Origin of the sequence: Komagataeibacter nataicola (assembly GCF_003207795.1) — a bacterium.
GTDB classification, from domain to species: Bacteria; Pseudomonadota; Alphaproteobacteria; order Acetobacterales; family Acetobacteraceae; genus Komagataeibacter; species Komagataeibacter nataicola.
Genome location: NZ_NIRT01000003.1, coordinates 57,672 through 173,014, shown reverse-complemented (window position 1 = coordinate 173,014; position 115,343 = coordinate 57,672). Strand labels below are relative to the sequence as shown.

Genomic DNA, 115,343 nt, shown 5'->3' with positions numbered 1-115,343 from the left:
AATGTGCGCCTGATCGACCCCGCCAGCAACACGGACCGCCCCGGCCGCCTGCTGGTACAGGACGGCGTGATTGCAGGCACCGATGCGCCGCAGGCCGAAGGCAGGCCCGAGGGCGCGGACGTGATTGATGGCGGCGGCCAGCTCGTGCTGTGCCCCGGCCTTGTGGACATGCGCGTGACCATTGGCGAGCCCGGCTACGAATACCGCGAGACGGTGCTCTCGGCCGCGCGCGCCGCCGTGGCCGGTGGCATCACCACCATTGCCGTGCTGCCCAATACCAGCCCGACCATCGACAACCCCGCCCTTGCCCGCCTGCTGCGCGCGCGTGGCGAGGAAACGGGCATGATCGACATCCTGCCCTATGGCGCATTGACCCGTGAATGCGCGGGCAGGGAAATGGCCGAGATCGGCCTGCTGGCCGAAGCAGGCGCCATTGCCTTCACCGATGGCCCGCAAGCCATTGCCGACAGCCGCATGATGCGCCAGATGCTGACCTACGCCCGGGGCTTCAACGCGCTGATCGTGCAGCACCCCGAAGATCCGTCACTGGCGCGCGGCGGCTGCGCTACCGATGGCGAACTGGCCACCCGCCTCGGCCTGCCGGGCATTCCGGCAGCAGCCGAGGCCATCCTCATCGCACGCGACCTCCGCCTTGCGCGCATGACCGGCGGGCGACTGCATTTCGGCCATGTCTCGACAGCCGAGGGGCTGGACCTGATCCGCAATGCCAAGGCCGATGGCCTGCGTGTGAGCTGTGATACCGCGCCGCCCTATTTCGACCTCAACGAGACGGTGATCGGTGATTTCCGCACCTACGCCAAGCTCTCGCCACCGCTGCGCACCGAAGCCGACCGCCGTGCCGTCAGTGCGGCCCTTGCCGATGGCACGATCGACGCCATCGCATCCGACCACATGCCGTGCGACGCCGATGACAAGCGCCAGCCCTTTGCCGTGGCGGCGGCAGGGGGCACGGGGCTGTGCACGCTGCTTGCGGTAACACTTGCGCAGGTGCATGCGGGCCATCTTGGCATGATGGAGGCCATTGGCCTGCTCACGCACCGCCCCGCTGCCGTGCTGGGCAGCAAATCGGGCACCCTGGCCGTGGGGGCTGCGGCCGACCTGTGCCTGTTCAACCCCGATACCGCCTGGGTGGTGCGGGCGGGCGACCTGCCGGGCAAGGCGCAGAACACCCCGTTTGATGGCCGCGCGCTGGAAGGCCGCGTGCTGGGCACGTGGAAGAAGGGCGTGCGCGTGTTCGGGGCTCAGGCCGCATGATCTATGGCATCCCCACCTACGACCTGCCGCTGATGGGCGGCGTCGCCTTCCTGTCCTATCTGATTGGCAGCATTCCCTTCGGCCTGGTGCTGACCGCGCTCTCGGGCGGTGGCGATATCCGCAAGATCGGCTCGGGCAATATCGGGGCGACCAACGTGCTCCGCACGGGCCGCAAGGGGCTGGCGGCCGGCACGCTGGCGCTTGATGGCACCAAAGGCGCGTTCGCGGTGTTCTGCGCCTTCGTGCTGTGCCCGTTCCACACGCTGGCCGCCGAATCGCTGGCCGCCATCTTTGCCGTGGCCGGGCACTGCTTTCCCGTCTGGCTCAAATTCAAAGGTGGCAAGGGCGTCGCCACCGGGCTGGGCTGCATTCTGGCCCTCATGCCCGGCGTGGGCTTATGCTGCTGCGCGCTGTGGCTGATCTTTGCCAAGGTCACGCGCATTTCATCAGCAGGTGCCATCATCGCCTTCGCGGCGCTGCCGCTGCTCATGATCCGACCGGGGCGGATTGATTTCAACTCCCCCGCCTATCTGGCCGGAGTGCTGATTGCGGTGATGATTCTGCTCCGCCATCACGCCAACATTACCCGGCTGCTCAGGGGCACCGAGCCCAGAATCGGCCAGAAAAGCACATGACCCGCCCCGATGCCGAAACGGCGCTGGCCTGCCTGCGGCTGGCGCGAACGGACGGCATCGGCCCGGTCAGCTACCGCAAGCTCATCCGCACCCATGGCAGCGTTGAAGCGGCCCTTGCCATGCTCGAGCGCGGGGCCACCCGCCTCAGCCGCACCATCGGCCCGCTCTGCCCGCGTGACGAGGCGCTGCGCGAGCTTGAGCGGCTACATGGCCTGGGCGGCACGCTGCTTGCCCACGGCCAGCCCGGCTACCCCACCCTGCTGGCCACCTTGCCCGACGCCCCGCCCGTGCTGTCGGTTCTGGGTGACGTAGCCCTGCTGTCTACCCGCATGGTGGGCATCGTGGGCGGGCGCAATGCCTCCTCGGGCGGGCTGCGCATGGCCGAAAGCCTGGCTGCCCTGCTGGCGGCACACGGCGTGCAGACCGTATCGGGGCTGGCGCGCGGCATTGACGGCGCGGCCCATCGCGGCGCCATGACGGCGGGCCGCACGGTTGCCGCCATCGCAGGCGGGCTGGACTGCCCCTATCCGCCCGAACATGCCCCCCTGCAGGCCGAGATTGCCCGCACCGGCGCGGTCGTGACCGAGGCCGCGCTGGGCACGGTGCCGCAGGCCCGGCACTTTCCGCGTCGCAACCGGCTGATTGCGGGCCTCGGTCTGGGCTGCGTGGTGATCGAGGCTGCACTGCGCTCGGGCAGCCTGATTACCGCGCGCATGGCGCTCGATTACGGGCGCACCATCTTTGCCGTGCCCGGCTCACCGCTTGATCCACGCTGCCGGGGCAGCAACGACCTGCTGCGCCAGGGCGCGGTCGTGACTGAAACCGAACGCGACATATTGCGTGAACTGCCTGAAACAATAGAGGAAAATGACCTGTTTTCCGCCCCCATCCGCCCGGCGCGCCACAATGCTGCCCCATCGGGCGGGCAAGCCGTAGCCCCGCAGCACACAGACCCGGCGCCACCGCCCCCAGTCCAGGGCGACCTGCATGAAATGGTGGAAGGTTTTCTATCTTTCACGCCATCGCCTGTTGACGATCTTGTACGGCGCTGCCAGTTCTCGACAGCAGCAGTCCTGACCGTCCTGTCGGAAATGGAGATTGCGGGCACGATCGAATTCCTTGCGGGGGATCTGGTCGTGCGGCGTCCACCCCCGGCCTGAGCGCGGGATAGAGCAAGGTTTTGAGAATCGTGATCCGGAGACAGAATGACTGACGTCGTGGTGGTCGAATCGCCAGCCAAGGCGAAAACGATCAATAAGTATCTGGGTGAAAACTATACGGTTCTGGCCTCGTTCGGGCATGTGCGCGACCTTCCTCCCAAGGATGGCAGCGTCAAGCCCGATGAGGGCTTTGCCATGGTGTGGGAAACCGACGAGCGCGGCAGCCGCCAGATCGCGGCCATCGCCAAGGCGCTGCGCGGGGCCAGCCACCTGTATCTCGCAACTGACCCCGACCGTGAGGGGGAAGCCATTTCGTGGCACGTACGCTCGATCCTTGAGGAGAAAAAACTCCTCAAGGGCATCGAGGTGCAGCGCGTCACGTTTAACGAGATCACCAAAAGCGCCATCAAGGCCGCGATGGCGCATCCGCGCGAGCTCGACTTCCCGCTGATCGAGGCCTATCTCGCCCGCCGCGCGCTTGACTATCTGGTGGGCTTCACGCTCTCGCCGGTGCTGTGGCGCAAGCTGCCCGGCTCGCGCAGCGCAGGGCGCGTGCAGTCGGTCGCGCTCAGGCTGATCTGTGAGCGCGAAGCCGAGATCGAGATATTCAAGCCGCGTGAATACTGGTCCGTGCTGGCCCGCATGACCACGCCGGCGGGGGCCGCGTTTACCGCGCGCCTCACGCATCTTGATGGCCACAAGCTCGAGCAGTTCGACCTCAACAACGAAGCCAGCGCCATGGCGGCCAAGGCCGCGGTCGAGGCCGGTGACTTCGGGGTGGAGAAGGTCGAGCGCCGCAAGGTGCGCCGTAACCCGCCGCCGCCGTTCACCACATCGACCATGCAGCAGGAGGCCTCGCGCAAGCTGGGCATGGGCGCGCAGGTGGCCATGCGCACGGCCCAGCAGCTTTATGAGGGCATCGACATCGGTGGCGAGACCGTGGGCCTCATCACCTATATGCGAACCGACGGCGTGCAGATGGCAGGCGAGGCGATCAGCGCCATCCGTGGCCATATCGGCCACAGCTTTGGCGAGCAGTACGTGCCCGACAAGCCGCGCATCTATTCCACCAAGGCCAAGAACGCGCAGGAAGCCCATGAGGCCATCCGCCCGACCGACGTGCGCCGCACGCCGGCCGACATGGCGCGCTACCTCTCGCCCGAGCAGAAGAAGCTGTATGACCTGGTGTGGAAGCGCTCGGTCGCCAGCCAGATGCAGTCCGCCGAACTCGACCAGGTGGCGGTTGACATCGTGGACCGCCAGAAGCGCGTGACCCTGCGCGCCACGGGTTCCATGATCGCGTTTGACGGCTTCCTCAAGCTGTATAGCGAAGGCCGCGACGACTCGCCCGCAAAAGCGGAGGACGAGCAGGACCGCATGCTGCCCGCCATGAAGGAGCGCGACGCCATCGGGCGCGGCGAAGTCACGGCGGACCAGCACTTCACCCAGCCGCCGCCGCGCTATTCGGAAGCCTCGCTGGTGAAGAAGATGGAAGAGATCGGCATTGGCCGCCCTTCCACCTATGCCTCCATCCTGACCGTGCTGCGCGACCGCAATTACGTGCAGCTTGAAAACCGCCGCTTCATCCCCGAGGATCGCGGGCGGCTGGTCACGGCCTTCCTCACCTCGTTCTTCGAGCGGTACGTGGACACGCAGTTCACCGCAGGGCTTGAGGAACAGCTTGATGACATTTCAGGCGGGCGCGCCAACTGGCGCGATGTCATGTCCGCCTTCTGGTCCGACTTCTCGCACGCGGTGGACCAGACCAAGGACCTCAAGATATCCGACGTCATCACGGCGCTGGACGCGGACCTCTCGCCCTACTTCTTCCCTGCGCGTGAGGACGGGCAGGACCCGCGCCTGTGCACGGCATGCAACACCGGCAGGCTGGGGCTCAAGCTGGGGCGGTATGGCGCGTTCATCGGCTGCTCGAACTACCCCACGTGCCAGTACACCCGCAAACTCGTGGCCGACCCGAAGGAAGGCGATGACGCCGCCGCCCTGAAGGATGGCATGCGCGTGCTCGGCGCCGCACCCACCGGCGAGGACGTGACCGTGCGCCGTGGCCCGTGGGGGCTGTACGTGCAGCAGGGCGAGCCCGACCCCGAGGACAAGAAGGCCAAGCCCAAACGCGCCACCATTCCGCGCGGGCTTGATGGCGACAAGATCACGCTCGAACAGGCAGTGGGTCTTCTGTCCCTGCCGCGCATCGTGGGCATTCACCCCGAACTGGGCGAGCCGATCGAGGCGGGTCTGGGCCGGTTTGGGCCGTATGTGAAGATGGGCGCGGTCTATGGCTCGCTGGACAAGGATGACGATGTCCTGACCGTGGGGCTGAACCGCGCGGTCGATGCGCTGGCCAAGAAGCTGGCCTCGATCCGCACCATCGGCCCGCACCCCAAGGATGGCGAGCCGGTCATGGTGCGCAAGGGCCGCTTTGGCCCGTATGTTCAGCACGGCTCCATCGTTGCTACCGTGCCGCGCGGGCAGGACATGAACGACGTGACCATGGAGGAAGCCCTGACGCTGCTGGCCGAAAAGGGCAAGCCGCTCAAGGCCAAGGGTAAAAAAGCCACCACCACCCGCAAGCCCGCCGCGCGCAAGACCAAGGCCAAGACGGCGGAAGGCGAGGACAGCAAGGAAGCCGCGCCCAAAAAGGCTGCACCGAAGAAAAAGGCAGCCCCAAAGAAGACGGCGGCCAAACCGGCAGCCAAAAAGACAACTACCCGCAAGAAGGCCACTCCGGCCAAGACTGAAAGCGAGACGGACTGATCATGAAGCGGCAGCGTCCAGCAACTCCCGAGATGCCGGACCGCCTGCCCACGGGCACGCCGCCAGCCCGTACGGGTGGCCTGCCCGATCGTGAGCAGCTCCGCGCGTTTATCGAAGGGGCAACGGGCCGCATCGGCAAGCGCGAGATCAGCCACGAATTCGGTCTTGGCCCGGAGCACAAGGCCGCCCTGCGCCAGATGCTGCGTGACATGGCGCTTGATGGCACGCTCGCGCCCGCAGGGGCGCGGCGCTTTCGCGTATCGGACCGGCTGCCCGAATCCATGGTGGTGCAGGTCACCGGCACCGATGCCGATGGCGACCCCATAGCCAGACCCGTGCAGTGGGATGGCGAAGGCCCCTCCCCCATCGTGTTCATGCACCCCGAACTGCGTGGCCGCGCCGCGCTCGCCCCCGGTGAGCGCGTGGTGGCCCGCCTGCGCCGGGTCGGCCCCGGCCGGTATGAAGGCCGCACGCTGCGCCGCCTGAGTGATGCGCCCACCCGGATCGTGGGCCTGTTCCGCACCCTGCCGGCTGATGACCCCGCTGCTGCTACCCCGGCCCGCTTCCGCCCCGCGGGCCGCCTAACGCCCGCCGACCGCCGCGCCAAGGCCGAATGGGTCATCCCCGCGGGCGAGGATGACGGCACGCCGGATAACGAGATTGTCATCGCCACCCCCCTGCCCCAGTCCGGGCCGGGGCTGCACCCCGCACGCATCATCGAGCGCCTTGGCCCGCAGGGCGATGCGCGGACCATCAGCATGGTGGCGGTGGCCATGCTGGGCATTCCCCACGTCTTCCCCCCCGAAGCGCTGGCACAGGCCAAAGCAGCCCGGGCCGTGGCCCCCGCAGGCCGCACCGACCTGCGTGACATGCCGCTGGTCACGATTGATGGCGCGGATGCACGTGATTTTGATGACGCCATCTATGCCGAACCCGATGGCGATGGCTTCCGCATCACCGTGGCCATTGCCGATGTGGCCTGGTACGTGCGCCCCGACAGCGCGCTTGACCGCGAGGCCCGGCTGCGCGGCAATTCGGTCTATTTCCCCGACCGGGTGATCCCGATGCTGCCCGAGGATCTCTCGAACGGCTGGTGCTCGCTGCGCCCGGACGAGGACCGGGGCTGCCTTTTCGTGACCATGAGTGTCGCGGCCGATGGCGCGGTCAGCAACGCCCGCTTTGGGCGCGGCATCATGCGTAGTGCTGCCCGCCTGACCTACGAGCAGGTGCAGGCCGCGCGCGACGGCACGCCCGACACCACCATGCAGGCCCTGCCGCCGGGCCTGCTCGACAGCCTGTTTGGCGCGTGGACCTGCCTCACCCATGCCCGGCGCGCGCGCGGCACGCTGGACCTCGACCTGCCCGAGCGGCTGGTCCGGCTGGATGACGGAGGCCAGATCACGGCCATCGCACCGCGAATCCGCCTCGACAGCCACAGGCTGGTCGAGGAATTCATGATCGCGGCCAATGTCGCCGCCGCCCGCTGCCTTGAGGCGCGGCATATTCCGTGCCTGTACCGCATCCATGCGCCCCCCACGCCCGAGCGGCTGGAAAGCCTGCGCCGCACGCTCGACCTGATGGGCCTGAAGCTGCCGCCCGTAGGCAGCCTGCGCGCCGCCGACCTTGATCGCGTGCTGGCCGGGGTGCGTGACACCGATCAGGCCGGGCTGGTCAATGAACTGATCCTGCGCGCGCAGAACCAGGCGGAATACAGCCCCGAGCCGATCGGTCATTTTGGCCTCTCGCTTGCGGCTTACGCGCATTTCACCAGCCCCATACGCCGCTATGCCGACCTGCTGACCCACCGCGCGCTGCTCGTCGCCACCGGACTCGAGCCCGGCCCGGCCCCCGGCCATGAGGCGCTGGAAGAAGTGGGCGAGGCCATAACCCGCACCGAGCGCCGCGCGGCCCAGGCAGAGCGCGATACGCTGGAGCGTTACGCCGCGACCTGGCTCGAGGCGCGGATCGGCACCGAGATGGACGGGCATATCTCCAGCCTGTCCCGATTCGGTGTTTTTGTCGTGCTGGATGCAACAGGAACCTCCGCCCTGCTGCCCATGTCTGCCCTGCCGGAAGATCAATGGCATCACGATGAAAAAACGCAGACATTGCATGCACGCGACATGACCATGGCATTCCGCCCCGGTCAGGCATTGCGCGTACGGATAGAAGAAGCATGCGCCATCCGGGGCACCGTCCTTCTGGCCCTGCCCGACGTGGCACCCCGCCTGCGGAGACGCAGGCCGTGAAACGCGCCCTGTTTCCCGTCATCATCGCCCGGCCCATGCGGCTGGGCGGCGAAGGGGCGGGCGCGTGGCGGCGGCGCATGTCCACGCTGGGCCATCTCCCGCGTGATACGTTCATCCTGCTGCTCATCATCGCCCGGCTGACTACCGCCGCCTGCGCCGATGACCTGCCCGCCACCCCCCGCACGCCCACGCCCCAGCCGCCGCTGCATGAAGACAGCGTGGACAACCCGGACATGACCAGCATGGACCTGGCCGTGCTGTCCTCAGTCATGCAGGCGAGTCTGTCCTTTCTCCAGCCCCGCACGCTGGAAAGCCACACGATTCACGATTTTGCCCTGTGGGGGCTGAACGGGCTGAGCGCGCTCGATCCCTCGCTCAGCATCGAGGATGCAGAATGGCTTCCTGCAACTCGCCGCCACTCAAAAAACCGTGCTCGCCCTGCCCGTGCCAGCACCTGATGACGTGCCGGAATGGAGTGCGGCCATAACCCGCATCCTCGACGTGGCGTGGCATCACTCACCCGCCATGCGCAACACCGGGCAGGACGGGGTGCTGCAGGGGTTCTTCGATGAGCTGTTCAATCATCTCGATCCCTATTCGCGCTACATCCCGCCCGGCGCCGCCGTATCGGACCGCAGCATCCGCACCGGGGGCGAGGCCACGGCAGGGCTGACACTGGGGATGGATCACCACGCCATCAGGATCACGGCGGTCAACGCCAACGGCCCGGCCTGGCCCACCAGCCTGGCGGCGGGGCAGATCGTGCGCGCGGTCAATGGCCGCTCCACCGAGTCCCACACGGTCGATACCGTGACCTCGTGGCTCAATGGCCCCGGTGGCAGCCTCGTGCGCATCACGGTGGAAGCGAAGGGACGGCAGACCACGGTCACCCTGCATCGTGCCTCCACCCCGCCCGAGACGGTGTTCGCCTATACCAGCGGCAAGCATGTGGTGCTGCACATCACCGCCTTCTCCGCCAACACGGCGGAGGAAATGAGCCAGTACCTCGACGAGGCCATGAACGTGCCCGGCATTTCGGGGCTGATCCTCGACCTGCGCGGCAACCGGGGCGGCGTGCTGCAGCAGGCCGTAACCACGTCGGCGCTCATGCTCGACCACGGGGTGGCCGCCATTACGCAGGGGCGCGACCCGCAGGCCAACCATGTCTGGGCCGTGCAGGGTGGCGACATGACCAGTGGCCTGCCCATTATCGTGCTGGTCGATGGCCGGACCGCGAGTGCGGCCGAAATTCTCGCCGCCGCCCTGTCCGACCAGAAGCGCGGCGTGGTGATCGGCAGCGCCACACTGGGCAAGGGGCTGGTGCAGACCATTGGCCAGATGCCCAACGGGGCCGAACTGTTCGTGACATGGAGTCGCGTGCTCGCCCCCCTTGGCTGGCCGCTGCAGGGGCTTGGCGTCATGCCACAGGTATGCACCAGCCGGGGCGAGAGCGAACTCGAACGCCAGTTGCAGAACCTGGCCGAAGGCACGGCCGACAGCGCGCAGTGGGTCGTGCCGGCGCGGCAGGTGCGCTCGCCTGCCGACCTGTCGCGCATTCTGGCCATCCGCAAGGCCTGCCCGGCCGCCATTGGCACCGATAGCGACCTCGACGCCGCCCATTCCCTGCTTGATAACCCCGAGGAATACCGCGCCGCCCTGTCGGCCATACCAGAAGAAGACGCAAGCCCCCCGAACGGGGGAGGGTGAGTCGTCCGCGCGGGTGGAAACTGTGCTATTCCTGCATGCCACCCTCTGTTTTTATGCATTACCGGAGGAATCAGACCCCATGGAAGAACCCCGCCTGAAAACCGGCCTGTGGGTCCGGGCAATGCTGCGCCAGGCTGGACAGAAGGGAAATCCGGGGATGGTGCTGCACCATGGCGATGATGACGCGGGGGGCGTGCTGGCCGTGCTTTTGGGGCGCGCAGGGCGGATGTGCGTGCTGGCCCAGACCCGTACCCCCGATGGACGCCGGGCATGGTTCCGCGCTACAGGGGAGACGGATGTTGATCAGGCCGGTGTTGACGCCTATGTCACACGGCAGATGGAACGCGACCCCGACTTGTGGGTTGTTGAGTTCGACGCCCCTGATCTGGCGCCGCCGTTTGAAGCAAGATTGATATGAAAGACGTGATTCCACGGGTTTGAAAGCAGGGAAACCGATCCGGCCAGCAAGGTGTGGCATCTGGCACACAGTCAGCCATGCCAGTGGGCCACACTACCCCGAGCGGCGGGTTAAGGTGGTGGCAATGGATTGTCAGGGGCGGTTTCTTTCAGCAAAAGAATGCGGATGCTGATCAGTCCAGGGAATATGGCACGTGCACCCGACCGGGCCTATATGCCGGAAGAGGCCCGTCGAAGGGAGAAAAAGAGTATGAATCTGCGGTACGGATTGCTTGCAGGGTCTTTATTGGCTGCCTCGGTTACCCTGGGCTCCGTGCTGGTCTCCGCTCCGGTATTCGCCCAGCCTGTTCAGGGCCTGTATATGAGCGGTGAAGGTGGCGCGACCTTCAACCAGGGCCAGGTCATACGGAATTCTTCGGCACGTGATCAGTTTCGCACCGGCGCCATCGGCCTCGGCGCGATTGGCTGGGGGCTTGGCAATGGCTTCCGCGTCGAGCTTGAGGGCCATTATCGCAATAACGACCTGAAAACCGTGGGCGGCAATGCCGCCTATCATGCCCATGCCGATGGCCGGCAGCAGGAATCGGGGCTGATGGCCAATGCGCTGTTCGACCTTGATATCGGCAAAAGCTGGCTGTTCCCGTATTTTGGCGCGGGTATCGGCTATGGCTGGCAGAACATGAACACCACCATCACGGGCAACGTGAATGGGGCGAACTACAACCAGCATGTGAGCGGCAGCTACGGCAACTTCGCCTATCAGGGCATTTTCGGCCTCTCCTTCCCCATGCCGTGGGTCGTGGGCCTCTCGGCCACGGCGGAATACCGGTTCTGGACCATGCTTGGCCCGCAGTCGCACCATTCCGTGGTGACAGGCAGCGCGACCACGCTCGCGGCCATGAACGGCGATTACGGCTTCCGTAACGGCAACCGTGACAGCCGCACCGACTTCAACCATTCGCTGATGCTCGGCCTGCGCTACGAGTTCAACCCGGCCCCCCCGCCACCGCCGCCGCCTTCAACCAATGCCGTGCCCGCCCCGGCCGAGAACCGCACCTATCTCGTGTTCTTTGACTGGGACCGCAGCGACCTGACCGACCGCGCCCGCTCCATCGTGGCGGTTGCGGCCCAGGCCTCGACCAACACGCAGACCACGCGCATCGAGGTCAATGGCTATACCGACAACTCGGCGGCCCATCCCGGCCCGCAGGGGGAAAAGTATAACCAGGCCCTTTCGCTCAAGCGCGCGCAGGTCATCAAGGCCGAACTGGTGCGTGACGGCGTGCCCGGCCCCGCCATCGACATTCATGGCTATGGTGATTCCAACCCGCTGGTGCAGACCGCCGCCAACACGCGTGAGGCCCAGAACCGCCGGGTCGAGATCATCCTGCACTGATCGCGCATTCCACGTCTGGGCATGGAAAAGAAAAAAGCGGCACCGCAAGGGAGCCGCTTTTTCCATAAATGCCTGTTTAAAAAATAGCCGTTCCGGAGCGCCGCCTTTTCTTTGGGAAAGGCGGCGCTCTGGTGGCTTAAACCAGCCCGGTGAACAGGGACGTGGACAGGTAGCGCTCGGCAAAGGAGGGCGCGATGGTCACGATGGTCTTGCCCGCGTTCTCGGGCCGTCCTGCCAGCTGTATGGCCGCATGCAGCGCCGCCCCGGATGAAATGCCCACCGGCACCCCGTCCAGCCGCGCGCAGCGGCGTGCGGCGGCAATGGCCTCGCGCTCCGATACCGGCAGCACACCCGCCAGCGCCGCAAGGTCGAGCGTGCGGGGGCAGAAGCCCGGCCCGATTCCCTGAATGCCATGCGGCCCCGGCTCATCACCGTTGAGAATGGCGCTTTCCATCGGCTCCACGCCATAGACCTCGATGCCCGGCTTGCGGGGCTTGAGGCCATGGGCAATGCCGCTTGCCGTGCCGCCCGTGCCCAGCCCCGCCACCACGATATCGACGGCACCCGCCGTATCGACCCAGATTTCCTCCGCTGTCGTGGCGGCATGGATTTCGGGGTTGGCTGGGTTATCGAACTGGCGCGGCATCCAGGCATTGGGGGTTTTTTGCAGGATTTCCTCGGCCCGGGCGATCGCACCCGCCATGCCCAGGCGCGAAGGGGTGAGTTCAAGCTGGGCATCAAGCAGGCGCAGCATCTTGCGCCGCTCGATCGAGGCGCCCTCCGGCATGGTCACGATCAGCCTGTAGCCCCGTGCCGCCGCGACAAAAGCCAGCGAGATGCCGGTATTGCCCGAAGTCGGTTCCACCAGCGTGGTTCTGCCGGGATGGATCTCGCCCCGCGCCTCGGCATCCTCGATCATGGCGGCGCCTATGCGGTCCTTGACGGATGCGAGCGGATTGAAGAACTCCAGCTTCATCAGCACCCGGGCGGCCAGGCCGTCCTCGCGGGTCAGATGCGGCAGCGCCACGAGTGGCGTGCCCCCCACGGTCTCGACAATGGAGTCGTATATCCGCCCGCGCGGGGCGGCAAAACCGTATGTGCGATCGGGCGGGGTGGTTTTCGTCATCCGGTATCACTCCTTGGTGCGGTAATGGCCTATTCACGCGTGCAGTCTGACATAATCCACCATCCTCCTGAACAGAAGCGTGGAACAATCGTCCGATTGCTGGTAAATGGGGGGAACCGGTTTTTTCATCCATGCAAGGCGAGGCTGAACGATATGCTGCTGCGGCGTGACAGGACCATGATCGCCATACTGATCATGCTTGACGTGGCCTTTCACGCGGGGCGGAACGGCACCATCAGCGCTGCCGACATCGCCGAGCGCGCGGGCCTTGCCCGGCGCGGGATCGAGCCGCTGCTCCAGACCCTGTCACGCTCGGGCCTGCTGGAAAGCGTGCGTGGCCCCCGTGGCGGCTACCGCCTCGGCCGCCCGCGGCGCGATATCCTGCTTGCGGACATCCTTGCGGTCATCACGGCGGAAGACAACACGGATGATGGCCCCGTTGGCGGGCTGTTCCAGAAGGTTGTCGAGCCATGCTGGCAGGAATTCGATACGATGGTCGATGAACAGTGCCGCAAGATCAGCCTTGATGACCTTGTGCGCCGGGCCGAGCATGCCGGCATGCGCCGCCCCCTGCCCGAGCCGATCACCTTCTCCATCTGACCTGCCAGCCAGCCCTGCAGCAGGCAGGGCTGGCTGGCCGCCGGATTACTTCGCGGCGGTAACGGCAGGCGCCGTGACGGTGGTGGCCACGTCCATGTATTCACGCGGCTTGCCCCCACCGGGAATCAGCACGACACGGAACTTGTCCGGGCCGGAATAGGCGGTGTTGGCCGTGTATGTCACGTAAGTGTGATCATTATAATTATAGATGAACACCTTGCCGTGATCGGGCGCGGGAGAAACGCCAAACGAGGCATAGGGGTGACCTGCCGAGGCCCGCGTCTCGATGGCGCAGTAGCCATCATCGCTGCGCACCTGCATGGTGGTGGACTTCGTGTCCTTGCCCGCACTGGCAAGGCTGCCAACCTGGCACTGCCCCGAGGCCTTCATGTAATTGTAAGGATTGGGGGTTCCGGTGATGCCGCCAAGGTTCACCGCCGGTTTGTTGTCACATCCGGCGAGCAGAATGCCCGTCGTCATCATGATTGCAGACAGTCGCAGTCGCACTCGTCAGCTCCGCTGTGTTTGATACATCACCCGTTACTCAGGACCATTGCGCCTGCGCTGCCCCGTAACGGTCAGGATTGGCTCAGGGGCCAACCACCGTGGCATACGCTGTAGAGCAACGCATCCAGGGGGAAAAGCCCCACCCCTTGCTTTTGCGCAGGCATGCACGCCCTGCCCGTGTGGCATACCCGGCCCACGGGTCGCTGTCATCCCATCGTGCATTCATAACGCATCTTTTTGAACGCGGGTCAGCCGCGCGCCCTTTTGGCGGCGGCATGTTTGCGCTATAGACCTGATCCGGATTTCATCGTGCCGGAATATGCGGGGTCCGTGCATTACCCCCGCTGGCAACCGCCCCACTACCCTGGAGAACCCGTCCTGATGTCCATGTCGATCTGGCGCGCTGGCGCTGCAGCTCTTGCCCTTGTGGGGCTGGTTAATGGCGGGCAGGCACTGGCTGCCGGTCCGTGCTCCCCCTCCCCCGCGCATGAGGCGTTTGACGTACAGGGCCTGAAAAGCCAGCTCATGGTCACTGCCCTGTCCTGTGGCGCGCAGGACAAGTACAACAGTTTTGTAGGCAAGTTCCGCAGCAAGCTCGCCAGCGAGGAGCATGTGCTCAACGGGTATTTCTCCTCCACCTATGGCCGCAACGCCCAGCGCCAGCATGATGACTACATCACGCAGCTGGCCAATGTGCAGTCCGAGCGTGGCCTGCAGGCGGGCACGGCGTTCTGCCAGCAGCACATTTCCATGTTCGATGAGGTACAGGAGCTCGAAAGCACGGCCGACCTGTCCAACTACGCCCAGGCCAAGGACATCATCCAGCCTGCCTCTTACCTGACCTGCACGGCACCCAACCGCCCGGCCGCAACCCCCGCCCGCCCGCGCACGCCCGCGCGCCGCACGGTGCGCAGCTGATCCGCGCCAGCCTGCGCGCAAAGAGTAAAGAAAAATCGGGGCCGGGCTTTGTCCGGCCTTTTTCATGCCTGCAAGTGCGGGCATAGTCGGCGCAAGGAGACAGGCCGCGCAGCTTGACAGGACGTGACCTGACAGAACAAAGAACGCTTCATGAACGACGATCTTTTTTCCACGCCTGCGCCGCCTGCCCGGCCCACCCCGCACAAGGTTCCCCCCGCCGCCATGCCAGACCCCGCAAAAAACGGTCCCGATTCCTATGACGCCAGCGCCATCGAGGTGCTGGAAGGACTCGAACCCGTGCGGCGGCGGCCGGGCATGTATATCGGCGGCACGGACGAGACGGCGTATCATCACCTCGCCTCGGAGATCCTCGATAACGCGATGGACGAGGCGGTGGCCGGCCACGCCACCACCATCGATGTCACGCTCGAGGCCGGTGATTACCTGACCATCCGCGATAACGGGCGTGGCATTCCCGTCGATGCGCATCCCCGCTTTCCCGACCGCTCCGCGCTTGAAGTGATCCTGACCACGCTGCATGCGGGCGGCAAGTTCTCGGGCAAGGCCTATGCCACCTCGGGCGGGCTGCACGGGGTTGGCTCATCGGTGGTCAACGCGCTGGCGTCGCGCATGGAAGTCGAGATCGCGCGTGACCGCGCCCTGTGGCGGCAGGTCTATGAGCGCGGCCGCCCGCTGGCGGGCGTGGAGAAGGTTGGTCCGGTCAACAACCGGCGTGGCACCCAGATCCGTTTCACGCCTGACCCCGAGATTTTCGGGCGGCTGCATTTCTCGCCCGCACGGCTGTACCGGCTGTGCCGCTCCAAGGCGTTCCTGTTCCGTGGCGTCACCATCCGCTGGTCGTGCGACCCCGCGCTGATCAGGGACCATGACATCCCCGCCGAGGCGGTACTGCACTTCCCCGGCGGGCTGGCTGACAGCCTGCGCGATGAACTTGGCGAGAAAGCCGCCCTGCTGACCGATCTGTGGGCCGGTGACGCCGACCTGCCCACCGGGCCTGATGGCGCGGATACGGGGCGCATGGAATGGGCCATCGCCTTTCTCGAGCAGGGGCCTGCGGCGCTGGCCTCTTACTGCAACACCATTCCTACCCCCAATGGCGGCACGCACGAGACCGGGTTTCGCAACGCGCTGGTCAAGGGCCTGCGCAGCTGGGGCGAGCAGCGCGCCAACAAGCGCGCGGCCAACATCACCGCCGATGACATCATGGGCTGCATCGCCGCCAAGCTGTCAGTATTCATCCGCGACCCGCAGTTTCAGGGCCAGACCAAGGAGAAACTGACCAGCAGCGAGGCCAGCAAGCTTGTCGAGACCGCGCTGCGCGACCGCTTTGACCACTGGCTGGCGGGCAACCCGCCACAGGCCGATAACCTGCTGGCCTTTGTGGTGGAACGCGCCGAGGAACGCCTGCGCCGCAAGGAACAGAAGGACACCCCGCGCAAAAGTGCCACCCGCCGCCTGCGCCTGCCCGGCAAGCTGACCGACTGCACGCGCGAGAACGCGGCCGAGACCGAAATCTTTCTGGTCGAAGGCGATTCGGCAGGCGGCTCCGCCAAACAGGCCCGCAACCGCGAGACGCAGGCCGTGCTGCCTCTACGCGGCAAGATCCTGAACGTGGCCAGCGCCTCGAATGAAAAGCTGCGCGGCAACCAGGAACTGCGCGATCTTGTCGAGGCACTGGGCTGCGGCACCGGCGAGCGCTTTGACGCCAGCAAACTGCGCTATGGCCGCATCATCATCATGACCGATGCCGATGTGGATGGTGCGCATATCGCATCACTGCTCATGACATTTTTCTACCGCGAACTGCCCGGCCTGATCCGGGGCGGGCACCTGTACCTGGCCCAACCGCCGCTTTACCGCCTCACGCAGGGCAGCAAGAGCGTTTACGCCATGGATGACACCGATCGCGAGCGCAAGCTGAAGAAGGTGTTCAAGCCCAACAGCAAGGTCGAGGTCTCGCGCTTCAAGGGCCTGGGTGAAATGCCGCCCGCCGACCTCAAGCAGACCACCATGGACCCCAAACACCGCACGCTGCTCAAGGTCATCACCCCGCCCGAGGACAGAGCCTTCACACTCGAGCGCGTGGAACACCTGATGGGCCGCAAGGCGGAACTGCGCTTCCGCTTCATTCAGGAACACGCCAATCAGGTCGATAACCTCGACGTATAAAAAAACCCGGCCTCGTGGTGAGGCCGGGCTTTAAAAGCAGATGGTTCTGGTTAAGCTTTTTTCAAAAAGCTTCAGAAGAACGCCGCCTTTTGAAAAAGGCGGCACCCAAAACTTTTATCCTGCTACATGCGTGATCTGCGTGGGCTCGACCGCAGCCACTGTGGCCAGCGGGTGCAGCAGGTAGGTCACGGCCGGGTCAAACACGCGCAGGAACGAGTTGGGGTGCACCCCCATCCACACCGTGACGATGGCCAGTGGCACCAGCACGGCAAGCTCCTGCCCGGTCAGGTCGCGCAGCAATGCTACGATGCCGCCCCGATCCACGCCAAACAGCACGCGGCGGTAGAGCACCAGCATATAGACTGCACCGAGAATCATGCTCGTGCCACCAAGGAAGGCCAGCCAGAACGAGACATGCAGCGCGCCGACCATGACCAGGAATTCACCCACGAAGGCGCCTGTGCCCGGCAGGCCGATATTGGCCATGACAAACAGCATGGCCAGCGTGGCCAGTACCGGCATCTTGTGAGCCACGCCGGAAAACGCGCTGATCTCGCGTGTTTCCGCCCGCCACGACACGGCCGAGACACAGAAGAACAGCGCCGCAATCACGATGCCATGCGACAGCATCTGGAAGATCGCGCCATCAATTCCTTCGGGCGTGAGCGTAAACAGCCCGATGGCGATCACCCCCATATGCGAGAACGAGGAATAGGCGATCACGCGCTTCATGTCGGTCTGCGCCAGCGCGATGATGGCGGCATAGATCACCGCGATCACGCCCAGCGTCAGCACCACGGGGGCGAACAGCCGCGCCGCATCGGGGAACATCATCACCCCGAAGCGCAGCAGGCCATACGCGCCCGCCTTTGACAGCACGCCAGACAGCATGACCGAGGCCGGCGTGGGCGCCTCCGTATAGGCATCGGGCAGCCATGCATGCAGCGGAAACAGCGGCAGCTTGACGCCAAAGGCAATGATGAAGCCTGCCAGCAGCCAGCACTGCATGCCGTGGCCAAAGCCATGATGCTGCAGGGCCACGATATCGGTGGTGCCGGTGGCGTTCCACATGGCCAGCAGCGCCAGCAGCATGAACAGCGAGCCGCCAAAGGTGAACAGGAAGAACTGCAATGAGGCCCAGACCCGGCGCGGGCCGCCCCATACGCCAATCATCAGGCTGGCGGGCAGCAGCGTCGCTTCATAGAACACATAGAACAGCACCAGATCGAGGGCGGAGAACAGGCCGATCAGCGTGGTTTCCAGCACCAGCATGGCCACCATGTAGTCGCGCACCCGCCCCGTGACCTGCCGCCACCCGCCAATGATGGCCAGCGGCGTGAGGAAGGCGGAAAGCAGCACGAACATGAGGCTGATGCCATCAACCCCCACATGGTAGGAAATGCCGGCACCACTGGCCCACCCGACCTGCTGCTCGAACTGGATGCCGTGCCGCGCGGGGTCGAACTGCGCCCACATGACCACGGCCAGCACGAACACGATGCCGCTGGTCCACAACGCCACCCAGCGCGCGGCGGTCTCGGTGCCCTGGGCCGTGCCGCGCGTGAGCATGATGGCCGCAGCCCCGACAAGGGGCAGATACGTAACTAGGGAGAGCAGGATCGGATGCACATTCGGTCTCACATCATCCATGAATGATGCGCTGACCCTAGTGGCGTTGGGCCAGGAGAATCCAGCCACGTCCCGCTCACATTATGCAGAGGAACTCCGGCACGCCGCCGCCACTGCACCCCTGCCCCACGCCCCTGCCGGCCCCGGCGTGGGGCCTAGCGGCGGCCGAACATCCGCTCAAGATCGGCCTTTTCCAGCTTCAGCCAGGTAGGGCGGCCATGCGAGCAGGTGCCCGCGCGCGGCGTGCGTTCCATGTCGCGCAGCAGGGCGTTCATTTCCTCGTGTGTGAGCCTGCGGCCCGCACGCACGCTGCCGTGGCAGGCCATGCGGGCAATGATCGCATCCATGCGGCTGTCCAGCGCATCGGCCTGGGCGGGGGTGGAAAGCTCGTCCGCCTCCAGTTCCTCGGCCAGGTCGCGCAGCATGGCTGCCGGGTTTTCCTTGCCCAGGAGCGCTGGCAGCGCGCGCACCAGCACCGCCGTGCCACCGAAGGGTTCGATCTCGATGCCCAGCCGGGCCAGCGCGGGCGCGAAAGGCAGCAGCACGTCCACCTGCCGGGCGGGCAGATCCACCACCTCGGGCAGCAGGAGTCGCTGGGCGCGGATCTCGCCGTCGAGATACTGCGCACGCAGGATTTCATGCGTCAGGCGCTCATGGGCGGCATGCTGGTCCACGAGCACCAGCGCGCCATCCGCCGTCTGTGACAGGATATAGGTGCCCAGTACCTGCGCCACGGCGGCGCCAAGCGGGTGAGCCATGGCGGCGGTGGTATCGGCATGCGCGAGCACGGCTTCAGGCACCGCCTTTCGGGCAGCGGGAAGGGCCGCGAGCGGCAGCGACGACTCGGCAAAGCCGGGCGGCAGGCCCTGCTGCACCTGCGGTTCTGGCGCCAGGGGGGCCGCCATGCGGGCAGACAGGTCTGGCGCATCATGCCCGCGCTCGGGCGGGTACCATATTCGCGCGGCAGAGGGTCCGCGCGACTGGAGCAGGTCGGGCCGCACGCCCGCAACACCCGCCCCGGTGCCAAGGGCGCGGCCCAGCGCGCCAATGACCAGCGCACGCACCGCAGCCGAATCGGCATAGCGCAGTTCAGTCTTGGCGGGGTGCACGTTCACATCCACCTGCTCGGGTGGAATTTCAAGCGACAGGGCCACGACCGCATGCCGCCCGTGCTCCATCACGTTGCGATAGGCCACCCTGACAGCCGTGCGCAGCACGGGATCGACCACCGGCCGCCCGTTGACCAGCAGCATCTGCCCGTTCGCCGTGGCCCGGTGCACCGAGGGCGCGCAGATATAGCCGCTCAGCTTCAGGTCGCCGCGCTGGCCTTCAACCGCCAGCAGGCCATCGGCCTGACCGGCCTCGAGAATGGCGGCAACACGGGCGGCCCGGTCCTGCGCGGGCAGGTCAAGGACCACGCGCTGGTCAAATTCCAGCCTGAACGCCACATCCGGGGCGGCCAGCGCCAGCCTGCGCACCACGTTCTCGGCATGGCTGGATTCAACACGCGGACTTTTAAGGAATTTGCGCCGCGCAGGTGTGGCAAAGAACAGGTCTTCCACCAGCACGCGGGTGCCCGCGGGCCCGGCACAGGGTTCGGGCTGGCTTACGGCGCCCCCTTCCACGCGGATGGACCACGCCGAATCTGCCCCATGCCGCCGCGACATGACCGTAAGCCGCGCCGCAGCCCCGATGGAGGGCAGCGCCTCCCCCCGGAAGCCAAGGGTGGAAATGCGCACCAGCGTCTCATCACGCAGCTTGGAAGTGCAGTGCCGCTCGACCGCCAGGCACAGATCATCGGGCGACATGCCGCAGCCGTCATCGGTTACCTCGATGCGGTCGATCCCGCCGCGGTCAAGGCGGATGCTGATGCGCCGCGCCCCCGAATCGAGGGCGTTTTCCACCAGCTCCTTGAGGGCCGCAGCCGGGCGCTCGATCACCTCGCCCGCGGCAATGCGATTGACCACCTGCTCCGACAGGCGACGGATGACCGGCAATTCAGGCGTGGAAGACGTATTCATGCGGATAAACCGGCGGTTGGGGCGGCCACATGTCGCCCATGCAAGACGCCAGCCCTTATTTGGCAGGGCCGCTTACGGTGGGGGTTGCGCCCTGGGTCAGGTTGCGGCCAAGAGCCGAATCCTCGCGCAGGCGGGCGTTTTCCGCCTTGCCATTGACCAGGTTCCCCGCTCCGCCGCCATGCCAGAACATCAGCTTGTCCACAAAGCTGGTATCGGCGCCGCCCATCTCGCCCTTGTCGGGCTCGTTCGCGGCTTCCTGCGCGGCGCCTACAAGCGCGGTCTGCCCTACGCTGCCGGTGCCGTCGGCACCCTGTAGCGCCACGTTGGGCGAGAGGGTTTCAAGCGCCTGCATGCGCGGATTGGTGTCCTGCGCGCGCTGCACCGCGTTGCTGTTGGGCGCACCGAGTTCATCCGATGGCGGCATGGACAGCGGCGCGCGGGTGGTGACGGTGTATTCGTCCGGCAGGCTCCGCTCCAGCCCGAAGGCGCGCGAAACATCGGCACCCGTGCACCCCGAGAGCATGAAGCCACTGGAAACAAGCAATGCACACGAAAGGGGTCTGAGAGCTGAAATCGCCATATCTCGCCTATTACCGTTAGTGGAACGGTTCGGCAAGCATCTGCACGCCGCTCCCCCCCTAGTTTGCATCGCGATCACGCAGGTTGTCGATAATCAGGATCGCGACGCCACAATCTATCAGCGCATCGGCAATGTTGAACACCGGCCATGACCAGCCATAGGCATGGGCATGGATGAAATCGACCACCGCGCCAAAACGCAGCCGGTCGATCACGTTGCCAATCGCGCCGCCCATGACCATGCCCAGCGCCACTGCCACCCATTGCCGCCGGGTGCGCGCCATCCATACGCCCAGGCCCGCCACGATCAGCAGCGCAGCCACCGAGAAGATGATACGCCCGGCAGCCCCCGCGCCCCCCAGCATGCCGAAGGTGATGGCATGGTTCCACACCATGGTCAGGTTCAGGCCCGGCAGCACCGGCACGCTTTCACGCGCCGGCAGGTCATAGATGTTCAGAACCCAGTATTTGCTGGCCTGGTCTGCCACCAGCGCGCCGAGCAGGCAGACGGCACCCAGAACGCGGTTGTTCATCGCGGTTATGCCTTGCCCTGCACCACATCGACACAGCGCAGGCACAGTTCGGGGTGATGGGCATCCTGCCCCACTTCATCCAGCACCTTCCAGCAGCGCGCGCATTTATGGCCCGTGGCCACGCTGATGGTGGGAATGCCGTGCGGAGTGCCCTGCTGCGCCTCGTCCTCGCCCAGATAGATCGAGCCGCTGCCCGCCACCACGGTCACATCGGCCTGCGAGACAATGCTCAGCTCCGCCCAGTCCACATCGGCAAATTGTGCCGCTTCCGCCTCAGACAGGGGGAGTTCAAGCCCAGCCTGCAGCGAGGACTTGACCAGCCCGTCACGCCGCGCGGTCTCGATCTCGGTGGTGATGACGCGGCGCACGGCGCGCAGCATGGCCCAGCGCTCGCCCAGTTCGGGGTCGTTCCACTCGGGGGGCAGTTCCGCGAATGACTGCAGGTGCACGCTCTCGGTATTGCCGGGGCGGGCCAGCCAGGCTTCCTCCGCCGTAAACACCAGCACGGGGGCCAGCCAGGCGCACAGGTTGCGGTGCAGGTGGTCGAGCACGGTGCGCGCGGCCCGGCGTTTCAGGCTCGAGGGGCCATCGCAGTAGATGGTGTCCTTGCGCACGTCAAAATAGAAGGCCGACAGGTCAGCCGCGCAGAAGCCGTGCAGCGCGGGATAGACACCCACCCATTCATGCGTTTCCACCGCGCGGGCCACGAGGCCGCCGAGTTCGGTCATGCGGTGCAGCACCCAGCGCTCAAGCTCGGGCAGCTCGGCGTAGGGCACGCGCTCGGCTTCGGTAAAGCCGTCAAGCGCGCCGAGCAGCCAGCGCAGCGTGTTGCGCAGGCGGCGGTACAGCTCGCCCTGCTGCTTGAGAATCTCCTTGCCGATGCGCAGGTCCTCGTTGGTGTCCGAGTTCATGACCCACAGGCGCAGGATGTCGGCGCCAAGGCTGTCATTGACATCCTGCGGCGCAATGACATTGCCCAGCGACTTCGACATCTTGCGGCCCTGCTCATCAAGCACGAAGCCATTGGTCACCAGCGCCTTGTAGGGGGCTACGCCGCGCGTGCCGACACTCTCGAGCAGCGAGGACTGGAACCAGCCGCGATGCTGGTCCGAGCCTTCAAGATACAGGTCGGCGGGGAAAGGCATGTCGCCGTGGCCGAGCACGAAGGCATGGGTCGAGCCACTCTCGAACCATACATCCACGATATCGAACACCTGCTCGTACTCATCAGGGTTGCGGCCTTCACCCAGGAAACGCGAGGCAGGCGAGCTGTACCACGCATCCGCCCCCTCGGCGCGGAAGGCGGAGACAATGCGCTCCATCACCTCCCGATCGCGCAGGACTTCACCCGTACGCTTTTCCACGAATACGGCAATGGGCACGCCCCAGGCGCGCTGGCGGCTGATGCACCAGTCGGGACGGCCCGCGACCATGGAGGTCAGGCGGTTGCGTGCCTGCGCGGGCACGAAGGTCACCTTGTCAAGGGCCGCCAGCGCGCGGTCACGCAGGTGGCCCTCGCCATCCATGCGGATGAACCATTGCGGGGTAGCGCGATAGATGATGGGTGCGCGCGAGCGCCAGGAATGCGGATAGGAATGCACAAGCGTCGTCCGCGCCACCAGCCCGCAGGGGGCAGCGCCCGCGCTTACGGCACGCTGCATGGCCTCAAGCAGGGCCTGACACACCGGCTCGGCGGCCTTGAACACATGGCCACCGGCAAAAAGGGGCACATAGTCGGCGTAACGGCCGTCATCCATCACCAGTTCGGTGATCTCGAGGCCATAGGCGCGGCCGAGGTTGAAGTCGTCCTCGCCATGAGCGGGGGCGGTGTGGACCAGCCCGGTGCCCGCCTCGGTGGTGACATGCTCGCCGGGCAGCAGCGGCACGTCGAAATCATAGCCCTGCCCGCGCAGCGGATGGGCACAGATCGCGCCTTCAAGCGCGCTGCCGGGCATGGTGTAGAGCACATGGTGGGCCGTAACCCCCGCGGCCTCGCAGAACGGCGCAATCAGGTCTTCGGCCACCAGCACCTTTGCTTCGGGCTCCAGCGTTGCGTTCTCGCTCACGCCATCAACCCGCACCACGGCGTAGGTGATGTCCGGGCCATAAGCGATGGCGCGGTTGGCGGGGATGGTCCACGGCGTGGTGGTCCAGATCACGGCGGCCACGTCATCGAGCGCCTTTGCGGGCGTGGGGTCGGTCACGAAGGGGAAGGCGACGTGGATGGCGGTGGATTCATGATCACGGTATTCGATCTCGGCCTCGGCCAGCGCGGTCTTTTCCACCGGGCTCCACATGACCGGGCGCAGGCCACGGTACAGCAGGCCGTTGAGCAGGAACTTGCCGATCTCGCCCGCGATGGCCGCTTCCGAGGAGAAATCCATGGTGGCGTAGCGGTTCGCCCACTCCGCCTGCACGCCCAGCCTGCGGAACTCGCTGGCCTGCGTGTCGAGCCATTTCTGGGCATAGGCGCGGCACTCGGCGCGGAACTGCAGCACGGGCACGCTGTCCTTATCCTGCCCGCGCTTGCGGTATTCCTCCTCGATCTTCCATTCGATCGGCAGGCCGTGGCAGTCCCAGCCCGGCACGTAATGGATGCCGTAGCCCGCCATGCGGTGGGCACGGTTGATCACGTCCTTAAGGATCTTGTTCAGCGCGTGGCCAATATGCAGGTGGCCATTGGCGTAGGGCGGGCCATCATGGAGCATGAACACGTCACGCCCCTTCGCCTGCTCAAACAGGCGCGCATCAAGCTTCTCGCTGTCCCACCCCGCCAGAATCTCGGGTTCCCGCCGGGGCAGGCTGCCGCGCATGGGGAAGGAGGTCGTCGGCAGGAAGACCGTCTCCCGGTAGAGATCCTGTGGTTTTGACTCGGACATGGCCTGTTCTGTTCTTCTGGCAGGGGAAAGTTCAGCTGGCCCCCGGGGATGCAACATCAGGGGGCGCAACGTTATGGGTGCCGCAGCCCGGCGCGGTCAAGCCTTGGCCGACGGGCTGCCTGTCTGGTGCGTGGCAAGCCAGGCGCTGGCCTGCGCGGAATCACGCGCGATCTGCGCCTTGAGCGCATCAAGCCCGTCAAACCGGCGCTCGGCGCGCAGCAGCGTGTGCAGCGCCACCGACAGGGTCTGGCCATACAGGTCGCCATCAAAGCCGAGCAGATGCACTTCAAGCCGGCTTTCCTGCCCGTCATTGATGGTGGGCCTGCGGCCGATATTGGCAACGCCGGGGCAGACCCGGCCATCGGCCAGGCGCACGCTCACGGCATAGACGCCGCGCGCGGGCTCGAGGTGGCGGCCAAGGGCGATGTTGGCGGTGGGGAAGCCGAGCAGGCGGCCACGCTTGTCGCCATGCTGCACCACGCCACGAATCGACCATGGGCGACCAAGTTCTTCCGCCGCGCGCTCGGGGTAGCCATCCTGCAGCAGCCGGCGGATGCGGCTTGAGGAATACGGCCCCAGCGAATCGGATAGCGGCGGCACCACCGTCAGCCCGATGCCCAGCGCCTCGGTCTGCTCGGCCAGGAAATCGACATTACCCTGCCTGCGGTGACCGAAGGCGAAGTCCATGCCACAGGCGACATGGCGCAGGCCAAGCCCTTCATGCAGCACGCGGGTCACGAAGTGTTCCGCACCCATGGCGCTGAATTCGGGGTCAAACCCGATCTGGAACACATGCCTCACCCCAAGGGCGGCCAGGGCTGCAAAACGCTCCTCGGGCAGGGTCAGGCGAAAGGGCGGGTCCTGCGGGCGGAAGAGTTCACGCGGATGCGGCTCGAACGTCACCACCGCCAGTTCACGCTCGGGGCGGGCGGCATGCAGGGCATGGACCAGATGGGCATGGCCCAGATGCACGCCATCAAAATTGCCCAGGGCGGCCACGCACCCGCGCGCGCTATCGGGGATGTGGCGCCAGTCGGTATGCAGCCGCGCCTTCATGCCACCTCCGGGTGGGGCAGGCCGAAACGCATTGCCACTTCGGCCAGCGAGCCTGCAACCGGGTGCGTGGTGCCGGGCTGCGTGCCATCCTCGGGGTGCACGATCTGGCAGGTGCGCAGGCCTGCCGCCGCCGCCGCATCAAGCTCGGCCACCACATCGGACAGGAACAGCACATCGCCCGCCTGCCAGCGCGCGGCGTCAAGGATGCGGCGATAGCTTTCGGCATCGCGCTTGCCGCCCATCTCCAGATCGTAAAACCCCACGAACACGCTGCTCAGGTCGCCTTCGGTCGTATGGCCATAGATCAGCTTCTGCGCCGCCACCGAGCCGGAGGAATAGACCGCAAGCGAAAGCCCCGCCGCCGCCCAGCAGCGCAGGGCGGGCACCACATCAGGGTAGAGTGCGGCCTTGAGCACGCCCTCGGCATAACCCTGCGCCCAGACCATGCCCTGCAGGGCCTTGAGCGGGGCGACCTTGGCATCCGCGTCCATCCACGCCTCAAGCTGGCGCAGGGGGGGCACACCGGGGGCAAGATGCGCGATTTCCGCGATCTGGGCCTTTACCGCGGGGTCATCCGCATGAGTGCGCAGCAGGGCGGGCAGCGCCTTGCGGGCATAGGGGAACAGGGTCGCATGGACGAAGGAAACCGGTATGGTCGTCCCCTCGATATCCAGCAGCACCGCACGTACTGGCGGCCGCGTGGCCTGGGTCACGGTCTTGTTCTCCTTCGGGGCGGCTCAGGCTTCGGCGGGGAAGCTGGCTGCGATGTCACTGCCGGTATAGCGCGCGATCCAGCCATCGGGGTTGGTGAAGATGCGCAGCGTCACGAAATCGGGCGTCTCGCCGCCGTCAAACCAGTGCGGCGTGCCTGCGGGCACCGAAATCAGGTCGCCCGCCGTGCAGCGCACGTCATATACGCGGCCATTCACATGCAGGATGAAATCACCCTGCCCGTGCACGAAAAAACGCACCTCGTCCTCGCCATGCGTGTGCTCGGACAGGTATTTGCGCCGCGCCTCCGCCCAGCCCTGCGTGTCGGGGCCAACACGCAGCACATCGGCCGAACCGGCTCCCGTCTCGCCCATCAACTGGTCAAGATAGGGGCGGTAGGCGGCCAGCACCTCGGCTTCGGGGGCGGCGCGGTCGGGGGTGACCGGGCTGTCCCACCGCTCGAAGCGTACGCCGATGGGCGCGAGTTCGGACGCGATGCGGGCGGGGTCGGTCAGGTGGATGATGGGCGTACCGGGATTGTTGTCGGCATAAACATTCAGGCAGCTCATGGGAGCTTCCTTTTTTCCAGTTCGCAGGCGAGCAGGAACTCGAGTCCCTCCAGCCGCGCAAGGGCCATGTCCATGTCAGCGCCCCACACATACACCCCGTGGCCGCGAATGATGTAGCCCGCGCACATGCCAGCCAGATGCGGGGCCACCACGCGCGCGAGGCGGGCGATGTCCTGATCATTGTCGAATATGGGCACATGCACGCGGGCGGCATGCGTGTCCTGCCCGGCAAAGACCTTCTGCACCTCGTAGCCTTCAAGCACCAGGGCGTCGCCGCCTGCCATCGACAGCACGGTGGATGCGACGGAATGGCCATGCAGCACGGCGCCCGCCGCCGGGTCATGGGCATAGACCTGGCAGTGCAGCAGCGTCTCGGCGCTGGGCCGGTCGCCTGGGGCCAGCGGGCGGCCCTGCGGATCGACGCAGATCACCCCGTCTGGCCCGAGCTGCCCCTTGTGCCCGCCCGAGCGCGTGATGGCGAGGTTGCCATCAGGCAGGCGGATGCTGATGTTGCCCGCCGTGGCGGGCACCCAGCCGAAGCGGTCCATGCGCTGGCCCGCGGCGATGATGCGCTCCACCGCGCGGCAATAGGCCCCTGCGGGAAAAACTGCCTGCGCCATGATTTAACGCGGCCCGCCCGCGCGATCGGAAAGTCGTGTCATTTCACGTTATTGGTGGAAGGCTGCGGCGCTTCGGTGAAGGTTGCGTCCTTTTCCTTGCCCGGACCCTGAATGTGACCGGAGGCGACGGGCTCGTGCGGCTCGTCATCGGCCATGTTCTTCTTGAACGACTTGATTCCGCGCGCCATGTCACCCATGAGCGAACTGATCTTGCCGCCGCCGCCAAACAGTACCAGCACGACTGCCAGTACGATCAGCCAATGTCCCCAGCTCAAGCTACCCATCGCATCCCTCGATCCGCGTCCATGACGCAAAATGCCGTGTTGGCCGCCCTCCCGTATGGAAGCGGCCTGCCCTCCCCGCCTATGTGAGGGGAGAACGCACGATATGCAAGCACCCCTGCCGCACGCCACTCAGCCCCGTGGCAGGATGAACCCGTAGGCAGGATAGACGGTTTTGCCCATGCCGTGAATGGGGGACCACCAGACCTTGACCTGCGACCAGTCATTGCGCCCCGATACATCGACCACCGGCTCGCCGTGGCCCACCCTTCCTGGCACCCAGTTGGCCTGGTCCACCAGCACCTCACGCGGGCCGCGCACCTGCCGCACGACCGAGACATGCCCGTCCGGCAGGCGGCCCGTCGACCTGAACACCAGCACCGCACCCGCGCGGGGCACGTGCGTGCGGGGGTAATGCCCCTGCGCCTGCCCCCACCATGAGGCCGCATCGCCGCGCAACTGCACATGCGTAACCTGCCGCGCATAGGGCGCGCACTGCACCGCTCCATGCCAGCCCTGCCCGCTGCCCCCGGCACAGGCCGCAAGCGACACGAGCGCAAGCCCCGCCGCACTCCGCGCCAGCACGCGCTTCATGCCATCCTCATACGCATGATCCTGTCCTCCGCCTCGTCACGGTCCATGTCCAGCGCCGTGCGCGCCGTATCGCGCGCAAAGCCCGCGCGCGCCATGGCATCCATCGCGCGGCGGTGGCGCAGGGCGGCCTCCGCCTCATCGGCATCGGCCCGCAGGAAAGGCCCCGCCCGGCGCTTGCGGATGAAGACGAGGGCTGCGGCCAGCTCGGTCTCGCGCCCCTCGCCATCGCGCGCGCCCAGCGCTTCCTCCACCGCAACGCCCACCGTCGCCTCATCCACGCCGCGCGCGCTCAGATGGGCGGCAACCATGCGGCGCGAACGCCCGGCGCGTGCCAGCGAGCGCGCGCGGAATTCGGAAAAGCGGGCGTCATCCACCGCGCCCAGCCCTTCCATATCGGCCACGATGCGTTCGATCAGCGCGCGGGCGGGCTGCACGCTGCGCGCAGCTTCCTCCGCATCCATGCCGCCATCAACCGCGCGGCGCGCCCAGCGGTCGACATGGCGGGCCAGCACCCGCGTCACCCCCGCCCGCGTGGCCGAGAAGCGGGCCAGATAGGCCAGTGCGACCGCGCGCAGGGCCGCACCATCGGGCGCGGGCGGCAGCGGGCGGGATGCGGAACGGGAAGGACGGGCCACCATGATGCGCGCAGTGTGCCACAATCAGCCCGCGCGCGCCTATGGCAGTATGGCAGGCATGGCCAGAACGCGGGGTGGAAATGGCGCTGAAGGTTGCATTTCGGCCCGGCGCGCCATATTCTTACGCTTTTCCGGCCCCGGACACGGTGGGCGAAGGCCCGCATGAGAGCCGGAAAAAGCAGGAAGGAAAGGATGCCCACCCCGAGCGGTGGGTTATTTTCGTTTCTGGACCATCATTCTTTTTTCTTTGAACCGAAATCGCAAGGCCATTTCCATGATTTCCGCCCTGATGCCGAATTACAATCGCGCCGACCTCGCTTTCGAGCGTGGCGAAGGCGCCTGGCTGTACACGGTGGACGGGCGACGATTCCTCGATTTCGGCTCCGGCATCGCCACCTCCTCGGTCGGGCACAACAACCCGCATCTGGTGCAGGCCATCGCGCAGCAGGCGCAGCGCGTCATGCATGTCTCCAACCTGTATCGCGTGCCGCAGGCCGAGCAGCTGGCCGAGCGGCTGGTCGCCAACAGCTTTGCCGACAGCGCCTTCTTCTGCAATTCGGGTGCGGAAGCCAATGAAGGCATGATCAAGATGATCCGCCGCGCGCAGGCCAAGTCCGGCCATCCCGAGCGCACGCGCATCATCTGCTTTCACGGCGCCTTTCACGGGCGCACGCTGGCAACCCTGTCGGCTACCGGCAACGCCAAATACCTTGATGGCTTCGGCCCGCGGGTGGAAGGCTTCGACCATGTGCCGCTCAACAACATGAACGCCGTGCGCGACGCCATTGGCGCCGAGACGGCAGGCATCATGATCGAGCCGGTGCAGGGCGAAAGCGGCATCCATGTCGCCGACCCGCGCTTCATGCGCGAACTGCGCGCGGCGTGCGATGAATACGGCCTGTTCCTGGGCGTGGACGAGGTGCAGTGCGGCATGGGCCGCACCGGCCGCCTGTTCGCCTATGAATGGTCGGACATCACGCCTGACATCCTGTCCACCGCCAAGGGCATTGCGGGCGGCTTCCCCATGGGGGCGGTGCTGACCACAGAGACCATCGCAAAGCACATGACCCCGGGCAGCCACGGCACCACCTTTGGCGGCAGCCCGCTGGCCTGCGCCGCCGCCAATGCTGTGCTCGACATCATCCTCGCCCCCGGCTTCCTTGAAGGCGTGCAGGCCCGCGCGGCACAGCTTGACGCGGGCTTCGACCGGCTGATCGCCACCCACCCGGACGTTTTCACCGCCCATCGCGGCCTCGGGCTGCTCATCGGCCTGAAATGCAAACCCGACGTGGCGCTGGTGCAGAACGCGGCGACTGGCGAGGGCATGCTGTGCGTGACGGCGGGCGACAACGTGCTGCGCCTGCTCCCCCCCCTGACCGTGACCGAGGCCGACTGCGCCGAGGCCCTGTCCATGCTGGACCGGGCGGCTGCGCGCGTGCAGGCCCACCTCGCGGCCACCAATGCGGAGACCGTGGCATGAACGCGCTACGTACCCCCACCCACGTCACCCCCCGCCACTTCCTCGACCTCAAGGACCTCGATGCCGCAACGCTGCGCGCCATCCTTGACGTGGCCAGCGCCATCAAGCGCATGCAGGACCACAGGGCACATCCGCTGCACCCGGCCCTGCCGCTGCGCGGCCGCGCCCTAGGGCTGATGCTCTCCAAGCCCTCCACGCGCACGCGCGTCTCGTTTGAAGTGGGCATGCAGCAGCTTGGCGGCAACGTGGTGCTGCTTGCGCCGTCCGACATGCAGCTCGGGCGCGGCGAGAGCATTGCCGACACCGCGCGCGTGCTCTCGCGCTTTGTCGATGCCATCGTGCTGCGCACCGGCAAAACCGAGAACCTGCGCGAACTGGCCCGGTGGAGCAGCGTGCCGGTCATCAACGGCCTGACGCCTGATTCGCACCCCGTGCAGATCATGGCCGACATCATGACGTTCGAGGAACATCGCGGCCCGATCAGGGGCCGCACGCTGGCGTGGGTGGGTGATGGCAACAATGTCGCCACCTCCTTCATCGAGGCCGCCGCCCTGTTCGGCTTCAGCCTGCGGCTGGCAACGCCGCCCACCCATGCGCCATCGGTCGCGGCGGTGGCCTGGGCGCGCGAACATGGGGCCGACATCACGGTTACGACCGACCCGGCTGCGGCGGTAAAGGATGCCGACGCGATCATTACCGATACATGGGTCAGCATGTCCGACAAGGCATCGGACCAGCGGGTGAGCGCGTTCGAGCCCTACCGGGTTGATGCGGCGCTGATGGCGCATGCCGCCCCCGATGCCCTTTTCCTGCACTGCCTGCCTGCCCATATCGGGGAGGAAGTGACCGAAGACGTGTTTGAAGGTCCGCGCTCCGTCGTGTTCGATGAGGCCGAAAACCGCCTGCACGCGCAAAAGGGTATTCTGGTCTGGGCGCTGTGTGGCGCGGACTGGCAGCAATATGGAAAGGAACCGAACCCATGACCGGCCCCGCCGAACAGCCTGCCCTGCCCACCAGCACCGAAGAGACCCCCGAGGTGCCCGGCTGGGCGGAAAAAAGCGCGCGCGACATTTTCGCGGCCCTGCCGGTGCATGACGCACGGCTTGACGCCATCCGCGATGCGTATCTGGACTGCCTCGCCGGCGCCGGCCGCACGCAGGACCTGGACATGGAGCATGACCGCTGCCGCCAGCAGGCCATAAGCGCGGTGGAAAACGCGGGCCTGCTGCCTGCCGCCACGCTTGAAGACCTCGACCAGCGCCTTGCCGCGCTGGAGGCGGATATTACCGCCAACCTCTGATTTCCCAGCGCCCCGCTGCACTGCGGGGCGTGATGAAGCAGGCTTGTGCCATGACCTCCAATATTTCCTCCCCCGCCTTTCTCGACACCAGCCGCCCCGACACGCCTGATCTGGTCGTGCCGCAGGGTGTCGTGCCGTTCTATCTCGATAACCGGCCCGTGCGCGGTCGCCTCGTGCGCCCCGGTGTGCTCACCGACACGCTGCTGACCCGCCACGACAACCCCGACTGCGTGCTCAGGCTTGCGGGCGAGGCGCTGGCGCTGGTCGCGGCCCTGGCCTCGGCGCTCAAGTTTCAGGGGTCGTTCTCGTTACAGGCCAAGGGCGATGGCCCGCTGAGCCTGCTGCTGGCCGACTGCACCGACGCGGGCGCGCTGCGCTTTCATGCCCGCTCGGATGATGAGGCGGTGGCCGAACTGCTCAGGACCAACGCCAACCCCACCGCGAGCGATCTGCTGGGCAAGGGCTACATTGCCTTCAGCGTGGACCAGGGACCCGATACCGACATCCATCAGGGCATTGTCGAGATCAGTGGGGAGAGCCTGTCGGAGATGGCGGCGCATTACTTCGCCACCTCCGAGCAGCATGCCTGCTGGGTCAAGCTGTTCTGCGACAGGACGGAAGCAGGCTGGCGCGCGGGCGCGCTGGTGATGGAAAAGATCGCCATGGGCGGCGGCATCGAATCCGATGTCACCCCTGAGGAAGGCGATGATGCGTGGGAGACCGCCATCACGCTCGCCACCACGCTCACCGCGCGCGAAGTGCTGGATGACCGGCTTGGCTCGGCCGACCTGCTGTACCGCCTGTTCCATGCCGAGGGGCTGATTACGGGCCAGCCCCGCGCGCTGGCCTTTGGCTGCCGCTGTTCGCGCGCGCGGCTGTCGAGCCTGCTGGAAACCTTTCCGCTCGACGATCTTGACCACATGGCCAAGGATGGCACGATCACCATGAACTGCCAGTTCTGCAACCATGACTTCCACTTCCAGCGTAGCGAGATCAGCGGCAAGACCGCCTGACAGCCCCTATCCGCCCGGCGCGGGACATGGCACGATCACACCCCTGATCGACCGACCGCGCCGCGTGCGCCAGCCGTTATCGGGATATATCCATGCGACCGAACCGTTCGCCGCTTAGCCCCCTGTCATTACGCCGCAGCCTGCGCGTGGTGCTGGCCGCAGGCCTGCCCCTGATCGCGCTGACGGCTGTCAGCGCGCCCGCCTACAGCCGCCACCACCATGACGAGCCGACCACCTTTGCCGGGCCGCAATATGGCGATGAGCCGCCGCTGAACCTGAATGTGGCCACCATATCGGTGGTGGACCGGGGCGGGCCGGGGCTGGTGCCGGGCGATCTGTCGGGCCGCGCGCCCAACCCGCCCGATGACCTGCTCAAACAACTGGCGCATGCCCGGCTGCTGGCCGCAGGCAGCGGGGGCAGCGGCACGTTTACCATCGACCGCGTTTCCATCCTGCATGAGCCGGGCGGCATCCTTGACGGGCAACTGAACGTGCATCTGGACGTGACCTCCGCCGACGGCCGCCGTACCGGCTATGCCGTGGCCCAGGTTACCCGCTCGTTTGACCCCAAGAAGAAGCATGGCAACAGCGACACGCCGCAGAACCTGAACACCCTGACCAACCTCATGCTGCAGGACATGAACCAGGAGCTGGAAAGCCAGATCCGCACCAACCTGGGCAACTGGCTGGTCACGCCGCAGGCACCGGGCAGCGTGGCCGCCCAGCCGCTTGATGGCGATACGCCTGCCGTCACCACCACCCCCGCTACCGGGGCGGATACCATGACCATTGGCGGTGGCCCGACCGATGACCACCCCGAGGCGGCGAGCGCCCCGGCAGTAGCGGCAGCGCCCGCACCGGCGCGTCCGAAGGCCATCCATGAGGAACCGGATGCGATTTTCCCTGAAGGGTATTCCTCTGAAGGCAGCGATACTGCTGCACCCACCCCGCAGATGCGCTCACCACAGCCGGGCAACCTGACCCTGCCGGGCAGCACGGGGCAGTAAGGCTAGACAAAAGTTTTGGGGAGCGGCGTTCTTTCAAAGCTTTTTGAAAAAAAAGCTTCACCAAAAACTTTTGCCTGTTCCGCCCGCGCAGGTCATTTACGTGCGGGCGCGGTCATGTCCAGCACGATGGCGGGCGTGAGGATTTCGGGCAGGATTACTTCCTGCCCATGTGCCGGGTAATAGGCGTAAAACGGCACCCCGTCGCGCCCATGGGCCTGCAGAAAGGCGGTAATTGCCGCATCGCGCAGGGTCCAGTCGCCTTTCATGTACACAATGCCCCGCCGGGCAAAGGCTGCCTGCACGCTCTGGCTCGACAGGGCCACACGCTCATTGACCAGGCATGAAATGCACCAGGCCGCCGTCATGTCCACGAATACGGGCCGGCCCTGCCTGCGCAATTCGGCCAGGCGGGTGGGGGAATAGGCTGAACTGCCATCAGCCACCCGTGCCGCCCCCCGCTCATGCAGCGTGGCAGGCGGCAGAACCGCGCCGCCCACGAATGCCACCAGCAGGCTCAATGTCGCCACCGCGCGATACAGCCCGGCCCGCCCCGCCATGGCATCGCGCAGGTCCAGCCGGTTGGCGCATCGCAGGCTCCAGCAGCCCACCGCCACCAGCACCAGCCCCACGCCCAGCAGGACAAGGGCATCCGTGCCGCCTTCCAGCTTCGCCACCCAGCCCAGCCACACGCAGGTAGCCATTACCGGCAGGGCCAGCAGGTTGCGCACCGTTTCCATCCACTTTCCCGGCTTGGGCAACCATGCCAGCAGGCCGGGCATGGCGGCCAGCACAAGGTAAGGGGCGGCAAGCCCCAGCCCGAGGGCGGCAAAGACCACCACCCCGATCACCGGCGAGGCCGCAAGCGCCGCCGCTACCGCCGCTCCCATGAACGGCGCCGTGCAGGGCGAGGCCAGCACCACCGCCAGCACCCCGGTCAGGAAATCACCGGCATGGGCAGGCAGGTTGCCCCCCACCCCCATCAGCCGCAGCCCGATGGTGAACACGCCAAGCAGGTTGAGGGCCACGGCAAACAGCAGCAGGCAGATGACGGTCACGAACCCCACGGACTGGAACTGAAACCCCCACCCCGCCTGATGCCCCGCCACCCTCAAGGCCGCAATGACACCACCCAATGCGACAAAGGACACCACCACGCCCGCGCCATAAGCCGCGGCCCCGGCCAGCGCCGTGCCCCGCGCCCCACGCGCCATGCGCTCAAGGGCAAGGATTTTCATGGCCAGCACGGGAAAGACGCAGGGCATGAGGTTCAGGATCACGCCGCCTGCAAACGCCATGAGCAGCAGCACGCCCACATTGGCGCGTGCACCGGTTGCCACCACGGGGGCGGCAAGGGGAACCACGCTGCCCGGCACCGGCCTGACCTGTAATCCACGCTCGCGCCCCATGCCGTCACGCAGCACCACAATGCCGGACAGGCCCTGCCCGCCATGGAATTCCGGCCCCGGATGGAGCGCAAGCTGCACCACGCCCTCGCGCACCGTCACCGCCTGCGGAGCATCCTGATCGATCGCACCGGCCACCTCGGGCATGAACCAGGCATCGCGCACTGCAGCGGGCGACAGGTCGCGCCCGCGTAACTGCATGATCCCTTCTGGCGAGACCCCTGCCGCAAAGGGCGAGGCCACGGGCCGGGCGGCGGCAGCCTGCGCGAACGCGGGCGCCTGCGCCGAAGGCCGGGCCGCCCCGCGCGGCAGGCTCAGGCTGAACGTGCCGTGCTCGGGCACGCAGACCTCGGCACAGACAAGCCACTCCGCCACGGCATTGAGCGTGAGCGGGCCATCGCCTTCGCCCGCCACGGGGGTGAGCGTTACCGGCAGCAGCACGTCACCGGTATAGGCATAGGATGTCAGCGGCCCGTCATGCAGCACGCGCGGTGTGGGCCATTCAATGGTGCTGGCCTGACCCGCAGCCCCGCCCTGCGCGTTCACCACGAGGGTGGGCGCATCGCCCGCATCGCCAGGGTTGAGCCAGTAGGTGTGCCAGCCGGGAGCCAGTTGCAGCCGCAGCCCCACATGCAGTGGTCGGCCAGGGCTGTAGGTGTCATCATCCGTGACCAGCGTGGCGGTGGCGCGGGTCGAGGTTACGGGGTCGCTCTGGGCTGCGCGGGCAGCCGGCAGGGCCGTGACCAGCATGCACAGGATCGACACAAGCCACAGAAAGGGCACGGACAGTACTCCATCAAAAACCGGAAATGAGGAAAAACGCAGCCACCCAGCATGGCAAGGATTGCCCCGCCACCATGCCCGACGCCATAAGATGAAGATATGGCTTTCGATCCAACCTTGCAAAACCGGCTGCACGTCCTTGTGGCTGAAAATGCTGCCGCCCTGCCCGTGGCAGAGGCGCTGCCTGCCCTTCAGGCGGTTCTGGCACGCACATCCAACGCCGTTCTGGTCGCCCCTCCGGGTGCGGGCAAGACCACACTGGTGCCGCTCGCGCTGCTCGATGCGCCATGGCGGGGTGAGGGGCGCATCATCATGCTCGAACCCCGCAGGCTGGCCACGCGCGCGGCGGCCACCCGCATGGCGGAACTGGTGAATGAGCCGGTTGGCGGGCTGGTGGGCTACCGCACCCGGCTCGATGGCGCGACCTCGGAGCGCACGCGCATCGAGGTGATTACCGAGGGGCTGCTGGTGCGCCGCCTGCTGTTCGACCCCACGCTTGATGGCGTGGCCTGCGTGATCTTTGATGAAATCCATGAACGCTCGGTCGATGCCGATGCCGCCCTGGCCTTCTGCCTCGACCTGCAGCGCAGCCTGCGGCCTGAACTGAAGCTGGTGGCCATGTCCGCCACCATGGATGGCGCGGCACTGGCTACCCGCATGAATGCCGAACGGGTGGAAAGCGAAGGCCGGATGTTCCCCGTGGAAATCCGCCACGCCACGCGCGACCTCGTGCACCGCCGCGACCTGCCTGATGCCATGGCGGCCGCCATCCGCACCGCCATCGCGCAGGATGAAGGCGACGTGCTGGCCTTCCTGCCCGGCGTGGCCGAGATCCATCGCGCCCGTACCGCCCTTGCTGGCATTGATGCCGATGTGCTGCCGCTTTATGGCGAACTCCCTCCCGCCGAGCAGGATCTGGCCCTGACCCCGCACCCCGCCGGGCGCAGGCGGGTGATCCTGTCCACCTCCATTGCCGAGACATCGCTCACCGTGCCGGGCGTGCGCATTGTGGTCGATGGCGGGTTCCGCCGCGTGCCCCGGCTGGACGTGGGCACGGGGCTGACGCGCCTCGATACGGTGCGCATCTCGCGCGCGGCGGCCCAGCAGCGCGCGGGCCGCGCGGGCCGCGTGACGCCCGGCATCGCCATCCGGCTCTGGACCGAAATGACCACCCGCGCCATGCCGCCGCATGACCAGCCGGAAATGATGGAGGCCGAACTGACCGGCCTGCGCCTCGATGCCGCCGCGTGGCAGGAGGCAATGGGCACGGACCCCGCCGACCTCCCCTTTCCCGACACGCCCCCCAATGGCGCGTTCGAGGCCGGGCGCAGCCTGCTTGAGGCCCTCGGCGCGGTTGATGAGGAAGGCCGCATAACGGCTGAAGGCACGCGCATGGCGGCCCTGGGCGCGCATCCCCGCCTGGCCGCCATGATGCTGGCCGCCCGCACGCCCGCCGAACGCGCAATGGCCGCCGATATCGCCGCCCTGCTGGAAGAGCGCGACCCGCTGCGCCCCCGCCGCCCCGCAGGCGGCAGCCGGGGCGCACCCCCCGCAGCGCCTGCCGATATCCGCCTGCGCCTTGACCTGCTGGCGGGCGGCGACCACCCCGATGCCGACCGGGCCGCACTATCACGCATCCGCCACGCCGCCCGGCAGTACCGCAGGCGGCTGGGGCTGGGTCGCGACATCGAGGCCACGGGCGATCCCGCCGCCCTGATTGCCGCCGCCTTCCCCGACCGGGTGGCGCAGGCGCGGGGCGATGTAGGCTCTTTCCGGCTGGCGGGCGGCGGTAGCGCCCGGCTTTCCAAAACCGATGAACTGGCGCGCAGCACCCTGCTGGCAGTAGCGGGCATGCATGTGCGCAAGGCCGCCGAGATCTGCCTCGCCGCCCCGCTGGACCGCGACAACCTGCCGCAGACCCTGATGGCGCGGGCGAAGGAACAGGTGGAAACCACACTCGACACCACCACAGGCAGTGTGCTGGCGCGGCGCAGGCTGCGGCTGGGCAATCTTGTGCTGCGCGACCGCACGGTCACCGCCAGCGCCGATGAAGTCTGCGCCCTGCTCTGCGCGCAGGCGGCGCAGAACCTTGCGGCCACGCTCACGTGGTCCGATGCCTGCCGCCAGCTTCAGGCACGGGTGGAAACCGCCCGCACGCAGCTTGACCGCTCCGACCTGCCTGATCTGGCGGATGCAGCACTCGCCACCACCACCGAAACATGGCTCGCCCCGTGGCTCACGGGGGTGAACCGCCTGTCCGCGCTGGCGGAGATGGACCTGCTGGCCATGCTGCGCGCCACCATGGACCATGCCAGCCTGAAATGGCTTGACCGCATGCTGCCCACCCATCTCGACCTGCCTGGTGGCCGCGCCCAGATCGACTACCTGCAACCCGTGCCGGTTGCCGCCGCCCGCGCCCAGACCTTCTATGGCGTGACCCAGACCCCCCGCCTGGCCGATGGCAGGCTCGACCTGCGCATTGCCCTGCTCTCGCCCGCAGGCAGACCGCAGGCGATCACGGCGGACCTCGCGGGGTTCTGGGCCGGGTCATGGGCGGACATGCGGCGCGACATGCGCGGGCGCTACCCCCGCCATGACTGGCCCGAAAACCCGGCAACAGCCAGCCCGCCACCACCCCGCCCGCGCCGTACGTCGTAGGAATCCAGATTAAAATAATAAAAGTTTTCGGGTGCCGCGCTTTTCCAAAAAAGCGGTGTTTCTCCGAAGCTTTCTGAAAAAAGCTTCACCAAAAACATCTTCCGGTTTGCGGGCATCGTGACGCAGGCTTTTCAGATCACCCCCAAAAACGCATGCATCGGCCCCTACCGTGCCATGCAGACATGGCATTGCCGTTTTTTTCGGATAACATGCTTCATCATGAACGCATTCTCCCGCCCTCCGGCATGACATGGATCGCCACGGCCCGTCCGGCTTCACGCCTGCTACCGGTCCTGCTGCTAGGCATGACCGGCGCGGGAACGGAGGCGCTTGCACAGGACGTGGCGGCACCAGCGCCCACCGTGCCCGCCAGCCCCTCGCTGTTCGCGCCCCCCGTGCCGCCGGTGGTGCAGACCGGGCCGCTGACCTTCGCGCCGCTGGTGCGCCAGGTTGGCCCCGCCGTGGTGAACATTGCCGTATCGCAGGCGCAGGACAGCCATCAGGCCACCACCCGCCAGCCCCTGCCGCCAAGTGTCAAGGGCACGCCGTTCGAGCATAAATTCCGCGAGCGCATGCGCGCCCATGGCGAGGAAATGCTGGGGGCCGGCTCGGGCTTCCTGATCGACCCCGGCGGCGTGATCGTGACCAACGCGCATGTGGTGGGCGGTGCCGACCAGATTACCGTCTCGCTTTCCGATGGCACCGAGTTCCCGGCCCGCCTGGTGGGCAGCGACGACCTGACCGATATCGCGGTGATCCAGATCCATGCCCCCCACCCCATGCCCTTCGTGCCGTGGGGCGACAGCAGGCTGGTCAATATCGGTGACTGGATCATGGCGGCGGGCAACCCGTTCGGGCTGGGCTCAAGTGTGACCGCGGGCATCGTATCGGCGCGCGGGCGTGATATCGGCACCAGCCCGTTCGATGATTTTTTTCAGATCGACGCGCCCATCAACCCCGGCAATTCCGGCGGGCCATCCTTCAATCTGGGCGGACAGGTGGTGGCGGTGAACACGGCCATCGTCTCGCCCACGGGCGGATCGGTGGGCATAGGCTTTGGCCTGCCATCGGAGATCGTGGCCCCGATTGTGGAGGAACTGCGCCATAACGGGCATATAGACCGTGGCTGGCTTGGTGTTACACTGGCTGACGGCGCAGGTCATGGCGGCGTGCAGATTGTGGGAATCGACCGCGACGGCCCGGCCATGAAGGCGCACCTGCGGATTGGCGATGTCATTACGGCGGTGAATGACGAACCGATCGACACCGCGCGCATGCTGATCCGCTCGATCGCGGCGAAGCGGCCCGCTTCCACCGTAACGCTGCATATCCGCCGCCGCCACGATGCCATGAGCCTGGAAGCCTGCGTGGGCCACCGCCCCGATGAAGACATGGACGACTGACCAAGACCCCGCCCCAACCGACACGAGGCCATTTTGCATATTCTTGTTGTTGAAGATGACCCCACCGTCCGCTCCTTCGTGGCCAAGGGCCTGAAGGAAGCAGGCCACCTTGTCGAGATGACCGATAACGGCAAGGACGGCCTGTTCATGGCCGTGAGCGAGAAGTTCGACCTGATCATACTCGACCGCATGCTGCCCGGCGGCATTGACGGCGTGCGCCTGCTCGAGACCATCCGCGCGCAGAACAACACCACCCCCGTGCTGCTGCTCTCGGCGCTGGCGGATGTGGATGACCGCGTGCAGGGCCTCAAGGCCGGTGGCGATGACTACGTGACCAAGCCGTTCGCCTTCAGCGAGCTGCTGGCCCGCGTCGAGGCGCTTGGCCGCCGGGGCCGCACCGAGACCGCGCCCCAGACCAAGCTGGAAGTGGCCGATCTCGAGATCGACCTGCTCTCGCGCACGGTGCGCCGGGCGGGGCAGAAGATCGACCTCCAGCCACGTGAATTCCGCCTGTTGGAATACCTTGCCCGCCACGCAGGCCAGGTCGTGACCCGCACCATGCTGCTCGAGGGCGTGTGGGACTACCATTTCGACCCGCAGACCAACGTGATCGACGTGCATGTCTCGCGCCTGCGCCAGAAGGTGGATAAGCCTTTCGGCGCGCCACTCATCCATACCATCCGCAATGCGGGGTACATGCTGCGTGCCGAGTAACAGGCGGCTCCCTCCGCCCCGCGGGGGCAACCATGCGCCCTGTGTGGCGCGGGGAGCGGTAGCCCACGGCACAGGCCCGGCCCATGGCGGGTGGTGCGGGCATGGATGGCCCCTGCGCGGGCAGCCATGACAACGCCCCCCGCATTCTGCGAGTCCGCGCCGCCGCGCCGTTCGCGCTGGCGGGCATGGCGGTCGGCCAGCCTGCGCTTTTCGCTGGCCTATGGCACGATGTTCGCGCTGTCTTCCATCCTGTTCATGTCGTTCATGTGGTGGGGCACGATCGGGTTCCTTGAACGTCAGGTGGAAACCGCCATCAACGCCGATGCGCGCGGCCTGGCCGAGCGCTGGGTCATGGGCGGCCTGCCCACCCTGGCCCTGACCATCGAGGACCGCCTTGAACAGAACCTCGATGATGACGCGATCTACCTGGTCATCGACCCGCAGGGCAATTACCTGACCGGCAACGTCTCCGCCTGGCCCGGCAAGGTGGAGCACACTGACCGGTGGTACAACCTGCCCGATACCCGCGCGGGGCTGCGCGGCATGGCCCAGCTCCATGCCTATAATCTGCCCGGCACGGCCCAGACCCATACGGAAGGCCAGCTTGATAGCGGCTACCGCCTGCTGGTGGGGCGCGATGTGCGCGCGCGCGGCATCCTGCGCCACCTGCTGACCGATTCGCTGCTGTGGGCGTGGGTCATGGTCACGCTTCTGGCCATCAGCGGGGCCGCACTGGTGCACCGCATCTTCCGCCGCATGGTCAAGACCGTGGCGCGCACCACCTCCGCCATCGCGCATGGCGACCTGAGCCGCCGTATGCCCCTTGTCGGCAATGGCGACGAGATGGACCAGGTGGCCGAAGCCATCAATGAAATGCTCGACCGGATCGTGCGCCTGATGGATGGCGTGCGGCAGGTATCCAACGCCATTGCCCATGACCTGCGCACCCCCATCGCCCGCGCCCGCACCCAGCTTGAAGATGCAGCATTGCATGCCAGAACGCCCGATGAACTGCGCGGCGCGATCGAGCGCGCGGTAGGCGACCTTGATAACGTGACCGCCGTGTTCGAGGCCCTGCTGCGCATTGCCCAGATCGAGGCGGGCGCACGCCGCTCCGCGTTCATGACCTTCGACCTCGTGCCCGTGCTGCGCGACGTGGCCGACCTGTATGAAGCCGTGGCGGAAGAGCATGGCATCGCCCTCTCACTCGACCTGCCCGCGCGCCTGTTCTTTTATGGCGACCGCTCGCTGGTGCAGCAGGCGGTGGCCAACATGCTTGATAACGCCATCAAGTTCTCGCCCCCCGGCGGCACGGTCTACCTGCGCGCGCACCTGCGCGAGAGCGCACCGGGGCGCCTTGCCGGCCCCACGGGCGAGGGCATGCTCGACCTTTCGGTCAGTGACGAGGGCATTGGCATGAGTGCTGCGGACATGGCGCGCGCGACCGAGCGCTTCTTCCGCGCCGAGAAGGCCCGCAACACCCCCGGCTCGGGGCTGGGCCTGTCGATGGTGCGGGCCATCGTGCAGTTGCATGGGGGGCAGATGCATCTCTCCTCGCATGCGCCGGGGCTTACGGTTTTGCTCGCCCTGCCCGTGGCGGCGAGCGCCCTGGCCGAGGCGGAGGAAGATCTGTCCTCATCCGCGCACATATCAGGCATGACTCAAACGTCACCTTTACCCCATCAGCACGACACGAACAGTAGCGTAGAGTAGCATCATGACCATGCAATCCTCCGTGACGCCTGCCATCGTCGTGATGAGTTTCTGCCTGTGCGGCGCAGCACCCGCGCCGATCACGCCGGAGGGCACACCCCAGATCATGGCCGCGCGTGATGGCGGCAGCGACAAGCCGGTCATCATCACCAGCGACACCAAGGCCTACTGCAACCGGCTGCTCAACATCATCGATGCCTACGGCCCCGCCCTGCCGCAGGATGTGGACAGCCTGCGCATGCAGGGGGCTGACATGTGCCGCGAGGGGCGCATCCGTTCTGGCATCGTACGGCTGCGTCGCGCGTTGGTCGAACTCAAGGAGACCACGCATTCATGACCCGACCCCATTTTTTGTTCCCCGTCCGCTCCAGCCAGATGGTGGCGCTGTGCGGCCTGCTGGCCGTGGCAGGACTCCATCCGGCAACAGGTATGGCCCAGACCCAGTCCCCCGACTCCACGCGCACCGATGGTACCGAACTCGAACTGACCGCGACCGGCACCGTGCAGGCCCCGCCCGATGAACTGACCGCCACCTTCACGGCCGAGGCGCAGGCCGATACCGCCGCCGCCGCACAGGCGCAGCTCAATGCGCTCATCAGCAAGGCAATTTCCGCCACCGCCCATACCGATGGGCTGGAGATCAATGCCGAGTCCTATTTCGTGCATCATGATGAAGGCGATGTGCACCAGAACCGCAAGCCGCACTGGGTGGCACGCCAGAGCCTGCGCCTGACAGCCGCCGACGGCAAGGTGCTGCTGCCGCTCGTGGGCCGCATCCAGGCTGAAAACCTCGCACTGACCCGGCTGGACTGGTCGCTCTCGCGCAGCAGGCGCGCCGAACTGACCCGCAAGGCCGAAACCCTGGCGCTGGAAGACATGCAGGCCCGCGCGCAGGCGGCGGCGGCAACCCTCAGGCTCAGGGTGGCCTCCATCCGTTCGGTCGCGCTGGAGGAACAGAACTTTCCCCGCCCGATGCCCATGATGATGATGGCCCGCATGGCCTCGGCCGACGTGGCAGCCCCCGAAGCCCCCACCGGGCAGCAGGATGTCACCGCAACGGCGCGGGCGACGGTGATCCTCAAGCCTTAAAAAATAGAAGTTTCTGGGTACCGCCTTTTTTTAAAAAGGCGGCATCTTCTGAAGCTTTTATGATTTCAGGATATTATTGCGCCTGATTTTTCAAACAGCCTCTTAGCCACAAAAAAAAGCCCGGAGGGTAATCCCTCCGGGCTTTTTGCGTTCTGCATCCGCGAAGGGATCAACGCGGTGCCAGCACCATGATCATCTGGCGGTTTTCAAGCTTGGGCATATGCTCAACCTTGGCCAGTTCATCCATCTCGGCGCGGATACGTTCAAGAACCTTCACACCCAGATCCTGATGCGCCATTTCACGGCCACGGAAGCGAAGGGTCACCTTCACCTTGTCACCCTCGCCGATGAAGGTTTTCATCGCGCGCATTTTCACCTGATAGTCATTTTCATCAATGTTCGGGCGAACCTTGACTTCCTTGATTTCAATGACTTTCTGCTTCTTGCGCGCTTCATTGCGCTTCTTCTGCTGCTCGTATTTGAACTTGCCGTAATCGAGCACCTTGGCCACCGGCGGCTCGGCGTTCGGGCTGATTTCAAGCAGGTCAAGACCAGCGGCATAAGCGCGTGCCAGCGCATCACGCGTGGACATGATGCCGAGCATCTCGCCCTCTTCATCGATCAGACGCACCTGCGGCACGCGGATCTCTTCATTGACGCGGGGGCCCTCTCGATTTGGCGGAGTGGGCATCGGGGGTCTGCCTATGGTCAGCTCCTGTAACTGTTTCATTCAAACGGCAGGCAGGGCCATCCCCGCAGCCCGCGCCCCATGGCCGAAGCCATGGAAAACACGCGGGCAGGGAATGACCTTACATTATGGAAAGATATGTGACGCAAAGACGCGCCCCAGATCAAGTCCTGTCTTGCCCCGTGCCTGCGAAAACAGCCATGCAGTTCCGGCACGGGACACAGGTAATCAGCCGCGCTTGCGACGGATATCGGGTGGCAGGGCCTCATATGCAAGAGCCGAGACCGCTTCTTCCAGCGGCAGCACTTCCTGCGTCTTACCGCCAAGGCGGCGCATGGCCACGGTGTTTTCCTCCGCTTCCTTACGGCCCACCACCAGAATGACCGGCACGCGCGCAAGGCTATGCTCGCGAATCTTGGCGTTGATCTTCTCGTTGCGCAGGTCGGCTTCCACCACCAGCCCGGCTTCGCGCAGGCTGTCGGTCACATGCTGGGCATAATCGGCCGCGTCGGTCACGATCGAGGCCACGACCACCTGGGTGGGTGCGAGCCACAGCGGGAAGCGCCCGGCATGCTGCTCGATCAGGATGCCAAGGAATCGCTCGAACGAGCCAAGAATGGCCCGGTGCAGCATGACAGGACGATGGCGCGCGCTGTCCTCGCCCACATAGGAGGCATCGAGCCGCTCGGGCAGCACGTAATCGACCTGTAGCGTGCCGCACTGCCAGTCACGGCCAATGGCGTCCCGCAGTACGAATTCCAGCTTGGGGCCGTAGAACGCCCCCTCGCCCGGATTGTGCTCGTAGGTCACGCCCGCCATGTCGCAGGCCACTTTCAGGGCGTTCTCGGCGCGGTCCCATGTCGCGTCATCACCGGCGCGCTGCTCGGGACGATCGGCAAATTTCACGCGGAAATGCTCGAAGCCAAGGTCCTGGTACACATCGGCCAGCATGCGCACGAAACGTGCGGTCTCGTCAGCGATCTGGTCCTCGGTGCAGAAGATATGCGCGTCATCCTGCGTAAAGCCGCGCACGCGCATGATGCCGTGCAGCGCACCCGAGGGCTCGTAGCGGTGGCACGCGCCAAATTCCGCCATGCGCAGCGGCAGTTCACGATACGAGCGCAGCCCGTGGCGGAAGATCTGCACATGGCACGGGCAGTTCATCGGCTTCAGCGCGAGGGTCTTGTCCTCGTCCTCCACGGTGGCGATGAACATGTGCTCGCGGTATTTGTCCCAGTGGCCCGAGGCTTCCCACAGGGCGCGGTCAACGAGTTGCGGCGTGCGGACTTCCTGATAGCCGTTGCCGTCCTGCGCGCGGCGCATGTAGTCCTGCAGCACGGTGTACAGCCGCCAGCCCTTGGGGTGCCAGAAGATCTGGCCCACGGCTTCTTCCTGAATGTGGAACAGGTCCATCTCACGGCCAATGCGGCGGTGATCGCGGCGCTCGGCTTCCTCAAGCTGGTGCAGGTGGGCCTCGAGTTCCTTGCGGTCGCGCCAGGCGGTGCCGTAGATGCGCGTAAGCATGGGGTTGCGGTGGTCGCCGCGCCAGTAGGCGCCCGCCACCTTCATCAGCTTGAAGGCATGGCCCACATCGGCCGTGCCGCGCAGGTGCGGGCCACGACACAGGTCCAGCCATTCGCCCTGGCGGTAGATCGAGATTTCCTCATCCGCCGGCAGGTCGCGGATCAGTTCGGCCTTGAAGCGCTCGCCCTTGTTCTCGAAGAACTCGATCGCTTTTTCCCGCGGCCACGCTTCGCGCACGAAGGGCTCGTTGGCGGCCACGATCTCGCCCATCCGCTTTTCGATGGCGGCGAAATCCTCCGGGCTGAACGGCTCGTTGCGGTAGAAATCGTAATAGAAGCCATTTTCGATCGACGGGCCGATGGTGACCTGCGTGCCGGGAAAAAGCGACTGCACGGCCTCGGCCAGCACGTGGGCGGCGTCGTGGCGGATCATTTCCAGCGCCTCGGGGTCCTTGCGCGTGATGAAACGCAGGCTGGCGTCATGGTCGATCTCGCGGCCGATATCCATCAGCCTGCCATCCACTTCCATGGCAAGGGCGGCGCGGGCAAGACCGGCGCCGATGGACTGCGCCACGGTCGTGCCCGTCACTGCCCCGTCAAAGCGGCGAACGGATCCGTCAGGCAGGGTTATGGCAGGCATGGTTTCATTGCTCCGGTAAGAATATACTGCGCTGTAATGGCGTCAGCCGCGCGTTGCCGCAACCCTGTCAACGCGCACGGTGGCCAGATCATGCACATAAATCACCCGCACCTGCCCCGTCCGCACCCCCACAGGGGCAGTGAGTGCGGGGTTGCTGTCGGCGGAAAACAGCACGGTACACTTCACCCCCAGGGCGGCCGCCATGTGCATGGGGCCGGTATCATTGCCCACGGCCCAGGCCGCGCGCGCCAGCACGCCGCCGAGTTCGGGCAACGTGGTCCGGCCGGTCAGGTCCACCGCATCGGGGCAGGCCTGGCAGATGACGCGGGCCAGCCCGGCCTCGCCCGGGCCGCCCACCACAACCGGCAGCAGGCCATGGGCATGGGCATGCAGGCGCTGCGCAAGGGCGGCGTAGCGTTCAACCGGCCAGCGCTTGGCCGGGCGGTGGGCGGCGGCACCGGGCACGAGCACCGCGTAAGGCGCGGGCAGCACGGGGCCGCCCCGGGCCAGCCATGACAGATCGGGCACAGGCAGATGCTCGAGTCCCGCCCGTCTGAGCTGGTCGCGCTGGCGGACCCGGGTGTGCATGAAGCGCCGCTGGGGGTTGTCATGCGCCGCCTGTGCACTCCGGCCGATTCCCGACCACGCCCTGTGCCCCGAAAGATAAAAATAGCGCGTGCTGCGCCCCGAGGTCTGCAGGTCGTAAATGAAATCATAACCGCGCAGCATGCGCCGCAGCGCCATGACAGCCGCAATGTCGCGCCACGGTGGCCTGCGGTCGAGCAGCACATGGTCAAACCATGGGCAGGCCCGCCCGAGTTCGGCAAAGGCCGGCTGGGTCAGCAGGTCCACGTCATCATGGGGATGGTGGGCACGGATGGCGGCAAAAGGCGCAAAGGACTGCACGAAATCGCCCAGCGCGCCCAGGCGGATGACAAGAATGCGGGCCATGTCAGGGTGCCTCGGGGTCGGTTTCCAGCAGGGCGAGGTCCTGACGCGCAAGATCGGCCTCATCCGAATCCGGGGCCTGCTTCACCACGTCGAGCCAGTCGGCGCGGGCCTGCTCCATCTGGCCCTGGCGCTGGTACAGGATGCCGCGCTCGAGCAGGGCCGCGCCGTTATGGGGCATGTCATGCAGGGCGGCGTTGATATCGGCCATGCCCTGATCGATGCGCCCGAGCTTGCGCCACGCGCCCGCCCGCGCCACCAGCGCCTCATCACGCGCGGCCGGGGCGGATGGCAGCGGCGTAAGCATGTCGATGGCGCGCTGGGGCTGGCCAAGTTCCACCGCCACCCGTGCATAGACCAGCTTCAGCGCCGGATCATCAGGGGCCAGTGTCAGGCCATAGATTGCACTGTCAAAGGCCTGTTTCGGGCTGTCATCGGCCTGCCAGGCGCGGGCTGCCGCCTCCGCCACACTGGCGCGGCGCAGGCGGGAGGCGGATGTTTCCACCACGGCCTGCCTGTTGCCCCGCCTGCCCTCGGGCGGACCTGCGGGCCAGTCCGGCACGCGGGCCAGACGGTCGAGCGTGGCGGCGGCGGTGGCGACATCGCCCAGTTCCATCTGGGCCAGGGCGGCGCACTGCTCGGCCTCAAGCCCGCCGCCATGGCTGTACCAGTCCTCGGCATAATCACGGGCGCCATCGGGGTCATCGGCAAGGGTGGCGGTGCAGTGGCTGAAATCCCAGCCCTGCGGCGCAGCGGGAGCGGGCGGGGTGGAAGATGGCGTGGCGATGGGGGGCGACGCCTCTTTCACGGGGGCGGCTTCATCGGCGCATGCGCGCCCACACGCAAGGCCTGCGGCCAGCACGAGGCCAAAGGCCATGAAACCCGCACGCCGGGAGCACGAAAACACCGGCACTCCCCCTGCGGCAGGGACGCAAAACAATGGCTGGGCAAAAGGTCTCATTAGCGCATTCGTCGGCCTGCCTGCGGCCAAGGTCAAGGACAAAGCCCCATTGACCCGCAGGCCGTGCAGTTCCATCGCGTTCGTGATATGGTGAAAGGTGATGCAAACCGTTACTGACCGACCCGTCATCCTGCAGGTGCTGCCTGCGCTCGAATCCGGCGGGATAGAACATGGCACGCTGGAAATGGCGCAGGCCATCGTACAGGCCGGCGGCACGGCACTGGTGGCCAGTGCGGGCGGGCGCCTCGTGCCACGCCTGAAATATATCGGCGCCATCCCCATCGCGCTCGAACTCGGGGCCAAGAACCCCTTCTCCATCATGCGCAACGCCAGCAGGCTGCGCCATGTCATGGCCGAGCATGGCGTTAACCTGGTGCATGCCCGCTCGCGCGCGCCCGCCTGGGCGGCATCACTTGCATGCAGGCGGGCGGGCGTGCCGCTGGTCACCACGTGGCATGGAGTGCACGCGGCCAACCTGCCGGGCAAGAAGCGCTATAACAGCGTGCTGGCCTCGGGCGCGCGGGTCATTGCCATCAGCCAGTACATCGCCACCCGCCTGCGCGATGACTACAAGGTGGGCGACGACCGCCTGCGCCTGATCCCGCGCGGGGCGGACATGCTGCGTTTCGACCCGCATAACGTGCGCGGCAACCGGGTGCAGAAGCTGCTGGGGCTATGGCACATCCCCGATGGGGCCACGGTCATCATGCTGCCCGCGCGCGTGACCGCGTGGAAAGGCCACGCCGTGCTGATCGAGGCGCTGGCCCGCCTCACCCGCACGGAAGGCTTCAGCCGGGACTGGGTGTGCATTTTCGTGGGCGAAGCCAACGCGAAGGAAGGCCGTGCGCTCGTGGCCCAGGCCCAACGCAGCGGCATTGCAGCCCACCTGCGCTTTGCCGGGCACTGCGCGGACATGCCCGCGGCCATGATGCTGGCCGACATGATCGTGGTGCCCTCGCGCCGGCCCGAGCCGTTTGGCCGCGTGGTGGTGGAGGCGCAGGCCATGGGCCGCCCCGTGATCGTGGCCGCCCATGGCGCAGCACTGGAAACGGTGGAGAACGGCGTGACCGGCTTTGCCTTCCCCCCCGATGACACACAGGCGCTTGCCGCGTGCATCCGCCACGTGACCGACCTGTCGGCGGATGAACGTACGGAGCTTGCCGCGCGTGCGCGCGAAAACGTGTACCTGCATTATTCCACCCAGGCCATGCAGTATGCGACCCTGTGCGTTTATGATGAACTCCTGCACACCCGGCTGGCGGATACGTTCTATCACACCGCCATGGGCAGCCCGTACCAGCATGAGGACGCCCTGCATCAGGCAGGCTGAGGAACGTCGCGCCGCAATTATGTCATATACGGTGCAACAATACCTTGATCTGCCTCATGCCCGCCCCAAAACACTGGCCGAGCATCCAGCCCCGAGCATGGGCCATATGCAAGGGGCTGTTTTACAGTCGACAACCCGGCTGAAATTCTTCACCCATGGCACATTCTGATTTCTGGCGGACGGGGACACCCGCTGACCGCCGTTTAACGTGAACACTTCGGGACTGCACCACATGAACCAGATTTCCCCCGTCCAGACAGACACCGCCGCCATGGCCGCCACGCCCGACCTGCGGCGGGTCAATTCCAACCCGGATTTCTGGTATCCGGTGGCCTGGTCGGCCGACCTGCGCAAGAACAAGACGCTGGCCGTAAGCTTTGCGGGCATTCCCATGGTGCTGGTCCGCCCGGAGGAGGGCACCGTCTTCGCCCTGTTCGACCGCTGCCCCCACCGCCAGGTGCCGCTGAGCAAGGGCACCGTCAATGGCCAGACCGTGCGCTGCTGCTACCATGGCTGGGCGTTTGGCCGCTCGGGCCGCTGCATCGACGTGCCCTATCTGGGCAAGGGCAAGATGCCCAATGGCGTGCGCACCTTCCCCGTGCGTGAGGCGGGCGGGCTGATCTTCGTTTTCCCCGGCGATGCGGCGAAGGCCGAGAGCACCCCCTTCCCCAAACTCGCGCAGACCGATAACCCCAAATACAAGACCAAGCATTTCAGCCCGCGCGTGAACTGCCACTACACCTTCATGCACGAGAACCTGATGGACATGAACCATCAGTTCCTGCACCGCCGCCAGATGGGCCAGATCAAGGCGCGCTTCCTGGGTCAGGACAAGGGCGAGGACTTTATCGAGGCGCGCTACAGCTTCATGCGCTGCGCGGGTCAGCAGCCGCTGGCCGAGCGCCTGATCTTTGGCAAGCACAAGGACCTCAACGGCAAGGAGCAGCCCGTTGAGGAAGTGGTGACCATCCGCACCGAATATCCGTACCAGACCCTGCGCATTACCGACAAGGATGGTGACCTGATCATGGATCTGTGGACGGCCTACGTGCCGGTGGACAAGGACGAGCGCATCACGCAGTCCTTCGGGCTGCTGTCCATCCTGCGCCCGCAGACCCCGCTGCTGATCGACCTGATCTGGCCCGCGCTGGGCTGGTTCACCAACCGCATTTTCCTTGAGGACAAGGAAATCGTGGAACTTGAGCAGGCGGCCTGGAACGAGGTTGGCCACGACCGCAATGTCGAGATCTTCCCCGTGGTGAAGGCGCTGCGCGAGCTGCTCACGCGCTGCGGCATTCCGCAGGATGCTGCACCGCAGGCTGACGCGGCTCCCGCCGCACCGGCACCCTGCCCCACCGAGCCCGAAACCACGGCCTGAGCGCCCCGCCATCCGCCCCATGCCGGGGCGGGTGGTCTGAGCCTGAACGAAACACCGCCATGACCGACCGGCCTGACACCCCCCGCCTGACCGACAGGGCCGAAGCCGCGCGCCTTGCCCGCCTCGAGCGCGAGGCCGAAGCCCTGCGCGCCAACCTGCGCCGGCGCAAGCAGCAGAGCCGTGCGCGCACCACCCCGCCCGAAGCCCCGCCGCAGGACACATCCGGCAACGAAGCGTGATTTTGCCAGTTGCGGTCAGCCGATCACTTCGTTAGTGGTCGCGCAGCAACGGGGCACGCCCTGCGCGCAATCCATGCCGGAGGAACGGACACCATGCCCATAATGCCTGATACGTGGATTCGCCGCATGGCCACGGAACACGGCATGATCGAGCCCTTCGTGGAAAAACAGAGCCGCGAGGGTGTGATTTCCTTCGGCCTGTCCTCCTATGGCTACGATGCGCGCATCGCCAATGAATTCAAGATCTTCACCGACGTGGACAACGCGGTGGTCGACCCCAAGAATTTTGCCGAGAACAGCTTCGTCACCCGCCATGGCGACTGCTGCACCATTCCGCCCCACAGCTTCGTGCTGGCGCATACGGTCGAGTATTTCCGCATACCGCGTGACACGCTGGTGGTGTGCCTGGGCAAATCCACCTATGCGCGTTGCGGCATCATCGTCAACGTGACCCCGCTGGAGCCGGAATGGGAAGGGCAGGTCACGATCGAGATCAGCAACACCACGCCGCTGCCCGCGCGCATCTATGCCAATGAGGGCATCTGCCAGTTCCTGTTCTTTCAGGGGGCCTCACCGTGCGAGGTCAGCTACGCCGACCGCAAGGGCAAATACATGGGGCAGATCGGCGTCGCCCCACCGCGCATGTAAGCAGGAACCGCAAGCCTATGGACCGTTTCATCATCCACGGCGGCCACCCGCTGCGTGGCGACATCGTTATTGGCGGGGCCAAGAACTCCGCCCTCAAGCTGCTGGTGGCCGGCCTGCTCACGCCCGAGCCGCTGGTGCTCGAAAACGTGCCCCGCATTGCCGATATCCGCACCATGCGCCGCCTGCTCGAGCAGCATGGCCTGAACGTGCAAGACGTAAGCGGCGATGGCGGCACGCTTTCCGTCGGTGGCGAGATCACCAATACGGAAGCGCCTTACGACATCGTCTCCATGATGCGCGCCTCGATTCTGGTGCTCGGCCCGCTGCTCGCGCGCTGCGGCGAGGCGCGCGTGTCGCTGCCCGGTGGCTGCGCCATCGGCACCCGCCCCGTTGACCTGCACCTCAAGGCGCTGGAAACGCTGGGCGCGAAAATCACGCTCGAAAACGGTTATATCCATGCCGAAGCCCCGAACGGGCTGAAGGGCGAGCGGGTCATCCTGCCGTTTGCCTCGGTGGGGGCGACCGAGAACCTGCTCATGGCAGCCTCTCTCGCCAAAGGCCGCACCGAGATCATCAACGCCGCGCGCGAGCCCGAGATTGGCGATCTGGTCGGCTGCCTCAACGCCATGGGTGCGCGCATTACCGGCATTGGCACTGGCAAGCTGGTGATTGACGGGGTCGAGGGGCTGCACGGCGCGCGTTACCGCGTCATGCCCGACCGCATCGAATGCGGCACCTATGCCTGTGCCGCCGCCATTACCGGCGGCGAACTGCGCCTTGTAGGCGGGCAGGTCGAACATCTTGGCGCCGTGGTGCGCGCGCTCGAGGAAGCGGGCGTGGAAATGGTGCAGGAAGAAGGGGCCGTGCGCGTGCAGCGCACCGGCGCGCTGCGCGGGGTCGATATCATGACCGAGCCCTATCCCGGCTTCCCCACCGACATGCAGGCCCAGTTCATGGCGCTGCTCTCGGTGGCGGAAGGGGCCTCGATGGTGACCGAGACCATCTTCGAGAACCGCTTCATGCATGTGCCCGAACTCAACCGCATGGGCGCGCGCATCAACGTGCATGGCTCGTCGGCCATCATCCGTGGCGTGCATTCGCTCTCGGGCGCGCCGGTGATGGCGACCGACCTGCGGGCCTCGTTCTCGCTGATTCTGGCGGGGCTTGCGGCCCATGGCGAGACGATCCTGAGCCGGGTCTACCACCTTGACCGTGGCTATGAGGCGGTCGAGCGCAAGCTTGCGCAGGTTGGCGCGCATATCGAGCGCGTTTCAGGCTGAGGCATCTGGCCTGAGAAAAGGGCGCTTCCTGCATGATGGCTGAATGTGGTATGCGCGCATGTCACTTACGGCCCGCCTGCGATTGCGGTGGGCCTGCCTTCATGCGTGGAGAATGCATTGACCGTCCTGTCACCGGCCCAGACCGCCATTCCGGAAACGGATAGCCCGCTGGTACTCGCCCTGCCCAAGGGCCGTATCCTCAAAGCCGCGGCGCCGCTTCTGCATATGGCGGGCATTGTGCCCGGCCCGGACTTCAGTGACGACAAAAGCCGCCTCCTGCGTTTCGAGACCAACAACCCCGGCATTGACGTGGTGCGCGTGCGCTCGTTTGACGTGGCGACCTTCGTGGCCTTTGGCGGCGCGCAGATTGGCATCTGCGGCGCCGATGTGCTGATGGAGTTCGACTACCCCGAAATCTATGCCCCGCTTGACCTGGGCATTGGCGGCTGCCGCATTTCCATCGCCCAGCCCAAGGACCGCCGCGGGCAGGAAGATAACCCCAACCGCCTCTCGCAGGTGCGGGTGGCCACCAAATATCCCTCGCTCACACGGCGGCATTTCGCGGCGCGGGGCATCAATGCCTCCATCGTGCACCTGCATGGCGCGATGGAACTGGCCCCGGTGCTGGACCTTTCGCACCTGATCGTCGATCTGGTCGATACCGGCTCCACGCTGCGCGCCAACGGGCTGGAGGAAACCCAGACCATCGCCCACATCACCAGCCGCCTGATCGTCAACCGCACGGCGCTGAAAACCCAGCCCGAGCGCATTGGTGCGATCATCAACCGTTTCCGCGCGGCGCTGGCCAAGGAGCACAGGGCATGAAACGCCTGACGAGCACCCAGGCGGATTTCCGCGCTGAATTCAAACGCCTGCTGGCCGAGCGCGATAGCGATACCGCCCGCGTCGATGGCCCCGTGACCGAGATCCTCGCCGCCGTGCGCAAACGGGGCGATGCGGCGCTGTGCGAGTTCACCAACAGGTTTGACCGCACCAGTATCACCCCCGCCACACTGCGCATCACGCCTGCAGAGGTCGCGGCCGCCTGCGCTGACGTGCCCCCCGCCCTGCTTGAGGCGCTTGAAGTCGCCGCCACCCGCATCGAGTCCTTCCACAAGGCGCAGATGCCCAGCGACATGAAATATGTCGATGCCGCAGGCGTGACACTGGGCATGCGCTGGACGGCGCTGGACTCGGTGGGGCTGTACGTGCCCGGCGGCAAGGCGGCCTACCCCTCATCCGTGCTGATGAATGCCATCCCCGCCCATGTGGCGGGTGTTGCGCGGATTGCCATGTGTGTGCCCACGCCCGATGGCGTGCTCAACCCGCTCGTGCTGGCCGCAGCCCGCCGCGCGGGTGTGACCGAGATCTACCGCGTGGGCGGCGCGCAGGCCGTCGGCGCCATGGCGTATGGCACCGCCACCATCGCCCCGGTTGACCGCGTGGTGGGGCCGGGCAATGCTTATGTGGCCGAAGCCAAGCGGCAGGTGTTCGGCACGGTGGGCATCGACAGCATTGCCGGCCCGTCGGAAGTGGTGGTGATTGCCGATGGCAATAACGACCCCCGCGCCATTGCACTCGACCTGCTGGCCCAGGCCGAGCACGACCCCATGGCCCAGTCCATCCTCATCACGCCCGATTCCGGCATGGCGCAAAAGGTGGAACAGGCGGTGGCGGCCGAGCTTGAAACCCTGCCGCGCGCGGCCATTGCCCGCGCCAGCTGGGATGCGCATGGCGCGATCATTACCGTGCGCGACCTTGATGAAGCCGCCGACCTTGTAAACGAGATCGCGCCGGAGCATCTGGAGCTCATGATCGACAGCCCGCAGCCGGTTTTTGACCGCGTGCGGCACGCGGGCGCGATCTTCGTGGGGCGCTACTGCCCCGAGGCGATCGGCGATTACGTGGGCGGGCCGAACCATGTGCTGCCCACCAGCCGCACGGCGCGGTTCTCGTCAGGACTTTCGGTGTTCGACTTCATCAAGCGCACCACGTTCATCGAGGCGCAGGCCGAGTCGCTGCGTGAAATTGGGCCCGCCGCCGTAAGCCTTGCCGAGGCCGAAGGCCTTGATGCCCATGCCCTGAGTGTGGCGGTACGGCTGGCAAAGCTTGAGGGCGCGCAATAACGGAACTTGACCCCGGCGGCGAGTCTCCCCACATAAACCAACCGTACTACGCCGCGGGCCCGCGGCAGGACGGCCATTTTGATGATTGAAGGACACGATGTCTAAAGAAGACATGATCGAATTCAGCGGCACGGTTACCGAACTGCTGCCCAATGCCATGTTCCGCGTTACCCTGGATAACGAGCACACCATCCTGGCGCATACCAGCGGCAAGATGCGCAAGAACCGCATCCGCGTACTCGCCGGTGACCGCGTGAATGTGGAAATGACGCCTTATGACCTGACAAAGGGTCGCATCACCTTCCGCTTCAAGTAAGCCGCCCTTGTCGGTCATGACCGGAACCCCCGCGCCCGGCGGCGCGGAGGCGGAGGTGCGGCTTGTCCTCGCCTCGGCTTCACCCCGCAGGCTTGACCTGCTGCGCCAGATCGGGCTTGTGCCCGGTCAGGTCTTTCCAGCCAATATCGATGAAACGCCCGGGCGTGACGAGCTGCCCCGCCCCTATGCCGCGCGACTCGCTGCTGAAAAGGCGGCGCATGTGGCGGGCCAGATCGAAGGCCCGGCGCTCATACTCGCAGCCGATACGGTCGTGGCCCTTGGCCGCCGCATCCTGCCCAAGGCGGAGGATGAGCAGACGGCGCGCGCCTGCCTCGAACGGCTTTCGGGCCGCCGCCATACCGTCTTCACAGCCATCGCCCTGCGCCCCACCGCGGCATGGGCCGAGGGGCGCGCCAGCAGCCGCATTGTGGCCAGCACGGTCACCTTCTCGCGCCTGACGCCCATGCAGATCGATGCGCTCATTGCCGCAGGCGACTGGCAGGGCAAGGCGGGCGGCTACGCCATACAGGGCCATGCGGCGGCGTTCGTGCGCTTCATGTCAGGCAGCTATACCGGCATTGTGGGGCTGCCCCTGTTCGAGACGGCCCAGCTGCTGCGCGGGCAGAAGGGAAGCTGGCTTTCGTGAGCGCGCGCATCTGCGCCAGCAGCAGCCCGGGCGAGATCCGCATTGCCGTAACCCTTGATGGCCTGTTGCAGGAATTTGCCCTGTGGCGGCCTGACATGCCCGACGGGGTGGGCGATATTTACCGCGCCCGCGTCAGCGCGCATGCGCCTGCGCTCGGCGGCACGTTCGTCACCCTGCCGGGGCAGGAGCAGGCAGGCTTTCTGCCTGATTCGGAAGGGCTGGGGGCGCTGACACAGGGGCAAACGGTGCTTGTTACCGTCACCCGCAGCGCACAGGGCGGCAAGGGCGTGCGGCTTGGCGCGCGCAACCTGCCCCCCGACCTGCCCGGCGGCGCCGACCCCCGGCTGCTGCGACGCGGCCCCACCCCGCTGGAACGGCTGGCCGCGCGCTACCCTGATGCCCCCATTGTCATTGATGACGCGGCCATTGCCACTCTCTTGCCGACCAGCCTGCACCCGCGCCTGTCACGCACCAGTTCCGCCTTTGACAGCGACCTGCGCGCCCAGGTCGATGCACTACAGGAGGCCACCGTGCCCCTGCCCGGTGGCATGTCGGCCAGCATTACGCCCACCCCGGCCCTGATTGCGATTGACATGGATGGGGGCGCTGCCACCAGCATGGACCGCCGCCCCAAGCAGACCGCGCAGTTTGCCGCCAACCGCGATGCCCTGCCCGACCTGATGCGCCAGTTGCGGCTGCGCAACCTGTCGGGCGCGATTGTGGTTGACGTGGCGGGGCTTGCCATCCGCAAGCGCCGCGCGCTGGGGGACACGATCGAGACCGTGCTGCGCGATGACCCGCTGCGCCCGCGCTTTCTGGGCTTTACGGCGCTGGGCCTGGCCGAGATCGTGCGCCCGCGTGTGCACCCTCCGCTGCATGAGCTGTTTCAGTCACGCGAGGGCCGCATGCTGCATGCCCTGCGCGGGCAGATGCAGGCCTATCGCGGCATGCCGCCCAACGGGCAGTCCGTGCGAGTGGCCTGCGGCTATGGTATCATGCAGATGATGCAGGACCATCCGGCCTGGGTGGAAGACTTCATGCGCCTGACCGGGCGCGTGCTCCAGCCCGTTGCCGAGCCGGCCCTGCCCGCCCATGGCTGGAGATTTGAACCATGACAGCGCCAGACCCCAAAGCCGCTCCCTGCCCCATCTGTGGCCAGCCCGCCAGCCCACGCTACCGGCCGTTCTGCTCGCGGCGCTGCGCGGATGTGGACCTCGGGCGCTGGTTCTCGGGACAGTATCGCGTGCCCTCTACTGAAATTCCCTCTGAAACGGATGAAAAATACACAAGACGGGTTGATCCCGATGATGAGGTGGGTTAAACGCTTGTCCAACGTCATGACGGCCCTGCCCCATGACCTAGCCGGACCAACGGCCCGGTGCCCAAGTAGCTCAGTTGGTAGAGCATGCGACTGAAAATCGCAGTGTCACTGGTTCGATCCCGGTCTTGGGCACCATTCAATCCAATAAAATTGCTACAGTAAGCTGCCAATCCGCTACATATGGCAGGCGGAGCGCGCCTCCTTACGTCCCCCTAGTCGTCTGTCAGCGGGCCTGATGCAGGCGAGCCCTGCGGCTTGCCACGAAAAGGGCAATCCACGCACTGACCCCATATCCCCATAGCAGCCACGCCGCGCCAAGGCGTGCGGTCCGTTCATCGGTTGTATAGGCTGCATGAAACCAGCGCAGCGCGATGCCGTCAATCAGCATGGCATCAGCCAGTACGAGCAGGCAGCCCGCAAGGATCTGCTGCGGCTCAAGCCGGGCCAGGCGAACGGTCAGCCAGATACAGAGCCAGCAGACCGGAATGCTGGTAATGAACCCGATATCTCCCTGTAGGGGATCGGTTACGAACATGGGCATGAAGCGGATATAGAGTGTCGCCAGCAACCAGAAGGAAACGGCAAGCGATGTGCAGATCACGATCTGCCGTGGGCGGAGCATCATGGTTCGTTCTTTCGTATGTAGCACCCACTACATACCAGAACTATGTAGCACGCGCTACATTTTCTGCATGAAAGCGCCAGAAGACGGCACGCGCGCCGCCCGGGGCGATAAGGCGACCCGCCACGCGGCCCTGACGGCCGAGATCGCGACGATTGTCCTGCATGAAGGACTGGGGGATATGAGCGTGCGCGCACTGGCGGCCAAGCTGGGCACCAGTGACCGCATGCTGCTTTATTATTTCACGACCCGTGAGCAGATGATCCTGACCGTGCTGCATGAAATCAGTAATCGCCTGACCCACCTGCTGGCGCAGCATAGTACGGGGCCACGCCTGTCACCCGGGCAGTTCCTGACCCGTGTGCTCTCACTCGCCCATGAGGTCGAAGTGGCCCCCTTCATGCAGGTATGGACCGATGTCATCGCCCGCGGTGCCAGAGGGGTACAACCCTATGACAGCGTCGCGCGCGATGTGGTCCGGGCATGGATGGCATGGATCGACTCACGCCTGACCGCACCGCCCACAGGCGCTCAGCCGGGCCGGGCGGCGGCCATCCTTTCCATCGTGGAGGGCATGAGCCTGCTCGAAGTCGCCAGTCCGGGCAGCACGGCAGGGGTTTCGACCTATCTGGCGGGCCTGCTCGACCCCGTAGCTACCCGGTCCGGGCCGGACGACAGCCCGTAACGGGCGCCTCATCCGCGCGGTCAGGCTTCGCGCGGGCGGTCCGTGGCTTCAAACAGCAGCGGCTCACCCTGGGCGGTGGGGGCAAGCTGGTTTTCCCACATGACCACATTACCGCGGATGATGGTGCCCATGGGGCGACCGGTCAGTTCATCGCCCACAAAAGGCGACCAGCCACATTTCGAGGCCAGCCATTCCTGCTGCACCGTCCAGCGCGCGGCAAGGTCAACCACCGAGAAATCCGCATCATACCCCACCGCGATGCGCCCCTTGCGCACCAGCCCGAACAGGCGCTGCGGGCCTGCCGATGTCATATCCACCAGGCGGCGCAGCGACAGCCGCCCATGCGCCACGTGGTTGAGCATGAGCGGCAACAGGGTCTGCACTCCCGGCATGCCCGAAGGGGTATCGGGATACGCGCGCTGCTTGGCCGCGAGCGGATGGGGCGCATGGTCGGAGCCGATGATGTCGGGCACGCCCTGACCCATCCAGTACCACAGCCCGTCGCGATATTTCTCGCCACGGATGGGCGGGTTCATCTGCGCCAGCGTTCCGAGCCGGACATAGGCGTCCTCGCCTGCCAGTGTCAGATGCTGCGGCGTTACCTCGCAACTCGCAATGTCCTTGTGCCCCGACAGAAACTCGAGTTCAGCCGGCGTGGTGACATGCAGCACATGGATGCGCCGCCCCGTGCGCCGCGCCAGCTGCACGATGCGCTGTGTGGCGCGCAGGGCCGTTTCCTCATCACGCCAGACCGGGTGGCTCGACGGGTCGCCTGCCTTGCGCTCATTCAGGCGCTCATGCAGGCGGGTTTCGTCCTCGGCATGGATCGCGACACGCCGGCGGCCCGAGCGCAGCACCCGCTCAAGGACCGCATCATCGGACACCAGCAGACTGCCGGTGGAAGACCCCATGAAAATCTTGATCCCTGCCGTGCCCGGCAGCATTTCCAGTTCGGCGCAGCGCTCGGCATTATCGGTCGTGGCGCCTACGTAAAAGGCATGGTCGCACCACATGCGCCCGCGCGCATGTTCAAGCTTGGCCACCACCGCCTCGGGACAGTCGGTGGGGGGCTTGGTGTTGGGCATTTCAAACACGGCGGTCACGCCACCCATCACGGCGGCGAGGCTGCCGGTGGCCAGGTCTTCCGCCGCCGTCAGCCCCGGCTCGCGAAAATGGACCTGTGTGTCGATCACGCCAGGCAGGACAGTCAGCCCCGTGCAGTCAATGACCCGGCCCGCATCACCCTGCCCGCCAATGCGGGCAATACGCCCGTCACGCACGTAAACATCGGTCACGACCGTGGCGTCAGGCAGAACAACGCTGCCATTTTTCAGACAAAGATCAAAAATGGGTAAGGTCATGGGGCTATCCTGTGGCCATAAACCCGCAACCGGCAGCATGCGGGTGCAGGGGTTGCTGATCCTGTTTGTATGGCATGCGTCCGGTCCCGTGCAAACCGCCCATACAAAGACACCCCGGCCCTTGCGGGCCGGGGTGCGGATCATGGATACCGGTGCAGGAACGCGCCTTATTCGCTGGCGGCGGCGCGGCTTTCCTTGGCTTCCTCCAGCACGGCGGCGAGACGGTCATTTCGCAGCCATTCCTCAAGTTTTTCAGGCGGCATGGGGCGGGCGAACAGGTAGCCCTGCACCACGTCGCACCCAAGCTGGCACAGCAGGTCAAGCTGGCGCACGGTTTCCACGCCTTCGGTCACCACCGTCATGCCCAGACGGCCGCCAATGCCGATCACCGCAGTGGTAACAGCCTGGGCGTTGGCATCGTGCTCGAGGTTCATGATGAAGCTGCGGTCGATCTTGATCTCGGTCAGCGGCAGGCGCGTCAGCCTTGAAAGCGACGAATATCCCGTGCCGAAATCATCCATGGACAGTGCCACGCCAAGGTTGCGGATGGACTGGAGGACCATGTTCGTGTCCTCGTTTTCGGTCATCATCACGCTCTCGGTAATCTCGACCGTCAGGCGATGGGGCTCGAGCTTGCTGTCACTGAGCAGGCGGGCAATGAAGCCGGGCAGGTTGCGGTTGCGGAAATGCCCGGCCGAAAGATTGACCGCCACCGTGGGCACGTAAATGCCATGGGCGTCCCATTCGAGGATCTGCTGCACGGCGCGCTCGAGCGACCAGGTGCCGATGGCCTCGATCTGCCCGGTTTCCTCCGCCACGGCAATGAAGCGCGAGGGGTAGATGTTGCCCAGCGTGGGGTGGTTCCACCGCGAGAGCGCTTCCACGCCATACAGCGTGTTGTTGCGCACGTCGATCTGCGGCTGGTACTGCAGGTTGAGCAGCCCCTGCGCCAGCGATTCACGCAGCGCCGAGCCCAGCAGCAGCCGGTCCTGCGCGGCCTTGTTGTCTTCCGAGCGTGCAAGGTGGGTCATGCCCAGCCCCGAGCGCTTGGCCTGCCGCATGGCCTGCTCGGCATAGCTGAGCAGGGATTCGCCATCCGGCCCGTTCTCGGGGAACAGGCTGATGCCGATGCCCAGCGTCGGCACGATCATGTTGCCGCCGATCTCGATGGGCTGCTTGACGCAGCCATGCAGGATATCGGCAAATTTGAGCGCATCGTCCCGGCGCGTGTTGGGCACGATGATGAGGAACTCGTTCGGACCGGAACGGCTGAGCACGTAATTGCTGCGCGAAACACCCTTGAGCCGCTCGGAAACGGATTTCAGGAACCCATCGCCATTGATATGACCCAGCGCGTCATTGATATCGCGGAAGCGGTCGATATCGATCATGTACAGCGCGAAGTGATTATCCCCCGGCTGGCCGATCAGCGAGCGGATGACCTTGTGCACTGCCGTGCGGTTGAGGAAGCCGGTCAGCGGGTCGTAGTTCGACAGCTGCGAGATGTGCTGGCGCGCCTCATGCTGCTCGATCAGCACGCCACAGAACGGCACGCAACTGTTCACGATCTGCGCGGGCCAGCCGCCACGGTTGCGCTCGGAGCGCGAATACAGCGCGAAAATGCCGGTAATGCGCCCGTTGCGCGTGCGGATGGCCGAAGCCCAGCAATGGTGCAGCCCCAGCGAGATGCCAACCGAGCGATAGCTGTCCCAGACGATGGTTGTCGCCTCGTTCAGGTCATTGGCGAGGGCGGCAATATCGGCCTCGGTCAGGCGCATGTCTTCCAGGGCCGCGGCAAAGCGGCGCGGCATGCCGGGGCCGGAGAGGATACGCAGGCGGTTCTGCTCATCGAGCAGGATCAGCACGGCAACCGTATTGGGCACCAGCGTCTCGACCTCGCGGCAGACCATGTCCGCCACGTCCTGGATCTGGATCTCGCTCGATAGCGAGCGGAACACCGTATTCTGCAGCTCGACCACCCGGCTGCGATGACCCGCGCCGGTAATGCCGCGCACCATCATCAGGCGGTAGGAGCGCGCGCCGGTCCCGACCCGCGCCGTCGTCAGGCTGACCTCGGCTGAGATGTAGTCGCCGCTGCGGTTCTCGAACGTGACCTCCCCCGAGACCGGCTCCACCGTCTCGATCGAGGTGTTGATGTCAAAGGGCGCCGCTCCGTTCTCCACAGATGCGGCCATGAGTTCCCCCACGGAGCGCCCCACAAGCGTGCCAGGGTCGTAGCCCCACAACGCCTCGGCTGCCGGGTTGGCATAGAGGATTGTATTATGGTCATCGATGATGACCATGCCATCATGCGCCTGATGCAACAGTTCAAAACTGATCTCAGGAATGGCCACGACAGCTGGTGAAGGGGTGGGTTTCTGCGTTTTCATAGGGATCCAAGGTTAAGCAGGCCTGTTTCCAACCAGGCATGAGGACAGCGAACAAGCCAGAAATTATGGCGGAACTATTTCTTCGTTTTGCTTTCGGTCTCATCGGAGGCGACAAGTTCAAGCGCAAGGGTCTTGGCTGGCCCCTGCGACCATTCAAGCAGTTCCGCCGGCGGCATCGGCCGCGCGAACAGATAGCCCTGCACCACATCGCAGTTCAGCCCCTGCAGCAGCTTGAGCTGGGCTTCGGTCTCGACACCCTCGGTCACGACGGTCATGCCCAGGCGGTTGCCGATACCGATCACCGCCGTGGTCACGGCCTGCGCGTTGGGGTCATGCTCAAGGTTCATGATGAAGCTGCGGTCGATCTTGATCTCGGTCAGTGGCAGGCGCGTCAGCCTTGAAAGCGACGAATACCCCGTGCCGAAATCATCCATCGACAGACCAACGCCGAGGTTGCGGATGGCGGCGAGGCCTTCCATCGTATCCTCGTTTTCATCCATCATCACGCTTTCCGTAATTTCCACGCACAGGCGGTCCGGCATGATCTGGCGCTCCTTGAGGATGCGCTCGATCAGCGCGGGCAGCCCGCGATTGCGGAAATGGGCAGCCGACAGGTTGACCGAAACGGTCGGCACGTAAAGCCCGGCGCGCTCCCAGCCGATGATCTGCTTTGTCGCCTCTTCGAGCGACCAGGTGCCGATCGTCTCGATCTGCCCGGTATCTTCAGCCACCGCAATGAAGCGCGAGGGGTAGATGTTGCCCAGCGTCGGGTGCTTCCAGCGCGAGAGCGCCTCCACGCCATACAGCTTGCCGGTCTTGATATCGACCTGCGGCTGATAGTGCAGGTTGAGCATGCCCTTGGCCAGTGAATCACGCAGCGCCGAGCCCAGCAGCAGCCGGTCCTGGGCGGCGCGGTTGTCGGCCGTGCTGGACACGCAGTAGCCGCCACGCGCCTCTTTCTTGCACCGGCGCATGGCAATCTCGGCATGGCCAAGCAGGGATTCGCCATCCGGCCCGTTCTCGGGGAACAGGCTGATGCCGATGCCAAGGGAGACGACGAGCAGGTTGCCCGCGATCTCGATGGGTTCCTGCATGGCCTTGATAAGGCTCTCGGCAAAGGCCGCGGCCTTGGCTTCATCACTATCGGGCATGACGATGACGAACTCGTCACCGCCCGACCGGCTGAGGATGTAGTTGCTGCGCGACAGGTCCTTGAGCCGCTGGGCAATGGCCTTGAGGAAGGCATCGCCATTCATGTGGCCAAGCGTGTCGTTGATATCGCGAAAGCGGTCGATATCGATCATGAACACCGCGAACTCGTTGTCACCCGGGCGGTCGATCATCGACTTGATGACCTTGTGGATGGCGGTGCGGTTGTGGAAGCCGGTCAGCGAGTCATGGTTGGCCAGTTGGGCAATATGCTGCTGCGCCTCGTAGTTCTCGATCACCACGCTACAGAAAGGCACACAGCCCGACACGATCTTCTGCGGCCAGTCGCTCAGCTTGTACTGGTTGCGCGAATACAGCGCGAAAATGCCCGAGATACGCCCGTTGCGCGACTTGATGGCCGAGGCCCAGCAGTTGTGCAGCCCCAGCGAGATGCCCAGCGAGCGGTAGCTGTCCCACACGATGCTGTTGGCTTCCGACAGGTCGTTGCTCAACGCCGCGAGATCGCCCTCGGTCAGGGACATGTTCTCCAGCGCGGCGGCATAGCGGCGCGGCAGGCCCGGGCCGGACAGGATGCTCAGGCGGTTGTTCTCATCAAGCAGGATGATGGCCGAGACCGTGTTGGGCACGAAGCTTTCCACCTCGCGGCACACCAGATCGGCCACGTCTTCAACCAGCATGTCGTTGGAGATGGCCTGGAATACCGTATTCTGCAGGTCGAGCAGCTTGCGGCGGTGGCTCTCCTCGGTCACGCCTTTCATGAAGGCCATGTAGTAGCGTTTCTTTTCCGGTCCGAGTAGCGCGGTCGAGATCGACATCTCGCCCGAGATGTAGTCACCCGCCTTGTTCTCGAACGTGACCTCACGCGAGGTGCCGACAATACGGTTCACGCCCGTCTTGCGGTTTTTGTAGATATAGCTGTCATGATCGCCGCGATAGACCGATGGTACGAGGCAGCTCACGTTACGGCCGAGCACTTCGCCCTCGGAATAGCCCCACAGCTTCTCGGCCGCCGGATTGAAAAAGACCACCTCGTTGCGTTCGTTGATGATGACTACGCCGTCCGTCGCCTGCTCGAGCAGCTGGAGGCTGACATCGGCGGTCATGTCGAGTTCATGGATCGGGGTCTGGGCAGACGTCATCTCGGGGGCATCGTGAGGGTTCATTACATGCTCTTGCTGTTTCATGAAAAAATTCGCGCCTCTCAGGTAGCAGGACTGAATACAGGAGAAGAGACGGCGCGTATGGAACCGGCGGCTGGGCCCAAACCGGTCATGTCCGCGGCCTGGGCCGACTGCGCGGGGTGACCGATCAGGTAACCCTGGCCTTCGTCACACCCTTCGGCGGAAGCGATGCTGAACTGCCCCCTGGTTTCGATCCCCTGCGCCAGGACCGATATGCGCAGCGCGTGGCCCATGAGCAGAATGGAACGCACAAGCTGCGCCACCACCGGGTCGGTATCGGCCTGCTGCATGAGCGAACGATCGATCTTGAGCTTGCTGAAGGGGAATACGCGCAACATGTGCAGCACCGAATGGGCACCGCCAAACTCATCAAGGGCCAGTCGCACCCCAAGGGCCTGCAGGCTGCTGGCCATGGCCAGCGCGCGGTCAGGATTGCGCTGCACGGTTTCTTCCGTGATCTCGATGACCAGCCGGTCAGCCGCAAGCCCGCTGCGGGCAAGATTTTCCTGCACCGCCACAACAAAGCGCGGCTGGAGGAACTGGGCAGCGGACATATTGACCGCAACGCGGATGTTGTCATCCCACCCTGCTGCTGCCTCACAGGCCGTCTGCAGTACCCATTCGCCAAGTTTGATGATGAGGCCGCTCTCATCGGCAAGCTGCAGGATCTCGGGGGGGGCTATGGCGCCGCGCTCGGGGTGCTCCCAGCGCAGCAGCGCCTCGTAGCCCGAGATCTCACCCGTCGCCACCACGGTCTGCACCTGATAGAACAGCGAGAGCTGCCCGTTGGCCATGGCGGTTTTCAGGTCCTCGCCAAGGGCGCGGCGCTCACGCATGTTCTGGTCAAGCGTGCTTTCATAGTACCAGATGGTGTGGTGCGGATCGGTCTTGGCGCGGTACATGGCCATGTCCGCGCGCGAGATCAGGGTCTCGCTGTCGCTTGCATCGACGGGATAGACCGCAACGCCAATGCTGCCGCCGCTTGTCACCACGTAATCCTCGATGGGGATCGGCTGGTTGAGCGCCTGCTGGATCCGCTCGACAAAACCATGCAGCTCGACGCTGTCGGACGTGCGGTGGATGGCAATGAACTCATCACCACCAAGACGGGCCACGAACTCGCCATCCGCAAGCAGGGCGCTAAAGCGCTCAGCCAGCGTGGTCAGCACGATATCGCCCGCCGCATGGCCACGGGTATCGTTGATTTCCTTGAACTTGTTCAGGTCAATGCCAATGACGGCAAACTGCTCGCCATCGCGGTTGGCCCGGCTGACCTCGTTTTGCAGCCGCTCGTTGAAGCTGATGCGGTTGGGCAGGCCGGTCAGCCCGTCCGACATGGCCATGCGGTGCAGTTCCTCATAGGATTCCTGCCGCACGCTGCCATCAATGACAAACGAGGCGATGCCGGCAATGAGCATGAGCATCGTGCCCCCGATGACCGAGAGCCCCAGCGCCAGAAACTGCCCGTTATCGTGCGCGGTCATCATGTGCTGCGGCATGGCCACCACGCGCATGGCCTCCATGCCGGTAAAATGCAGCCCGGCGACCGCGCCCACCAGCACCAGCGTCGTCTCGATCTCGCGGCGCGGATTGACCGGCCGCAACGCCAGCATCAGGGCCGTGGCGGAGAAGCCGACACCAATCAGCACGGAGACAGCCACAAGCAGCCCGTTCCAGGCCACGGGCGCATCCAGCCGGTAGGCGGCCATGCCGATATAATGCATGCTGGCAATGCCAAGCCCGAGCACGGCGCCCCCAAGCATGCAGCCGCCACGACCATACAGGCGCACGGCCAGCATCACCGCAAGCGGCATCGCGCCCAGCATGACCAGCAGCGAAAGCCCCGTGCGCAGCGGGTCAAGGTGCACCTCGGCATGACAGTGATAGGCCAGCATGGCGGCAAAATGCGTGCACCATACGAAACTCGCGCCCGCCATGCCGGCAAGGCAGTACCAGCCCAGGCGCTGGCGGCCATGGGTCTGCGCCACCCGCGTTACCAGCCGCATCGTAATCCACGCGCCTGTTACGCATACAATCAGCGCACCAGCGAGTAGGAAGGGATCATACACCTTCAGTTCAGAGATATGATTGCTCATGACTTCCATTTTTGAGCGCCCGATACCATGCGTTTACGAGAACAGGTTCCAACAAACACCTGGCTCCACACGGGGTATTGTGGAAACCACCTAGCATCAACGCGCTTACAACAAGGGCATCCAACGGAAAATCAGCCATTTATTTTTATATTTGCTGAGATTAATCATATATTATTAAACATTCATCGATAATGCAACAAAAAATTGTCCTTGGGAAAAGCCATGAATACCTTAGAGCACCCTCGGTCCGGATGGTTAAAGGTATTTCCTATTCGAAAGGCGTAATGGACAAAATTTAAAATAACAAAACTTAGGCTTATATTCCTATTTTTTTATTTGCATCCAGATGATCTGTACTTCTGAAGATGCCATTAGGATACCCATCCTCATTCCATGCCTGTCAGGGCAACATCCGCTGAAAAATTCGGTCACGATAAATGAACAGGTGGTAAAACCCCGCAAATCCATGAAAGAGCGCCACGCAGAACAGTAACCATGCGTTCCAGTGATGTAATCCGGAAAAAAAGGAATGCGTTCCATGCATTAACATGGGCAGAGGCGAATTGATCGGCACGCCAAACGCCATGACGGGCCGCCCGGTGGACCAGCGCGCCATGTAGCCAAACACAATCTCGCCGCCGAGCAGCATATAGAGCAGGCGGTGCACGCTGCGCGCCACGCGATCCTGCATTGTCACGACAGGAAAACGAATGGCACGGCCGCCGGTCAGGCCCCATGCCACGCGAATGATGAAGACCGCGGCTAGCACCACACCAAGCGAGGTATGCGTCGCGACCAGAAAAGGCCGCCATGCCGCCGTGCGGGCCATGAGATGCCAGCCCACCTGCCCCACCACGAACTGCTCGAGCACCAGAACGGCGGTCAGCCAGTGCAGCCACCGTGTCTCCCAACTGTAATGCGCAGGCGGGGAAGGAAGAGAAGATACGGTCATCTGGCGGTCTCTAATCAAAATTACCTATAAGAAGGCCACGGCCCAGGTGGGCCGCCGTCAGTTGACGCCAGGCAAAATCGCGCTGTCCTCGCCACCAATGTTCATATTGGTGTAGCTGCCATCGGTCATGCCAGGCGCTGCGCTGCCGGATGCGGAGCCGGGCATCATCATCGCGCCGCTCATCTGGTCGGATTCCGCATTATCATTCTGGAACTGTGGCACGCCACCGCCGGTTCCGGTCTCGGGTGCACTGTAGGCAGGCGGCATGCCCGTTCCATCATCCTGACCAGCCGCATAGCTGCCCCCATCTGAAGCCGCGCCTGCCGAATGGCTGCGCGCATGGGCCACACCTGCCGACCCGCAGGCCAGCAATGTGCCAAACGCAGCAATCGCCAGCCCCTTCGTAATATGACCCGCCATGCGGTTACTCTCCCTTTTATGAAGCATGGAGCTGTTTCCATGGCCCTCTTTTAAATTGGGGCAACAACCCCATATTACCAATGTTTATCGCGCATGCATGAACGGCGGGACATTCCTGCCACGCATGGGGCATGCGCGCGTGCCATGTAGCATGTAACACCCGCAGGGGTGCATGGTTGTTGTCATGAAACGTAACGGAGCGCACAGTCCGCCCCACTGCGCCCTGACAACTGCCGCGATGGAGAATGAAAAATGACCAGACTCGCCACCCTTCCCCTGTCAGAACTCATCGTCGTGCCTGACCTGCTGGCCGCACCGGCTGGCACCGTGATGCTCGCCTCGGAAGTCTCGCGTGATGACCAGAAGATCGTCATCCGCAGCCGTCTTGTCGGCCCCGATGGCGTAACGCCGGGCCTTATCCTGATGACGGCGGATACCCGCGGCTATTTCGCCCCCGATGAAGCCTGCGCCGCCTTCGTGCGCACCGCCATCGATGTCACCGCCGCCATGCCCCTGCTCCTGACGAAGATCGTGCCCGGCTTCCGTTACAAGTATGACGCCGTGGTGCGCGGCGATGTGTGGCAGCTGAAGGATGCGGCGGGCCAACCGTTCACCGGTCTTGCCATTGGCTCGTCGGATGAGGAGGAAAGCAAGGTCTTCGCCTATGCCCGCATCGAAGGAGGCCGGATTGGCGATATCGTGCCCGGCGAGCGCGTGGCCTATCTGGGGCAGCTTGATTTCGGGGCCGGCCCCGCAGTGCCCACGCTGGGCTGAACCCATTTCCCCGCCCGCACCAGGCGGGCGGGGAACGTTACGGGCGCGGGTTACGCCGCGCCGGGCTGGCTTTCAAGGCTGGCCGAATTGGGCGTGCGCGGCAGGAAGAAGCGGATGATGCGCGCAAGGTTGGGCGCAAGCCTGGGCCGCAGCAGGCGCGGGTCATAGCCCGAGAAGCGGCGCTCGTTCTCGATCAGGCAGATGTCGATCATGTCGCGCAGCTTCACATCGACATCGGCTACTTCCTTCGTGCCGTTGACGGTGAAGTTATTGTCCTGCTCATGCCTGTTGCCATCGGCATCGAACGTGGTGACCATGCCCAGCCGCTCATAAAGCAGGAAGAACCAGACACCGAGCACACGCGCCTCGAACCACGGGCGCTTCCACCACGGCATGGTGGCGCGATGCCAGGCCAGCCAGTTGGCGAACAGCAGGATGTGACGGCATTCCTCCTGCATCACCGGCTCGAACGTGTCGATCAGCGCAGGCGGGAAGAAGGCGGATTTCTGGGCGATGGCGAACAGGCCGAAGGCGAAGAAACTGTCCACGCATTCTGAAAAGCCAGTGACCATGTAGGCCCATTCCACATCACGCGGCTCGATGTAGGGCGGCTCGGAAGCAAGCGGAATGCCGTAGGCCTCCACCATCTTGGACAGCACTTCCTTGTGCCGGTTCTCCTCCCACGCATTGCGTGACAGGGCGTCCTTCATGTCCGGGTCGTCGATCAGGCGGGCATAGGCGGCCATGCGCAGGCGGGCCTTGCCTTCGGTCTGGACCGCGATGTCCCAGATCGGCAGGGAGGTGACGCGGTGCAGCGTCTCGGCATCGAGTTCGGGCCACTCGATGACGGATGGCTTGTAGGGGTTGAAGGTATCGCGGAACATGTCCGCCACGGCCTTCTTGTGCGCGGGTGAGCCTGGCTTGAGCGGGCCAGCAACCGGGCTGGACCAGTGCCGCGCATTGAAATCGGCCTTTGCCACGGCATCCGCCGTCGCGGCACCCGGATCACGGGCTTCAGGCAGTGTTGTGTAAATGTCGGAAAGTGATTTCGTCATATCGGCTCGCTGTTCGGAACGGTGTCGCGTGAATACGCCGGCCGATGAGGCGTTCATTCAAACTGCCTGACACCCTCGTTGCCGGTTCCCATATCATAAGTCCATGCAAAATGCAGAACTGTTATCTGGAATCCGCGGAAGAGGGTCTCCCCCTCCCGCGGAATGGAACACCAGCATTATGGGCGAGCCCGAAACGCCGCCTTGCCCTAGATCAATGCAGGTCCGAGATCTTGTCGATCACGCGCGTCACCAGACCATAGGCAATCGCTTCGTCAGCGGACATCCAGTAATTACGGTCGGTGTCCTTGCACACCTTCTCGTAAGGCTGGCCGGTCTCGCGGGCGAAGAGACGGTTCAGCCGCTCGCGCATCTTGATGATCTCGCGGGCCTCGATGTCGATATCGGTGGCAGGGCCGCGCACGCCACCCATGGGCTGGTGCAGCAGGAAGCGCGTGTTGGGCAGGCAGTAGCGCCGCTCCTTGTTGCCTGCGGCGAAGATCAGCGCGCCAGCGGATGCAACCCAGCCCGTGCCGATCATGTTTACCGGCGCGAGCGAATCGACAAAGCGGATCATGTCGTGAATGGTGTCGCCACTTTCCACATGGCCGCCGGGCGAGTTGACGTACACATCAATCGGCTTGTCTGACGCACCGGCAAGGGCGAGCAGGCGGCCGGTCACGTCACGGGCGATCTTGTCGTTGATCGGACCGAACACCAGCACCTTGCGCTGGTCGAACAGGCGGCTTTCAAGCTCGCCAATAGGCGAGGACAGCGTGCGGTTCTTGTCGGGCTCCTCGGTTTCCGGGCCCTGGGGTTCGGGGATATCGGGATCTCTCGGGTCTTCATCATCCATGCGGATGCGGTAGTTCGGCTGCATGCCGTTCATCGGGTTCTCCCTCTTCTCCGGGACTGTCCTGGTCATGCCCTTATCCTGCGCTGCCTTGCGCCCGGTGCCAAGTCCCGACCTTGCAATCGGGTGGAGAGGTGACGCACGTCATGACGCAAGTGACGCAACCCCTCTCGCTAAGAGCGGCATTGCAGGCTAGTTTGCCCCGGTCGTGTCGTGTGCAGGCCACAAGGGCCATGGGAGCTAGAGATTGGGAAAGCGGGTGCCATCGCCAAGTCCCGGAAGATTTTTTTTTCCGCCATCGTGCAGCGCGCGTGCCGCACGGCCCGCCATGCTGGCCCTGTGCGCGGCAGCGCTTGCGGGCTGCGTGCACCACCAGGACACGGTCGATACCGTGACGCAGTGGTACCACCAGTACCAGGGCGGCGTAATCAGCCACCAGCGCCCCCCGCCGCCAGGCACCCACCAGCCCTATCCCAAGATCGGGCTTGGCCCGCACAAGGCGCCTGAACTGCCCTCGCCCGACCTGCGCGAGGACATTACCGCCGACCTCGAGGCCCAGCACGAACTCAACGAGCGCCAGGACGCGATCATGGGCACCATGCCCACGATGGCGGATATTCCGCCCATTCCCTCGCACACGCAGTTCGGCACGGAGTCCGCCTCGCTCAAGGCGGCGGACAGCCCCGCCACGCCTGCCGGCACCGCCGCCACGGCCACCCCGGCGCCACAGGGCACGGCCATGAACGCCGCCACCGCCCCCCGGACCGGGCCGGACGGCCGCCCGCTCTATGGCAGCAACGGCCTGCTGCTCATGCCCGAGGTCTCGACCATGGTGAGCGAACACCCCGAGGCCATTCCCGCCAACCTGCCACCCATAGCCCAGGATGCCCCCGCCCTGCCCAAGGTGGGCGGCATCACCCTGCCTGACAACGCGGAGCGTGACGGGCTCGACCTGCCGAACTACCACCTTGCCAGCGCCGATGACGGGCCAACGGTGCACTTCCTGCCCGGATCGGACCACATTGCCGATGGCGAGGACGAGGTGGTGAACAACGCCGTGAAGGAACGCGGCGGCAATTTCATAATCGTGAACGGCTATGGCAACGCCAGCAACGCCACGGCGGAAGGGCAGACCGCCGCCCTCAACCTCGCCATCCTGCGCACCCGCACCATCACCACCATGCTCGTGGCGCGCGGCGTGCCCGCCGCGAGCATCGTGGTGCGCGCCCATGCCTTTGGCAATGGTGCAAGAATTGCAGTGCTGCGCTAGACTGGCGCCGCAGGCCCGGTACGCGGGCCCGCATGAGCTGATTCGCAACCCGGCGCGCATTCATTTCGCCCGCCCGTAACAGAGCGTCCCATGACCGAAGAATTCCATCGTATCCGCCGCCTGCCGCCCTATGTCTTCGCTGAAGTCAACAAGGCCAAGGCCGCCGCCCGAGCGCGGGGGGAGGATATTATTGATCTCGGCATGGGCAATCCCGACACGCCCACGCCGCCGCATATCGTGCAGAAGCTGGTCGAGACCGTGTCGGACCCGCGCGCGCACCGCTATTCGGTCAGCCGGGGCATTCCCGGCCTGCGCCGGGCGCTTGCGGGGTATTACGAGCGCCGCTTCAACGTAAAGCTCGACCCCGAAACCGAGGTGATCGCGACCCTCGGCTCAAAGGAAGGGCTGGCCAACCTCGCCTCCGCCATCACCAGCCCGGGCGACACCATTCTGGTGCCCAACCCGTCCTACCCCATCCATCAGTTCGGCTTCATCATCGCGGGCGCGTCCGTGCGCTCCATCCCGGCCACGCCGGATGATGAAATGCTCGAGGCGCTCGACCGCGCGGTACGCCATTCGGTGCCCAAGCCCACGGCGCTGATCGTCAATTTTCCGTCAAACCCGACCGCGTACCTGGCCGATCTCGATTTCTACCGCAAGCTCGTGGCGTTTGCGCGCAAGCACGAGATCTGGATCCTGTCCGACCTGGCCTATGCCGAGATCTACTTTGGCGACAACGTGCCCCCCTCGATCCTTGAAGTGCCGGGGGCGAAGGATATCGCGGTCGAGTTCACCTCGCTGTCCAAGACCTATTCCATGGCGGGCTGGCGCATGGGCTTTGCTGCGGGCAACCCCAAGCTGATCTCGGCGCTGACGCGCATCAAGTCCTACCTTGATTACGGCGCGTTCACCCCCATTCAGGTCGCGGCGGTGGCAGCACTCAGCGGCCCGCAGGACTGCGTTGCCGAAATTCGCGACATTTACCGCAAGCGCCGCGACGTGCTGATCCAGGGCCTGCACGCGGCCGGGTGGGACGTGCCCTCGCCCGAGGGCTCGATGTTCGCCTGGGCGCCGATTCCCGGTCGGTTCCGCGAACTCGGCAGCGTTGGCTTCTCCAAGCTGCTGCTCAAGGAGGCAGGCGTTGCGGTCGCGCCAGGCCTGGGCTTTGGCGAACATGGCGAAGGCTTCGTGCGCATCGGCCTGGTGGAAAACACCCAGCGCCTGCGGCAGGCCTGCCGCTCCATCCGCCATTTCATGACGGAACATGGCGGCATTGCCCCCACCAGCCAGCAGGCCGCCCCCCTGCCTGACACGCAGCCCGCCCATTCATGACGGCCCACTCGGTTGACGGAAAACAGATGACTTCTAAACCTTCTCCCACGCCCGCACCCAAACCGCCCCTGCGCATCGGCATTGCAGGGCTGGGCACGGTTGGCGCTGGCGTTATGAAACTGCTGCGCGAGAACGCGGCCCTGATCCGCGCCCGCGCCGGGCGCGAACTGGTCGTGACCGCCGTAAGCGCGCGCGACCGCACGCGTGACCGTGGGGTCGACCTGACGGGTGTTGCATGGTGCGACACGCCCGAGGAACTCGCCACCCACCCCGATGTGGACGTGGTGGCCGAACTGATTGGCGGCGCCGAGGGCGCTGCCCGCCTGACCGTGACCCGCGCACTGGAAAACCGCAGGCCGGTAGTGACCGCCAACAAGGCGCTGATCGCCATCCATGGCGCGGAGCTGGCATGCACGGCGCAGGCGGCGGACGTGCCGCTGATGTTCGAGGCGGCGGTGGCCGGTGGCATTCCCGCCATCAAGACCGTGCGCGAAGGGCTGGCGGCGGACCGCATCCTCAAGATCGGCGGCATCCTCAACGGCACGTGCAACTACATCCTGAGCGTGATGCACGAGACCGGCCGCGACTTTGCCGAGATCCTGGCGGATGCCCAGAAGCTGGGCTATGCCGAGGCCGATCCCTCCACCGATGTGGATGGCATCGACACCGCCCACAAGCTGGCCATCCTTGCGGGGCTGGCCTTCGGGCGGCCGGTGGTGTTCGCCTCCGTTTATATCGAGGGCATCCGCCGCATTGGCGCGCTTGACCTGCAGTTCGCGCGCAAGATGGGCTACCGCATCAAGCTGCTGGGCATTGCCCGCCAGCATGAAAATGGCATCGAGGCCCGCGTGCATCCGTGCCTCGTGCCGCAGGATGCCTCGATCGCGCAGGTCAATGGCGTGTTCAACGCCGTGGTGGCGGAAGGCGCGTTTGTCGGCCGCCTGATGCTGGAGGGCCGGGGTGCGGGTGAAGGGCCAACGGCCACCGCCGTGTGCGCCGACCTGATCGACATCGCGCGCGGCGCCGCCATTCCCGTATGGGGCTGCGATGCCGACAGCCTGACGCAGGCCGTGGCCCTGCCCGCCAAATCGTTCGTAGGCGAATACTACCTGCGCCTGAACGTGGAAGACCGCCCCGGCGTGATTGCCGACATCACCGCCGTACTGCGTGACAATGGCGTCTCGCTGCGCAGCATGCTCCAGCATGCCGATGCACATGAAACCCGCCCCGACGGCACCCACGCCGTGCCGCTGGTGCTGCTGACCCACAAGACCAACGAAGCGGCCATGCAGCACGCCCTGCACCACATTGCCGAACTGGCCGCCGTGCTGGACGAGCCTGCCCTGATCCGCATCGACGCGGGCTAGAAACGGCGCGGATGGGCGCGTATCCATCCGCGCCCCGTCGCTGACCCCGGCCCCACGCACAAGGACCTGCCCGTGCCTGTTACCGACCTGACATCTCCCGCCCCCGCCGCGCAACTGGCAGGGGACGGGGCGGTTCCCGCCGTGCTGGGGGTAACCCACAGCGTGACAGGGCGGCGATGGACATGGCGCGCGGGCAGCCAGGCCAGCCACGCCGACCGCATGGGCATGGCCATTGCCCAGCAGACCGGCCTGCCCGAGATCGTGGGCCGCATGCTGGCCCTGCGCCATATCAGCCCCGAACAGGTGGAAAGCTACCTCAAGCCCGTCATGGGCCGGATGCTGCCTGACCCCTCGACGCTGGTGGACATGGATGTGACCGCCGAGCGGATGGCGCGCGCCATCCGCAATGGCGAGACCATCGGGCTGTTTGGCGATTATGACGTGGATGGAGCCTGTTCCACCGCACTGCTGACCGCCTTCCTGCGCACGCAGGGCTGCACGGTGCTCACCCACATCCCCGACCGCATGACGGAGGGCTACGGCCCCAACATCCCCGCCATTGAAGCCATGCAGGCTCAGGGCGCCAGCCTCATCATCTGCCTCGACTGCGGCACGGCGGCGGTCGAGGTGCTGGAGCATGTCAGCCAGCGTGGCGATGTGATCGTGCTCGACCACCATCAGGTGCAGGGCGCACTGCCCCGCGTGGTGGCCACGGTCAACCCCAACCGGCCTGACTGCCCCTCCGGCCTGCGCACCATCTGCGCGGCGGCGGTGGCCTTTCTGGCCGCCGGGGCCACGACGCGCCTGCTGCGCAGCCAAGGATGGTTTGACACCCATCCCGACCCCCAGCTCAAGAACAGCCTCGATTTGGTTGCCCTGGCTACCGTGTGCGACGTGATGCCGCTGACCGGGCTGAACCGCGCCTTCGTCATTCATGGGCTGAACATCATGGCACAGCGCGGGCGCACGGGGCTTGCCGCCCTGCTTGAGGCCGCGGGCGCACGTGACCCGCTCTCCGCCTTTACCTGCGGGTTCGCACTCGGGCCACGCATCAATGCCGGGGGGCGCATTGCCGATTCCGGACTGGGGCTGCGGCTACTGCTGTCAGATGATGCCGCCGAGGCGCAGGCACTGGCTGACAAGCTGAATTCCGTCAACCACAACCGCCAGAGCGTGGAAGCCGGCATTCTGGACCGCGCCATGAAACTCGCCGCCGCCCAGCGCGAACAGGGCCATGCCGTGCTGGTGCTGAGCGGGCGCGACTGGCACCCCGGCGTGGTGGGCATCGTGGCCGGGCGCATAAAGGAAAAATTCAACCGCCCCGTTCTGGTGGGCGCGGAACTTGATGATGGCAGCGTCAAGGGTTCGGCCCGCTCCGTGCCGGGGCAGGATGTGGGCGGCGCCATCATTGCCGCGCGGCAGGCGGGGCTGCTGACATCAGGCGGCGGCCACGCCATGGCGGCAGGCTTCGGCCTGCCTGCCGAAGGGGTTCCCGCACTGCACGACTTCCTCGACCGGTACCTGGCCTCCGCCGCCGACCTGCCCGATGCGGTGGACCTGACCATCGACGCCGTGGTGAACGTGGCTGCCGCCGACGTGGCGCTTGCAACCGACATGGATCGCCTCGCCCCCTTTGGCCCGGGCAATGACGAACCGCTCATCGCCCTGCCCCGTGTGCGCGTGGCCTATGCCGAGCGGATCGGGCGCGAGGGCAATACCCTGCGCCTTACACTTCAGGGCGAAGACCGTGGCCCACGGCTCAAGGCGCTGGTGTTCCGCGCCAATGAAAGCCCGCTCGCCCCGGTGCTGGAAGACCGCGACACGCCCCCGCTCCACCTCGCGGGCTGGCTGCGGGCCGAGAGCTGGAACGGGCGGACATCAGCCACGTTCTTCATCCGCGATGTGGCGATCGCTCAATAATTTCAGTCTTTTTTGCATTAGGGGGTTGACCCGTCCCCCGTGGCGGGATAGTTACCGCTCACGCCTTTAGTCCCGTTCGTCTAGAGGCCTAGGACACCGCCCTTTCACGGCGGCAACACGGGTTCGAATCCCGTACGGGACGCCAGCGACTTTGCCGCAGTTCTCTGCGGAAGCCACTGATTACAGGCATTTCTTTGCTTTCCAATCTGTTGAGCCTTGAGCCAATCCAGACGCTGACGGATTTCCGTTATTTGCGGGATGGCTCATAGAGTGTTTGAAAAAACAGATCATTGATGAAAAGAAGAACAGTTTGGGGATGTCGTCTTTTTTTTAAGCGGCAACGTCATCTGAAGCTTTTTGAAAAAAGCTTCACCAAAAACGTTCATGATTTCAGGGCATGACTGAACGTTCCTGTTCAGGCGACCTTTAAGCACATCAATATTGCCCGCCGATGCGCGGGATCACGCCCTGCTGCTGCTGGCGTTCGATCGCGCCGACCAGGACGGCAAGCGGATTGGCATCCTGTGCATATCCCGCCAGCCGGATTTTCGTCATATCCGATATGACGTCGGCCTCCATCCCGAACACGAAATCTCCGAACCCCCAGCCGACAGCCCTGGCAAAATCGGGTTGCACCAGATCCTTTCCGATCCGTTCCCAGATCGGGGCAAGTGCTGGCATGTGCCCCGTCAGGGAAAACGGGATGGGCTCCCCCACCACAAGGCCGAAATGCCGGGCCAGAGCTTCCCAGATCCGACGCCACCGGAACGGCGCATGGACGTAGTTGAACGCCTGCCCGGCCGCGGCATCAGCCGTTGCCGCCCACAAACTTGCCCGTGCCAGCGCATGGGCATCCGTAACCTGCGCCAGGCACCGGTCATATGTCGTGCATGAGCCCGGAAACCGGAACGCCGCCCCCTCGGCGGCACAGATCGCGGCATACGCCCCGATGACGGTCGCGATGTTCATTGCGTTGCCCGCAGCATCACCCACAACCACATCGGGACGCAGGATCGTCCATTCCGGGCCACCGGCCGCATGGCGCGCCCGCAGTTCGCGTTCCTGGGTAAAGTAGAAGTTCGGGCCGATCGGGCGCGGGTTTTCGTCTTCATAAAACGGTGTGGAAACCGGCCCGAGATGCACGCCATAAACCTTGGCGCCCTGATAGAGCACCACGCGCCGCAGCGGCGCGCCAGCATGCTTCAGCCCATCAAGCAGGTTACGCAGCATCGCCGAATTGCGCGTATCCTCCTCCGCCAGTCCCCCGCCAGGACCGTAGGCCGCGTAAAACAGGTGCGTGCACTCCGCCGACCGCAATGCTTCCCGTGTCTGCAAGGCATCGGTCAGGTCGGCACGGATATGCCCATGGCTGCGCGACAGGCCCTGCGCCTCCCACCCCGGCGTTGTGGCAAGTTCTTCCAGCAGGGCCTTGCCAATAATGCCATTTGCGCCCGCAACCAGTGCCCTGTGAACCATGCCCGTTCTCCTGCTGGACGGTCATGATACGGCAAGCAGGCACATTCCGGTGGCCTGAAACATGCGCGACAGGCCAAACGTTTTGGTGATTGTTCCTGTGCGTTACCGGCTGCCGTCCAATGATGTCACCATATCCACGCCGCTCCCTTCCCTGCGCGAGCAGATGATGCAGACCGGCGGGATCAAGTGAATGCTTCAGGCGAAACGATCCGCGAAGTCCTCGGCTTTACTTACGGCACAACGGACATATGCCCACACACCCGGCCCTGACGCCGCAGGACAGGCAACGGCGTTGCCCATGATCGGGCGGTGCCGTTTTTTTCGTGGCATGGCCCTTTCCTCACAAAGAGTTGGATTCCGCTTCCCCACGCATGGGTCAAGACTACGTGCCCGATCACACCGCGTGGCGGGTGGCCATGGCGCGCCCCGGCGGCCAGCGGCCCGCGCATCGCCGCAGCCGCCACGTATCCGCCGAAAGGAAATTTTCATGCCCATACGACGTCTCCGGCTTCTTGGCCTGCTGTCCCTCGCCTGCGGTTTCGCGGCGTTCGCCTCCCCGGTCCGGGCGGCGGACACGGCCTCGGGCGAACTGACGGGCGCGGATGGCGCGGCGCACGGGTCGATCCATGTCACGGCGGCGCCGAAGGGAGTACTGCTCCGCATCGAGGCCCATGGCCTGATCCCGGGCTGGCATGGCGTGCATTTCCATGAAAAAGGCACGTGTGGCGTACCGAAATTCACCAGCGCGGGCGCGCATGTCCATGCCACGACGCCGGTGGTCCATGGGCTGCTGAACGCGAACGCCAACGATGCGGGAGACCTGCCCAACATCTTCGTCGGGCAGGATGGCAGCGTGACGGTGGAGCTTTATTCCACGCTGGTCACGCTCAACGGCACGGACGGGCGGCCGGGGCTGATGGACCCTGATGGATCGTCGCTGGTCATCCACGCCAACCCCGATGATTATCGCAGCCAGCCCATTGGCGGCGCGGGGGACCGCGTGGCCTGCGCGGTAATCCAGTAAAGCCCGCGCCAAGAGAGTGCCATGACCCGTCGCGGCCGCGCCCGTTCTGGCGCCAAAGCCTGCATGTGAGTGCTCCCGGCTGTCTTGCAACAGGCACGGAGCCGCGTGCCATCAAGCCCGGTCAGGCATCCGGCCCGGCCATCTGAAACCTTATATCCCGCGTTCCACACCAGATGGAACGCGGCCCCGGGGCCATCCTTTACAGCGCCCGCAACCAACCCGGAGCGATGCCCCGATACGCTGCCGCCTGCATGGCTGGCAGGCCCTGCGTCACCTTTCCACCATCATGACGAAGTATGGCATACTGCCCCGCTACCGAGGGAGGTAACAGGCTTATGGAACCGTGGAATTCATTCACGCTGTTTGGAAAATCCGGCACGCTCTACCAGTTTCATCGCGTGCCCTCGCCCCTGCCGGACCAGGCGGGCGTGTTTCTGCTCACCACTGTCATGGGGTCCACGGCGAAGGGGGGGTCATGGCAGTTTCTTGAACCCGAAATCGGCACGGTTACATCCCTTTCGCGCCAGTGGGAGAGCGTGGTCAAGCCCGCGCGTGAGGCGAAGGCGGAAAGCGATGACGTGCTTGTCTGCTTTCCAGAAAGTGGCGACGTGCAGGACGCCTTTGCCGACCTGATTGAAGGGGGCGCGACCCGCCTGCCCGCCTGAACCGCCTGAACCGCCTGAACCGCCTGAACCGCCTGAACCGCCTGACCGGCACGGACGTGAATGGACGCAGGCGCGCCAGATGGTCAACACTGCGCCATTACCCGCGCCTGATGGAGGTTCTTCATGCCCCGCGTCCACCCTGCCCTGATGGCCGTTCTGGCCAGCCTGCCCGCCCTGTGCGGCACCGCCCACGCCCAAACGGCAAAACCCGTGCTGCTGCGCCATGCCACCGTCATTGACGGCACGGGGCAGCCTGCGCAGGCCGATACGGACATCCTGATTGAAAACGGGCATATCACCGCCACGGGGCATGGTCTGAAGCCGCCCGCCCATGCCCGCGTGCTCAATCTGTCAGGGCTGAGCGTGCTGCCGGGGCTGATTTCGGATCACAGCCATGTGGGTCAGGTCAGCGGCACCCATAACGGGGCGGAAAATTATACCCGCGCCAATATCCTGTCCGAACTCGCGCAGTATGAGCATTATGGCGTGACGACGGTGGTGGCGCTGGGGCTGAACCGCTCCCCGCTGTTTGATGACCTGCGCCGCGAACAGCATGCGGGGCGCAACCCTGGCGCCGACCTGTATGGCGTGGATCAGGGCATTGGCGCGCCCGATGGCGTGCCACCTGAAAACATGTTCCATATTGGCTCCGATCAGGTCTTTCGTCCCACCACGCCCGCCGAGACACGCGCCGCCGTCAACCGCATGGTTGATGAAGGCACGGACCTGATCAAGCTGTGGGTGGATGATTTCCGCAACGGTGTGCCCGGCGCGCGCCCCCTGCCCAAGATGCGGCCTGCGATCTACCGCGCCGCCATTGCGCAAGCGCACGCAAGGGGCAAACGGGTGGCGGCCCATATTCATGACCTGGCCGATGCCCGCGCCCTCGTGGCGGCGGGCGTGGATATTCTGGCCCACGGCGTGCGCGACAGGCCCATTGATGCGGCGCTGATCAACGCCATGCACGCACAGGGCACTGGCTATATCGCCACGCTCTCGCTGGATGAGGCCGGTTACATCTTTGCCGAGAACCCGCAATGGCTTGATGATCCCTTCCTGTCCTTCGGCCTCTCGCCCGCGCTGCGCCAGCAATTTGCCGACCCCGCCTGGCGGGCCAGAACGCTGGCGGCGCCCCTGACAGCCGCCGCCCACCGGGCGCTGGCCATGAACATGCAGAACCTCATGGCGGTTTACCGCGCGGGCATTCCCGTAGGCTTCGGCACGGATTCCGGGGCCACGCCGGTGCGCATTCCCGGATTTGCGGAACATCGCGAAGTGCGGCTGTCCATCATGGCCGGGCTTACGCCCCTGCAGGCCATTACACTGGCCACGGGCGATGCAGCACACCTCATGCACCTGACCGACCGGGGCACCATAGCACCGGGCCAATGGGCCGACCTGCTGGTGGTGCAGGGCAACCCCACGGTAGAACCTGCCGCGCTGGACCGCATCAGACAGGTCTGGCATCGTGGCCAGCCGGTCACAGGCCCGCTGCCCGGCCAGCCATCTCCGCGCAAATGACAGGAACCCGCCTTATGCCCGCACGCAAAACCACCCTGAGCCTGGGCCTGCTGATCCCGCTGCTGGGCGTGCTGGCGGCCTGCGCCGGGCCTCAGGGCCCACAGCTTTCCGGGCCGGATGGCCCGATGATTTCAAATAACGACTGGAATGAACATAACTACGGCATGGGGTATTATTCAGGCCCGTATAATGATGGCTTCGAGGCCGAAGGGCTGGACGGAGGACCGCCCGATTATATGGGCGATGCGTTCTTTACCGGTCCGTGAAGCGGCTTAACGTATCTGTGTCAGGGGAGAAAAAGCAGCGGCATTGTGTTCAGCCGCACACATGGCCGGGACAGGCGCTACAGGCTGCTTTTCAAGGCCAGCAATATCAGCCTGCGCCGCGACAACCAGCGGCGCAACGCCAGGTTCGCTCAGGAACGCATTAAACAGAACGCTGCCGTTCATGTAACCCGCCCAAACATCACTGGCCCAATGCACGCCGCAGACTACCCGACTTTCCCCAAACACACGCCCGCGTTCCATTATGCCAGATACATGCCCAGGCATCAGATGCGCCAGCAACAGGGCGGTTGCCCACCCTTCCGTTGTATGCCCCGAGGGGTAGGCAAAGCTGGGCTTTTCTCCCACGGGGCGGGCAACGCATAACGGTGCGTCGGGGTCTTCCACAAACGGACGTGGCCGATGCCAGTATTTTTTCTCCGCCGAAACCGTGGATTTCAGCGCAGCCTTCATCCTGTCCAGCAGGGCAGCCAGGTTGGGGGCCCGGGCCGCATCAAGCCGAAAACCCGCGGCGCAGGAAAAATCATCCAGTAAGACCGGTGTTTCAAGATCGCTGTCATGGGCTGCCAGCATCCAGCGTTCCGTATCTTTCAGCGCCCGGGTCGCCTTGAAAATATACCGGTCATCACGATCCTGTGGGGAATCCGGAGTGGGCGGCGGCGGCACGAAGGCATTCCCTACCCCGGTCACAGCAGGGCTGTCCTGTGCGGCATGGGCCGGGAAAGAGGCAAGGACGGCAAGAACAGGCAATAGAAAAACAATACGAACGAATCGATATGAAATATCAACCACAATCAGCCCCTGCATTCATGCTTGAATTCATAACAGATCATGATGTCGCATCATGTTTCATGACATCATTACTCAAAACCACATCTGGATCACGCTAAGGCAAAACAAAATGAAAAAACAGGATCAGAAGTAAAATTCATAAAAAATACACACAGATGAAATAAAAAATTAAAAATATAAAAATTCAACTCAGCAATAAAATTTATTAAAAAAGAAACGGAAGAATATTTTTATATGGATTTGCGTGGTAAAAATGTACAATTTTATTATGGACTCCATCCGAAAACCTTCAAAATTTACAGCAAATTATACTATCCTTTCTCTTACAGCTCTATCCCTATCCATGATGGGGCATGCCCATGCGGCAACAGGGCAGGGCGTGCATGACCTGAAAGCTGATAAAAAACATCCGGCACGCCCCGCAAAACCCCATGGCAAACCTGCCGCACAGAGCAGCGACACCACAAGCCAAAACAATAATGAGGAAATGCTGGTCCATGCCGATCGCATAAAATCCGCTGTCTACCAGTCCCCGACCAATACGCCGCTGAACGTGACCCAGCCTACATTTGTCATGAGCAAGCATTATATCGAGAACAATCTACCCGCCACATCCAATTACGACACGGTTGCGGCCATTGCACCAAGCGTGATGTCCATTTCCCCCAATGGTCCCGGCCTGTCAGAGAGTGCCAATCTGGTGATGCGGGGCTTTTCCGACGGGCAGTACGACGTCACATTCGATGGCATTCCCATTGCCCAGACAAATGACAATACCCATCACAGCACATCATATTACGCCGCTCATGACCTGGGTCAGGTTGAGGTGGATGCCGGACCGGGAGATGCCACAACCGTGGGCTTTGCAACCTTTGGTGGCCGGATTGGCATTAATTCCAAGGACCCCAGAAAGAAAATGGGCGCGGAAGCCTATGCCAGCGCCGGAAGCTGGAACACCTATAATTATGGCGCGGAATTCGATACCGGTGAAATAAAGGGCACCCATGGCGGCCGTCTGTTTGCCGATGTGGAAGGCACGACAAGCGGCGGGTACGTAAGCTACGCCGCACAGCGCCGCGCGAACTACATGATGAAATACATCCAGCCACTAGGCAACCGGACAACCTTGACACTATCCGGCATGTACAACCACGTTGATCAGCATGCCCCGCCCGGTGCCACGCGCGAACAGATCGCCAGATACGGCTCGGAATATGGCCTGAGCAACGACCCGACAAAACAGAATTATGAAGGATACAACCGCGACAGTATCCAGACCGACCTTGAATATATCGGCATCAACTCGGACCTGGGCGCCGGCTGGACAATCGAGAACAAGGCCTACACCTTTGCCTATTTTCACCAGCCTGGTGATTCAGGCAAGGACGTCAATGGCACGCTGGCAAACGGAACCGCCTATGGCGCAACCGACGTGCCCGGCACACGGATGAAAATGGATTATCGCGCCTGGGGCGATGTGCTCAAGATCAGGAAGAAATTCTCGATCGTTGATTTCCAGTCCGGCGTATGGGTGGACCACCAGAGCAATGGCCGCATACAGTACAACCTTGACTGGACACTCGGGGGCAAGCCCGTACCCAACAGCGCCAAGGCCATCACACGCCAGATGCATGACCAGAACCTGTCCATACAGCCCTTCATCCAGGCCGATGTCCATATCACGAAGGCGCTGACATTTTCAGCCGGGTTCAAATATGCCTCATTCGAGCGCGATCTTGAGGCCACGGTAAACCAGACGACCAAGAAACCGCTCAACTATTCACAGACCTATACAGCACCCCTGCCCTCATTCAGCCTGCATTACATGATTACGCCCAAATGGTCTTCCTACATCCAGGTCGCGCGTGGCTTTCTGGCGCCTAGCCTGACCTATTTCTATGTCGGCAATCCGTCTGACAACCAGGTCTCGCCAGAACGGACCTGGAATTACCAGATTGGCACCTCCTATCAGGACCGCCGCTGGAGCGTAGGCGGTGATTTCTACTACATCGATTTCAGCAACATGATCGGCTCGCGCCTGATCGGCCAGAACACGCAATATTATAATATGGGCTCCGTGCGGTATTATGGCGCGGAAGTGCAGGGCACGTTCTATGTTGGCAAAGGCATCTCCCTGTTTGCCAATGCCAGCTACAACCAGGCACGCCTGAACTCAGATAACAGCTGGGTACCCAATGCGCCCGATGCCACGGCCGCAGGCGGCATCATTTACAATAACAGGAATTTCTATGCTTCTCTGATCGACAAATGGGTTGGCAGCCGGTTTGGCGACAGTTCAAACACGCAGGGCATGACGCCTTTCAACTCGCTTGACCTGTCATTGGGCTACACCACCGGGCATGTCATCGGGCCGATGAACCATGTCAAGTTCAAGCTCAACATCACCAATCTTCTGAACAGTCATTCCATCAACTACTTCAATGGATATGCATCCGATGGCAAGACGGCCCTGTATTTCACCCAGCCCGGCCTCGGGGCGTTTGGCTCCATATCGGTCCCCTTCGATATCGGGCATTAAGCAATGTCCTCAAAACAGCATATGAACGACAATTCCTCGCCCGCCCCCATTAACAACGGGTAGAAAACCGGTCCCAGGGCGTGATCCGCGTAACCGGCAGTTCCACCGGGCGGGCGAAGACCTCGGCGTGCAGAAAGGCCAGTTCGGCTTCCACCTCTGCCTCGGGCAGGGAGATGGACCAGGCCCGGGGGTTGCCATCCGTCCCGTCATTCCACCGATAGCCGCGCTGGCGCAACTGGTCCTTGAACTCAAAGGGCGCGTTTTCCGCCCAGATGCGGCAGCGCACCTGCCGGGCGTTTTCCAGCAATGCCGCAAGGGCAGGCTGCCCTGATACCGGCAGCACCCGATCGAGAATGGCAATGCCCGCCTGGCAGTCATCCACCGCACGGTGCCCGTCAAACCAGAACCCCGCCTGCATGCCCAGATAGGACAGCTTGCGCCCCTCAAAGCCCTCCGCTGCCCAGTCCACATCCTTCATGGAGCAGGCCCAGGGCTTGGTGGTGAAGGCCGGGGTAAAGCGCTCGGCAAACTTGCGGTCAAAATCTGCATTATGTGCGATAATGAGCGAGGCGGGCGCTACAAAACTGGCCACCTCCTCCGGCGTGACAGACTGGCCCGCCACCATGGCCGGGGTGATGCCGGTCAGCGCGGTGATCTGGGGTGGAATGGGGCGCGCGGGCTCACGCAGGCGGCTGAACGGTTCCAGGCTGCCCAGAATCCGCCCATCCAGCGTGTAAACAAAGGGCACGATGCCGAATTCGATGATCTCGTCCTTCACCGCGCTCAGCCCCGTGGTCTCGAGGTCAAGGAACATGCCCAGCCGCGTGCCCGCCTCGGGCGGGTACTGCGCCAGCACGCGCGGGGCGAGCGGGCGCAGCACACGGTAGCGACCCGTTCCTTCCAGCGTGGTGGCCATATGTTCCATCTGGTCGGGGGTAAGCTCTGTCATGGGGTCTCCTGCCGGGCGGGCGCATGGATATGCGAAGGGTGTGCGCTCTTTCTACCACGCAGGCCGTTGCCCCGCCGGGCCGCATGACATATTACAAAGTTTGTCAGGCCGATCAGCCCCGGCCCCACACCACACGCGCAGGCAGGACACGCCATGGCACAGGACGCCGGGCCACAAACACCCCCACGCCCCGGCCCTTCGGCAGGCGACAGATCCCCAGCCCTTCACAAGGTCGAAGACCAGGGACACGACACGATCGTGCGCGTGGGGCAGGTGGACCGCATCTGGTCCGATTTCTATCATCATGCCCTTACGGCACCGTGGCGCACGTTCTTTTACTGCTCGCTGCTGGTTTACGTGGGGGTCAACCTGCTTTTCGCGCTGCTGTACATGGCCGACAGCCAGGGCATTAAGGGGGCCGACCCGCACAGCTTCGCTGATTTCTTCTTCTTCAGCGTGCAGACCCTCTCCACCGTGGGTTATGGCGGCATGGTGCCCGTCAGCCGCACCGCCAACCTGATCGCCACCGTGGAAGTGCTGGGCGGCATGATGATCAACGCTCTGGCCACGGGCCTCATCTTCGCGCGCTTCTCACGCCCGCGCGCGCGGGTCATGTTCAGCGACAAGGCGCTGATCCTGTCGGAAAACGGCCAGCTTCATCTTGATATCCGCATTGCCAACTGCCGCCGCAGCCCCATCCTGTCCGTGGATGTGGAGTTTGCGCTCGCCCGTCTCATCCACACGCCATCAGGCCGGGTGGTGCGACAGTTCGACCCGCTCACGCTCCAGCAGTCGCATGTGCCGGTGCTGCGCTTTGCATGCACGCCCACCCATGTCATCGATGCCCGCAGCCCCCTTGATGGCCTGACGGAAAAAGACCTGGCGGCGGAGGAGGCGGAAATCATTGTCAGCCTGACCGGCACCGACGAGGCCTCGGGGCAGACCGTCTTTGCGCGTTCCGCTTACGGATTTGACCGCATGCTGTATAATCACCGCTTCGTCGATATCATCAACGCCGGGCCGGATGGGCGGATCACCGTTGACTACACCCGCTTTGACCAGACCGAATCCCCCCTCGATGAAAACGCCGAGGTGGCGGAATACCTCGCGGACCAGCCGGACTGATTCCCGCGCCGCACGGCTGGCCCGCGCCGGGGCCGTGCTGCTTGCCCTTGCGGGCGGCGCACCCGCCCATGCGGCCCGGCATGCACCCGTGCCCGCAGCGCCGCCCGCGCTGCGCTATGGCCTGCCCGCCGCCTGCCTGACCCATGTCATCGCAGCTCCGCTGCTGACCAATAGCGGCAGCCCCATCATTCCCGCCACGTTCAATGACATGCACGGGCTGGCCTATGTCAGCGTAACGCAGGACCAGGTGGGCGTTTATGCGCCCAGCCCCACCGCCTTTCCCGTTCTGTCAGCCATCAGCATCCAGACCATTGCAGGCGTCGACACCACCTACACCACGGTGCTGCATGACCTGCGCATCAGCAACGGCCATGCCGATGACGTGCCCGCCCTGCTTGAAGGCACGCGCCAGCCCCGCCTCAATGACCAGCCCGTGCTGGGCGTGATCGGCTACGACATACTGGGCAATTACGACGTGCTGTTTGATTTTCCCGCCCGCGTCATGGTGATGTTCATCGCCAGCACGGCCGCCGGCTGCCCGCCATTGCAGGACTGGCTCGGCCCGGACAGCACAGCCCTGCCCCTGCAGCCCGACCGCCGCGGCCGCCTGACCGGCATCCGCATGCAGGTGGGCGCGCAGGGCACACGCATGGAGATCGAACCGGGGGCGGACATGTCCTCGCTCGCGCGCAAGGATGCCAGGGCGCTGGGCCTGACCCCCGCCATCCTGCATGAAGATATTCACGTCAGGACCAATGCCGGAAAGATCCTGAACGGACGCAGGCACCATTTTGACAATATTGCCATTGGCGCATGGCACGACCTGCCGCTGGACGTAAATGTCGAAAAAACCAGCTACAACGTGCTGGGCATGAACTTCCTGCGGCGCAGGCGCGTGCTCATGGCCTTTCCGCAGGGCATGATGTACATGACCCCCCAGACCGACACGCCCGATGACCACGGCCAGGCCGCTCACGGCATGCTCACCACCCGCACGGCCATTGCCCGGCTGACGGACACGCCATCTGCCCCGCCCACGCCGGGTGCGCCGATGCAGACCACACCCGATCCCACGCCCCACCCGGCCCTGCGGACTGACGGAAAACAGTAAAGGTGACCGGCTACCTGAGCAGAGGGTCCGGAAACGGGCCGCCCCGATAAGACGGCCGTGGTGGTGTGCAGGGCATGCCTGCCTGGTCAGGGCGCCATCCGCGCCACAAGCAGCGCCACGACCTGCTCGAGCCTGTGCTGGTCCGATGAGGTGAAACGGTTCTGGCGGGGGCTGTCAACGTCCAGCACGCCCACAAGCTGTTCCCCGCGCATGACCGGCACCACGATCTCGGCGGCAGAGGCCGCGTCACAGGCAATATGGCCGGGAAAGGCATGCACGTTGGGCACCACCTTTGTCCTGCGCTCACGCGCGACCGTGCCGCATACGCCACGCCCCGGCGCAATGCGCGTGCAGGCCACCCGCCCCTGAAAAGGCCCCAGCACGAGCATGCCGTCCTTCCACACATAGAATCCGGCCCAGTTGAGGTCCGGCAGCGCCTCGAATACCAGGGCTGCGATATTCGCCATATTGGCGATCAGGTCCGTCTCGTCCGCAAGGGTGGCGGCCACCATGGGCACGAGGTCTTCGGGGCCTATACTGTGGGCTGGGGCCTGCATGGGTTTTCCTTGTAGTTTGATCCGAGAGGTTGCCTGAAACGACAGTCCAGCAGACAACGTTCGATCCGTTATTTCAGACCTTGTTCAGGACAGGAGCGAAAGACCCGGCACGGGGCGCAGCAGGTCGCCTGCCGCCAGCAGCCGGTCACGATACGGGCCGGGCATGGCCTCAAGCTCGGCCATGGTGCCTGCCTGGGCAATGTGGCCCTGCTCCATCACCACGATCCGGTCAAACCCGCGCAGGGTGGAGAGCCGGTGCGCCACGGCAATGACCGTGCGCCCCACCATCAGCCGCTCAAGGGCGGCATGGACATGGCGCTCGCTTTCCCCATCAAGCGCGCTGGTCGCTTCATCCAGGATCAGGATGGGCGCATTGCGCAAGAAGGCGCGCGCAATGGCCAGGCGCTGGCGCTGCCCGCCCGAGAGCATGACCCCGCGCTCGCCCACCACCGTTGCAAATCCCTGCGGCATGGCATTGATAAAACCGGTGCAGCCCGCCGCCTCGGCCGCGGCCTTCACCTCTTCATCAGTGGCGTCGGGGCGGCCGTAGCGGATGTTCTCGCCCACCGGGCGGCGCAGCAGGTACACCTCCTGCGGCACCACGGCCATTGAGGCGCGCAGGCTGGCCTCGTCCAGTTCAAGGATGTTGACGCCATCGAGCTCCACCGCCCCTGCCTGCACAAAGCGCTGGCGCTGCAACAGGGCAAGCACCGTGCTCTTGCCCGAGCCCGACACCCCCACCAGCCCCACGCGCATGCCTGCGGGAATATCGAGACTGAAATGCGACAGCACCGGCGCGCCACCGGGATAGGCGAAGCTGACATCACGCAGTTGCACATGCCCGCGCAGCACCGCAGGCGGCAGCACCACCGTCTCGGCCACGCCACTGCCTTCATGCGGCACCAGCAGGTGGTCCAGCGTCTCGGCCAGGCGGGTGACGTGCTTCATCGCCTCCACCATGGAAAAGGCCAGGTCGCGCGTGCAGTTCAGGATCAGAAAGCCCAGCGTGGTCACCATCACCACATCGCCCGTGGTGGCCCTGTGCATCCGCCACAGCAGCACGGCCCACAGCAGCAGCCCCGTGGTCATGAAGGCGGTGACGACGGAATGGATCATCCGCAGCTTTTCCATGTAGCGCAACGAGCACGTGTGCAGCCCGATCTCGCCACGGATGCGCTGGCGCATGCGGGCATGCTCCACCCCCATCATGCCATAGGCACGCACCAGGGGCAGGTTCTGCATCACGTCCAGCATCTCGCCATCCACCTCCGCCGCTTCCGCCGCGTAGGCCAGATGCATCTCCTGCCCGTGGCCTGCCAGCAGGTAGATGCACAGCCCCAGCAGCAGCGTCATGCCCACCAGCACCAGCGCCATCAGCGGGCTGACCGTGCCCAGCGTGATGATGGCGAGGAACAGGTTCAGCACCGAAGGCAGCAGGTTCCACGCCGCCATGTTCTCCAGCGCCACCACCGCCCCCGCCGCCGCCGAGACCCGGGCCGCGAGTGCGCCGGAAAGCCGGTTGGCAAAATAGGTCGCATCATGCCCGCTGAGGTAGCGGAACAGGTCGCCGCGCACATCGCCGCCCACGCGCACGAACACGCCCGAGGCCATCCACCCCGCCACCCGCCAGGCCGCGTTGTCGCAGATGATGGTGGCGCAGAACAGCCCGATCGAGACCCACACGGCCCCCATGCCCCGGCCGCCCCCGGTCATGCCATTGACCAGATGGCGGATGATGGCCGACATGCCCACATTGCACGCCACCGCCACCGTAATCGCGCTGATGATGATGGCGTGCCACCGGCCATGCAGCCGCACGTAATGGAAAATGAACCCCAGCGGGCGCTTGCGGTACCGCGCCAGGGCGGGCGTAGAGCGCATATCAGGGGGAATTACCGAGTCTTTCACGTTCATGCGAGGATGCTGCCTTGAGGACATGGCGGGAGAAAGGCTCCGCACTTATGCCGCATTTGGCCCGGTATCATGCCTGCATGACAGATGCACCCCTATCCCGCGTTGCGGGACGCCTCGCCTTCGTGTCCCTGCTGGTCGTGTGGCTGGTTATCATGGCGCATGATCCCGTTCCGCTGCCCTTCTGAAACCCGACCGGACGGTGGTGGTTCATAACCAAATACCGATCGCCCGCCATAATCATGCGAGCGCGCGCGTTCTTCGCCCATAATGGCGGAAAATGACGGGCCGCCCACATCGCGCTCCAGCCTGCGGGCGGCGGCGTCAAGCCTGCGGATGGCATCGAGCCGTTCCTCCCGCCCCAGTCTCGCCGCGCTGACTGCCGCCTTCATGACCGAGAGCGTGCGGTCATACACCGCCACCGGCACGGGATAGGGGTGGCGGTCCTTGCCGCCATGCGCCAGCGAGAAGCGGGCCGGATCATCAAAACGGCAGGGCGCGCCATGCACCACCTCCGCCACCAGCGCCAGTGCCCGCACCGTGCGCGCGCCCACGCCCGGCACGCGCAGCAGATCGGGGAAGTCACGCGGCCCCGCCTCACGCGCCGCCGCCAGCGCGCCATGCAGGCGGCGCATGTTCACATCCTGCGGCTGCACGTCATGGTGGGCGGGCATGCACAGATAGGGCAGTTCGCCCTGCGCAGGCGGCGGCGGGGGGGCATGGCCTTCAATGCGCATGAGTTCGCGCGTCAGCCGGTCCGGCCCCATGGCATGCAGCAGTTCGACCTGCCCCGTGCGTGACGCATCCGCCCGGCGGTCGGTCAGGTTCATGACCGGGCGGCCCGTGACGCGGCCCTCAATGGCGGCATGCGGGGCCTCGACAAAACTGCTCACGTCATCGGACAGCCAGTGATAGCGCCGCGCCATGCGCCGCCCGGTATGCATGCCCTGCTGCACCACCGTCCATCTGCCATCCGCCGCCACCACGAAGCCATGCAGGTACAGGTCGAACCCGTCCTGCACGGCGGCACTGTCCACCTTGGCCACCATGCGGCTCGTGGCCACAAGGGGCGTGGCATCAAGCCCGGTGGCCTCGCCCACCGCCAGCAGTTCATCGGGCGTGCGGCGCGAATGGCGGCCCCGGCCACCGCACACATACAGGCCCAATTCATCCTGCAGGGGGGCAAGTCCACGCTTGAGCGCGCCGATGACGCTGGTGGTAATGCCCGAGGAATGCCAGTCCATGCCCATGACCGCGCCAAAGGACTGGAACCAGAACGGATGCGCCAGCCTGCGCAGGAACTCGTCACGCCCGTAATGATGCACGACCGCCTGCGTGATGACGGCCCCCAGCCGCGCCATGCGCTGGCCCAGCCACGCGGGCACCCGCCCGGTATGCAGCGGCAGGTCGGCGGAGCCTGCGCGTCGGGTCATGGCGCGTTCCCCTTCATGGGTGTGTCAGTCGTTCTGGCGCTTGCCCGTGCCGGCCATGAAGGCGGCCAGCCCCGCCTCAAGCGCGTGGCGAAAGGCACGCAGCGTTTCCGCCCCCACATAGTGTTCCATACCCTCGGCATCAATGCGGGCACTCGCCTCGCTGACGCCAAGCGCGCGCAGGAACTGCTCGACCGTGTGGTGGCGCGCGCGGCTGGCCCGCGCCATTTCCTGCCCCGCACCGGTCAGGAAAATGCCGCGATAGGGCCTGCGCGTGACAAGGCCATCCGCCTCGAGGCGCACCAGCATCTTGGCCACCGTGGGCTGCGACACGCCAAGACGGGCGGCGATATCAACCTGGCGTGCCTCCTGCCCGTCATTGAGCAGGTCGTCGATCAGTTCGACATAATCCTCGATCAGGGCCGTCTTGCGCGCCAGCCGCGCCTGGCGAAAGCCCGCGCACTGCGTATCGGCATCGGGCATGGGGGGCGCTGGCGGCCTGCGGTCCGGGCCGGGCATCAGGGATTGAACACGATGGTCTTGCGCCCGTTGGGAATGACGCGGCACTCGGTAAAGTAACGCACGGCGCGCGCCAGCACCCGGCGCTCGATATCGCGCCCCTTGCGGATCAGGTCATCGGGGGTATCGGCATGGGTAATACGCTCGACATCCTGCTCGATGATCGGGCCTTCATCAAGGTCGGGGGTGACGAAATGGGCGGTGGCGCCGATCAGCTTCACGCCACGCGCAAAGGCCTGATGGTAGGGCCTCGCCCCCTTGAAGCCGGGCAGGAAGGAATGGTGGATGTTGATGCACCGCCCCGCCAGCCTCGCGCTCATGGAATCGGACAGGATCTGCATGTACCGCGCCAGCACCACCAGCTCGGCCCCTGTTTCGCGCACGATTTCGGCCATTCTGGCCTCCTGCGCCGCCTTGGTGGCGGCCGTTACGGGCAGGTAGTGGAAGGGGATGCCGTCAAGGTCGATATGGGCGTAGGTCTCGCGCGGGTGATTGGCGATGATGGCCACTGGCGCGATGGCCAGCTCGCCAATGCGCCAGCGATACAGCAGGTCAACCAGGCAGTGATCGAACCGCGAGACCATGATGACGGTGCGCGTGGGAAGCAGGCTCGCGCGCAGCGACCACTCCATGTCGAACCGCGCAGCCAAAGCGGCCAGCGCCTGCTCGAGCACGGCGCGTTCCACACCACCGGCGGGCACGCTGAACACCACGCGCATGAAAAAGATGCGGCTTTCACGCTCATCGAACTGCTGGGCGCCTGCAATGTCGCCACCAAGCTCGAACAGGGCCTGACTGATCGCCGCCACAATACCGGGCTGGTTGGGGCAGGACAGCGTGAGCACATAGGACAGGCGCACGCCCGCGGCAGGATCTGACATGGCGTTACTGCCCGCGCTTGCGGCCCGTATCGGGCACGGGGTTATAGAACCAGCAACCAGCGCCCCCGGCCTTGCGCAGGGCAGCCTGCGTGGTGGGCACGGGGCGCACCACGTCGCAGCCCGGCGTCCAGCCCTCGGGGGTCATGACCGCGTTGCCCTCGCTGCGGCGCAGGGCCTCGACCAGGCGCAGCAGTTCCTCGACCGAGCGCCCGACCGACATGGGGTACCACACCAGCGCGCGGATCACGCCTTCGGGGTCGATCACGTAGGTGGCGCGCACGGTGGCGCTGTTCTGCGCGGTCAGGTCCAGCATGCCGTAGGCGCGGCACACCGCCATGGAAGGATCTTCCACCAGCGGGAACGGGATCTCGACGCCAAAGCGCTCCTGTATCGTCTCGAGCCAGGCCAGGTGCGCGTACAGGCTGTCTACCGACAGGCCCAGCAGCGCGCAGTCAAGCTTCTCGAAGCGATCCGCCGCGCGGGCCAGCGCCATGAACTCGCTGGTGCAGACCGGCGTGAAATCCGCCGGGTGCGAGAAAAACAGCAGCCAGCGCCCGCGGAAGTCCGACAGGCGCATTTCCCCCTTCGTGGTACGGGCCTGAAAGTCTGGTGCCACGTCCCCGATCCGCAACGGGCGCGTTCCGATCGCGCCATGGTTTGCGGGTATGCTCGCCTCTGTGCTCATGCCCTGCCCTTTTGCATCTGCCGCGCCTTGACGCAAGCCATCTTATAACATACATTTATTATGTAATTCATAAACTATGGATGACATTCCATGTCCGACCCCGCCCTTGAAGCCGCTGCAAGCCAGGTGATTACATGCCGTGCAACAGGCCAGGCGCCGGTTGTCCGGACCTTTTTCGACCTGCCCACCTTCACCGCCACCCATGTGGTGCATGACCCCGCCACCCGCGCCTGCGCCATCATCGACAGCGTGATGGACTATGACCCCGCATCAGGCAAAACCGACCACGCCATGGCGCAGGATATCGTGGACTATGTCACGGCGGAAAAGCTGAAGGTGGAGTGGCTGCTTGAAACCCATGTCCATGCCGATCACCTCTCCGCCGCGCCCTGGCTGCAGGAGCGCCTTGGCGGCAGGCTCGGCATTGGCCATGCCATCCTCAAAGTGCAGGACATCTTCGGCAAGCTGTTCAACGCGGGCACGCGCTTCGCGCGCGACGGCTCGCAGTTCGACGCGCTGTTCGAGGACGGGGCACGGTTCACGCTCGGCACCGTGCCCGTGACCGTGCTGCACGTGCCCGGCCACACGCCTGCCGACATGGCCTATGTGATCGGGGAAGCCGCCTTTATCGGCGATACGCTGTTCATGCCCGATTACGGCACCGCGCGGGCCGACTTTCCCGGCGGGGACGCCCGCATGCTCTACCACTCCATCCGCCGCCTGCTCGCCCTGCCGGCCGAGACGCGGGTTTTCCTGTGCCACGACTACAAGGCCCCCGGCCGCGACGCCTTTGCATGGGAAACCACCATTGGCGCGGAACGCCAGAACAATGTTCACGTTCATGATGGCGTGGATGAGGAGGCTTTCGTGCAGATGCGCACCGCGCGTGACGCCACCCTGTCGCTGCCCAACCTGATCATGCCCTCGGTGCAGGTCAACATGCGTGGCGGCCATCTGCCCGAGCCTGAAGATAATGGTGTAAGCTACATCAAAATACCGCTCAGCCGTTCCTGACGCATATCCATCGCAGCCTTCTATTAAAAGTCATTACGGAGACCCCTCATGACCGATACCGCCCCCTCCATCCCGAACCTCGCCAGCACGGCGCGGGGCCTGACCTATGATGTCGTCGTGGTGGGTGGAGGTGCAGCCGGGCTGTCCACCGCTGCGAGCATTCTCAAGCGGCGCGGCGGCATCACGCTGGCCATCATCGAGCCGTCGGGCTCGCATTTCTACCAGCCGGGCTGGACGCTGGTGGGCGGCGGCGTGTTCAAGCAGTCACAGACCCGCCGGTCGGAAAAGAAGCTGATCCCGACTGGCGCCGACTGGGTGCAGGCAGCGGCCACGGGCTTCGAGCCCGAAGCCAACCTCGTGCACCTGTCCAACGGGTCATCCATCCGCTACGAGGTGCTGGTGGTGGCCACCGGCCTGACGCTGGACTGGGACGCAATCGAGGGCCTGAGCGAGACCCTTGGCCGCAATGGCGTGACCTCGAACTACCGCTACGACCTTGCCCCCTATACCTGGCAGATGGTGCAGACGCTGGGCCGTGGCAATGCCGTCTTTACCCAGCCGCCCATGCCCATCAAGTGCGCGGGCGCGCCTCAGAAGGCGATGTACCTGGCGTGTGACGCGTGGCGCAGGCGTGGCCTGGCCGACAACATCAACGTGTCCTTCCACACCGCGACGCCGGGGCTGTTTGGCGTGAAGGAATTCGTGCCGCCGCTGATGGACTACATCAACCGCTACCATATCGACCTGTGCCTCAAGTCCAACCTGACGAAGGTGGACGGCAAGGGCCGCATCGCCACGTTCGAGAACGTGGCGGGCGATGGCAGCAAGACGACCTCGGAAGTGGAATTCGACATGCTGCATGTCGTTCCCCCCCAGCGCGCGCCCGACGTGATCCGCAACAGCGCGCTGGCGGGCGATGGCGGCTGGGTATCGGTTGACCCCGCGACGCTGCGCCACACGAAGTTCGCCAATGTATTTGCGCTCGGCGACGTGGCGGGCACCTCCAACGCCAAGACCGCCGCCGCCGTGCGCGTGCAGGCCCCGGTCGTGGCCGTGAACGTGCTGGCCACCCTGGACCACAAGCCCGCCGTGGCCGATTATGACGGCTATGGCGCCTGCCCGCTGACCGTCGAGCGCGGCAGGATCGTGCTGGCCGAGTTCGCCTATGGGGGCAAGCTTGCCCCCACCCTGCCCACATGGCTGCTCAATGGCCGCAAGCCCACGCATCTGGCATGGTTCCTCAAGGAATGGGTCATGCCCGTGCTGTACTGGGATGGCATGCTGCGCGGCCACGAACTGATGGTGGCCCCGCACAAGATCGGCACGCCGCGCTGATCCTTCACAACCATTAGATACGCGCCATGGCCGCGCGGGGGTAGACCTCCGCGCGGCCATGCGTATGTTTGGGCCATGAACATCACCCGACAGGGCCAGCACCATGTGGGCCACAGCCGCCCGCTCCGTCTGGCCGATGACGTGGTCAGCCATGCCATCTATGGCGGCCCGGACAAGTGCTACCGCTATGAACTGACCCGCACCTGGAACCCCGAAGGGCCTGCGGTGATGTGGCTGATGATGAACCCGTCGGTCGCGACGGAAGATGGCGATGACCGCACGGTAGCCAAGTGCCAGCGCTATGCCCGTGCATGGGGCTACGGCACGCTGCTGGTGGGCAATACCTTCGCCTATCGCTGCACCGACCAGAAACGCCTGACCGAGGTGCCCGACCCGGTCGGCCCCGAGAACGACCGCCACCTGCTGGCCATGGCGCGGCGGGCGGACCTGGTGGTGGCGGCCTATGGCTCACCGCAGATCAAAAGCCTGCTGCCGCGTGGGCCGGAGGTGATCCGCATGCTGCAACAGCACGGCATTACGGTCAGCGCCATGCGGCTGAGCAAGGGTTCGGGCCGCCCCGAGCATCCGCTTTATCTGCCCGGCAGCCTGAAACCGGAACCGCTGCCACCTTTTGTTCCGGGCTGAATGGACTCTGGGCCTTGAAAAAATTTCCGGCGATGTCTTTTGAAGCTTTTTTGAAAAAAGCTTCACCAAAAACTTTTACTATTTCAGCGTATTAGTAGTCAAAATCGACCGAGAAAGACCCTTCCGCCATTTCCACCCGCAGGGTCAGCCCGGTCCAGACCGGCTGATCGCGGGCCGGGTTCTCGCGCCAGAAGGCGGCGCGCAGTTCAAGCAGCTCATGCTGAAGGTCGTGCAGGTAGCGGATGTGGCCTTCGGTCGATTCGTCCTCGAAGGGGCTGAAATTGACCTTTTCCCCTTCCTGCGTTTCGTAATCGAAGCCGAAATACACGTTCGTGTCACCAAGTTCGACATTACCGGTAAAGGCCATGTGCATCTCGATGGCGCGGCAGGTTTCCTCCTCCTCATCCGGTACGGCGATCAGCACAAGTTCGGCAATGGCGTTGAGAATGGTCTTTGACCCGGGAGGGGCTGCGTTGTTCATAGCATCCTGCTTCGTATGGAGAAGGTCATCCCATGACCTCAATGCGACCTGCCTACAATATAAAAGTTTCTGGTGAAGCTTTTTTAAAAAAGCTTCGAAAAGAACGCCTCCTTTTAAAAAAAGGAACCCCCTGAAAACTTCTGTTCTTTTATCAGCCAAACAGCATCAGTTGCCGCGCAGGCGGAGCCGTGCCGGGCACGCGCAGGCCCGATACGGTCACGCCCAGCAGCCTTATGCCCCGTGGCGGCGGAAAACACGGGGCCAGAAGCGCCAGCGCCCGCCGGGCCAGATCGGCGCCATCCGCCACCGGTTCCGGCGCCGTGCGCCCGCGCACGATCTGGCGGAAATCGTTGTATTTAACCTTCAGCGTCACGGTCACGCCCGTCAGGCCACGCGCAACACAGCGCCCCCACACCCGCTCGGACAGGGTCAGCATATTGTCACGCGCTTCAGGCCAGTCATGGATATCGGCATCAAAGGTCTGCTCGCCACCAATGGAGCGGCGCGGGCGATTGACTTCAACGGGGCGCTCATCAAGCCCACGGGCAATGCCATAATAGAAATCCGCCGCCTTGCCAAAATGCCGCAGCAGGCGTGAGAGCGGCTGCCTACGCAGATCCAGCCCCGTGCGGATGCCCAGGCCATGCATGCGCGCCGCCGTGGCCGGACCAATACCGTGAAACTGCTCGACCGGCAGGTTGGCCACAAACTCCGGCCCCATGCGAGGTGTAATGACAAACTGGCCATCGGGCTTTCGGTAGTCGGAAGCCAGCTTGGCCAGGAATTTATTATAGGACACGCCTGCCGAGGCGGTCAGCCCCGTCTCGCTGCGGATACGGGCGCGAATGGCTGTGGCAATGGCCGTGGCGGAAGGATAATCCAGCAGCGGCCGGGTCACATCCAGATACGCCTCATCAAGCGAAAGCGGCTGGATGATGGAGGTAAAACTGGCAAATATGGCATGAATCTGGGCAGAAACCGCGCGATACACATCAAAACGCGGCGGCACGAACACGAGGTCCGGGCATTTGCGCTGCGCCACGACCGAAGGCATGGCCGAACGCACCCCGAACCGGCGGGCCTCATAACTCGCGGCGGCAACAACCCCGCGCCGCCCGGCACCGCCCACGGCAAGCGGCCTGCCCCGCAGGGCCGGATCATCGCGCTGCTCGACCGAGGCATAGAAGGCATCCATGTCAACATGGATGATGCGCCGGTGCCCCGCCCCGCTCACGGCGCTGGCCGCACCGGGGCCATGCCCGCAAGGGACATGACCGGCACGGCGTGACTGCGGAAGATCAGTCGTTGCACTTCTTTTTCTTAAGGAAAAACACGATAGCGCCAACAATCGCACCGAAAACCAGGATGCCCTTGAGGCAGGGAGACTTGGAAGGACACTTGGTTGCACATTCAGACATGGTTCATTCCTTGATAAACAGTTCCGCTCCAGACGGGAGCGGCACAGCCCATACTAGCGCATGCATACGCCGTGACCAGTGGGCTTTTGGCCCATGGGCGGCCTGTCGGGGGCGGGCCTGACATGCGGCAGCAGGGCAGCCGCATTGCGTTGCCACATCTTTTGTTACAGATGGCGTCGGGCAATGATACCGCCATCAAGACCGGAGAATGAACCATGAAAAAATATGCATTCCTGCCCGCAGCCCTGCTCATGCTGGGCACGGCGGTCGGCGCGGCGCATGCCGCCCCCTCAACCGGGCGCGCGGTCAACCGTGATTTCGCCAAGCTGTCGGCTGACGGCAGCCGCGCGTTCGATGATATCGCCATGGCCCGCACGGCGCTCGCCAACAACGACACCGCTGGCGCCGCCAAGCTGCTGACCGACGCCAACAACGCCCTGGCCCACGCCAAGACCGACAACCGGGTGTTCATGAAGGCCGAAGCCGAGCTGACACCGCCCAAGAAGGCCCCGGCAGGCGCGCCCGCGCCCAAGGCCGCCCCTTCCACCCAGCCGGTGGCCTGGCTGCCGGTTGATGGCGAATACATCGTGACCGAAGACCTTGCCCCCTCCTCCACCAAGGGCACGGCGGTGGCTTCAGCCAATACCAGCCTGAACAAGGGCAAGCCCGCGCAGGCAGCGCAGAACCTGCAGGTTGCCGCGGTTGATGTTGACTTCGTGCTGGCCATCGCACCGCTTGATGCCAGCGCAAGCGATGTCTATCGCGCCTCCAACCTGCTTGCTGGCGCAACACCCAACACTGCGGATGCGGACGCCGCCCTGCAGGATGCCCAGAACAGCATCCGTTTCGTGTCTGAAGACATGGTCGGCACGCCTTCAGGCAAGAAAGCCGCCGGGAACTGATCCCCGGTTGTTTCCGGTCGTTACCATGCCGCGCGCAAGGACAGGCCGCCCCCCATCGCCCACGGCGCAGGGGGGCGGGCTGTTCACCCGGCGGGGCATCTGGCTGGCCATGACCGGACTCTGCCTGGTCCTTGGCACCTGCCCGGTCCGGGCGGCTGGCCTGATCGAGCTCTGTCTGGCCCGGCACCCTGTTGAAAACAGCTTTGTGCAGAATGCCGCAGCCCATGGTCCGATTCATGTGCCAGCGGGCACCGCGCTCAATTACGCGGGCCATGCCTTCGGCCCCGCATCGGACCCGCTCGACCGCGCCCACGCAGCCCCTGATGGCGATGGCTGGCGCAACATCACGCCCGCCGAGGAAACGCGTCGCCGCGACCTGCAGATGGAAGATATTGGCGGGGACAGCCGCTACCACCGCCCGCAGGCGGCCCTCATGACGACAGCGGCCGTAACCCTGTCACCCACGCGCCCCTGTGCGCAGGTGGGCGCCACGGCCCTCCTGTCCGATGACTGGACATGGACGATGGATACCATCCCCGCCCGCTCGGACATGTATTTTCAGGCCTATGGCACGGTACGGGGCGACCAGCTTGATCCGACCTTCAATAACGATGCCGATCCCTTTCAGTGGACCGCAGCACATGGTGCGCTGAATGCAATTGTTACACAAACAGTTGACCAGTCACTGACACTCCGTTCGCCAGACTGAAAATGTTATTTTCAATTATATATTATCCGTATCATGCCCCGAATACGGACAGGAAACAGGGTTCTGACCGGGTGCCTGACCTTACGGCTCAGTAAATATATTGCGCTGACAGGGAATTTGTTGCCAAATCTGCATCCAGAAAACTTTTTATTATTTTCAATTAATACGTTATTTTAAAATAATTTTTCGACAGATAATTTCTTATAGAATTAAACCGGTTAAAGAAAATTATATATTTATGCTTATAATGCAACAAATGGTTTCAGTATGGCTGAAATTGGGAATATAAATTTCATTTTATATTATTATGCATGAAATTCAATTCTTTATTGAAAACAATATTGTCCTGCACATATAATATTCATAAATAGTCTATCTGCACCGCATGGAGATCAATCCCTACGGGTCAGAAAACAGCACAGGAATACAGGATGCAGCATGTGGCGGAGGATGTGCCGCTACGTAAGATGCATGCTAAAGGTTATTTTAACAGCTTAGCCAGCCGATGAAAAACAATGGAGAACGGGATGGCCCTCTACCAGTCCGCACAGTTTATTGATACGTGGACCGATCCTGAATTCGACAAGCTTCATTCGCCCCGTACCGTCGCCCCCCATTCCGGTATTTACCGTTGCGTCGGCTGTGGGGTGGAAATCGCCATAAGCGAAGGGCAGCTCCTGCCTGCCATCCATGCCCACCCTCACCGGCTTGGCACGCGCGAGGCCTGGCAGATGGTGGTCTATGCGGACCATCGTCCCAAATTTACCTGAAACACCGGCAGGGAAATATCCCACAGTCATCTGACAGTTTCTGGTGATGTTTTTTTCAGGACGCTTCAGGGAAATGCCGCCTTTGTGAAAAAAGGCGGCACCCCGCAACTTCCATTATTTTATCAACGCGGTGTTTTTCAAACAGTGGCTTACCACCAGCCGCCGCCCCACGGGCCACCCCAGCCACCGCCGCCCCAGCCCCACATGCCCCAGTTCCAGGAGGCATCTTCATACATATCCGCCGTCATCTGCTGCTGGTCAGCCAGATTCTGGGCCTGCACATAGGACATATAGCGCCCATAGGCGGCCTGGTTGCCCACATACAGGCAGTTGCACACCTTGGGGTCGGAATAGATGTAGAGCATGTGGTCACCAAACGATTTCTGCAAAAACCGGTTGGGCGGCAGCTTCTGCAGCATCTCCTGACGTTCCGGATTATTGGCGGGGCGCGCCACGAAACCGGCTGCGGCAAGGCTGTTTTCTTTATCCACGATCTGGTCATGCACGCTTTCGCACGCACTCAGCCCGGTGGATAGGGCAAGCAGCAATGCACCACCCGCGTAAAGATGCCTCAGCGCTTTCTTGTTTCCCATCGACGTGCCGCCTGTTTCCATCCTGTTAATCAGCGCATCCTGTCCCATCAACGAGCCGGAATAAAGATGCGCGGAAAAAAACATATGAATTATTTCAGCAGAGTTTGATTTATCTCATGTTCGGGGTCGGCACGGCAATGCCATAACAATCAGGCGATGGGGGCATCGCATATCGAATCATCACTTTAAAACTTTGGCAGGCACACCTTGCGGGGTGTGCCTGCCATTTTTCTTTGCACGGTCATTTTAACGGTGACGGGTTCGTTCCAGTTGCAGTTACGATAGCCCGAGAGGCATCACGCAGCCGTTACCTGTGTCAGCGGCGCACCAAAAGGTGCGGCGGGCAGGGTCGGTGTGCCATCACGCAGCACATAGCCCTGCCCCCACACCGTGGCAATGAGCTGCCCCGCGCCCGCAACATGCAATTTCTTGCGCAGCTTGCAGATAAACACATCGATAATCTTCATCTCCGGCTCATCCATCCCGCCATACAGGTGGTTGAGGAAGGCATCCTTGGTCAGGACCATGCCCTTGCGCAGCAGGAGCAGTTCCAGAATCATGTATTCCTTGCCGGTCAGATGCACACAGTGCCCCTGCACGCTGACCGTGCGGCTATCGAGGCACAGCTCAAGCGGCCCCGCGCGCAGGGTCGGCTCGCTATACCCCTTTGAGCGGCGGATGACTGCCTGCATCCGCGCTGTCAGTTCCATCGATTCGTAGGGGCGGGTCACATAATCATCCGCCCCGGTGGAGAAGGCCTTTACTTTTGTGGTGTCCTCCCGCTCATCTGACAGGACCAGCACGGGCGTGGGCACCCTTGCGACGCGACTGACCCGGATGACCTCGAATCCATCGAGATCTTTCAGCCGCACCTCCATGACCGCAAGGTCATAATTATAGGATTTTAACATTCCCAGTGCATCATGCCCCGTATCAACATGATCTACTGTAAATCCGGCCCTCTCCATATGCCGGGTGGTCTCTTCGGCTTTCCGGGCATTGGGCTCTACAAGCAAAATCCGCATATCGACCATCCAGTAGATATTTACACTACATCTACCTATAAGTGTGCGGAACGCATTAAACAACCTAAAGTTGTTTATATATTACTATTCTTTCATAAAGATAATAAATATAATGACAATTATTTTATTAATGAATTATTAATGTCCTAATGCCATGCCGCCCGCACCATGGTTCAGCGGGCCAGCCCCCGCGCCATAGCCAGGTGCGGCCGCAATGGCGCGCAGCACATAGTCCCGCGCACGGATCACGGCGTCAGGCAGGCTCATGCCCTGTCCCAGCCCCGTGGCGATGGCACTGGCCAGTGTGCAGCCGGTGCCATGCGTATGGCGGGTGTGGATGCGCCGGCTCACGAATTCCTGTACCGTGCCATCGGCCTGCACCAGCACGTCCAGCAGTTCATCGCCTTCCATATGGCCGCCCTTGAGCAGCACGGCGCGCGGCCCGAGCGCCAGCAGGGCACGGGCTGCGGGCACCATCTCGGCGCGCCCGGCAATGCCGTGGCCAAGCAGGGCCTCGGCTTCAGGGATGTTGGGGGTCAGCACGGTGGCCAGCGGCAGCAGCCGCGCCTTCAGCGTGGCCAGCGCGCTATCATGCAGTAGCGCAGCCCCCCCCTTCGCCACCATGACCGGATCGAGCACGTAGGGAATATCGGCGCTGGTGAGCAGCACATTGGCAATCGCCTCGATCACCTCCGCCCGGTCCAGCATGCCGCTCTTGAAGGCATCAACCCCCAGATCATCCATCACGCAGCGCATCTGGGCCACGATAAAGGCCGGGGAGACTGGCATGACCGCCTGCACGCCAAGCGTGTTCTGCGCGGTCAGCGCGGTGATGGCGGTCATGCCAAAGCCGCCCAGCACGGTTACGGTCTTGATATCGGCCTGGATGCCGGCACCACCCCCGCTATCGCTGCCCGCCATGATGAGAATACGCCCCTGCATGGTTCAGCCTGCCATCTGGATGGCGGTGATCGCCTCGCACATGTCATCAACCACCGCATTGACCAGCGCCTCGTCCTCGGCTTCCGCCATGACGCGCACCAGTGGCTCGGTGCCGCTTTCACGCAGCACGAGTCGCCCGCGTGCGCCCAGCCGCTTTTCCGCCGCCTTGCGCGCTTCATGCACCTGCGGGTCATGTAGCGGGCTGCGACCGGCAAAGCGCACGTTGCGCAGCAGTTGCGGATAGGGCCTGAACATGCGGCACACCTCGCTTGCGGGCCGACCGGATTCCACCACTTCGGCCAGCACCTGCAGGGCGGCCACCAGCCCGTCGCCCGTGGTGGCGAAATCCGACAGCACCATGTGCCCCGACTGTTCGCCCCCGATATTGGCGCCGAGCTCGCGCATCTTCTCCACCACGTAGCGATCGCCCACCGCCGTGCGCACCAGTTCCAGCCCCTGGCTCTCAAGATAACGCTCAAGCCCCATGTTGGACATGACGGTCGCCACGATATGCCGCCCCGACAGCCGCCCCTGCCGCGCCCATGAGTGCGAGATCAGCGCCAGGATCTGGTCACCATCGACCAGTCGGCCCTTTTCATCGGAAATCAGCACGCGGTCGGCATCTCCATCGAGCGCAATGCCGATATCGGCCCGGTGGCGCTGCACCGCCGCGCACAATGCCTCGGGCCGGGTGGAGCCGCAGCCTTCATTGATGTTGATGCCATCAGGATCGCAGCCAATGCGCACCACTTCCGCGCCGAGTTCCCACAACGCCGTGGGCGCCACGCGATAGGCCGCCCCGTTGGCGCAGTCGATCACGATGCGCAGCCCGTCAAGCCGCAGACGGCGGGGAAAGGAGGACTTCGCACTTTCCACGTACCGGCCTGCCGCGTCATTAAGGCGCGAGGCCCGGCCGATCTGGTCGGGGGCTGCGAGCATGTGGGTCAGATCCTCGCCCATGGCGGCCTCAATATCCGCTTCCGTCTCGTCGGACAGCTTGAACCCGTCGGGGCCGAACAGCTTGATGCCGTTATCGCCATACGGATTATGCGAAGCCGAGATCATGACACCCAGATCGGCACGCAGGGAGCGGGTGAGCATGGCAATGGCCGGGGTAGGCATCGGCCCCACCAGCGTCACGTCCATCCCGGCGGAAAGAAAGCCCGACACCAGCGCGCATTCGATCATGTAGCCTGACAGGCGCGTATCCTTGCCCAGCAGCACGCTATGGCGGTGCGTGCCGTGTATGAAACGCAGCCCAGCCGCCTGGCCCAGCTTCTGTGCAACTTCCACCGTCATGGGAAAGCGGTTGGCCATGCCCCGAATTCCATCAGTGCCGAACAGCTTTCTTGTTTTTACCATGACTGGAAATCTCCGGATACGTTCTGGTCGGACACCGACCTACCTTACCTGTTACTGCCGATCCAGCCCCTGCTGCACCCGCATGGCCTGGATCATGGCCGCTGCATTGTGAACCCGGAGCACCACGCCGGGAAAGATCATTCCGGGCAGGCTGGCCGCAATCGTGCCCGGATCGCGCGCGGCCGCATCGGGTTCGTGGCCCAGTTCGCCAATCATGCGCTTGCGCGACGTGCCGAGCACCACCCGGCACCCAAGGTTGGCCAGCAGCGGCAGGCGGGCCAGCAGGGTCAGGTTGCCTTCCAGCGTCTTGGCAAAGCCGATGCCGGGGTCAACCAGTATGCGCGTGCGCGCAATGCCCGCCGCCACAGCCTCTTCCACCCGCTGGCCGAGTTCACGCACCACATCCACCGCCACATCGCTGTAAGCCGTGTGCGCGCGCATCGTTTCTGGCGTGCCGCGCATGTGCATGAGCATGACCGGGCAGCCATGCCGCGCCACGACCGCACGGGCAGCAGGGTCATGCGTCAGCGCCGAGACATCGTTGATGAGCGTGGCCCCGGCCATCAGCGCCTGGTCCATGACCGCCGCCTGCCGCGTATCAATCGAAAGTTTCAGGTTATCAAGCGCGGAACAGGCGCGGACGGCGTGGATGACCGGGCCGATCCGCGCCCATTCCGCCCCGGCCGAAACGGCAGGCGCACCGGGGCGGGTACTCTCGCCGCCAATATCCACCACCCGGCATCCGGCCGCATGCAGCGCCCTGATGCGCGCCAGTGCTGTCTCCACGCGGTCATGCTGGCCGCCATCACTGAAACTGTCCGGGGTGACATTGATGATGCCCATGACCTGCGGGCCTGAGGGCAACCCCGCATCAGGCGCGGGCGCGCTGACGCGCCGGGCCGCCGCCTCCCATGCGGGAGAAAGGGCCGCAACCGGCATGACTGTTTCTTCCTGTCCCGGCCCGATCAGGCGGGCAAGCGCATAGGCCTGCGGGCCGCCCGCAAACCAGCGCGCCACACCCTGCGCCACCGCCTGCCGGGCTGCGTGGCCATGCAGCAGGGCCAGTGGTTCAATCAGCGGCTGGTTGGAAAAATGACCCACGAAATACGCGCCCGATCATGAAGATGTTTTTGGTGAAGCTTCTTTCAAAAAGCTCCGCGGAATACCGCTTTCCATGCGCCCGCCATGCCCCGTCCATGAGGCCGGATACAGACATGGCGGAACAGCCTGAAGCTGCCCCGCCATGTTGATATAAGAGACTGTTTGAAAAACCTGCCAGCTTAAAGCTTCAAAAGAATGCCGCCTTTTTTCAAAAAGGCAGCATCCGGAAACTTTTACCGTTTTCAATCAAGGCATTCCTAGCCAGCCGGGGCAGTCCCCACCCCGCCACCACCTTCCGGCGTGGGCAGCGGCGCCACCGGAGCGGAAGGCGCCGAAGGCGGCACGGAAGGACGGCGGTTCTCCGGCATCGGGTCATCCACCACCACGCGCTCGATCTTCTCGCCCCGCAACACCTGACGGATTTCCTCGCCAGTCAGGGTTTCATATTCCAGCAGGGCCGCGCCAAGGCGGTGAAGCTGGTCAATATGCTCGAGCAGCAGGCCGCGGGCGCGCTCATAGGCGGCATCGATCAGCTTGCGCACCTCGTTATCAATCTCGCGCGCCGTTTCCTCCGACACGTTCTTGTTCTGCGTCACGCTATGGCCAAGGAACACTTCCTGCCCGTTGCCGCCATAGGCCACCATGCCCAGCTTTTCGCTCATGCCCCACTCGGTCACCATGCGGCGGGCCACGTCGGTCGCCATCTTGATGTCGCCCGAGGCGCCGGTCGAGACATTGTCCGCCCCGAAGATGATTTCCTCCGCCGCGCGGCCACCCATGGCCAGCGTCAGCTTGCCGATGCACCACGAACGGCTTTCGGAGTAGCGGTCCTTCTCCGGCAGGCTCATCACCATGCCCAGCGCCCGGCCACGGGGAATGATGGTGGCCTTGTGCACCGGGTCGGAACCCGGCGTGAGAATGCCCACCAGCGCATGGCCGCCTTCGTGGTAGGCGGTCATCTTCTTCTCGTCCTCGCTCATGACAAGGGAGCGGCGCTCGGCGCCCATCATCACCTTGTCCTTGGCGTTCTCGAACTCGAGCATCGCCACCGTGCGCTTGCCCAGGCGGGCAGCCATGAGGGCGGCCTCATTGACCAGATTGGCCAGATCAGCACCCGAGAAGCCGGGCGTGCCGCGGGCAATGACCTTGGGGTCCACATCGGAAGCCAGCGGCACCTTGCGCATATGCACGCGCAGGATCTTTTCGCGGCCCGCCACATCGGGGTTGGGCACCACCACCTGGCGGTCGAAGCGGCCGGGACGCAGCAGGGCGGGGTCAAGCACGTCGGGGCGGTTGGTGGCGGCAATCAGGATCACGCCCTCATTGCTGTCAAAGCCATCCATCTCGACAAGCATCTGGTTGAGCGTCTGCTCACGCTCGTCATTGCCGCCGCCAAGGCCCGCGCCACGATGGCGGCCCACGGCATCGATCTCGTCGATGAAGATGATGCAGGGCGCGGCCTTCTTGCCCTGCTCGAACATGTCACGCACGCGGGAGGCACCCACGCCCACGAACATTTCCACAAAGTCGGAACCCGAGATGGTGAAGAACGGCACGTTCGCCTCACCCGCGATGGCGCGGGCGAGCAGCGTCTTGCCGGTGCCGGGAGGGCCTACGAGCAGCACGCCCTTGGGAATCTTGCCGCCAAGGCGGGTGAACTTCTGCGGGTCACGCAGGAAGTCGACGATCTCCTGCAGTTCGCCTTTGGCTTCATCAATGCCGGCCACGTCATCAAAGGTCACGCGGCCCTGCTTTTCGGTCAGCATCCGGGCGCGTGACTTGCCAAAGCCCATGGCCCGTCCACCGCCAGACTGCATCTGGCGCATGATGAAGATCCAGGCCCCCACCATGAGCAGCAGCGGCGCATAGTTGATAAGGTAGCGCAGGATGGGGTTGGTATCCGCCTCGAGCGGCTTGGCCACGACCTCCACGCCCTTTTCCGTCAGGCGGGAAATCAGGGTGGGGTCCTGCGGGGTATAGGTATCGAACGAGGTACCATCCGTCAGCGTGCCGGTGATGTTGTGTTCCTGCACCACGACAGAGCGAACATGCCCGCTGTTCACGTCTCCGATGAAATCGGAATACGCCAACTGCTGCGATGCATGCTGCACGCTTCCCGGCTGGAAGACATTAAACAGCAACAGCAGCAGGACGATGATGATAACCCACAGGAGCAAGTTCCGGCCGAAATTGTTCATCTTGTCCACTGTTCCATCCGCTGGCCCCCTCGCCCATGCCCCACAGCGGGCAGGCGAACAGACGCCACGTTCACTACGTCCTACCATACATAGGACGATCAGGGGATATTCACACCCCCACCCGCCAACCTTTTATGCCAGCCCGCCCGCAGCGGGGCGTCCGGCGCCGCCAAATACAGCACAGTCGAGCACGGGGTGGGGGGGCTGGTTCATAAAAACCGCATGGGCGGCGGCATGTTCCTGCGCACGCAGGCCCATGTGGGGCACGGCCTTGACCTGTCCATCATGCCATAGCGCGGGCAGCGTGCGCAACAGCCGCGCGGGCCAGCATGACCGCCCCCGGCCATGCGGCCACCACGCCGCCACCGGCCCCGCCGCCCCCACGCGCCAGCCCGGCGGCAGGGGGGGCGCATGCAGGATGAAACGCCGGTCCCATATGGCCCCGGCCTCGGCTGCCATCGGGGGCGCAAGACCTGCCTCCTCACGGGCCACGAGCCACTGCCCGTCCCGCCAGGGCATGAGGGCGACCCCGGCCAGCGTGGCCGCCCGGGGCCGGGCCGCAAGCGCTGCCACCGCCTCCCGCGCCGGGGCATAATCCCGCCCCCCCACCACGCGGATCAGGGCCGAAAGCAGCCGTGGCGGCGCAAGCTCCGGCGGCAGCACCACCCAGCCACCAGGGTGAAAACGGGCATGGGCGGCCAGCCAGCGGGCATCATGCATGTTGCGTGCCTGACGGGCCTGCCCGGCCTGCAGGGCATCAGCCACAAGCGTGCCTGCCAGAGGGGAATCTTCTGCCAGGGCATGACGCGCCCGGGCGCGGGCGGTGCGCAGGTCGGCGTTGGAGGGGTCTTCCACCCACTGCACGCCCGCAGCCTGCACCGTGGCATAAAGGGCAGCCTTGCCCACGCCCAGCAGGGGGCGGACGAGGCGCACATCCGCCATGTCCGTCGCCACCGCCATGGCGGCCAGCCCGTCATCCCCGCTTGCGGCCTGCTGGCGCATGAGCACGGTTTCCGCCTGGTCGCCCGCATGATGGGCCACCAGCAGGTCAAGCGCGCCAAGCGCGCGGCAGGCGGCGAACAGGGCCTGATAGCGCATGCGCCGGGCACGCTCGGCCATGCGGGGGCCACGCGCCAGCCCCTCAAGCACCAGCAGGCGGGCTGGCATGCCCAGCCGGGACAGGCGGGCTACCGTCTGCTCGGCCTCCTGCCGCGACTCGGCACGCAGCCCGTGGTCCACCACCAGCCCCACCACGTCAGGCCGCCAGCCCCGGGCCAGAATGGCCAGCGCCATGCTGTCTGCCCCGCCCGACACCGCAACGCATACAGGCGTGCCCGGCCCCGGCCAGGGGCCAAGAGTGGCCATGCAGGCAGCAAAACAGGCCGGGCTGACCGGGTTGGAAGGCTGCATGTGCCCTACTGGCAATCAGCTACATTTGGCGCGCTTGCGGTACACCAGTTCGGCAGCTTTGATGCGCGGGGCGGGCGCGGGAAATTCACTCGAAAGCTTGTCCAGCGCCTGACAGGCGGAGGCCTTGTCGTTCAGCGCCACCAGCGTTGCCGCAACACCGAGCAGGGCGCTCGGGGCGCGCTGGCCATGCGGGGCGCGGTTATAGGTATCGTAATAGGCAAGGGCCGACTGGCGATACTGCTTCTGCCCCGCCAGGGACTGGGCCATCAGATACTGGGCATCAACCTGTTTGGCCGATTTGGGGCCCGAGAGCACCTGCTGCGCATCGGCCTGCGCCGTGGCGTAATCATGCTGCAACAGCGCATCATTACCCGCCTTGAGCAGATCATCAGGGCTGCGCCTGGCTGCGGCAGGCGTTGCAGCCGGCGTCACGCCAGCTGCCGCCGTTACCGAAGCCGGAACTGCCGGGGCAGCGGCATGGCCACGCTGCTGCATGGCGAAATTCATGTCATCGATCTGCTTGCTCATGGCGGCGTTCTGCTGCTGCACCTGATTGGTCAACTGATCGATCTGGCCGCGCATCTCGCGCGTCTGCTCTTCCAGCGTGTTGACCCGGTCAAGCAGTTGCAGGGTCAGGTTATTACCGCTGTCAGCCGCATGTGCACTCGCCAGACAGGCCAGCGATACGCCACCTGCCAGCACGCCAACCCGCCCCAACCGTGAAAGCCGGCCCGGAACCGAAAGGAAACACGACATAACAGACAGCATGGACCATACCCTTCAAGCAACACTACGCACGTCTACCTAAAACAAAACCGGCCGAGCGATAAGCGCCCGGCCGGTTCCATACCGCCACACTTCGTTGAAGTGCTGGCAGAACCTTACTGCACCGCCGTGATGGCGTTGCGGTTCTGGGACCAGGAAGCCTCGTCATCGCCAACGGCGGTGGGGCGGTCCTTGCCATAGGAGATGGTGGTGATGCGCGATGCATCGACACCCTTGGCCACCAGGTAGTCATGCGCAGCGTTGGCACGACGCTCGCCCAGTGCGATGTTGTATTCCTCGGTGCCGCGATCATCGCAGTTACCGGCGATCTGCACATGTACCTGCGGGTACTTGGCGAGCCATGCGGCCTGCTTGTCGAGCGTTGCCTTCGCATCGCTGGACAGCGTGTTCTGGTTCAGCGCGAACAGCACGCGGTCACCTGCGGTCGCGACCAGATCGGCCTCGCTGCCGGGCACGGGGCCAACCTGCTGCTGCGTGGCAGCACCGGTGTTGACGTTCTTGTTCGCGTGGTCAGAACAGGCGGCGAGGAAGAGAGCCAGACCGGCCGCACCAAAAAGCTTCAGTTTCATTACTTTGGATCCTGGATCGGTTTCTTGTTTTGAAACCATTTGTTGAATTTCCGGATTTAAATATAGAACGGTCCCGAGTCTCGTTGCGCCCTGCCAAACAAATTGTAAAACAGAAACTCGCGATCGCTGGAAACCGCCACAAGCATAGCTGTCAAACCCGGTTTCAGTCAACGTGGAACAAACACATACCCGCCATTTGCCAAATGAGTGGGTTCTGGCGATGTGTTTGTCCAACACATTGAAAAAATTACTTATTTAGACCTGACCAGGCCGGATCAGATGCGCTGCCCGCAGGCAGAGCGCGTTCATGGAAGCCGGTTATGTCGATTGTATTGATACCTGTTGCAAATCCGGCACCATTTGCCCCGGCCGCGCTCTGGCGGCAGAACGCCAGCACGCGCCCGTTGGGGCAGAAAGTCGGGCTTTCCACCGTAAAGCCCTGGGTCAGGATTCGCTCTCCCGTCCCATCGGGCGCCATCACGCCAAGCGAGAAGCTGCCATTGGCGATGCGCGAGAACGCGATCAGATCTCCACGCGGCGACCATACGGGCGAGCCATAGCGCCCGTGCCCGTAGGAAATCCGCTTCGCCTCGCCGCCCGATGCACTCATGACATAGAGCTGCTGCGAGCCGCCACGATCGGAGTTGAACACGATCTGCGACCCGTCGGGACTGTAGGACGGACTGGTGTCAATCGCCCCGGACGAGGTGATCTGCCGGCGCGCCATCGTGGCGAGATCGACCACGAAGATGTCCGACCCGCCACCGCGCGTGACCGACAGGATGACCGACTGCCCGTTGGGGGCAAAACGCGGTGCAAATGAAATACCCGTAAAGTCACCAAGCAGTCTCTGCTGCCCGGTATTGAGGTTGAACAGGTAAACACGCGGCCTGTAGTTGGCATATGACATGAATGCCAGTTCGCTATTGGCCGGGTTGAAGCGCGGCGTGAGCGTCAGCCACTGCCCGTTGGTCAGGTAACGGCTGTCCGCCCCGTCCTGATCCATGATGGCAAGCCGCGTGACCTGGCGCGCGCGGGGGCCGGAGCGGGCGATGTAGGCAATGCGGGAATTGAAGTAGCCCTGCTCGCCAAGCAGGCGGCTGTAGATCACATCGGCAATCACATGCGCGATGCGGCGCCAGTCCTGACTGGCGGCCGTATAGGCCGTGCCCTGCAGCTGCTTGCCGGTCAGCACATCCCACAGGCGGAACTCGACGCGCAGGCTGCTGCCCTGCTCGACCACCTTGCCGGTCATGACCGCGCGCGCGCCCATCGACTTGTAGGTGGCGAAGGCGGGCGTGCCCTGCGGCATGCTGGCGCTGATGGGGCGGAACAGGCCGCAATTACCCAGATCAGCCGAGATCACATCCGTGATCTGCTGGGCCACGCCACTGCCAAGCGAGGGCAGGACAATGGGAATGGGGGCGGTACGCGCCTGATCGACCGTGATTTCGGCCGCACCCGCATCCTGTGCGTGGGCAGCGCCCGCCGCGAACAGCGGCGTGGCCATAAGCCCCCCTGCAACACCCGCACCCATGAAACCACGCCGGCTGAAGGCCGATGCCAGCCGTGCGGCATCATCATCCGGGATCAATGGCTTTACGCTTGACATCATTTTCCTCTCCTCGCCTTCGTCCGCTTTGTATCAGGGACGGAATACGAATTTCAGTTGCCGGGTCTGGCCCAGCAGGTTCTGCGGAATGGGCAGCTTGGCACAGGTCGGGCTGAGCACCGCATCACGCGCGCGTTCGGCCAGCGCGCGATACGACGGGTCAGCCGCCATCTGCGCCTGCGTCTGCGGCGCGAATTCCACAAGCCGCGCCGTGCCGGTGCCATCCACGGTCACGACCAGATGCGCTACAAACTGGGCATAATTACGCGCCGCCGTATCTTCCGAGTAGCAGCGCCGTACGGAACTGCCGATGGCCTTCTGCTCGGTGGCGGTCATGGAGCTGGTAATATCGCCATCGGGCGAGCCACCACCATCAGGCGCGCCACCCTGCTGCGGGTTGGGCCTGGCCTTGGGCGGATGGGTCTGCTTCTGGTCCGCGCGGAAGGCATCGAGCGTTGCCAGCAGCGAGTGCGTATCGGGCACGGTTTTCTTCGCCTCGTTGGGCTGCGTGGTGCGCGACTGCTGCTGAACCTTGGGCGCTGCCGTCGGGTCCGGCTGCGCCGAGGGCGGCACGGGCGCATGCGCCTGCGCGGGGGCCGCCTTGGGCGGCGTGGGCGGCAGGGGCACCGCATCGGGCGAAGGCGTCTGCTCACGCGGCGGCGTTGGCGCGTCCGGCACGGGTTTGGACACCTGCTGCGGCGGCGGCATGGGGGGCGGTGGCGGCGGGGGAGGCGCCGCCTCCTCGTTGGGTTCCTTTTCAGGCGGTGTGGGCGAAGGCGGCGCCTCCTGCCTCACCGGAGCGGGCGCAGGCGCGGGTTTGGGGGCCGGCCTGTCGCCCTTGTGGGGTGTTGCCGTGCCTGTATCGGCCGCGAATTCCATTTCGATGGTGGGCGGTGGCGGTGGCTCCTTGGGCACCGGCACCGGCAGCCTGAGCAGCACGGCCACCAGCAGGGCAAAATGCAGCCCGCCCGAAACCAGGATGGAACGCCGCATGAGGATGCGTTCGGAACGACGCGGTGGGACCACGATCAGACGGCTCCTGGCATCAGATTCTGTTTAGTGACCGGGTGGCTGCTGGGCCAGCAGGGCCACATGCGTAAAGCCACCCGCCGTGATCTGCCCCATGATCTGCATGACACGGCCATAATCGATATGCTGGTCGCCGCGCACGAAAATACGGTGCTCGCTGTCATTCTGCGCGGCTGCCCTGAGCTGGTCCACCAACTGGTCCTGCGACACGGGTTCATCGCCCAGGTACAGGTCGCCATTGGAGCGGATCGACACCGTGATGGGCTTGGTGTCGGTATTGACCGGAGCTGCATCCGTCTTGGGCAGGTCAACGTTCACGCCGCTGGTCATCATGGGCGCCGTCACCATGAAGATGATGAGCAGCACCAGCATCACGTCCACCAGTGGAGTGACATTGATCTCGGCCATGGGGCGCCGCTTGCGCCGCCGCCCCCGCAGGTCGCCCAGGCTTGCCCCCATGTTACGCGCCCCTTTCTTCCGACTGGCGCGACAGGATGGCGGCGAACTCGGTGCCGAACGCATCCAGCCGGTCCTCGAACACGCTCATGCTGTTGCTGACCACGTTATAGGCGATCACGGCGGGAATGGCCGTGACAAGACCGATGGCGGTGGCGAACAGCGCCTCGGAAATACCGGGAGCCACGACCGAAAGATTGGTGTTGTGCATGGCCGCGATCGAGCCGAACGCGTGCATGATGCCCCACACCGTGCCGAACAGGCCGATGAAGGGCGCCACCGGCCCGATGGTGGCGAGGAAGATGATCCAGCGGTTCAGCCGGTCCATCTCGCGCGTAATCGTAATGGCCATGGCGCGGTTGACGCGGTCCTGCACGCCGCCATGCACCAGGTCGATGCCCGAAAT

Annotated in this window: 104 protein-coding genes, 2 tRNA genes and 1 pseudogene (2 of these 107 cut by a window edge); 54 read left to right on the top strand and 53 right to left on the bottom strand. The window is 64.7% G+C overall.

What is annotated here, in order from left to right:
• From CDI09_RS03195 to CDI09_RS03160, 8 genes and pseudogenes are all read left to right on the top strand, one after another.
• Window positions 1-1,275 carry the 3' portion of a dihydroorotase gene (locus CDI09_RS03195; protein ID WP_078524835.1) on the top strand. Its footprint begins 21 nt before the window's first position, so the window shows 1,275 of its 1,296 coding nt (coding positions 22-1,296); its start codon lies off the left edge, out of view; the stop codon is at window positions 1,273-1,275.
• Complete coding sequence (gene plsY, locus CDI09_RS03190) at window positions 1,272-1,910, top strand: glycerol-3-phosphate 1-O-acyltransferase PlsY (protein ID WP_078524837.1); 639 nt, start codon at window positions 1,272-1,274, stop codon at window positions 1,908-1,910. The genes CDI09_RS03195 and plsY overlap by 4 nt, the downstream gene beginning before the upstream one ends.
• The gene (dprA, locus tag CDI09_RS03185; protein WP_110571176.1) at window positions 1,907-3,070 is read left to right on the top strand and encodes a DNA-processing protein DprA; all 1,164 of its coding nucleotides are present in this window, start codon (window positions 1,907-1,909) and stop codon (window positions 3,068-3,070) included. Before plsY ends, dprA begins: the two co-directional genes overlap by 4 nt.
• Window positions 3,071-3,115: 45 nt before the next feature.
• On the top strand, window positions 3,116-5,842 hold the full coding sequence (topA, locus tag CDI09_RS03180) for a type I DNA topoisomerase (protein ID WP_078524841.1): 2,727 nt from the start codon (window positions 3,116-3,118) through the stop codon (window positions 5,840-5,842).
• 32 nt (window positions 5,843-5,874) lie between these two features.
• Window positions 5,875-8,091: a ribonuclease R family protein gene (locus tag CDI09_RS03175; RefSeq protein WP_078524843.1), complete on the top strand. Its 2,217-nt coding sequence runs from the start codon at window positions 5,875-5,877 to the stop codon at window positions 8,089-8,091.
• Window positions 8,088-9,798, top strand: a pseudogene (locus CDI09_RS03170) (S41 family peptidase). Before CDI09_RS03175 ends, CDI09_RS03170 begins: the two are co-directional and overlap by 4 nt.
• Window positions 9,799-9,877: 79 nt before the next feature.
• On the top strand, window positions 9,878-10,216 hold the full coding sequence (locus CDI09_RS03165; protein ID WP_078524845.1) for a DUF1491 family protein: 339 nt from the start codon (window positions 9,878-9,880) through the stop codon (window positions 10,214-10,216).
• Between the two features lie 249 nt (window positions 10,217-10,465).
• The gene (locus CDI09_RS03160; RefSeq protein ID WP_167370178.1) at window positions 10,466-11,611 is read left to right on the top strand and encodes an OmpA family protein; all 1,146 of its coding nucleotides are present in this window, start codon (window positions 10,466-10,468) and stop codon (window positions 11,609-11,611) included.
• A gap of 136 nt (window positions 11,612-11,747) precedes the next feature.
• Here CDI09_RS03160 and cysK read toward each other — a convergent pair whose 3' ends face one another.
• Window positions 11,748-12,737 carry a cysteine synthase A gene (gene cysK, locus CDI09_RS03155; RefSeq protein ID WP_078524849.1) on the bottom strand — a complete coding sequence of 330 codons (990 nt, stop codon included), beginning with the start codon at window positions 12,735-12,737 and terminating at the stop codon, window positions 11,748-11,750.
• 153 nt (window positions 12,738-12,890) lie between these two features.
• Here cysK and CDI09_RS03150 point away from each other — a divergent pair, with 153 nt between their 5' ends.
• On the top strand, window positions 12,891-13,337 hold the full coding sequence (locus tag CDI09_RS03150; RefSeq protein ID WP_078524851.1) for an RrF2 family transcriptional regulator: 447 nt from the start codon (window positions 12,891-12,893) through the stop codon (window positions 13,335-13,337).
• 45 nt (window positions 13,338-13,382) lie between these two features.
• On the opposite strand, the gene CDI09_RS03145 is transcribed toward CDI09_RS03150, so the two are convergent.
• The gene (locus CDI09_RS03145; RefSeq protein WP_078524853.1) at window positions 13,383-13,820 is read right to left on the bottom strand and encodes a hypothetical protein; all 438 of its coding nucleotides are present in this window, start codon (window positions 13,818-13,820) and stop codon (window positions 13,383-13,385) included.
• Window positions 13,821-14,225: 405 nt separating this feature from the next.
• Between CDI09_RS03145 and CDI09_RS03140 the strand changes: the two genes are divergently transcribed.
• Together CDI09_RS03140 and parE are read left to right on the top strand one after the other, a co-directional pair.
• Entirely contained in the window at window positions 14,226-14,762 is a 537-nt protein-coding gene (locus CDI09_RS03140) for a hypothetical protein (protein ID WP_078527761.1), read from the top strand.
• 150 nt (window positions 14,763-14,912) lie between these two features.
• A complete protein-coding gene (gene parE, locus CDI09_RS03135) occupies window positions 14,913-16,952 on the top strand; it encodes a DNA topoisomerase IV subunit B (RefSeq protein WP_078524855.1) in 2,040 nt (679 codons plus the stop codon).
• A gap of 114 nt (window positions 16,953-17,066) precedes the next feature.
• Here parE and CDI09_RS03130 read toward each other — a convergent pair whose 3' ends face one another.
• The 12 genes from CDI09_RS03130 to CDI09_RS03075 form a co-directional block, all read right to left on the bottom strand.
• Window positions 17,067-18,602 carry an NADH-quinone oxidoreductase subunit M gene (locus CDI09_RS03130; RefSeq protein WP_078524857.1) on the bottom strand — a complete coding sequence of 512 codons (1,536 nt, stop codon included), beginning with the start codon at window positions 18,600-18,602 and terminating at the stop codon, window positions 17,067-17,069.
• A gap of 134 nt (window positions 18,603-18,736) precedes the next feature.
• Entirely contained in the window at window positions 18,737-20,602 is a 1,866-nt protein-coding gene (mutL, locus tag CDI09_RS03125; protein ID WP_078524859.1) for a DNA mismatch repair endonuclease MutL, read from the bottom strand.
• Between the two features lie 55 nt (window positions 20,603-20,657).
• A complete protein-coding gene (locus CDI09_RS03120) occupies window positions 20,658-21,146 on the bottom strand; it encodes a DUF3035 domain-containing protein (RefSeq protein WP_078524861.1) in 489 nt (162 codons plus the stop codon).
• A 94-nt stretch (window positions 21,147-21,240) separates the two neighbouring features.
• Window positions 21,241-21,714, bottom strand: coding sequence for a signal peptidase II (gene lspA, locus CDI09_RS03115; protein ID WP_078524862.1), 474 nt, complete (start codon window positions 21,712-21,714; stop codon window positions 21,241-21,243).
• 5 nt (window positions 21,715-21,719) lie between these two features.
• Entirely contained in the window at window positions 21,720-24,593 is a 2,874-nt protein-coding gene (gene ileS, locus CDI09_RS03110; protein WP_078524864.1) for an isoleucine--tRNA ligase, read from the bottom strand.
• A 96-nt stretch (window positions 24,594-24,689) separates the two neighbouring features.
• Entirely contained in the window at window positions 24,690-25,649 is a 960-nt protein-coding gene (locus tag CDI09_RS03105; RefSeq protein WP_078524866.1) for a bifunctional riboflavin kinase/FAD synthetase, read from the bottom strand.
• Window positions 25,646-26,362, bottom strand: a complete 717-nt coding sequence (gene mtnC, locus CDI09_RS03100) for an acireductone synthase (RefSeq protein WP_078524867.1) — start codon at window positions 26,360-26,362, stop codon at window positions 25,646-25,648. Before mtnC ends, CDI09_RS03105 begins: the two co-directional genes overlap by 4 nt.
• A 24-nt stretch (window positions 26,363-26,386) precedes the next feature.
• Window positions 26,387-26,929 carry a 1,2-dihydroxy-3-keto-5-methylthiopentene dioxygenase gene (locus CDI09_RS03095; RefSeq protein WP_078524869.1) on the bottom strand — a complete coding sequence of 181 codons (543 nt, stop codon included), beginning with the start codon at window positions 26,927-26,929 and terminating at the stop codon, window positions 26,387-26,389.
• Window positions 26,926-27,549: a methylthioribulose 1-phosphate dehydratase gene (locus CDI09_RS03090; RefSeq protein ID WP_078524871.1), complete on the bottom strand. Its 624-nt coding sequence runs from the start codon at window positions 27,547-27,549 to the stop codon at window positions 26,926-26,928. Before CDI09_RS03090 ends, CDI09_RS03095 begins: the two co-directional genes overlap by 4 nt.
• A 38-nt stretch (window positions 27,550-27,587) precedes the next feature.
• Complete coding sequence (locus tag CDI09_RS03085) at window positions 27,588-27,833, bottom strand: twin-arginine translocase TatA/TatE family subunit (protein WP_061273365.1); 246 nt, start codon at window positions 27,831-27,833, stop codon at window positions 27,588-27,590.
• Window positions 27,834-27,962: 129 nt separating this feature from the next.
• Window positions 27,963-28,424 carry a CHAP domain-containing protein gene (locus CDI09_RS03080; protein ID WP_078524873.1) on the bottom strand — a complete coding sequence of 154 codons (462 nt, stop codon included), beginning with the start codon at window positions 28,422-28,424 and terminating at the stop codon, window positions 27,963-27,965.
• Entirely contained in the window at window positions 28,421-29,062 is a 642-nt protein-coding gene (locus CDI09_RS03075) for a regulatory protein RecX (protein ID WP_078527763.1), read from the bottom strand. The genes CDI09_RS03080 and CDI09_RS03075 overlap by 4 nt, the downstream gene beginning before the upstream one ends.
• A gap of 271 nt (window positions 29,063-29,333) precedes the next feature.
• Between CDI09_RS03075 and CDI09_RS03070 the strand changes: the two genes are divergently transcribed.
• From CDI09_RS03070 to CDI09_RS03050, 5 genes are all read left to right on the top strand, one after another.
• Entirely contained in the window at window positions 29,334-30,539 is a 1,206-nt protein-coding gene (locus CDI09_RS03070; RefSeq protein ID WP_078527765.1) for an aspartate aminotransferase family protein, read from the top strand.
• On the top strand, window positions 30,536-31,522 hold the full coding sequence (gene argF / locus CDI09_RS03065; protein WP_078524875.1) for an ornithine carbamoyltransferase: 987 nt from the start codon (window positions 30,536-30,538) through the stop codon (window positions 31,520-31,522). The genes CDI09_RS03070 and argF overlap by 4 nt, the downstream gene beginning before the upstream one ends.
• Window positions 31,519-31,839, top strand: a complete 321-nt coding sequence (locus CDI09_RS03060) for a hypothetical protein (RefSeq protein ID WP_078524877.1) — start codon at window positions 31,519-31,521, stop codon at window positions 31,837-31,839. The genes argF and CDI09_RS03060 overlap by 4 nt, the downstream gene beginning before the upstream one ends.
• Before the next feature lie 32 nt (window positions 31,840-31,871).
• Window positions 31,872-32,852 carry an Hsp33 family molecular chaperone HslO gene (gene hslO / locus CDI09_RS03055; protein WP_078524879.1) on the top strand — a complete coding sequence of 327 codons (981 nt, stop codon included), beginning with the start codon at window positions 31,872-31,874 and terminating at the stop codon, window positions 32,850-32,852.
• Window positions 32,853-32,944: 92 nt separating this feature from the next.
• Window positions 32,945-33,859 (top strand): hypothetical protein, encoded by a 915-nt coding sequence (locus CDI09_RS03050; protein ID WP_078524881.1) that lies wholly within the window; start codon window positions 32,945-32,947, stop codon window positions 33,857-33,859.
• Window positions 33,860-33,951: 92 nt separating this feature from the next.
• On the opposite strand, the gene CDI09_RS03045 is transcribed toward CDI09_RS03050, so the two are convergent.
• On the bottom strand, window positions 33,952-36,051 hold the full coding sequence (locus CDI09_RS03045; protein ID WP_078527767.1) for a protein-disulfide reductase DsbD family protein: 2,100 nt from the start codon (window positions 36,049-36,051) through the stop codon (window positions 33,952-33,954).
• Window positions 36,052-36,144: 93 nt separating this feature from the next.
• Here CDI09_RS03045 and hrpB point away from each other — a divergent pair, with 93 nt between their 5' ends.
• The 6 genes from hrpB (at window position 36,145) to CDI09_RS03010 (ending at window position 43,622) form a co-directional block, all read left to right on the top strand.
• On the top strand, window positions 36,145-38,703 hold the full coding sequence (hrpB, locus tag CDI09_RS03040) for an ATP-dependent helicase HrpB (protein ID WP_236944634.1): 2,559 nt from the start codon (window positions 36,145-36,147) through the stop codon (window positions 38,701-38,703).
• Window positions 38,704-38,885: 182 nt separating this feature from the next.
• Window positions 38,886-40,106: a S1C family serine protease gene (locus CDI09_RS03030; RefSeq protein WP_078524885.1), complete on the top strand. Its 1,221-nt coding sequence runs from the start codon at window positions 38,886-38,888 to the stop codon at window positions 40,104-40,106.
• 33 nt (window positions 40,107-40,139) lie between these two features.
• Window positions 40,140-40,820 (top strand): winged helix-turn-helix domain-containing protein, encoded by a 681-nt coding sequence (locus tag CDI09_RS03025; RefSeq protein ID WP_078524887.1) that lies wholly within the window; start codon window positions 40,140-40,142, stop codon window positions 40,818-40,820.
• Between the two features lie 126 nt (window positions 40,821-40,946).
• Window positions 40,947-42,533, top strand: a complete 1,587-nt coding sequence (locus CDI09_RS03020; protein ID WP_078527769.1) for a sensor histidine kinase — start codon at window positions 40,947-40,949, stop codon at window positions 42,531-42,533.
• Between the two features lie 4 nt (window positions 42,534-42,537).
• On the top strand, window positions 42,538-42,870 hold the full coding sequence (locus CDI09_RS03015) for a hypothetical protein (RefSeq protein WP_078524889.1): 333 nt from the start codon (window positions 42,538-42,540) through the stop codon (window positions 42,868-42,870).
• Window positions 42,867-43,622 (top strand): SIMPL domain-containing protein, encoded by a 756-nt coding sequence (locus tag CDI09_RS03010; RefSeq protein ID WP_078524891.1) that lies wholly within the window; start codon window positions 42,867-42,869, stop codon window positions 43,620-43,622. The genes CDI09_RS03015 and CDI09_RS03010 overlap by 4 nt, the downstream gene beginning before the upstream one ends.
• A gap of 169 nt (window positions 43,623-43,791) precedes the next feature.
• Here CDI09_RS03010 and infC read toward each other — a convergent pair whose 3' ends face one another.
• The 4 genes from infC to CDI09_RS02990 all read right to left on the bottom strand — a co-directional run bounded on the left by infC (window position 43,792) and on the right by CDI09_RS02990 (window position 48,298).
• Window positions 43,792-44,313, bottom strand: coding sequence for a translation initiation factor IF-3 (gene infC / locus CDI09_RS03005; RefSeq protein ID WP_061273391.1), 522 nt, complete (start codon window positions 44,311-44,313; stop codon window positions 43,792-43,794).
• 225 nt (window positions 44,314-44,538) lie between these two features.
• Window positions 44,539-46,473, bottom strand: coding sequence for a threonine--tRNA ligase (thrS, locus tag CDI09_RS03000; RefSeq protein ID WP_078524893.1), 1,935 nt, complete (start codon window positions 46,471-46,473; stop codon window positions 44,539-44,541).
• Window positions 46,474-46,515: 42 nt separating this feature from the next.
• Window positions 46,516-47,424 carry a glycosyltransferase family 9 protein gene (locus tag CDI09_RS02995; protein WP_078524895.1) on the bottom strand — a complete coding sequence of 303 codons (909 nt, stop codon included), beginning with the start codon at window positions 47,422-47,424 and terminating at the stop codon, window positions 46,516-46,518.
• Window position 47,425: 1 nt separating this feature from the next.
• A complete protein-coding gene (locus CDI09_RS02990) occupies window positions 47,426-48,298 on the bottom strand; it encodes a tetratricopeptide repeat protein (protein WP_078527771.1) in 873 nt (290 codons plus the stop codon).
• Between the two features lie 184 nt (window positions 48,299-48,482).
• Here CDI09_RS02990 and CDI09_RS02985 point away from each other — a divergent pair, with 184 nt between their 5' ends.
• The 12 genes from CDI09_RS02985 to CDI09_RS02930 all read left to right on the top strand — a co-directional run bounded on the left by CDI09_RS02985 (window position 48,483) and on the right by CDI09_RS02930 (window position 57,801).
• Complete coding sequence (locus CDI09_RS02985; protein ID WP_078524897.1) at window positions 48,483-49,712, top strand: glycosyltransferase family 4 protein; 1,230 nt, start codon at window positions 48,483-48,485, stop codon at window positions 49,710-49,712.
• Between the two features lie 232 nt (window positions 49,713-49,944).
• On the top strand, window positions 49,945-51,090 hold the full coding sequence (locus tag CDI09_RS02980; RefSeq protein WP_078524899.1) for an aromatic ring-hydroxylating oxygenase subunit alpha: 1,146 nt from the start codon (window positions 49,945-49,947) through the stop codon (window positions 51,088-51,090).
• A 59-nt stretch (window positions 51,091-51,149) separates the two neighbouring features.
• The gene (locus CDI09_RS02975; RefSeq protein ID WP_078524900.1) at window positions 51,150-51,329 is read left to right on the top strand and encodes a hypothetical protein; all 180 of its coding nucleotides are present in this window, start codon (window positions 51,150-51,152) and stop codon (window positions 51,327-51,329) included.
• Window positions 51,330-51,422: 93 nt separating this feature from the next.
• Window positions 51,423-51,977 carry a dCTP deaminase gene (gene dcd / locus CDI09_RS02970; RefSeq protein WP_078524902.1) on the top strand — a complete coding sequence of 185 codons (555 nt, stop codon included), beginning with the start codon at window positions 51,423-51,425 and terminating at the stop codon, window positions 51,975-51,977.
• Window positions 51,978-51,994: 17 nt separating this feature from the next.
• Complete coding sequence (gene murA, locus CDI09_RS02965) at window positions 51,995-53,257, top strand: UDP-N-acetylglucosamine 1-carboxyvinyltransferase (RefSeq protein ID WP_078524904.1); 1,263 nt, start codon at window positions 51,995-51,997, stop codon at window positions 53,255-53,257.
• A gap of 45 nt (window positions 53,258-53,302) precedes the next feature.
• Window positions 53,303-54,082: an ATP phosphoribosyltransferase gene (gene hisG, locus CDI09_RS02960; protein WP_078524905.1), complete on the top strand. Its 780-nt coding sequence runs from the start codon at window positions 53,303-53,305 to the stop codon at window positions 54,080-54,082.
• Window positions 54,079-55,383, top strand: coding sequence for a histidinol dehydrogenase (gene hisD / locus CDI09_RS02955; RefSeq protein ID WP_078524907.1), 1,305 nt, complete (start codon window positions 54,079-54,081; stop codon window positions 55,381-55,383). The genes hisG and hisD overlap by 4 nt, the downstream gene beginning before the upstream one ends.
• Before the next feature lie 97 nt (window positions 55,384-55,480).
• The gene (infA, locus tag CDI09_RS02950) at window positions 55,481-55,699 is read left to right on the top strand and encodes a translation initiation factor IF-1 (RefSeq protein WP_010508114.1); all 219 of its coding nucleotides are present in this window, start codon (window positions 55,481-55,483) and stop codon (window positions 55,697-55,699) included.
• 16 nt (window positions 55,700-55,715) lie between these two features.
• Window positions 55,716-56,345 carry a Maf family protein gene (locus CDI09_RS02945; protein WP_078527773.1) on the top strand — a complete coding sequence of 210 codons (630 nt, stop codon included), beginning with the start codon at window positions 55,716-55,718 and terminating at the stop codon, window positions 56,343-56,345.
• The gene (locus CDI09_RS02940; RefSeq protein ID WP_205836674.1) at window positions 56,342-57,460 is read left to right on the top strand and encodes a ribonuclease E/G; all 1,119 of its coding nucleotides are present in this window, start codon (window positions 56,342-56,344) and stop codon (window positions 57,458-57,460) included. The genes CDI09_RS02945 and CDI09_RS02940 overlap by 4 nt, the downstream gene beginning before the upstream one ends.
• Window positions 57,457-57,666, top strand: a complete 210-nt coding sequence (locus tag CDI09_RS02935) for a DNA gyrase inhibitor YacG (protein WP_078524909.1) — start codon at window positions 57,457-57,459, stop codon at window positions 57,664-57,666. Before CDI09_RS02940 ends, CDI09_RS02935 begins: the two co-directional genes overlap by 4 nt.
• 59 nt (window positions 57,667-57,725) lie before the next feature.
• Window positions 57,726-57,801 (top strand) — tRNA-Phe (locus tag CDI09_RS02930).
• An 88-nt stretch (window positions 57,802-57,889) separates the two neighbouring features.
• On the opposite strand, the gene CDI09_RS02925 is transcribed toward CDI09_RS02930, so the two are convergent.
• Window positions 57,890-58,291, bottom strand: coding sequence for a DUF5367 family protein (locus CDI09_RS02925; RefSeq protein WP_236944636.1), 402 nt, complete (start codon window positions 58,289-58,291; stop codon window positions 57,890-57,892).
• 67 nt (window positions 58,292-58,358) lie between these two features.
• Here CDI09_RS02925 and CDI09_RS02920 point away from each other — a divergent pair, with 67 nt between their 5' ends.
• The gene (locus CDI09_RS02920) at window positions 58,359-58,973 is read left to right on the top strand and encodes a TetR/AcrR family transcriptional regulator (RefSeq protein WP_078524911.1); all 615 of its coding nucleotides are present in this window, start codon (window positions 58,359-58,361) and stop codon (window positions 58,971-58,973) included.
• Between the two features lie 20 nt (window positions 58,974-58,993).
• Here CDI09_RS02920 and CDI09_RS02915 read toward each other — a convergent pair whose 3' ends face one another.
• From CDI09_RS02915 to CDI09_RS02890, 6 genes are all read right to left on the bottom strand, one after another.
• Window positions 58,994-60,334, bottom strand: coding sequence for a dihydroorotase (locus CDI09_RS02915; protein ID WP_078527779.1), 1,341 nt, complete (start codon window positions 60,332-60,334; stop codon window positions 58,994-58,996).
• 167 nt (window positions 60,335-60,501) lie between these two features.
• Window positions 60,502-62,724: a sensor domain-containing protein gene (locus CDI09_RS02910; RefSeq protein WP_078524913.1), complete on the bottom strand. Its 2,223-nt coding sequence runs from the start codon at window positions 62,722-62,724 to the stop codon at window positions 60,502-60,504.
• 74 nt (window positions 62,725-62,798) lie between these two features.
• Complete coding sequence (locus CDI09_RS02905) at window positions 62,799-65,057, bottom strand: EAL domain-containing protein (protein ID WP_110571173.1); 2,259 nt, start codon at window positions 65,055-65,057, stop codon at window positions 62,799-62,801.
• Window positions 65,058-65,095: 38 nt separating this feature from the next.
• Entirely contained in the window at window positions 65,096-67,171 is a 2,076-nt protein-coding gene (locus CDI09_RS02900; protein ID WP_236944637.1) for a putative bifunctional diguanylate cyclase/phosphodiesterase, read from the bottom strand.
• Between the two features lie 400 nt (window positions 67,172-67,571).
• The gene (locus CDI09_RS02895; protein ID WP_078524917.1) at window positions 67,572-68,123 is read right to left on the bottom strand and encodes a cytochrome b; all 552 of its coding nucleotides are present in this window, start codon (window positions 68,121-68,123) and stop codon (window positions 67,572-67,574) included.
• 57 nt (window positions 68,124-68,180) lie between these two features.
• Window positions 68,181-68,543, bottom strand: a complete 363-nt coding sequence (locus CDI09_RS02890; RefSeq protein WP_078524919.1) for a hypothetical protein — start codon at window positions 68,541-68,543, stop codon at window positions 68,181-68,183.
• 252 nt (window positions 68,544-68,795) lie between these two features.
• Here CDI09_RS02890 and CDI09_RS02885 point away from each other — a divergent pair, with 252 nt between their 5' ends.
• Window positions 68,796-69,317, top strand: coding sequence for a hypothetical protein (locus CDI09_RS02885; protein ID WP_078524921.1), 522 nt, complete (start codon window positions 68,796-68,798; stop codon window positions 69,315-69,317).
• Window positions 69,318-69,367: 50 nt separating this feature from the next.
• Here CDI09_RS02885 and CDI09_RS02880 read toward each other — a convergent pair whose 3' ends face one another.
• Window positions 69,368-70,372 (bottom strand): ferritin-like domain-containing protein, encoded by a 1,005-nt coding sequence (locus tag CDI09_RS02880; protein WP_078527783.1) that lies wholly within the window; start codon window positions 70,370-70,372, stop codon window positions 69,368-69,370.
• A gap of 211 nt (window positions 70,373-70,583) precedes the next feature.
• A complete protein-coding gene (locus CDI09_RS02875; protein WP_078524923.1) occupies window positions 70,584-71,258 on the bottom strand; it encodes an ATP-dependent Clp protease proteolytic subunit in 675 nt (224 codons plus the stop codon).
• Between the two features lie 211 nt (window positions 71,259-71,469).
• Here CDI09_RS02875 and CDI09_RS02870 point away from each other — a divergent pair, with 211 nt between their 5' ends.
• The 5 genes from CDI09_RS02870 (at window position 71,470) to CDI09_RS02850 (ending at window position 77,256) form a co-directional block, all read left to right on the top strand.
• Window positions 71,470-72,492 carry a hypothetical protein gene (locus CDI09_RS02870; RefSeq protein WP_078524925.1) on the top strand — a complete coding sequence of 341 codons (1,023 nt, stop codon included), beginning with the start codon at window positions 71,470-71,472 and terminating at the stop codon, window positions 72,490-72,492.
• 90 nt (window positions 72,493-72,582) lie between these two features.
• The gene (locus CDI09_RS02865; protein WP_078524927.1) at window positions 72,583-73,824 is read left to right on the top strand and encodes an LL-diaminopimelate aminotransferase; all 1,242 of its coding nucleotides are present in this window, start codon (window positions 72,583-72,585) and stop codon (window positions 73,822-73,824) included.
• A gap of 26 nt (window positions 73,825-73,850) precedes the next feature.
• Window positions 73,851-75,191: a homoserine dehydrogenase gene (locus CDI09_RS02860; protein ID WP_078524929.1), complete on the top strand. Its 1,341-nt coding sequence runs from the start codon at window positions 73,851-73,853 to the stop codon at window positions 75,189-75,191.
• 219 nt (window positions 75,192-75,410) lie between these two features.
• Window positions 75,411-77,111: a single-stranded-DNA-specific exonuclease RecJ gene (gene recJ, locus CDI09_RS02855; protein ID WP_408884485.1), complete on the top strand. Its 1,701-nt coding sequence runs from the start codon at window positions 75,411-75,413 to the stop codon at window positions 77,109-77,111.
• Window positions 77,112-77,180: 69 nt separating this feature from the next.
• Window positions 77,181-77,256: transfer RNA gene (locus CDI09_RS02850), tRNA-Glu, on the top strand.
• A 290-nt stretch (window positions 77,257-77,546) separates the two neighbouring features.
• Here CDI09_RS02850 and CDI09_RS02845 read toward each other — a convergent pair.
• Window positions 77,547-78,587 (bottom strand): NAD-dependent epimerase/dehydratase family protein, encoded by a 1,041-nt coding sequence (locus CDI09_RS02845; protein WP_078524933.1) that lies wholly within the window; start codon window positions 78,585-78,587, stop codon window positions 77,547-77,549.
• A 487-nt stretch (window positions 78,588-79,074) separates the two neighbouring features.
• Here CDI09_RS02845 and sodC point away from each other — a divergent pair, with 487 nt between their 5' ends.
• The 4 genes from sodC (at window position 79,075) to CDI09_RS02825 (ending at window position 82,063) form a co-directional block, all read left to right on the top strand.
• Window positions 79,075-79,611 (top strand): superoxide dismutase[Cu-Zn], encoded by a 537-nt coding sequence (gene sodC / locus CDI09_RS02840; RefSeq protein ID WP_205836675.1) that lies wholly within the window; start codon window positions 79,075-79,077, stop codon window positions 79,609-79,611.
• Between the two features lie 335 nt (window positions 79,612-79,946).
• Entirely contained in the window at window positions 79,947-80,276 is a 330-nt protein-coding gene (locus tag CDI09_RS02835) for a hypothetical protein (protein ID WP_078524935.1), read from the top strand.
• Between the two features lie 123 nt (window positions 80,277-80,399).
• Entirely contained in the window at window positions 80,400-81,797 is a 1,398-nt protein-coding gene (locus CDI09_RS02830) for an amidohydrolase family protein (RefSeq protein WP_078524937.1), read from the top strand.
• Window positions 81,798-81,811: 14 nt separating this feature from the next.
• The gene (locus CDI09_RS02825) at window positions 81,812-82,063 is read left to right on the top strand and encodes a hypothetical protein (RefSeq protein WP_078524939.1); all 252 of its coding nucleotides are present in this window, start codon (window positions 81,812-81,814) and stop codon (window positions 82,061-82,063) included.
• 6 nt (window positions 82,064-82,069) lie between these two features.
• On the opposite strand, the gene CDI09_RS02820 is transcribed toward CDI09_RS02825, so the two are convergent.
• Window positions 82,070-82,771: an acid phosphatase gene (locus CDI09_RS02820; RefSeq protein ID WP_167370179.1), complete on the bottom strand. Its 702-nt coding sequence runs from the start codon at window positions 82,769-82,771 to the stop codon at window positions 82,070-82,072.
• Between the two features lie 445 nt (window positions 82,772-83,216).
• Here CDI09_RS02820 and CDI09_RS02815 point away from each other — a divergent pair, with 445 nt between their 5' ends.
• Entirely contained in the window at window positions 83,217-85,412 is a 2,196-nt protein-coding gene (locus CDI09_RS02815; protein WP_167370180.1) for a TonB-dependent receptor, read from the top strand.
• Between the two features lie 49 nt (window positions 85,413-85,461).
• On the opposite strand, the gene CDI09_RS02810 is transcribed toward CDI09_RS02815, so the two are convergent.
• Window positions 85,462-86,361, bottom strand: coding sequence for a 3'-5' exonuclease (locus tag CDI09_RS02810; protein ID WP_078524945.1), 900 nt, complete (start codon window positions 86,359-86,361; stop codon window positions 85,462-85,464).
• A gap of 153 nt (window positions 86,362-86,514) precedes the next feature.
• Between CDI09_RS02810 and CDI09_RS02805 the strand changes: the two genes are divergently transcribed.
• Together CDI09_RS02805 and CDI09_RS02800 are read left to right on the top strand one after the other, a co-directional pair.
• Window positions 86,515-87,486, top strand: coding sequence for an ion channel (locus tag CDI09_RS02805; RefSeq protein ID WP_078524947.1), 972 nt, complete (start codon window positions 86,515-86,517; stop codon window positions 87,484-87,486).
• Window positions 87,440-88,597, top strand: a complete 1,158-nt coding sequence (locus CDI09_RS02800; RefSeq protein WP_078524949.1) for a retropepsin-like aspartic protease — start codon at window positions 87,440-87,442, stop codon at window positions 88,595-88,597. The genes CDI09_RS02805 and CDI09_RS02800 overlap by 47 nt, the downstream gene beginning before the upstream one ends.
• An 86-nt stretch (window positions 88,598-88,683) precedes the next feature.
• Here CDI09_RS02800 and CDI09_RS02795 read toward each other — a convergent pair whose 3' ends face one another.
• From CDI09_RS02795 to CDI09_RS02770, 6 genes are all read right to left on the bottom strand, one after another.
• Entirely contained in the window at window positions 88,684-89,154 is a 471-nt protein-coding gene (locus CDI09_RS02795) for a GAF domain-containing protein (RefSeq protein ID WP_078524951.1), read from the bottom strand.
• A gap of 84 nt (window positions 89,155-89,238) precedes the next feature.
• Window positions 89,239-91,035, bottom strand: a complete 1,797-nt coding sequence (locus tag CDI09_RS02790; protein ID WP_078524953.1) for an ABC transporter ATP-binding protein — start codon at window positions 91,033-91,035, stop codon at window positions 89,239-89,241.
• Between the two features lie 125 nt (window positions 91,036-91,160).
• Entirely contained in the window at window positions 91,161-92,498 is a 1,338-nt protein-coding gene (locus tag CDI09_RS02785) for a DUF763 domain-containing protein (protein ID WP_078524955.1), read from the bottom strand.
• A gap of 24 nt (window positions 92,499-92,522) precedes the next feature.
• Window positions 92,523-93,014 (bottom strand): manganese-binding transcriptional regulator MntR, encoded by a 492-nt coding sequence (gene mntR, locus CDI09_RS02780; protein ID WP_078524957.1) that lies wholly within the window; start codon window positions 93,012-93,014, stop codon window positions 92,523-92,525.
• Window positions 93,014-93,895, bottom strand: a complete 882-nt coding sequence (gene purU, locus CDI09_RS02775) for a formyltetrahydrofolate deformylase (protein WP_078524959.1) — start codon at window positions 93,893-93,895, stop codon at window positions 93,014-93,016. The genes mntR and purU overlap by 1 nt, the downstream gene beginning before the upstream one ends.
• Window positions 93,896-93,899: 4 nt before the next feature.
• Window positions 93,900-94,580 carry a peroxiredoxin gene (locus CDI09_RS02770; RefSeq protein WP_078524961.1) on the bottom strand — a complete coding sequence of 227 codons (681 nt, stop codon included), beginning with the start codon at window positions 94,578-94,580 and terminating at the stop codon, window positions 93,900-93,902.
• Window positions 94,581-94,670: 90 nt separating this feature from the next.
• Here CDI09_RS02770 and CDI09_RS02765 point away from each other — a divergent pair, with 90 nt between their 5' ends.
• The 3 genes from CDI09_RS02765 to CDI09_RS02755 all read left to right on the top strand — a co-directional run bounded on the left by CDI09_RS02765 (window position 94,671) and on the right by CDI09_RS02755 (window position 97,574).
• Window positions 94,671-95,594 (top strand): MBL fold metallo-hydrolase, encoded by a 924-nt coding sequence (locus CDI09_RS02765; protein ID WP_078524963.1) that lies wholly within the window; start codon window positions 94,671-94,673, stop codon window positions 95,592-95,594.
• A 48-nt stretch (window positions 95,595-95,642) separates the two neighbouring features.
• Complete coding sequence (locus tag CDI09_RS02760; RefSeq protein ID WP_078524966.1) at window positions 95,643-96,929, top strand: NAD(P)/FAD-dependent oxidoreductase; 1,287 nt, start codon at window positions 95,643-95,645, stop codon at window positions 96,927-96,929.
• 75 nt (window positions 96,930-97,004) lie between these two features.
• Window positions 97,005-97,574 (top strand): DUF1643 domain-containing protein, encoded by a 570-nt coding sequence (locus CDI09_RS02755; protein ID WP_078524968.1) that lies wholly within the window; start codon window positions 97,005-97,007, stop codon window positions 97,572-97,574.
• 91 nt (window positions 97,575-97,665) lie between these two features.
• Here CDI09_RS02755 and CDI09_RS02750 read toward each other — a convergent pair whose 3' ends face one another.
• The gene (locus tag CDI09_RS02750) at window positions 97,666-98,055 is read right to left on the bottom strand and encodes an immunity protein YezG family protein (RefSeq protein ID WP_078524970.1); all 390 of its coding nucleotides are present in this window, start codon (window positions 98,053-98,055) and stop codon (window positions 97,666-97,668) included.
• A gap of 151 nt (window positions 98,056-98,206) precedes the next feature.
• Entirely contained in the window at window positions 98,207-99,289 is a 1,083-nt protein-coding gene (gene dinB / locus CDI09_RS02745; RefSeq protein WP_257788378.1) for a DNA polymerase IV, read from the bottom strand.
• Window positions 99,290-99,688: 399 nt separating this feature from the next.
• Here dinB and CDI09_RS02740 point away from each other — a divergent pair, with 399 nt between their 5' ends.
• The 3 genes from CDI09_RS02740 (at window position 99,689) to CDI09_RS02730 (ending at window position 101,854) form a co-directional block, all read left to right on the top strand.
• Entirely contained in the window at window positions 99,689-100,375 is a 687-nt protein-coding gene (locus CDI09_RS02740; RefSeq protein WP_078524972.1) for a YfdX family protein, read from the top strand.
• A 109-nt stretch (window positions 100,376-100,484) separates the two neighbouring features.
• Window positions 100,485-101,084, top strand: a complete 600-nt coding sequence (locus CDI09_RS02735) for a hypothetical protein (RefSeq protein ID WP_078527789.1) — start codon at window positions 100,485-100,487, stop codon at window positions 101,082-101,084.
• Between the two features lie 515 nt (window positions 101,085-101,599).
• Entirely contained in the window at window positions 101,600-101,854 is a 255-nt protein-coding gene (locus tag CDI09_RS02730) for a hypothetical protein (RefSeq protein ID WP_078524973.1), read from the top strand.
• 149 nt (window positions 101,855-102,003) lie between these two features.
• On the opposite strand, the gene CDI09_RS02725 is transcribed toward CDI09_RS02730, so the two are convergent.
• The 14 genes from CDI09_RS02725 to tolQ form a co-directional block, all read right to left on the bottom strand.
• A complete protein-coding gene (locus CDI09_RS02725; RefSeq protein WP_249033989.1) occupies window positions 102,004-102,447 on the bottom strand; it encodes a hypothetical protein in 444 nt (147 codons plus the stop codon).
• Window positions 102,448-102,743: 296 nt separating this feature from the next.
• Complete coding sequence (locus CDI09_RS02720) at window positions 102,744-103,472, bottom strand: response regulator transcription factor (RefSeq protein ID WP_078524975.1); 729 nt, start codon at window positions 103,470-103,472, stop codon at window positions 102,744-102,746.
• A 138-nt stretch (window positions 103,473-103,610) separates the two neighbouring features.
• Window positions 103,611-104,414 (bottom strand): bifunctional hydroxymethylpyrimidine kinase/phosphomethylpyrimidine kinase, encoded by an 804-nt coding sequence (gene thiD / locus CDI09_RS02715; protein ID WP_078524977.1) that lies wholly within the window; start codon window positions 104,412-104,414, stop codon window positions 103,611-103,613.
• 3 nt (window positions 104,415-104,417) lie between these two features.
• Window positions 104,418-105,776 (bottom strand): phosphoglucosamine mutase, encoded by a 1,359-nt coding sequence (glmM, locus tag CDI09_RS02710; protein WP_078524979.1) that lies wholly within the window; start codon window positions 105,774-105,776, stop codon window positions 104,418-104,420.
• Between the two features lie 51 nt (window positions 105,777-105,827).
• Window positions 105,828-106,877 carry a dihydropteroate synthase gene (gene folP / locus CDI09_RS02705; protein WP_078524981.1) on the bottom strand — a complete coding sequence of 350 codons (1,050 nt, stop codon included), beginning with the start codon at window positions 106,875-106,877 and terminating at the stop codon, window positions 105,828-105,830.
• 15 nt (window positions 106,878-106,892) lie between these two features.
• Window positions 106,893-107,123 (bottom strand): hypothetical protein, encoded by a 231-nt coding sequence (locus tag CDI09_RS17510; protein ID WP_146220795.1) that lies wholly within the window; start codon window positions 107,121-107,123, stop codon window positions 106,893-106,895.
• A gap of 11 nt (window positions 107,124-107,134) precedes the next feature.
• The gene (gene ftsH, locus CDI09_RS02700) at window positions 107,135-109,075 is read right to left on the bottom strand and encodes an ATP-dependent zinc metalloprotease FtsH (protein WP_078524982.1); all 1,941 of its coding nucleotides are present in this window, start codon (window positions 109,073-109,075) and stop codon (window positions 107,135-107,137) included.
• Window positions 109,076-109,207: 132 nt separating this feature from the next.
• Window positions 109,208-110,485, bottom strand: a complete 1,278-nt coding sequence (gene tilS, locus CDI09_RS02695; protein ID WP_078524984.1) for a tRNA lysidine(34) synthetase TilS — start codon at window positions 110,483-110,485, stop codon at window positions 109,208-109,210.
• 15 nt (window positions 110,486-110,500) lie between these two features.
• The gene (locus CDI09_RS02690; RefSeq protein ID WP_078524986.1) at window positions 110,501-111,253 is read right to left on the bottom strand and encodes a tol-pal system YbgF family protein; all 753 of its coding nucleotides are present in this window, start codon (window positions 111,251-111,253) and stop codon (window positions 110,501-110,503) included.
• A 113-nt stretch (window positions 111,254-111,366) separates the two neighbouring features.
• Window positions 111,367-111,840, bottom strand: coding sequence for a peptidoglycan-associated lipoprotein Pal (pal, locus tag CDI09_RS02685; RefSeq protein ID WP_078524988.1), 474 nt, complete (start codon window positions 111,838-111,840; stop codon window positions 111,367-111,369).
• A 247-nt stretch (window positions 111,841-112,087) separates the two neighbouring features.
• Window positions 112,088-113,455: a Tol-Pal system beta propeller repeat protein TolB gene (gene tolB / locus CDI09_RS02680; protein ID WP_078524990.1), complete on the bottom strand. Its 1,368-nt coding sequence runs from the start codon at window positions 113,453-113,455 to the stop codon at window positions 112,088-112,090.
• Between the two features lie 30 nt (window positions 113,456-113,485).
• Window positions 113,486-114,478, bottom strand: a complete 993-nt coding sequence (locus tag CDI09_RS02675) for an energy transducer TonB (RefSeq protein ID WP_078524992.1) — start codon at window positions 114,476-114,478, stop codon at window positions 113,486-113,488.
• Between the two features lie 30 nt (window positions 114,479-114,508).
• Window positions 114,509-114,940 (bottom strand): protein TolR, encoded by a 432-nt coding sequence (gene tolR, locus CDI09_RS02670; protein ID WP_078524994.1) that lies wholly within the window; start codon window positions 114,938-114,940, stop codon window positions 114,509-114,511.
• Window position 114,941: 1 nt separating this feature from the next.
• Window positions 114,942-115,343, bottom strand: the 3' portion of a protein-coding gene (gene tolQ / locus CDI09_RS02665) for a protein TolQ (protein WP_078524996.1). The gene runs 264 nt beyond the window's last position; 402 of the gene's 666 nt are visible here — the last part of the coding sequence; its start codon lies beyond the right edge, outside the window; it ends in the stop codon at window positions 114,942-114,944.

Bases quoted from the DNA above. Each gene is read 5' to 3' on its own strand.
- plsY (WP_078524837.1), top strand. From the start codon at position 1,272: ATGATCTATGGCATCCCCACCTACGACCTGCCGCTGATGGGCGGCGTC.
- dprA (WP_110571176.1), top strand. From the start codon at position 1,907: ATGACCCGCCCCGATGCCGAAACGGCGCTGGCCTGCCTGCGGCTGGCG.
- topA (WP_078524841.1), top strand. From the start codon at position 3,116: ATGACTGACGTCGTGGTGGTCGAATCGCCAGCCAAGGCGAAAACGATC.
- CDI09_RS03175 (WP_078524843.1), top strand. From the start codon at position 5,875: ATGCCGGACCGCCTGCCCACGGGCACGCCGCCAGCCCGTACGGGTGGC.
- CDI09_RS03165 (WP_078524845.1), top strand. From the start codon at position 9,878: ATGGAAGAACCCCGCCTGAAAACCGGCCTGTGGGTCCGGGCAATGCTG.
- CDI09_RS03160 (WP_167370178.1), top strand. From the start codon at position 10,466: ATGAATCTGCGGTACGGATTGCTTGCAGGGTCTTTATTGGCTGCCTCG.
- cysK (WP_078524849.1), bottom strand. From the start codon at position 12,737: ATGACGAAAACCACCCCGCCCGATCGCACATACGGTTTTGCCGCCCCG.
- CDI09_RS03150 (WP_078524851.1), top strand. From the start codon at position 12,891: ATGCTGCTGCGGCGTGACAGGACCATGATCGCCATACTGATCATGCTT.
- CDI09_RS03145 (WP_078524853.1), bottom strand. From the start codon at position 13,820: ATGATGACGACGGGCATTCTGCTCGCCGGATGTGACAACAAACCGGCG.
- CDI09_RS03140 (WP_078527761.1), top strand. From the start codon at position 14,226: ATGTCCATGTCGATCTGGCGCGCTGGCGCTGCAGCTCTTGCCCTTGTG.
- parE (WP_078524855.1), top strand. From the start codon at position 14,913: ATGAACGACGATCTTTTTTCCACGCCTGCGCCGCCTGCCCGGCCCACC.
- CDI09_RS03130 (WP_078524857.1), bottom strand. From the start codon at position 18,602: ATGGATGATGTGAGACCGAATGTGCATCCGATCCTGCTCTCCCTAGTT.
- mutL (WP_078524859.1), bottom strand. From the start codon at position 20,602: ATGAATACGTCTTCCACGCCTGAATTGCCGGTCATCCGTCGCCTGTCG.
- lspA (WP_078524862.1), bottom strand. From the start codon at position 21,714: ATGAACAACCGCGTTCTGGGTGCCGTCTGCCTGCTCGGCGCGCTGGTG.
- ileS (WP_078524864.1), bottom strand. From the start codon at position 24,593: ATGTCCGAGTCAAAACCACAGGATCTCTACCGGGAGACGGTCTTCCTG.
- CDI09_RS03105 (WP_078524866.1), bottom strand. From the start codon at position 25,649: ATGAAGGCGCGGCTGCATACCGACTGGCGCCACATCCCCGATAGCGCG.
- CDI09_RS03095 (WP_078524869.1), bottom strand. From the start codon at position 26,929: ATGAGCTGCCTGAATGTTTATGCCGACAACAATCCCGGTACGCCCATC.
- CDI09_RS03090 (WP_078524871.1), bottom strand. From the start codon at position 27,549: ATGGCGCAGGCAGTTTTTCCCGCAGGGGCCTATTGCCGCGCGGTGGAG.
- CDI09_RS03085 (WP_061273365.1), bottom strand. From the start codon at position 27,833: ATGGGTAGCTTGAGCTGGGGACATTGGCTGATCGTACTGGCAGTCGTG.
- CDI09_RS03080 (WP_078524873.1), bottom strand. From the start codon at position 28,424: ATGAAGCGCGTGCTGGCGCGGAGTGCGGCGGGGCTTGCGCTCGTGTCG.
- CDI09_RS03075 (WP_078527763.1), bottom strand. From the start codon at position 29,062: ATGGTGGCCCGTCCTTCCCGTTCCGCATCCCGCCCGCTGCCGCCCGCG.
- CDI09_RS03070 (WP_078527765.1), top strand. From the start codon at position 29,334: ATGATTTCCGCCCTGATGCCGAATTACAATCGCGCCGACCTCGCTTTC.
- argF (WP_078524875.1), top strand. From the start codon at position 30,536: ATGAACGCGCTACGTACCCCCACCCACGTCACCCCCCGCCACTTCCTC.
- CDI09_RS03060 (WP_078524877.1), top strand. From the start codon at position 31,519: ATGACCGGCCCCGCCGAACAGCCTGCCCTGCCCACCAGCACCGAAGAG.
- hslO (WP_078524879.1), top strand. From the start codon at position 31,872: ATGAAGCAGGCTTGTGCCATGACCTCCAATATTTCCTCCCCCGCCTTT.
- CDI09_RS03050 (WP_078524881.1), top strand. From the start codon at position 32,945: ATGCGACCGAACCGTTCGCCGCTTAGCCCCCTGTCATTACGCCGCAGC.
- hrpB (WP_236944634.1), top strand. From the start codon at position 36,145: ATGGCTTTCGATCCAACCTTGCAAAACCGGCTGCACGTCCTTGTGGCT.
- CDI09_RS03030 (WP_078524885.1), top strand. From the start codon at position 38,886: ATGGCATTGCCGTTTTTTTCGGATAACATGCTTCATCATGAACGCATT.
- CDI09_RS03020 (WP_078527769.1), top strand. From the start codon at position 40,947: ATGACAACGCCCCCCGCATTCTGCGAGTCCGCGCCGCCGCGCCGTTCG.
- CDI09_RS03015 (WP_078524889.1), top strand. From the start codon at position 42,538: ATGACCATGCAATCCTCCGTGACGCCTGCCATCGTCGTGATGAGTTTC.
- CDI09_RS03010 (WP_078524891.1), top strand. From the start codon at position 42,867: ATGACCCGACCCCATTTTTTGTTCCCCGTCCGCTCCAGCCAGATGGTG.
- infC (WP_061273391.1), bottom strand. From the start codon at position 44,313: ATGCCCACTCCGCCAAATCGAGAGGGCCCCCGCGTCAATGAAGAGATC.
- thrS (WP_078524893.1), bottom strand. From the start codon at position 46,473: ATGCCTGCCATAACCCTGCCTGACGGATCCGTTCGCCGCTTTGACGGG.
- CDI09_RS02995 (WP_078524895.1), bottom strand. From the start codon at position 47,424: ATGGCCCGCATTCTTGTCATCCGCCTGGGCGCGCTGGGCGATTTCGTG.
- CDI09_RS02990 (WP_078527771.1), bottom strand. From the start codon at position 48,298: ATGGCCTTTGGCCTCGTGCTGGCCGCAGGCCTTGCGTGTGGGCGCGCA.
- CDI09_RS02985 (WP_078524897.1), top strand. From the start codon at position 48,483: ATGCAAACCGTTACTGACCGACCCGTCATCCTGCAGGTGCTGCCTGCG.
- CDI09_RS02980 (WP_078524899.1), top strand. From the start codon at position 49,945: ATGAACCAGATTTCCCCCGTCCAGACAGACACCGCCGCCATGGCCGCC.
- CDI09_RS02975 (WP_078524900.1), top strand. From the start codon at position 51,150: ATGACCGACCGGCCTGACACCCCCCGCCTGACCGACAGGGCCGAAGCC.
- dcd (WP_078524902.1), top strand. From the start codon at position 51,423: ATGCCCATAATGCCTGATACGTGGATTCGCCGCATGGCCACGGAACAC.
- murA (WP_078524904.1), top strand. From the start codon at position 51,995: ATGGACCGTTTCATCATCCACGGCGGCCACCCGCTGCGTGGCGACATC.
- hisD (WP_078524907.1), top strand. From the start codon at position 54,079: ATGAAACGCCTGACGAGCACCCAGGCGGATTTCCGCGCTGAATTCAAA.
- infA (WP_010508114.1), top strand. From the start codon at position 55,481: ATGTCTAAAGAAGACATGATCGAATTCAGCGGCACGGTTACCGAACTG.
- CDI09_RS02945 (WP_078527773.1), top strand. From the start codon at position 55,716: ATGACCGGAACCCCCGCGCCCGGCGGCGCGGAGGCGGAGGTGCGGCTT.
- CDI09_RS02935 (WP_078524909.1), top strand. From the start codon at position 57,457: ATGACAGCGCCAGACCCCAAAGCCGCTCCCTGCCCCATCTGTGGCCAG.
- CDI09_RS02925 (WP_236944636.1), bottom strand. From the start codon at position 58,291: ATGATGCTCCGCCCACGGCAGATCGTGATCTGCACATCGCTTGCCGTT.
- CDI09_RS02920 (WP_078524911.1), top strand. From the start codon at position 58,359: ATGAAAGCGCCAGAAGACGGCACGCGCGCCGCCCGGGGCGATAAGGCG.
- CDI09_RS02915 (WP_078527779.1), bottom strand. From the start codon at position 60,334: ATGACCTTACCCATTTTTGATCTTTGTCTGAAAAATGGCAGCGTTGTT.
- CDI09_RS02910 (WP_078524913.1), bottom strand. From the start codon at position 62,724: ATGAAAACGCAGAAACCCACCCCTTCACCAGCTGTCGTGGCCATTCCT.
- CDI09_RS02905 (WP_110571173.1), bottom strand. From the start codon at position 65,057: ATGAACCCTCACGATGCCCCCGAGATGACGTCTGCCCAGACCCCGATC.
- CDI09_RS02900 (WP_236944637.1), bottom strand. From the start codon at position 67,171: ATGAGCAATCATATCTCTGAACTGAAGGTGTATGATCCCTTCCTACTC.
- CDI09_RS02895 (WP_078524917.1), bottom strand. From the start codon at position 68,123: ATGACCGTATCTTCTCTTCCTTCCCCGCCTGCGCATTACAGTTGGGAG.
- CDI09_RS02890 (WP_078524919.1), bottom strand. From the start codon at position 68,543: ATGGCGGGTCATATTACGAAGGGGCTGGCGATTGCTGCGTTTGGCACA.
- CDI09_RS02885 (WP_078524921.1), top strand. From the start codon at position 68,796: ATGACCAGACTCGCCACCCTTCCCCTGTCAGAACTCATCGTCGTGCCT.
- CDI09_RS02880 (WP_078527783.1), bottom strand. From the start codon at position 70,372: ATGACGAAATCACTTTCCGACATTTACACAACACTGCCTGAAGCCCGT.
- CDI09_RS02875 (WP_078524923.1), bottom strand. From the start codon at position 71,258: ATGAACGGCATGCAGCCGAACTACCGCATCCGCATGGATGATGAAGAC.
- CDI09_RS02865 (WP_078524927.1), top strand. From the start codon at position 72,583: ATGACCGAAGAATTCCATCGTATCCGCCGCCTGCCGCCCTATGTCTTC.
- CDI09_RS02860 (WP_078524929.1), top strand. From the start codon at position 73,851: ATGACTTCTAAACCTTCTCCCACGCCCGCACCCAAACCGCCCCTGCGC.
- recJ (WP_408884485.1), top strand. From the start codon at position 75,411: ATGGGCATGGCCATTGCCCAGCAGACCGGCCTGCCCGAGATCGTGGGC.
- CDI09_RS02845 (WP_078524933.1), bottom strand. From the start codon at position 78,587: ATGGTTCACAGGGCACTGGTTGCGGGCGCAAATGGCATTATTGGCAAG.
- sodC (WP_205836675.1), top strand. From the start codon at position 79,075: ATGCCCATACGACGTCTCCGGCTTCTTGGCCTGCTGTCCCTCGCCTGC.
- CDI09_RS02835 (WP_078524935.1), top strand. From the start codon at position 79,947: ATGGAACCGTGGAATTCATTCACGCTGTTTGGAAAATCCGGCACGCTC.
- CDI09_RS02830 (WP_078524937.1), top strand. From the start codon at position 80,400: ATGCCCCGCGTCCACCCTGCCCTGATGGCCGTTCTGGCCAGCCTGCCC.
- CDI09_RS02825 (WP_078524939.1), top strand. From the start codon at position 81,812: ATGCCCGCACGCAAAACCACCCTGAGCCTGGGCCTGCTGATCCCGCTG.
- CDI09_RS02815 (WP_167370180.1), top strand. From the start codon at position 83,217: ATGATGGGGCATGCCCATGCGGCAACAGGGCAGGGCGTGCATGACCTG.
- CDI09_RS02810 (WP_078524945.1), bottom strand. From the start codon at position 86,361: ATGACAGAGCTTACCCCCGACCAGATGGAACATATGGCCACCACGCTG.
- CDI09_RS02805 (WP_078524947.1), top strand. From the start codon at position 86,515: ATGGCACAGGACGCCGGGCCACAAACACCCCCACGCCCCGGCCCTTCG.
- CDI09_RS02800 (WP_078524949.1), top strand. From the start codon at position 87,440: ATGAAAACGCCGAGGTGGCGGAATACCTCGCGGACCAGCCGGACTGAT.
- CDI09_RS02795 (WP_078524951.1), bottom strand. From the start codon at position 89,154: ATGCAGGCCCCAGCCCACAGTATAGGCCCCGAAGACCTCGTGCCCATG.
- CDI09_RS02790 (WP_078524953.1), bottom strand. From the start codon at position 91,035: ATGCGCTCTACGCCCGCCCTGGCGCGGTACCGCAAGCGCCCGCTGGGG.
- CDI09_RS02785 (WP_078524955.1), bottom strand. From the start codon at position 92,498: ATGACCCGACGCGCAGGCTCCGCCGACCTGCCGCTGCATACCGGGCGG.
- mntR (WP_078524957.1), bottom strand. From the start codon at position 93,014: ATGCCCGGCCCGGACCGCAGGCCGCCAGCGCCCCCCATGCCCGATGCC.
- purU (WP_078524959.1), bottom strand. From the start codon at position 93,895: ATGTCAGATCCTGCCGCGGGCGTGCGCCTGTCCTATGTGCTCACGCTG.
- CDI09_RS02770 (WP_078524961.1), bottom strand. From the start codon at position 94,580: ATGAGCACAGAGGCGAGCATACCCGCAAACCATGGCGCGATCGGAACG.
- CDI09_RS02765 (WP_078524963.1), top strand. From the start codon at position 94,671: ATGTCCGACCCCGCCCTTGAAGCCGCTGCAAGCCAGGTGATTACATGC.
- CDI09_RS02760 (WP_078524966.1), top strand. From the start codon at position 95,643: ATGACCGATACCGCCCCCTCCATCCCGAACCTCGCCAGCACGGCGCGG.
- CDI09_RS02755 (WP_078524968.1), top strand. From the start codon at position 97,005: ATGAACATCACCCGACAGGGCCAGCACCATGTGGGCCACAGCCGCCCG.
- CDI09_RS02750 (WP_078524970.1), bottom strand. From the start codon at position 98,055: ATGAACAACGCAGCCCCTCCCGGGTCAAAGACCATTCTCAACGCCATT.
- CDI09_RS02740 (WP_078524972.1), top strand. From the start codon at position 99,689: ATGAAAAAATATGCATTCCTGCCCGCAGCCCTGCTCATGCTGGGCACG.
- CDI09_RS02735 (WP_078527789.1), top strand. From the start codon at position 100,485: ATGACCGGACTCTGCCTGGTCCTTGGCACCTGCCCGGTCCGGGCGGCT.
- CDI09_RS02730 (WP_078524973.1), top strand. From the start codon at position 101,600: ATGGAGAACGGGATGGCCCTCTACCAGTCCGCACAGTTTATTGATACG.
- CDI09_RS02725 (WP_249033989.1), bottom strand. From the start codon at position 102,447: ATGGGAAACAAGAAAGCGCTGAGGCATCTTTACGCGGGTGGTGCATTG.
- CDI09_RS02720 (WP_078524975.1), bottom strand. From the start codon at position 103,472: ATGCGGATTTTGCTTGTAGAGCCCAATGCCCGGAAAGCCGAAGAGACC.
- thiD (WP_078524977.1), bottom strand. From the start codon at position 104,414: ATGCAGGGGCGTATTCTCATCATGGCGGGCAGCGATAGCGGGGGTGGT.
- glmM (WP_078524979.1), bottom strand. From the start codon at position 105,776: ATGGTAAAAACAAGAAAGCTGTTCGGCACTGATGGAATTCGGGGCATG.
- ftsH (WP_078524982.1), bottom strand. From the start codon at position 109,075: ATGAACAATTTCGGCCGGAACTTGCTCCTGTGGGTTATCATCATCGTC.
- tilS (WP_078524984.1), bottom strand. From the start codon at position 110,485: ATGCAGCCTTCCAACCCGGTCAGCCCGGCCTGTTTTGCTGCCTGCATG.
- CDI09_RS02690 (WP_078524986.1), bottom strand. From the start codon at position 111,253: ATGCTGTCTGTTATGTCGTGTTTCCTTTCGGTTCCGGGCCGGCTTTCA.
- pal (WP_078524988.1), bottom strand. From the start codon at position 111,840: ATGAAACTGAAGCTTTTTGGTGCGGCCGGTCTGGCTCTCTTCCTCGCC.
- tolB (WP_078524990.1), bottom strand. From the start codon at position 113,455: ATGATGTCAAGCGTAAAGCCATTGATCCCGGATGATGATGCCGCACGG.
- tolR (WP_078524994.1), bottom strand. From the start codon at position 114,940: ATGGGGGCAAGCCTGGGCGACCTGCGGGGGCGGCGGCGCAAGCGGCGC.